Genomic DNA, 112208 nt, shown 5'->3' on the forward strand with positions numbered 1-112208 from the left:
CTCTCCCGGTGGCGGGATCCGTCGCCTGCTTGCCGCGTCGGCCCGTGATGATGAACGCCTCGCTGGGCCCGGCGACCTTGTAGCGGGTGATGACGGTGAGGCCGAGGAGCACGACGAGGACGACGATGCCCACGACGGCGGCCAGGACAGGACTCATGGTGAACTCCCCTTGGATGGAAGGAAACGTGAAGAGGGCGGCAGCGGGGCCGGGGCAGGCCTCGACGGGCCGAGGTTCGACGGGGCCGGGGTCAGCGTTCGACGGGCCGGACGGTCACCGACGTCGGCGACAGCACGGACTCCACCCACACCTCGGCGCCCCGCGCCACGGGTTCCGCGGCCTTCGCCGCGTACTTCACCGGCTGCCCGGCCAGATACAGCAGGACCTCGCCGTAGCCGTCGGCGGGAATGGCCGTGACCACGGCGCCCGACGTCCCCATGAGGTCCTCGCCCCGTGGCGCGGGCGCCGCGCCGTCCCGGAGCAGCGCCCGGCTGAACCGCCAGGTGAGCCAGGCCACGAGCACGCCCACGGCGATGCCCGTGAGGGTCGCGGCCACCACACCGGCCCCCGCGGCGCCCGTGGCGATGGCCCCCGTGAACCCGAGGGCCGAGACGAAGCCGGCGATCACCGGGAGCGAGAGGACCCCGTCGAGTACGTCGAGCCCGCCGCCGATCGAGTCGAAGAACCCTTCGAGGAGGCCGTCGAAGACCAGGGAGAGAGCCAGCAGGACGAGACCCGCGCTGCCGAGACCCAGAAACCACCCCATGCGCGCCACCCCGTTCCGTACGACCGTTCCGCCCCCGGAAGGAGGCTTTCACGGAACGGCACGGATGTTCATTGCCGGATTCCGGCAATCTTTACGTGTTCTTGATGCCGTCGGAAATGAGGAACGAGGAACGAGGAACGAGGAGCGGGGAACGAGGAGCGGGGAGCGGGGAGCGGGGAGCGAGGGGCGGGGCGGGAAGCTCAGGGAGCTACAGCGGCTGGTCGGGCCAGCCGAGGAGCCGGGCCCCGACGGTGGCCGTCTGCAGGGTGTAGCGCTGGACCGGATCGCCGGGGTCCGAGCCCGTCAGACGGTGGATGCGGTCGAGGCGGTACGTCATCGCCCGCACGCTCAGGCTGAGGCGCCGGGCCGCCTGCGCGGTGACGCAGCCGGTGTCGAAGTACGCGGTGAGGGTGTCGAGCAGGGGCTTCGGGCCCCCGCGCGCCTCCTTGAGTGGGCCCAGCACGGTCCGGACGAGATCGGCCATGGCCTGCCGGTCGCGGGCGAGGACCGGGTAGACGAGGAGGTCCGCCGCGTGGAGGACCGGGGCGTCCAGGTCCATGTGGACGGCGAGGTCCAGGGCGTTGAGGGCCTCCTCGTAGGAGTGGACGACGCCGCCGGCGCCGGGGTGCGCGCGGCCGACCGCGACCTGGCCGCCGTCGGTCGCCGCGTACGCCTGCTTGGCGAAGTGGGCGAGCACCTCGGGCTCGTCCGCCGGGGCCAGACAGACGAGTCGCCCGTCCTTGGTGGTGAGCAGGATGCGGCGGTCGCCGAAGCGGGCGAGGAGCGAGGACTCGACGGCCCGGGTGACCGCGCAGCCGTCGTCGTACGGCTCCGGGCCCCGCGCCACGGCCACGGCGTGGGCGTGGGACAGGAGCAGCCCGAAGCGCACGGCGCGTTCGGCGAGCCTCCCGAGGTCGCTGCGCCCGTAGAGCAGGTCGTCGACGAACTCGCGTCGCGCGGCCTCCTCCTGGCGGATCGCCAGTCGCTGTGCCCGCTCGTGCCCCTCGGCGAAGGCGTCGACGGCCTGCTCGACGGCGCTCAGGAGGTGTCCGACGGCGGAGTGGGGCACCTCGGGGAGGACCCCCTGTGCGGCCGAGAGGTGGGCGCGGACGAGGACCCGCAGGCCGATGCCGACCTCCGCGGCCCGCTCCCCCCGGGAGCGCAGGGCCTCGCGCTCGTCACGGGTGAGCCTGCGGCGCTCCGCGCACACCCCGGTCAGGATCTCGGCGTACCCCTCCAGGTACCCCTCGACCGGCTCCCTCTCCCTGTCCGTCTCCGTCACGGCCCCTCCCGCCCTGCCCTGCGCGTCCTGACGAGTTCTTGACGCGCGCGGGGATCAAGGGTGACACGCCACGCGCGAGGCCGAGGAACGGCGGAGGCACGGAGGTGGTCCCCGAAGACGTATGCAAGCGGCCCCCGGACACCCCGCGCAAGCGGCTCCGAACACTCCACGGAAGTGGTCCCCGATGATGCGGGGAAAGTGGACCTCCACCAGGACCGCGCCGCTTCCTAACGTCGGGACCATGAACGCGAACTCCCTGCGCGGCGTCCTGCTCGTGACCCTCGCCTACGCCCTCGTCGGCGCCTCCTTCACCGCCAACAGCCTCCTCGGCGCCTATCCGTACGCGGGCGGGCAGGCGCTGCGGTACGCGGCGGCCTGTCTGCTCCTGCTCCCGCTCCTCGGCCGTGGCGGACTGGCCCCGCTCCGGGTCCTGACGCCCCGCCACTGGCTGCGGCTCGCCGCGGTCGCGGCCGTCGGCATGGTCGGCTTCAACCTCGCGGTGCTCGCCGCCGAACGGACCGCCGAACCGGCCGTCCCCGGCGTCCTGGTCGGGTGCGCCCCGGTCGTCGTCGCCGTCCTCGTCCCGCTGACCGAGGGCCGCAGGCCCGCCCCCGCCGTCCTGTACGGGGCGCTGCTCGTCGCGGCCGGTGCCTTCACCGTGCAGGGCTGGGGGCGGACGGACCCGGCCGGGATCGGCTGGTCGGTGGCGGCGCTCGTGGGCGAGGTGGGGTTCACCGTGCTCGCCGTACCGGTGCTGCGGCTGCTCGGGCCGAAGCTGCTGACCGCCGCCGTGTGCGGGATCGGCGCGGTCGAGGCGACACTCCTCGGCCTCGTCGTCGACGGGGCCGGATTCGTCCGGATGCCGACGGCCGTGGAGACGGGCGCCCTGGTCTGGCAGGCCGCCCTGGCCACCGTCGTCGGATTCGTCCTCTTCTACATGGGCGTCCAGCGGATCGGCATGGAGCGGGCCACCCTCTACACCGGGGCGATCCCGGTGGCCGCCGCGCTCAGTGCCGCCGTCGTCGCGGGCGCCGCCTTCGGGCTCCCGCAGGCGGCGGGCAGTCTCCTCGTGGGGGCCGGGGCCGCGCTGGGCACCGGTCTGTTCGGACGTGCGGGATCAGCGGCTGCCGTCCAGGACGACGCGGGCGACGAGAGCCGGGTCGTCGTTCATGGGCACGTGGCCGCAGCCGGGCAGCCGCACGAGCCGGGCGTCGGGCAGGGCGTGCTTGGCGCGGACGCCCTGGCGGCGCAGGAGCAGCCGGTCCCTGGTGCCCCAGGCGACGGTCACCGGGACGGCGGGCACGTCGTCGCGGAAGCGGGCGGCCCGGCCCGCGGCCAGGGTCTGGTGGAAGCCGGTGGCCTCGCGCAGCGCGAGGGTCTCGGCGACGACCGCCTCGGGTGAACGGCGGCCGGGGCGCGCGTAGATGGTGCTGGTGAGCACGGTCCGTCCGGCGGGCGTACGGGAGAGCCGCTCGATCAGCGGCACGGGCAGCGACAGGGCCGCGCCCCGCATGGCCCGCAGTGTCCCGAAGGCGTACCGCCGCTCGGCCTCCGACCAGAAGCCGGCGGGGGAGAGGGCGGTCACCGAGCGGACCAGCTTCTCCCGGCCGAGTTCGAGCGCGAGCAGTCCGCCCAGGGAGTTCCCCGCGACGTGCGGCCGGTCGAAGCCGACGGCCTCGCAGAAGGCGCCGAGCACCGGGACGACGGAGGGCAGGTCGTAGGGGCAGTCCTCGGGGAGACCGTCCGAGGCGCCGAAGCCGGGCAGGTCGACGGCGATCACCTCGCGCTCGCCGGCGAGGATGTCGAGCACCGGCTCCCAGGCCTGCCAGTGGTGCCCGATGCCGTGGAGGAGCAGCAGCGGTTCCCCCGCGCCCCTCCGCTCGTACGTCAGGGACGTCGTACGGGGACCCGAAGGGGTCTCGATCGAGAACGCGATCCGTGCGGGCATGCCGGCTCCCTGCGGTTACTTAGACGACTCGTCAGCTAGAATTACCGTTCGGTAGCCGGTAGTTCAAGACCAGGGGCCGAAACTGGACAGGGCGGCGGTGGTCGGCTGGGATGGACCGGTGCCCACCGATACCCCGACCACGTCGACCGACACCCTCACCGACCTCTTCGAGGAACACCGCCGGATGCTCCTCGGTGTCGCCTACCGGATGCTCGGACGCGCCGCCGACGCCGAGGACGTCGTCCAGGAGGCCTGGCTCCGCTGGACCGCCGAGGACCGCGCCGCCGTCCGCGAGCCGCGCGCCTTCCTCGTACGCATCACCACCAGGCTCGCCATCGACCGGCTGCGGCAGGCCCAGGCGCGCCGCGAGTCCTACGTCGGCCCCTGGCTGCCGGAACCCGTCGTCACCGACTTCGGGTCGACCGCACCCGACACCGTCGAGCGCGCCCTGCTGGCCGACTCCGTCTCGCTGGCGGTCCTCGTCGTCCTGGAATCCCTCTCCCCCCTGGAGCGGGCCGTCTTCGTGCTGCGCGAGGCCTTCGGCTTCCCCTTCGCGGAGATCGCCACCGCGCTCGACCGGTCCGAGGCGGCCGTGCGCCAGCTCGCCGGCCGGGCCCGGCGGCACGTCGACGAGGGCAAGCCGCGCTACGACGTCGACCCGACCGAGCGCCGCGACCTCACCGAGCGCTTCCTCGCCGCCGCGGCCGGCGGCGACCTCGCCGAGCTCCTCTCCCTGCTCGCCCCGGACGCGCGCCTCGTCGGCGACAGCGGAGGCAAGTCGAAGGCCCCGCTGCGGATCATCGACACCGCCGACAAGGTCGGCCGCTTCCTCTGCGGCGTGGCGAAGGGGTCGGAGAGCGTGTACGAGTACCGCTTCGCCGAGCTCAACGGCGGCCCCGCCGTGGTCGCCTTCCTGGACGGCAGGCCGGACTCGGTCTTCCAGGTCGAGGTGCGCGACGGTCGCGTCCAGTGCGTCTACATCATCCGCAACCCCGACAAGCTCCAGAGCCTCGCCACCGACCTCTGAGGATCACCAGGTCCCGGACCCCCCCCCGGACCACCCCGGCTCTGCCTCCGGCCCCGTCTCCCGTCCCCCCGGAGACGGGGTCGTTTGCTGCGCCGGGCACACAAGGGCGCGAACGTCCTGTGAACGATCTAGGTCAGAGGGTCACATTCGGGGTCGTTTGACGGAGGATTGGTCTTGACCAAGGGGGTGGCTCGCCTTATGGTCGCAGAGTTAGTGCAGGAACCTTTAATAAACAAGGGCGCGGAAAAACGCCGCGGGACACGGCGAATTGCGGAGGATCAGGGTGGGGACCACGCAGCTGGAATCGGTACCGGAGCCGAAGTACCAGCACCTCAAGACAGTGATCGGCGAAGCGCTCGACTCGGACTTCGCCGTCGGAGAGATCCTGCCCAACGAGCGGGAGCTCGCGGCGCGCTTCGGCGTCGCCCGTGCCACGCTCCGCCAGGCCCTGGAGCAGCTGGAGCTGGAAGGCCGCCTCCAGCGCCGCCGCGGCGTCGGCACCACGGTCGCCCCGCCGCGCGTCGGCGTGGACGTCTCCACCGCCCAGCACGCCTGGCCCGGCGTCGGCGACGAGACCTGGCAGCCCCAGGACTCCGCCTCGGACGTCGTTCCGGCCGCCGTCGCGCGCGTCCTGGAGACCGAAGCCGGCGAGCGCGTGCACATCGTCCGCCGCATCCGCGTCACCCAGGGCCAGCCGGTCGCCGCCGAGCTGCTGTACGTGCCCGCCGCGTCCGTGCCGGGCCTCAGCGCCATCGACGCCCCCGCCGGACCCGCCCGGGCCCGCACGGTGCTGCGCGAGCTCCAGCACCTCGCGCTCGACGGCCAGGACCGCTCCGTGGAGCTCGGTTCGGCCCGCGCCGACGACGCCAAGGAGCTCGACCGGCTGCCCGGCGCGCCCGTCCTCGTCGTGACGACCCGCTACCTCTCCGAGGGGCGCACCGCCGCCGTCTCGGTGGCCACGTACCGCGCCGACACCTGCCGCCTCACCTTCGGCGACTCGGTCGACCTGGTGATGGCCTCCTGACACCCGCGCTCCGCGCGCACCGGCCCGTCGAGGGACCGCCACGACCGGCGGTTCAGCGGCGGGCCGTCACCGTTCCGTCGACCGCGAAGAGCTGCTCCTCGACGTGGTCCAGGGCGAGGCGCAGCGCACCCGTGCCCACGGCGGCCTCGCCCAGCAGCGAGAGCACCACGCGCGGCGGCCGCAGGCAGAAGCGCGCCAGCTCCTCACGGAGCGGCGGGAGGACCCCGTCGAGCCCGGCGGCCCAGCCGCCGACGACCACCAGCTCGGGGTCGATCGCGAGCACCAGCGCCGCGACGTCGTGCACGAGCCGCTGGATGAACCGGTCCACCGCGGCCTCCGCCCGCGCGTCGCCCTTCCGGGCCAGCGCGAACACCTCGGCGACCGCCTGCTCGTCCAGCGGGTGCAGCGGCTCGTCGGTGGTCGACAGCAGGTGCTCGGGGGTGACCCCGCGGCCCAGGAGGTGCAGGGCGCCGATCTCCCCGGCCGCGCCGCCGTAGCCGCGGTGCAGCCGGCCGCCGATCAGCGAACCGGCGCCCGGGCTCAGCCCGGCAAGGACGAAGACGATGTCGTCCGAATCGGTCGCGGCACCCTTCCAGTGCTCGGCGACCGCCGCCGCGTTCGCGTCGTTCTCGACGATCACCGGGCAGCGGAAGGAGCGGCGCAGCCGCTCGCCGAGCGCGAGGCCCGTCCAGCCGGGCAGCGCCGTGCCGAGGCGAACCGTGCCGTCGGCCTCCACGATGCCGGGCGTCCCGACGCCGACGGCCCGCAGATTGGACCGGGCGACCCCGGCCCTGCGCAGCACGTCAGCGACGACCGCGCGCACCTTGTCCAGGCGCTCGTCCTCGGGGGCGGTCTCCGAAACCTCGCGGGAGCCGGCGCCGATGATCCGGCCGTCCAGACCGGACAGCAGCGCGGCCACGCGGTGCGGGCCGATCTCGATGCCGAGGAGGTGGCCGGCCTCCGCACGGAAGCGGAACCTCCGCGCCGGACGCCCCTGGCGCCGGGCCTCGCCCTCCTCGGGCGCGGACTCGACGACGAGCCCGCCCTCCATGAGTCCCTCGACGACACCTTCGACCGTCGGCCGGGACAGACCCGTGATCCGGGTCAGGTCCGTGAGCGTGGGCGCGTCGGCGCCGCGCAGCGCATGGAGTACCACCGCGGAGTTGATCCGCCGCAGCAGAGACGGATCCCCGCCGGTCAGCCGCCCCACAGTGTGTCCTCCCAGCTCGTGCACCTCTTCGGCGGATGGTACTCAATGGGCCCCGGCGCGGCGAGTGCCGCCCCCATCACGCTGTGGATTCGCCCGCGGTCCGTCGGCCCCCTTGCTTTCTGACGCGACGCCAACTGTCAGTGGTGGGGGCTTTACTGGAGCCATGACCACGGCAGACCATCTGGCAGCGATCGACTTACTCAGGGCCCGGGGGTTCGGAGGCGGCCCGGACCACCACCTGGCGGAGCTCGCGACCAGCGAGGACTTCTGGGAGGACGACGGCACGCGCCGCCCGATCGTCGAGGACCAGTACGAGGCGGAACGGGACGGGCTCGGCGCCCTGCTCACCGCGCGCTGGGGCGAGCCCCGGGAGCTCGACCTGGGGCCCGTCCTGGAGCGGAGCATGGAGGACGAGTCGATACCCGAGCCCTGGTCCACCCTCAGCTGCCACACCCCGGACCTGCGCCTGTGGCGGGCCGACGGGCTGTGGATCGGCCTCGGCGTCTCCCAGTGGGACAAGGAACTGCCGTTCCAGCTGCTCGCCGTGCTCACTACAGTCGACCCGCCGGCGTGACGGTCGGCGCTCAGGCGTACAGGACGGCCGAGTCGACGAAGTTCCGGAAGCTGCCCCGCGCGTCACGACCCCCGAGCGAGCTGCCACCCGTGCCGACCGCGAAGGGGAACGGGTCGACGTTGTAGCGCTTGTTCCGGAGCCGGGTGAACCCCATGATCACCGGGTGCTGATGCGCGACGTCGCGCGCTCCCGCCCGCGACCTGTAGAAGGTCCAGGAGAGCCCGGGAGCCCGCGCGATGATCGTGTCGCCCAGGTGGAGTCCCAGGTCGTAGGCGACCGCGATCCACAGCGGTCGTGGCCGTGTGGCCCCCTCTGCCTCGGGCTCGACCTGGGCGAGGTACCAGCCCTCCAGCGAGTCGAGCGCCTCGTCGTCCGTGCCGAGCCGCAGCCCGTTCGCGCCGACCAGAGTGGCGAGCACCGCGAGCCGCTCGTCCTTGGTCGCCATCCGGTGCTCGTACTCCCGGCGCGCGGCCACCGGGGCCATGCCCTCCATCGGACCGTCCTCGACCGGCTGGAACGGCCGGTAGTCGCCCCACTCCACGGGCGCTCCCTTCACGGACCGGGCGCCCGCGCGGCCTCCCGGAGCCTGGCGTACTCCTCGGCCATCGTCGCCGCCGTCCAGTGGGCGTTGAGGCCGCTCGGGTTGGGCAGGGCCCAGACCCGGGTGGAACCGATCATGCGCTCCTGCGGCCCGATGACGGCCTTCGGCTCGCCGAAGGCCGTGCGATACGCCGTGACCCCGACGACCGCGAGCCACCGCGGCGCGAGGCGCTCGACCTTGGCGGTCAGGATCCGGCCGCCCTCGACGTACTCCTCCCGGCTCAGCTCGTCGGCCCGCGCGGTCGCCCGCGCCACGACGTTCGTGATCCCGAGCCCGTACGACAGGAGCTCCGCCTGCTCGTCCGGCCGCAGCTGCCTCGGAGTGAACCCGGACAGGTGGAGGACCGGCCAGAACCGGTTGCCTGGGCGGGCGAAGTGGTGGCCCGTCGCCGCCGTCATGAGACCCGGGTTGATCCCGCAGAAGAGCACGGAAAGGCCGCCCGCCACCACGTCGGGAACGACGCGGTCGCGGGCGGCCTCCAGCTCGGCCTTGGTGAACCGGGGGGTTCGGGTCAGAGGATCGCGCCCGGGGCGTAGGCGGCGGCCTCCGGGTGCTGCTTGAGGATCTCCTCGATACGGGAGACCACGACCGCGACCTGGTCGGCGGCCGCGCCCGTGAAGGACAGCTTGTCGGCCATCAGCTCGTCGAGCTGCGCCCGGTCCAGCGGGATCCGGTCGTCGGCGGCCAGCTTGTCGAGGAGCTCGTTGCGCTCGGCGCCCTGCTCGCGCATGGCGAGGGCGGAGGCGACGGCGTTCTCCTTGATGGCCTCGTGGGCGACCTCGCGGCCGACCCCGGCGCGCACGGCGCCCATGAGGACCTTGGTGGTCGCCAGGAAGGGGAGGTACCGGTCGAGCTCGCGGGCGACGACGGCCGGGAAGGCGCCGAACTCGTCGAGCACGGTCAGGAAGGTCTCCAGGAGGCCGTCCAGCGCGAAGAAGGCGTCCGGCAGGGCGACGCGGCGGACCACGGAGCAGGACACGTCGCCCTCGTTCCACTGGTCGCCGGCCAGCTCGCCGGTCATGGACGCGTAGCCGCGCAGGATGACCATCAGGCCGTTGACGCGCTCGCAGGAGCGGGTGTTCATCTTGTGCGGCATCGCCGAGGAGCCGACCTGGCCGGGCTTGAAGCCCTCCGTGACCAGCTCGTGGCCCGCCATCAGGCGGATCGTCTTGGCGATCGACGACGGCGCGGCGGCCAGCTGCACCAGCGAGGTGACCACGTCGTAGTCGAGCGAGCGCGGGTAGACCTGGCCGACCGAGGTGAAGGCGTTGGCGAAGCCGAGGTGACCGGCGATCCGCTGCTCCAGGTCCGCCAGCTTGCCGGCGTCGCCGCCGAGCAGGTCCAGCATGTCCTGGGCGGTGCCGACCGGGCCCTTGATGCCGCGCAGCGGGTAGCGGCCGAGGAGCTCCTCAAGACGCGCGTACGCCACGAGCAGCTCGTCCGAGGCGGTCGCGAAACGCTTGCCGAGGGTGGTCGCCTGGGCGGCGACGTTGTGCGAGCGGCCCGCCATGACCAGCTCCGCGTACTCGGCGGAGAGCTTGCCGAGGCGGCCGAGTACGGCGACCGTACGGTCGCGCATCAGCTCCAGGGAGAGGCGGATCTGGAGCTGCTCGACGTTCTCGGTGAGGTCGCGCGAGGTCATGCCCTTGTGGACGTGCTCGTGGCCGGCGAGGGCGTTGAACTCCTCGATCCGGGCCTTCACGTCGTGCCGGGTGACCTTCTCGCGCTCGGCGATGGAGCCGAGGTCGACCTGGTCGAGAACGCGCTCGTAGTCGGCGAGGGCGGCGTCCGGAACCTCGATCCCGAGGTCCTTCTGCGCTCGCAGCACGGCGAGCCACAGCTGACGCTCCAGCTTCACCTTCTGCTCGGGGGACCAGAGGACGGCGAGCTCCGCGGAGGCGTAGCGGCCGGCCAGAACGTTGGGGATGCGGGGCTTCGCAGTCACAGCAGTCACGTGGAGAGAGTCTACTGGCGGTTTCTGCAGGCCAGCGCCACGGTCCTATGTGGAGCTTGCTACGAGACGCAGGTCACGGAGGTGACCCGCCGTCGGCTCACGGACCGGCCGGCGACTCGTAGGGCAGCAGCTGGGGGCGCTTGGGCGCGCGGCCGTCGCCGGAGGAACGGCCGGTCAGTCGCCGTCCGATCCACGGGCCCAGGTGCTCCTTGGCGAAGCGGGCGTCCGCGATCCGCCGGCTCGCCCAGGCGGGCCGCCCGGCCGCGGGCAGCGGGACCCGCCAGTCCTCCTCCGCGGGGAGGCCCAGCGTCTGCCACACGGCCTCGGCCACCCGCCGGTGCCCGTCGCCGGTCAGATGGAGCCGGTCCACGTCCCACAGCCGGGGATCGCCGAGCGCCGGCGTCCCGTACAGGTCGACGACCAGGGCGCCGTGCCGCGCGGCGAGCTCGTCGAGGTGGATGAAGAGCTCCTCCATGCGGGGGCGGAAGCGCTCCATCACCGGCCCCTCGCGACCGGGGCTGCGCATCAGGACCAGCTGCTTGCAGGAGGGTGTGAGGCGTTCCACTGCCTCGGTGAGCAGGTCCCGCACGCGGACCATGTCGACCTTGGGCCGGAGGGTGTCGTTGAGGCCGCCGACCAGGGTCACCACATCGGCCTTCATGCCTGCGGCCAGGTCGACTTGTTCGTCGACGATCTGGCCGATGAGCTTTCCGCGCACGGCGAGGTTCGCGTAGCGGAAGTCGGGCGTACGGGCGGCGAGCCGGCCCGCGAGGACGTCGGCCCAGCCCCGGTACGAGCCGTCGGGCTTCAGGTCCGACATACCCTCGGTGAAGCTGTCGCCGAGGGCGACGAGACTGGTGTAGGTGGCATTGATCTCCATGGCGGAGAGATCATACCGCGCGGTATGCGCGGGATGCCGTGGAGGACCCGGAGGGGAAAGATCCGATGAGCGACGCGCTCCTGAGCACACTGGCGGAGGCCCTGGCCGAGCTGGTGACGGCCGTCGAGACGAGCGACGACGAGGTCCTGGACCCCGACACGGCCGTGAAGTGGCTGGAGGGCACCGCGGCCACGCTCTCCGCGCTCCCGGCGGCCGACCGCCGCGCCCTCGACGGGCACTTCCGCGCGGCGGCCCTGCGCCACCCGGAAGGCCCCTGGCGGGACGAACTGCTCAAGGTCTCCGAAGGCTTCGGCCTCACCGAGGACACCCACGCCGCCGCCTGCGAGGCCCTCGCCCGGCAGGCCCGCCGCTTCGTCGCCACCGTCCGGGACGCCGACCCCGCCACCCCCGTGCCCACCTGCCCCGGCTGGACCCTCGCCGAGCTGACCCGGCACCTCGGCACCGTCCACCACTGGGCCGAGCACCTCGTCCGCACCCGGGCCACCGCCCGCGTCTCCGCCCAGGACGTCCCGCTCGACCTGCCGGGGCACCCCGCCGCGTACCCCGGCTGGCTCGCCGCCGGCGCCGAGGCCCTCGTCACGACCCTGCGCGCCGCCGACCCGGACACCCCGCTCTGGTCCCCGGGACCCGAACCGCGCGCCGGCTACTACCCGCGCCATGTGCTCTTCGAGGCCGTCGTGCACCTCGCCGACGCCCAGATCGCCCTGGCCGGGACGGCGGAACCGGTCGACCCCGACACGGCCGCCGAGGGCATCGAGCACCACCTCGCCACCCTCCTGTACGTGCCGTGGACCGCCGAGCGGATCGCCCACCTCGACCGCGACGCCGACCTGCTCCGGCTCACGGCCCGCGACACCGGGACCGTCTGGACGCTCATGCTCGGCGGGGGCGGCTTCACCTGGCGGCGCGGAAGCGAGGCGTCCGCCGCCCGTACGGAACCGACCGCGAGCGTCACCGGCGACAGCGGCGACCTGCTCCTCCTCCTGCACCGCCGCTACGCCGCCGACGACCCGCGCTTCGCCCACACCGGCGACCGCGCCCTCCTCGACGCCTGGCTGACCGCCACCGCGCTCTGAGCCCTCGTACGCCCCCGAGAACCCCGAAGGGCCCCGGAAGAAATCCGGGGCCCTTCGTCATGGCGCGCAGTCGGCGTTCACACGGCTCACGGTGCCGCCGGGCGCCCCACCAGTTCGCGCAGCACGTCCTCCATCGTCACGAGACCGCTCGGCTTGCCGTCCTCGTCGAGGACCGCCGCCAGATGCGTCCGGCTCCGGCGCATCGCGGTCAGGACGTCGTCCAGCGGCGTCTCCGCCCGGACCCGGGCGATCGGCCGCAGCGCCGACACCGGGAACGGCAGATCGCGCGGGGTGACGTCCAGGGCGTCCTTGACGTGCAGATAGCCGAGGATCCTGCGCTCCGCGTCGACCACCGGGAAGCGCGAGTAGCCCGTCGAGGCCGACAGGACCTCCAGCTCCTCCGGAGTGGTGCCGACCTGCGCGTACACGACCTTCTCCGCCGGCATCACGACGTCCCGCACCGGACGGCGGCCCAGCTCCAGGGCGTCGTGCAGCCGCTCGGCGGCCCGGTCGTCCAGGAGCCCGGCATGACCCGCGTCGGTGACCATACGGGCCAGCTCGTCGTCCGAGAACGTCGCGGCGACCTCGTCCTTGACCTCCACCCGCAGCAGCTTGAGCAGCGCGTTGGCGAAGGCGTTGATCGTGAAGATCACCGGCCGCAGCGCCCGGGCGAGCGTCACCAGCGGCGGGCCGAGGGCCAGCGCGGTGCGCGTCGGCTCGGCGAGCGCGATGTTCTTCGGGACCATCTCGCCGAGCAGCATGTGCAGATAGGTGGCCACGCTCAGCGCGATCACGAACGAGATCGGGTGCACCAGGCCGTGCGGCACGCCCACCGCGTCGAAGACCGGCTCCAGGAGGTGCGCGATGGCCGGCTCGGCGACGATGCCGAGGACCAGGGTGCAGAGCGTGATGCCGAGCTGGGCCGCCGCGAGCAGCGCGGAGACGTGCTCCAGGCCCCAGACGACGCTGCGCGCCCGCCGGTTCCCGGCCTCGGCCAGCGGCTCGACCTGACTGCGGCGGACCGAGATCAGGGCGAACTCGGCGCCGACGAAGAACGCGTTGACGACCAGGGTCAGCAGACCGATCAACAGCTGGATCACGATCATCGGCCGGCCTCCCCGGTCTCGTCGGAGTCGTGCGAGGCGGTGTGTGCGGGGGCGTGCATCAGCACGCGCGCCGCGCGCCGCCCGGAGGCGTCCACGACGTCCAGCCGCCAGCCCGCCAGCTCCACGGTGTCGCCGACGGCCGGGATACGTCCCAGCTCGTTGGCGACGACACCCGCGAGCGTCTCGTACGGGCCGTCCGGCACCCGGAGGCCGATGGCCCCCACCTGGTCCGTACGGGCGGCGCCGTCGGCGGACCACAGCTCGCGGCCGTCCGCGTCCTCGCCCGCTCGGGCCAGGTCGGGCGTCTCGTGCGGGTCGTGCTCGTCGCGGACCTCGCCGACGACCTCCTCGACGATGTCCTCCAGGGTCACGACCCCGGCCGTGCCGCCGTACTCGTCGATGACGACGGCCATCGTCTGCTTGCCGGAGAGCCGGTCGAGGAGACGGTCCACGGTCAGGGTCTCCGGGACGAGCAGCGGCTCGCGCAGCATCTCGCCGATGCGGCGGCGCGCCCGCTCGCCGGCCGGTATGGCCAGCACGTCCTTGATGTGGGCGATGCCGACGACCGAGTCGAGGTTGCCCCGGTAGACGGGGAAGCGGGAGAGGCCGGTCGCGCGGGTCGCGTTCGCCACGTCCTCGGCGGTGGCCTGCACCTCCAGGGCGGTGACCTGGACGCGGGGCGTCATCACGTTCTCGGCGGTCAGCTCCGCCAGGTTGAGCGTACGGACGAACAGCTCGGCCGTGTCCGCCTCCAGGGCGCCCTCCTTCGCGGAGTGCCGGGCGAGCGCCACGAGCTCCTGCGGGGAGCGCGCGGAGGCCAGCTCCTCGGTCGGCTCCATGCCGAGCCGGCGCAGGATGCGGTTCGCGGTGTTGTTGAGGTGGCTGATCAGCGGCTTGAAGGCGGCCGTGAACACCCGCTGCGGGGTCGCCACCACCTTCGCGACCGCGAGGGGCGAGGAGATCGCCCAGTTCTTCGGGACCAGCTCGCCGACGACCATCAGGACGACGGTCGACAGGGCGGTGCCGAGGACGAGGGCGACCGAGGAGGCCACCGCGGGGGAGAGGCCGAGGGCCTCGACCGGGCCCTGGATCAGCTTGGCGACCGAGGGCTCGGCGAGCATGCCGACGACCAGGTTGGTGACGGTGATGCCGAGCTGGGCTCCGGAGAGCTGGAAGGTCAGCGAACGGACGGCCTTGAGGGCGCCCGCCGCGCCGCGCTCGCCGCGCTCGGCGGCGGCTTCGAGCTCGCCGCGCTCGACCGTCGTCAGCGAGAACTCGGCCGCGACGAAGGCGCCGCACGCGAGCGAGAGCAGGAGCGCCAGCACGAGCAGAAGCACTTCGGTCATCGGTTCACCTCCGTCCCATGATCAGCCAGAGGGGAGAGGATCGCTCGATGTCGGAACGTGGAACCAGTGCTACTGGGAGGCTCGCCCATGGGCGGACGCTCACACCTTTCGGTCGTCGGGATGAAGAACCATAGTAAAGGACGGGCAAAGTGCAGTCGTGATCAGCCGTTGAGCGGTTTCACCCACCGGCGCCAGCGCTCCTCGCGCTCGTACCCGGAGGCCGCCCACAGTCGTCGGCCCGTCTCGTTCGCCTCCAGGACCATCGCGTCCGCGCGCCGGCCGCCGAGCGAGGCGAACCGCTCCTCCGCCGCGCGCAGCAGTGCGGTGGAGATCCCGCGCCGACGCTGGGAGGGCAGCACGGCGAGCCGGTAGAGGGAGGCGCGCCAGCCGTCCCAGCCGGCGATCACGGAGCCCACGATCACCCCGTCGGCGACCGCGAGGATGAGCGCGTCCGGATCCCGCTCGACGAGCCGGGCGACCCCGTGCACGTCGTCCGAGATGGACGTCCCCTCGGCGGACTCCTGCCAGAAGGCCAGGACGGCTTCGGCCTCGTCGGGCCGGGCGGAACGTATCTGCGGATCGGTCATGGCCGGATCCCATCACGCGCGTCGGAGCCGGTGCCACGGAGTTCCGGCGGGTGGGACGGCGCCGCTCACCGTCGGGCCGTGCCCAGCACGCACGGGGAACTCGGCAGGCGCGGCCCGCTCTCCGGGAGGTCGAAGGAGCGGTACGGGCCGAGGGCGAACCCCGCCGCCCCGATCGCCGCGACCGCATCCCGCGAGGTGTGGCAGCCGCCGAAGAGCAGCGGCCAGACCGTACGGTCCAGACCCCGTTGTACGCGCGCGAGCCCCGGTGTCCCCGCCGCCACGTGTTCGAAGAAACGGAGCTCGCCGCCGGGACGCAGGACGCGCCGCGCCTCCGCGAGGGCCTGCGGCACGCTCCGTACCGTGCAGAGCACCAGCGAGGCCACGGCCGCGTCGAAGACACCGTCCTCCGCGGGCAGGGCCTCGGCCGTGCCGGGCCGGACGGTCACCGGGACGGTCGCCCGCCGAGCGGCCTCCTCGGCGAGCCGTCGCAGCCGGGGTTCCGGTTCGACGGCCACGACCTCCGAGACGCCGGCCGGGTAGTACGCGAAGTTCAGCCCGTTCCCGGCCCCGATCTCGACGACCCGGCCGGTGAGCCCGGAGAGCAGCTCCCGGCGCAGGGCGGCGAGCCCGCCACGCGCGTCGGCCGACACACTGACGCGGGCGTAGAAGCGCGCGAAGAGCGGGTGGTGGACCCGGGGCGCCGGGGGAGTCGGAGAGGTCGTCATCGGACGTCCCTCACCCGGTCACGAAGCAGAACTCGTTGCCCTCCGGGTCCCGCATGACCTGGAAGGAGCCCTGCTCGTCGGTCACGAGACCGCCGACGCGGACCGCACCGGCGGGACCCGCCTCCGTGGCGGCCCGGTCCGGGTCCGCCACCTCCAGGTCGAGATGGACCCGGTTCTTCACCGACTTGCCCTCCGGCACACGCTGGAAGGCGAGCCGGACGAACTCCGGCGGATCGACGTACGACCAGTCGCCGGAGCGGTCGACCGGGTCACCTCCGAGGAGGCCCGCCCAGAAACGCACGAGGGCAGCCGGATCGGCACAGTCGAAGACGATCTCCTGAACACGAGCGCGCATGCGCCCAGCCTAGAGGGTGCCTCGCCGATCAGGCCCGGCTCGCGGGGCCCTGTCCCGCGGATGACGGCCGGACAGGGCCTCGGGGTGCCTCGCCGATCAGGCCCGCCTCGCCGGGTCTCGACTGATCCACAGGACACCCCCCCTTGGAGTCCGCCGCCGGATCAGCCCCGGAGGCCGTCGTCCCCGGAGTCGGCGGCGGATTCCGCCCGGAACTCGGCGGCGAACTCCGTACGGAACGCCTCCGCGTCCCACGCCCCGCCGAGCGCCGGGGCCAGCCAGTCGGCCGCCGCCGCGCGGAACTCCGCAGGACCGAGCGACCCCGAACCCTCCGGTACGGCCCCGAGCAGGGGCGCGCCCGCCGACTCCGGCAGGTCCGCCAGGTTGCAGCGGGCCGCCAGGTCCGGCTCGGCCGGCCAGCTGCCGACCACCACGCCGAGCTGCTCGATGCCGCGCGCCGCCAGCGCCTCGGCCGTCAGAGCCGTCGTGTTGAGCGTCCCGAGACCCGCGGGGACCACGCACAGGACGGGGGCGCCCATCAGCGCCGCCGCGTCCGCGAGCGTGCCGCCCGCCTCGTCGAAGCGGACGAGCAGACCGCCCGCCCCCTCCACGAGCACCAGATCGTGCGAGGCGGCCAGCGCGTGGGCCGCCTCGGCCACCTGCCGGGGTCCGACCGGGGCGAGCCCGGCCCGCTTGGCGGCCGTGCCCGGAGCCAGCGGCTCGGGGAAACGCCCCAGCTCGACCGAGGCCGCGGCGCCGGACAGCCGGACCACCTCGTCCGCGTCCCCCGTCTCGTCCGGCCCGACCCCGGTCTGCGCCGGCTTCAGAACCGCGACCGACCGGCCCGCGGCCGTGGCGACGGCGGCCACCGCCGCGGTCACGACCGTCTTGCCGATCTCCGTCCCCGTACCGGAGACCACGACGATTCCCACTGCTGTCCCTGTCCTTCCGTCCGTCTGTCTGTCGTTCAGCCCGCCGCGGCGGCCGCGTGGACCCCCGCGCAGATCCGGGCCAGGTCCTCGTCACCGGTCACGAACGGCGGCATCGTGTAGATGAGGTCCCGGAAGGGGCGGAGCCACACGCCCGCCCGGACCGCCGCCCGCGTCGCAGCCGCCATGTCGACGTCGTGGTCGAGCTGGACGACCCCGATCGCGCCGCACACCCGCACGTCCTTCACGCCCGGGAGGTCGGCGACCGGAGCGAGGCCGTCGCGCAGCCCCGCCTCGATCCGCTTGACGTCCACGGCCCAGTCCCGCGAGAGGAGCAGGTCGATCGAGGCGAGAGCCACCGCCGAGGCCAGCGGGTTCCCCATGAAGGTCGGCCCGTGCGCCAGGACCGGGACCTCGCCCTGGGAGATCCCGTCGGCGACCCGGCTCGTGCAGAGCGTCGCCGCCATCGACAGATAGCCGCCGGTCAGCGCCTTGCCCACACACATCACATCGGGGGAGACCCCCGCCTGGTCCGCGGCGAACAGCGTGCCCGTGCGGCCGAAGCCGGTCGCGATCTCGTCGAAGACGAGCAGGACGTCGTGCGCGTCGCAGGCCTCGCGCAGCACCTTCAGATACGCCGGGTCGTGGAACCGCATCCCGCCCGCGCCCTGCACGACCGGTTCGACGATCACCGCGGCCAGCTCGTCCGCGTGCCGCGCGATCTCGGTCCGCAGCAGCTCGGCGTAAGACTCCTCGTACGCGACCGGAGGGGCGTCCACGAACACCTGCCGCTGGAGCACCCCCGACCACAGTTCGTGCATGCCGCCCTCGGGGTCGCACACCGACATCGGCTGCCAGGTGTCCCCGTGGTAGCCACCGCGCCAGGTGAGCAGCCGCTGCTTGCCGGGGCGGCCCACCGAGCGCCAGTGCTGGAGGCACATCTTGACCGCGACCTCGACGGCGACCGAACCCGAGTCGCTGAGGAAGACGTGCCGCAGCGGCTCGGGGGTGATCTCGACGAGACGGGCGGCGAGGCGGACGGCCGGCTCGTGGGTGAGCCCGCCGAACATGACGTGGCTCATCCGGTCGAGCTGGCCGCGCACCGCCTCGTTGAGCACGGGGTGGTTGTAGCCGTGGATCGCCGACCACCACGAGGACATGCCGTCGATCAACTCGTCGCGGCCCTCGGCGGCTTCGGCGAGCCGGAGCCGCACCCCGGACGCGGACGCGACGACCAGCGGGTCCGTGCGGCCCGGCATGGGGCCGTACGGGTGCCAGACGTGCGCCCGGTCCAGGGCGAGGAGTTCGTCGTTACGCATTCGGCGCCAGGTCCGTGCCGGCGCCCCGGCGGCGTACCGCGACCAGGTCGGTCCGCGCCGTGTTCGCCGCGGGGACCGTCTCGGTCGTCGCAGCAGCCTCGGCCGCCACCGGCTCGGCCGCCGGCGCCGCGTGGCCACCGCAGGGACCGCAGCCGCCGCCCGCGTGCGAACCGCAGCCGCCGCCCTCCGCCGGAGCCTGCGAGCCGCAGCCCGCGCCCTCCGCCGAGGCGTGCGAACCGCAGCCGCCGGCCGCGGCGGCGCCCGCCGCCGCGAGCGCGTCCGCCCGGTGCGCGGGCAGCGTCGTCGTGCCCGCGCCCTCCACCTCGAAGCCCGCGTCCGCGATCATGTCGAGGTCGGCCTGGCCGGCCTGGCCCTCGCTCGTCAGGTAGTCGCCGAGGAAGATCGAGTTCGCGATGTTCAGCGCCAGCGGCTGCATCGAGCGCAGGTGCACCTCACGGCCGCCGGCGATGCGGACCTCGACGTCGGGGCAGACGAACCGCACCATCGCGAGGATCCGCAGGCAGCGCTGCGGGGTGAGGTTCCACTCCTTGGCGAGCGGCGTGCCCTCGAAGGGGATGAGGAAGTTGACCGGCACCGAGTCCGAGTCGAGCTCGCGCAGCGCGTACACGACGTCGACCAGGTCCTCGTCGGTCTCGCCCATGCCCGCGATCAGACCGGAGCAGGCCGACAGACCGGCGGCGTGCGCCTTCTGCACGGTGTCCACCCGGTCGGCGTACGTGTGGGTCTTGGTGATCCCCTCGTACGTCGCCTCGGAGGTGTTCAGGTTGTGGTTGTACGCGTCGGCGCCGGCATCCCGCAGCCGCTCAGCCTGGCCGTCCGAGAGGAGACCGAGGCAGGCGCACACCTCGATGCCCTCGTTCTGCTCCTTGATCGCCTCGATGGTCTTGCCGACCCGCTCGACGTCGCGGTCCGTCGGACCGCGCCCGCTCGCCACCAGGCAGACCCGCTTGGCCCCGCCCGCGACACCCGCGGCGGCGGCCTGGGACGCCTCGTCCGGCTTGAGCCACGTGTACTTGAGGATCTCGGCCTTGGAGCCGAGCCGCTGCGAACAGTACGAGCAGTCCTCGGGGCACAGCCCCGACTTCAGGTTGACCAGGTAGTTGAGCTTCACCCGCCGTCCGAACCACTGACGGCGCACCTTCCCGGCAGCCGCCACCACATCGAGCAGCTCGTCGTCGGATGTCGCCAGTACGGCGAGCGCTTCTTCACGGGTCGGCAGCTCGCGCCGCAGCCCCTTCTCCACCAGCGTGTTCAGCAGGTCCATAAACGCTGATCCTTGCCTACCGCCCGCCCTCGGGCCAAGGAGGATCCGAACAAACGCCTCCGAACGAGGTGTGTGGATGACCACATCACGACCTCGGCGGACTCCGGTTAGGGTCTGTGGGCTGCCTACAAAAGGATCGCCGCATGCCACAGGCCGACGACGCCCGGGCCGAGGGCCCGCGCCGGACCGCGTTCGACTGGACCGACGCCGAGGCGCGCCGCCGGGCGGAAGCCGGTCTCGTCCGTACGCTGCGGCCCCGCGCCGCCGAGTCGGAGCTCCTCGACCTGGCGAGCAACGACTACCTGGGCCTCACCCGCCGTGCGGAGGTCACCGAGGCGGCGGCCGAGGCGGCGAGGCGCTGGGGCGCGGGCGCCACCGGCTCACGGCTCGTCACCGGAACGACCCGGCTGCACACCCGCCTGGAGCGCGAACTCGCCGATTTCTGCGGCTTCGAGGCGGCCCTCGTCTTCTCCTCCGGCTACGCCGCCAACCTGGCCGCGCTCACCGCGCTCGGCGGCCGGGACTCGCTGATCGTCTCGGACGCCTCCAACCACGCCTCCATCGTGGACGGCTGCCGGCTCGCGCGCGCCGAGACGGCCGTCGTGCCGCACGCCGACCCCGAGGCCGTGCGCAAGACCCTGGAGGCGCGGCCGGCGCACCGGGCGCTCGTGGTCAGCGACTCCGTCTTCTCCGTCGACGGCGACAAGGCGCCCCTGCCGGAGCTCGCCGACGCCTGCCGTGCCCACGGCGCCGGGTTCGTCGTCGACGACGCCCATGGCTTCGGTGTCCTCGGCGAAGGCGGCCAGGGCGCTCTGCACGAGGCCGGTCTCGCGGGCGACGAGGACGTCGTCGCCACGCTCACCCTCTCCAAGTCCCTGGGCAGCCAGGGCGGCGCGGTCCTCGGCCCGGCCCGTGTCATCGAGCACCTGGTGAACGCGGCGCGCACCTTCATCTTCGACACCGGGCTCGCCCCGGCGGCCGCGGGCGGCGCGCTCGCGAGCCTGCGGCTGATCGCCGCCGAACCGGCGCTCGCCGGGCGGGCGCGGACCGTCGCCACCACGCTGTACGAGCTCCTCACGGCGGCCGGGCTGACCGCGGCGCGGCCGGACGCGGCCGTCGTCTCGGTGCGCGCCCCCTCGCCCGAGGCGGCGCTGCGCTGGGCGGCGGACTGCCGCGAACAGGGCCTGGCGGTCGGGTGCTTCCGTCCCCCGTCCGTCCCGGACGGCATCTCGCGACTGCGGCTCACGGCCCGCGCGGACCTGACGGACTCCGAACTCGACCGGGCGGTGCGGACGATCCTGCGTACCGCACCCGCCGCCTGACCGCGTCGACTCGACTGCCCAAGAGCGTTTCCGGGCAGCAGAGTTCACTGCTTCGGGCGATAGATGCGCACATATCGTGGTGGAACGCCGTACGGGGCGGCACGATCGGTGGCACTCTGACGCGAAGCGCAATCCGGGGTGGTGTCCCCGGCGGGAAAGGGACAGCGCCGCCATGGCAGACCATCAGGAAGTATCCGTCACTCTGCCGAGCGATCCCGCCTCGGTCCGCACGGCACGCAGATACGTCGCGGACGTGCTGGGGGACTGGGGGCTCGACGGCGACGCGGAGATCGCGGACTCGATCCGGCTGATCATCTCGGAGCTGGCAACCAACGCCGTCCAGCACACCTTCGGGCAGTCGCCGACCTTCACGGTCGACCTCCGCCTGGAGCGGGAGGAGCGTCTGCACATCGGTGTGACGGACAGCCATCCCCGCTGGCCCCGCCGCCTTCCGGCGGCGGTCCAGCAGGACAACGGGCGGGGCATGGTCATCATCCGCGTGCTCGCGGCGGAGGCCGGTGGCCGCCTTTCGGTCACACCGACCGAAGAGGGCGGCAAGACGGTCTGGATCACCCTGCCGTGGACGATGGCCCCGCTGTCGGGCTCGTACCGCTGAGGCGAGGGGTGTGGCGGCGCCACCGCACCCCTCGTCGGAGGTCAGCGCCCGGGGGCCGTCACCGGACGCGGCCGTAGTAGACCTTCGACGACCAGATCTTGTCGAGCTTCACCCAGGAACCCGTCTTGGGCGAGTGCCAGATCTTGCCGCTGCCGGCGTAGATGCCGACGTGGTACACCTTCCCACCGGAGTGGAAGAAGACCAGGTCCCCCTTCTGTCTGCTGGCCTTGGAGATGTGCCGGGTCTTGTTGTACTGCTGCTGCGCGGTGCGTGGCAGCGACTTGCCCGCCTTCTTGTACGCGTAGAGCGTCAGGCCGGAGCAGTCGAACCGCGAGGGTCCGGCGGATCCGTACCGGTAGGGCGATCCCTTCTTGGACACGGCGACGCTCAGTGCCTTGTTCGCGTGCGTCGTCGCTGCCTGGGCCTCCGGTGCCGCACCTGGTGCGAACAGCGTGCCGCCGACGGCGGCGAGGGTGAGAGCCGAGACGGCTCCGGCCCGGGACAGCAGGGACGGGACATGCATCTGCGCGGTCATGCGCAACCCTTCGTCAGCCGCCTGCGAAGGATGACCTGTCGGGTTCGGGCTGGCGAAGATGCCCGGCCGCGGCTGCGGCTTCACCCCAAGGGACGGCCCTCGCTGTCGTGACAGCGCGAACGCCCCGTACTGATTGGGTCCTCCACTCCTGCCGATCCACTCCTGTCGACCAGACGTCCGGGACAGCGGCAGGACTCGGCGTCCGCCCGGACCGCCCCGCCGCGGTGGCGGGGGCTTGTCGTCGACAGGGATCTTGACCCACGACATGGGCGAAAACCGAGCTGAAACGGCGATATGTGAGGCTCCTCACGACTGATCCGTTCGGGTGGACAGACCGCCTTTGTGATCTTCGGAGGTTTGGCCTACGAGCCGCGTACCAGCGATGGAACGTTCGATTCCGCCAAATGCGTACACCTGTTGCGCAACTTCCCCGCTTCATGTGTCGACTCATCGACTACGCCGAACGAGGGAGGGATTCTGCGGTGCGTGTCGGCCGACCGGACCTCGACACGACACGCGTTTATGTCAACTCGCCGGGGTACGGGGGACGGTGACCCGGTCGGCCCGGCGCTCCCCGTCCAACACCCTTAGAGCACGCGCCAATGTGTCCGCGTGGACCTCGGCCTCGCCCCGCATATGCATGAGCGTCAGGGCCTCGCGCAGCGCCTCCGCGCGTCCCACCAGGGCCTGGGCCGCGCGCAACGCCCCATAAGTATGCGTGCTTCTGGATGGATTGATCTTCCCCAGGAGGTCGACGACTGCGAGGTACGCGTCGACGAGTTCACCCTCGGCCCGCGTCAGGGCCGGCAGCGGCGGCAGTTCCGGGACCACGGCCGGCTCACCGCTCCGTACCGCCGACGGTGGCCCGCCGGTTCACGACCACGTGGTCCGCCAGGCCGTACGCGACGGCCGCCGGTGCGTCCAGGACGGTCAGCCGGTCGGTGTCGGCGTCGATCCGCTCCCGGTCCTGTCCGGTGTGCTCGGCGAGCATCCCGGCGACCAGTGCGCGCAGGCGCAGCAGCTCGGCGGCCTGGAGGTCGAGGTCGCTGAGCTGACCCTGGAGGGGTTCTTCCAGGGTCGGCTGCCGGAGCGTGACCCGGGCGCCCGGCAGGATCAGGCGCTTGCCCGGGGTGCCGGCCGCGAGCAGGACGGCCGCGGTGGAGACGGCCTGGCCCAGGCAGGTGGTCTCCACGTCGCAGGAGAGCGTCCGCATCGTGTCGTAGATCGAGGTCATGGCGCTGATGGAGCCGCCGGGGGAGTTGATGTAGAGGGAGATGTCCTGGCCGGGTGCCGCGTGGTCGAGATACAGGAACTGGGCGATGGCGTCGTTGGCCGAGGTCTCGTCGACCGGCGTGCCGAGGAAGACGATCCGGGACTCGAGGAGCTTCGAGTACGGGTCGAGGGTCCGGGTCCCGAAGCTGGTCCGCTCCGTGAACTCGGGCAGAACGTAGCGCGCGTCCATGGCTGAGCACCTCCATCGAACTGTCTGTAAAAAATGTACAGGACGTACAGGCCGTAAGATGGGGAGCATGACCTACGAGATCCCGGTGACGCAAGCGCGGGCTGAGCTCGCCGACCTCATCAACCGCGTCGTGTACGGCGGTGAGCGGGTGGTCGTCACCCGTCACGGGAAGCCCCTGGTCGCCCTGGTCTCGGCCGCTGACCTGGAGGCTTTGGAGGCGGAGGGCGAGCCGGCGGCGGAGCAGGTGATCAGTTCGGTCTCCGCGCTGCGGCCCGTCGACTCCGCCACGGGCGAACAGCGCCGCTTCGGCATCGCCGCCCACCACCGCGACCCGGGCGCCTCCTAGAGCTCCGCCGCCGCGCCCTTCGCCGGCCTTCCTCCGCGCGCACGAAAGAGCCGCGTGCCCCCGTCCGCTACAGCGGGGGCACGCGGCCGTCTTTCGTCGCCCGCGGGCTCAGCCCACGGGCGCCGGCACCGGAAGGGGAGCCGCCGCCGGCTCCGTACGGCGTCCGCGGGCGCCCAGCAGGGTCGCGGTCAGACCCGCCGCCGCCCAGACGGCGAGCACGAGGAGCGGACCGCCGACCGCCGCGCCGTCGAAGAAGGAGACCGACCGCAGGGCCGAGCCCCCGGCGCCCGGCGGCAGCAACTGCCCGAGCGAGCCGACCGCGGTGGGCAGCAGCTCCGGTGCGCTCGCCACCCCGGAGAAGGGGTTGCCGATCAGGATCATGAGCAGCGCCCCGAGCCCGAAGCCCGGCTTTCCGATGAGCGCGGCGAGCCCCGCGAACGTCGAGCCGATCGCCAGGACGGTCAGGGACAGGACCCCGGCCTCCGCCCACCAGTCGCCGGTGAGCGCGCCGAGCCAGCTGTCGGCGAGGGCCGTGCCGACCAGCCCCGCGAGCACCGAGGCACCGACGAGGGTGGCCACCGCCCGGGTCCCGCGCAGCCCGAGCAGGGTCGTGACGACACCCGCCGCAGCCCCCGCCAGGGCGAGCGGCAGCAGGCTGGAGGCGAGCACGGCCCCGCGCGGGTCGCCGGCCGGGGCGGCGACCACGTCCGTGACCGGGACGGTCGTGCCCTCCGGGGCCTGCGCGGCCACGGCCTCCCGCAGCAGCCCGGCCGCCACCGGGCTCGCCGCCGAAGCGGTGAGGAGCTCCGTACCGCCCGGCGTCACGACCACCGCTCCGTATACATCCCGGTCCGCTATCGCGGCGCGGGCCGCGGCGGCGTCCTCGTACCGGTGGACCTCGAAGGCCCCCTCGTGGCGGCCGAGCTCCCGCTCCACGGCGGTGACCGCCGTGGCGGGGCCGGCGACGCCGATCGGCAGATCGCGGGGGGCCGTCCGGGCCGCCGGCCAGGCGAAGGCCCAGAGGGCCAGGGCCACGACGGTCGGGATCAGCACCATCACCGCGATGGTTCTGCGCCCCGCGCCGAGGGCGGGGGCGGTGGTGGTGGCGGACATGGCGTCCTCGATTCAAAGAGAAGGATCGTTCGTTTTTCTTGTTGCCACTGTCCTGCGGAGCCCGGGAGTTGTCAAGAATGAATATTCGTTTTAGGTTCGACGCATGGCTCGTGTCTCCCAGGAACACCTCGACGCCCGGCGGCGGCAGATCCTCGACGGCGCGGCGCGCTGCTTCGCCCGCAACGGCTTCCACGCGACCTCGATGCAGGACGTACTGGCCGAGGTCGGCCTCTCGGCCGGCGCGGTCTACCGGTACTTCCGCGGCAAGGACGAACTCATCGCGGCCATCGCCACCGAGGCCTTCGCCGGCATCCGCAGCGCGTTCGAGGAGGCGTCCAGGGCCACCCCGCCGCCCACCCCCGACGTCCTGCTCGGCGCGGTGCTCCGGCTCTTCCTGGAGGAGCGGATCGAGGGTGCCGACCGGCAGGCCTTCGCGCGCCTGATCATCCAGGTGTGGACGGAGACCCTGCGCGACGAGGAGCTGGCGAAGACCCTCGCCGAGGGCTACAACGGCATGCGCGCCGCCTGGACCGACCTCGTTACCGCCTACCGCGAGAGCGGCATCCTGAGCGCCGACGTCCCCGCCGACCACGTGGCCCGCACCCTCATCGCCGTCGCCCAGGGTTTCATCGCCCAGCAGGCGCTCTTCGGGGACGTGGCCGTGGAGATCCTGGAGGACGGGCTCAGGGGTCTGATGTCCATGACCGTCGATCCGGTCTGATGATCATGGAAACGCAAAGCCGGAGTTAACGAGCCGGAAAAACTTCCGCCCTAACGTGCAATGTCTGGCCGCTGACCGCTTCTGCGCAGCTCAACAAGGTGTTGACGCTGGGTAGGGTCCGCAGCTGTCCGGGTCCCGTCCCGGTCGACGACTGTGAGGTGGAAGAGTGCAACTGAGCCCGCACGAACAGGAACGTCTGCTCGTCCATGTCGCCGCCGACGTGGCGGAGAAGCGCCGAGCGCGGGGTGTGAGGCTCAATCACCCCGAGGCCGTCGCCCTGATCACCTCTCACATCCTGGAAGGTGCCCGGGACGGCCGCACCGTCGCGGAGCTCATGGCCTCCGGACGCAAGGTGCTCTCCCGCGCGGACGTCATGGACGGCATCCCCGAGATGATCCACGACGTCCAGGTCGAGGCCACCTTCCCGGACGGCACCAAGCTCGTCACCGTCCACGACCCCATCGTCTGAGCGGGGGCGCCGATGATCCCCGGAGAGATCCTCTACGCGGAGGACCCCGTCGCCCTCAACGAGGGGCGCCCCGTCACCCGCCTGACCGTGCTCAACGCCGCCGACCGGCCCGTCCAGGTCGGCTCCCACTACCACTTCGCCGAGGTCAACCCGGGTCTGGAGTTCGACCGCGCCGCCGCGCGCGGGCAGCGCCTCCACATCGCCGCCGGGACCGCCGTCCGCTTCGAGCCCGGCATCCCCGTCGAGGTCGAGCTCGTCCCGATCGCGGGCCGCCGGATCGTCCCGGGTCTGCGGGGCGAGACCGCGGGCCCTCTCGATGCCGATGTCACCGCTGCCGATGCCACCGCCCCCGAAGCCGTCGTCGCCACCGCCACCGCCACCGCCACCGGGGTCACCGGTCCGAACGGAGGCCCCCGTGCCTGACCTGCACCGTGCCGTCTACGCCGATCTGTTCGGCCCCACCGTCGGCGACCGCATCCGGCTCGCCGACACCGATCTCCTCGTCGAGATCGAGGAGGACCGCTGCGGCGGTCCCGGCCGCGCCGGCGAGGAGGCCGTCTTCGGCGGCGGCAAGGTCGTCCGCGAGTCCATGGGCCAGGCGCGCACCACCCGCGCCGAGGGCGCCCCCGACACCGTGATCACCGGAGCCGTGATCATCGACCACTGGGGCATCGTCAAGGCCGACATCGGCATCCGGGACGGCCGGATCACCGGCATCGGCAAGGCCGGCAACCCCGACACCATGGACGGCGTCCACCCCGCCCTCGTGATCGGCCCCGAGACCGAGATCATCGTCGGCAACGGCAAGATCGTCACCGCCGGTGCCGTCGACGCCCATGTCCACTTCATCTCCCCGACCGTCGTCGAGCAGGCGCTCGCCACCGGTGTCACCACGCTCGTCGGCGGCGGTACGGGACCCGCAGAGGGCACCAAGGCGACCACCATCACGCCGGGCCCGTGGCACCTGGCCCGGATGTTCGAGGCCCTGGACACCTTCCCGGTCAACATCGGCCTGCTCGGCAAGGGCAACACCATGTCCCGGGAGGCCATGCACTCCCAACTCCGCGGCGGAGCCCTCGGATTCAAGATCCACGAGGACTGGGGCGCCACCCCGGCCGTCATCGACGCCTGCCTCGGCGTCTGCGAGGAGACCGGCGCCCAACTCGCCATCCACACGGACACCTTGAACGAAGCGGGCTTCGTCGACGACACCCTCGCCGCCATCGCGGGCCGGACCGTCCACGCGTACCACGCGGAGGGCGCGGGCGGCGGGCACGCTCCCGACATCATCACGGTCGTCTCCGAGCCGTACATCCTGCCCAGCTCGACCAATCCGACCCGTCCGCACACCGTCAACACCATCGAGGAACACCTCGACATGCTGATGGTCTGCCACCACCTCAACCCGGCCGTCCCCGAGGACCTCGCCTTCGCCGAGTCCCGCATCCGGCCCTCCACGATCGCCGCCGAGGACGTCCTGCACGACCTGGGCGCCATCTCGATCATCTCCTCCGACTCCCAGGCCATGGGCCGTATCGGCGAGGTGATCATGCGGACCTGGCAGACGGCCCACGTCATGAAGAAGCGGCGCGGCGCGCTGCCGGGCGACGGCCGCGCCGACAATCACCGGGCCCGTCGCTATGTCGCCAAGTACACGATCAACCCCGCCGTCGCCCAGGGCATGGACCATCTCATCGGCTCCGTCGAGACCGGCAAACTCGCCGACCTCGTGCTCTGGGACCCCGCCTTCTTCGGCGTGAAGCCGCTCACCGTCGTCAAGGGCGGCCAGATCGCGTACGCGCAGATGGGCGACGCCAACGCCTCCATCCCGACCCCGCAACCCGTCATGCCCCGCCCCATGTTCGGCGCGCTCGGCAGAGCGGCCGCGGCCGGTTCCGTCAACTTCACGGCCCGGGCGGCGATCGAGGACGACCTGCCCCGGAAGCTCGGCCTGCACAAGGAGTTCGCCGCGATCGGCGACACCCGGCGGGTCACCAAGGCCGACATGCGGGAGAACGACGCCATGCCCCGGGTGGAGGTCGACGCCGACACCTTCTCGGTGACCATCGACGGAGAGGTGGTCGAACCGGCACCGGCCACCGAACTCCCCATGGCTCAGCGCTACTTCCTCTTCTGAGGGCGCGGAACGATGACACGCTCCGCGCTCCTCGTGCTCGCCGACGGGCGGTTCCCCGCCGGCGGGCACGCCCACTCCGGCGGCGCCGAGGCGGCGGTCAAGGCCGGCCGCATCAAGGACGCCGACGACCTGGAGGCCTTCTGCCGCGGCCGCCTCCACACCGCCGGCCTCACCGCCGCGGGCCTGGCCGCGGCCGCCGCGTACGGACTCGACCCGCACGAGCTCGACGCGGCCGCCGACGCCCGCACGCCCTCACCCGCGCTGCGCGCCGCCGCCCGCAGGCTCGGCCGCCAGCTGATGCGGGCCGCCCGCGCCACCTGGCCGAGCCCCGAACTCGACGCGCTGGCGGCGGCCTTCCCGCGCGGCGCCCATCAGCCCGTCGTCCTCGGCGCCACCGCCCGGGCCGCGGGGCTCGGCCCGGAGGACGCCGCCCACTGCGTCGCCTACGAGACGATCGGCGGCCCCGCCACCGCGGTCGTACGCCTCCTCGGCCTCGACCCGTACCGGGCGACCGCCGTCCTCGCCCGTCTCGCACCGGAGATGGACCACGTCGCCGCACGCGCGACCGCCGCGGCCCGCGAGGGCGTCGAAGCGCTGCCGGCCGCCTCCGCGCCGCTGCTCGACCTCACCGCCGAACAGCACGCGTCCTGGCCCGTCCGCCTCTTCGCGTCCTGACCCCCGTCCACGACTCGTACAGGAGCCGTCCCATGCACCTCGACCACGGTCACACCCACCACGGAGCCGTGTCCGCCGACGCCCGGCGCCCCGACGGAACCCGCCGCGCGCTGCGCGTCGGACTCGGCGGACCGGTCGGCTCCGGCAAGACCGCCACCGTCGCCGCCCTCTGCCGGGCCCTGCGGGACACCCTCTCGATCGCCGTCGTCACCAACGACATCTACACCCGCGAGGACGCGGAGTTCCTCCTCCGCAACGCCGTCCTGCCGCCCGAGCGCATCCAGGCCGTGGAGACCGGCGCCTGCCCGCACACCGCGATCCGCGACGACATCTCCGCCAACCTCGAAGCGGTCGAGGAGCTGGAGGAGACGGTCGGGCCGCTCGACCTCATCCTGGTCGAGTCCGGCGGCGACAATCTCACCGCCACCTTCTCCAAGGGGCTCGTCGACGCCCAGATCTTCGTCATCGACGTGGCGGGCGGCGACGACATCCCCCGCAAGGGCGGACCGGGGGTCACCACCGCCGACCTCCTCGTCGTCAACAAGACCGACCTCGCCCCGTACGTCGGATCCGACCTGGAGCGCATGGCCCGCGACGCGAAGGAGCAGCGCGGCGAGCTGCCCGTCGCCTTCACCTCCCTGCGCGCCGAGAACGGCGTCGGCCCCGTCGCCGACTGGGTCCGCGACCGGCTCGACGCGTGGACCGCGGCCGGGGCGCCGGCCGCGTGAGCCTGAGCGCCACCGCACGGATCGCGGCCGCTGCCGACGGCGGGTTGCCGCTCCTGGAGAGCGACGGCCCGCTCGCCCTGCGCCGCACCAGGGCCGCCACCGGCTGGACCCGGGTCACCGTCGTCGGGGCGATGAGCGCCCCGCTCGGAGGTGACCGGCTCGCGATCGAGGCCGAGGTGCGGGACGGGGCCCGGCTCCTGGTCGACTCGGCCGCCGCCACGCTCGCCCTGCCGGGCCGGAGCGCCGAGCCCGCCGCGTACGACGTCCGGATCGCCGTGGGGGAGTCGGGCGTCCTCCGCTGGCTGCCCGAGCAGCTCGTCTCCGCCCACGGCTCGGACCTGCGGATGCGCACCACCGTCGAGCTCGCCGCCACGGCCCGGCTCGTCCTGCGCGAGGAGCAGATCCTCGGCCGGCACGGTGAACCGCCCGGCACCCTCGTCACCCGCCTCACCGTCCGCCGCGCCGGACGCCCCCTGCTCGACCAGGAACTGGCGTACGGCCCCGGGGCCCCCGGCGGCTGGGACGGCGGCGCGGTCCTCGGCGGCCACCGGGCCACCGGGCAACTCCTCGTGGTGGATCCCGACTTCACCGACAAACCGGTGGAAACAAGACTCCTCGGCGAAGGGGCCGTGATCGCCCCGCTCGCCGGGCCCGCGGCCCTCGTCACCGCCGTCGCCCCCGACGCCCTCGCGCTCCGCCGCCTCCTCGACGCGGCCCTGGCCGAACTCGCCCCGCTCTGAGGCGAATCCGGGAGATCACCGCTCAGCGGGACACCGTTCACCGGTTATTGGTTCGGTAAAGAACACGTGTGCGGACTTAACACGCGTGTAGGGGAGCGATAAAGATCAACCGGACAACCTGACACACGGGGCTGCGACGGGGGCAGCGCCCATTCTGGGGGAGACACGTGAGACGTACGGCAATGCTCGGCTCGGCCGGCACCCTGATAGCGGGCACCCTTGTCGCGGGCGCCATCGCGGCCCCGGCGGCCAACGCCGACAGCAACCGGCACCTGCGGGACGCGGAGTCGATCGGCGTCGCCGTCGCCGCGGCCCGGGCCGCCCAGACGGGCATCGACTGGCAGGACTGTCCGGCCGACTGGGGCCTGGAGAAGCCGATCCAGTGCGGCTGGGTCACCGTCCCGGTCGACTACGCCAAGCCCCACGGCAAGAAGATCAAGATCGCGGTCGACCGCGCCAACGCCACCGGCACCCCCGCCGAGCGCCAGGGCGCGCTGCTCTACAACCCCGGCGGCCCCGGCGGCTCCGGCCTGCGCTTCCCGCGCCGCGTCACCACCAAGAACGCGATCTGGGCGAACACCGCCAAGGCCTACGACTTCGTGGGCTTCGACCCCCGCGGCGTCGGCAAGTCCGCCCCCATCTCCTGCGTCGACCCGACCGCGTTCGTCAAGGGCCCCAAGCCCGACCCGGTCCCCGACAGCGAGGCCGACAAGCGCGCGCAGCGCAAGCTCGCCGCCGAGTACGCCCAGGGCTGCCAGGAGAAGAGCGGCGACCTCCTGCCGTACATCAACACCCTCAACACCGCGCGCGACCTCGACGTCGTCCGGGCCGCCCTCGGCGAGAAGAAGCTCAACTTCGTCGGCGTCTCCTACGGCACCTACCTCGGCGCGGTCTACGGCACGCTCTTCCCGACGCACGTCCGCCGCATGGTCCTGGACAGCGTCGTCAACCCGTCGAAGCGTTCGATCTGGTACGAGGCCAACCTCGGCCAGGACATCGCCTTCGAGGGCCGGCTCACGGACTGGATGACCTGGGTCGCCCAGAACGACGCCACCTACCACCTGGGCGACACCCTGGCGGAGGTCCGGCAGCAGTGGGAGACCCTGCGCGCCGCCGCCAAGAAGGAGCCCCTGGGCGGCAAGGTCGGACCGGCCGAGCTCATCGGCTTCTTCCAGAACGCCCCCTACTACGACTCCATGTGGGCCCCGGTGGCCGAGGCCTGGAGCGCGTACGCCGCCGGTGACCCGCAGCCGCTGATCGAGTCGGCCGCCTCGGACCCCACCGACACGGCCGGCAACATCGCCTCGGAGAACGGCAACGCCGTCTACACCGCGGTCGAGTGCAACGACGCCCCCTGGCCGACCAGCTGGAAGAAGTGGGACCGGGACAACTCCCGCCTCCACGAGCAGTACCCGTTCATGACCTGGGCCAACGCGTGGATGAACCTGCCCTGCGCGACCTGGTCCGGCCCGCGCCAGCGCCCGACCGAGGTGAAGACCGGCAAGGGCCTGCCGCCCGTGCTCATCGCCCAGTCCGAGCGCGACGCCGCCACGCCGTACGAGGGCGCGGTCGAGCTGCACAAGCGCTTCAAGGGCTCGCGCCTGATCACGGAGAAGGACGCCGGCTCGCACGGCATCACCGGCCTGCTCAACCCGTGCGTCAACACCAAGGTCGAGGCCTACCTGCTGAGCGGCAAGCTGGACGCGACGGACCAGACGTGCGCACCGCACGCCACTCCGAAGCCGTAACCGCCTTCGCGGAGCGATGAGGAGAGGGGCGGCCGTCCGACGGCCGCCCCTCTTCCTCGTACGTCAGCCCCGGGCCTTCAGCCAGGCGTCCTCCGCCGCGTAGTCGAAGAAGTCGACGCCGTACTTCGCGAGCCCCGTGAAGGCCTCCCGCCAGTCCCGGTCGCCCAGGTGCTCCGTCAGCCACGCCACCGTCTCCGGCAGCGTCTCGGCGTACGACACCACCGGCCGGTACCCCAGCTCCCGCTCGGCCGCCGTCATGTCGTAGACGACGGGATGCGGCGCGGTCCACGGAGTGGACCCCACCGTGCCGTCCGGCGCCCCGTCCATCAGCACCGTCTCGCTCGTCACCCCCATGACCGCGTCGATCGCCGCCCCGATCTCCGCCACCGTCGGCGCCTCGGGGTCGGCGCCGTTGAGCACCCGGCTCCCCGGCTTCGACGCCGCGAGCCGGACGAGCTCGGCGAGGTTGTCCACGTGGGCCGGATGGAACCGCGAGGCACCGCCGTACGCGAGGACGCGCACCGGCCGCCCGTCGAGCGCCCGCTTGACGAACCACAGCTCGCGCGGGCCCGGGCTGAACCGCCCGTGGATCGCGCCCGCGCGCAGCAGCGTCGTCGGCAGCGCGTCGCCCGCCGCCAGCAGCTCCTGCTCCAGGGCGATCTTCCGCGTGCTGTACGTGGTGTCGCCCGGCGCCACGGTCCGCCAGTCCTCCGGGGTGGGCAACGGGAAGGCGGGGAAGCCGTCGGGCCGGTCCTGGGTGTCGAAGCTGCGGCCCTCCTCGTCCTCGTAGACGGCGCCGCTCGACACCACCACCGCCGAGCCGATCCGGTCGGCGAGACCGGTCAGCTGCCGGCCGTGCCCACCGTCGTACGCGACGATGTCGACGAGCACGTCACAGCCGTCGCCGAGCCCCGCCGCGAGCGCCCCCTCCTCGGTCCGGTCGAGCCGCACCGTCCGGACCTCGTCCGGCCACCTCTCGTCCCGCGCGCCGCCCCGCGAGGCGGCCGTCACCTCCCAGCCGTCGGCGACGAGGGCCCGCACGGCCGCCCGCCCCACCTGTCCCGACCCACCCAGTACGAACGCGTTTCCCTTGGTCATGATCACGACGCTACGGGCACCGGGACCGCAGCCACCGGCGATTGCGCCGTGCGCGGATCCGCCCTCAGCGTTCCCGGCGGCGGAACTTTCTCGCGGGCACGTCGTTCCCCGCCTCCGCCGCCTTCACCACCGCCGCGTACTCGTCCACGTACTCCTGACCGGACAGCCGCAGGATCTCGTACATGATCTCGTCGGTCACCGCGCGGACCACCGCCCGCTCGTCCGCGGACCCCGCGAAGCGGGAGAAGTCCAGCGGCGCCCCGAAGCGGATCGAGACCCGGCGGATCCGCGGCACGACCTTCCCCGGCGGCTGGATCTCGAACGTGCCGACCATGGCGCACGGCACCACCGGCACCCCGGCGGTCAGTGCCATCACCGCCACCCCGACCTTGCCCTTGTAGAGCCGCCCGTCGTGGGAGCGCGTCCCCTCGGGATAGATCCCGAGGAGCTCACCCTTGCCCAGGACACCGAGCCCCTCACGGATCGCCGCCTGCCCGGCCTCCTTCCCGGACCGGTCCACCGGGATCTGGCCGGCGGTCCGGAAGAACGCGGCCGTGAGCCGCCCCTTGATGCCGGGCCCCGTGAAGTACTCCTGTTTGGCGAGGAAGGTGATCCGCCGGTCGAGCACGACCGGCATCAGGAAGTGGTCGGAGAAGGAGAGGTGATTGCCCGCGACGATCGCCGCGCCCTCCTCCGGGATGTGCTCGAGCCCCTCGATCCGCGGCCGGAAGAGCAGCCTGAGCAGCGGCCCCAGCAGTACGTGCTTCAACAGGTGGTAGAACACCCGCGACCCCCGTTCGTCGTCCGTCATGCCCGTTGTATCGGCGCGAGGGCCCGTGGTCCACTGGTGGGGGAGCGTCACGATGACGGGCGAACGCGGAACGAGACGTCCCGGCCGTGTCCTCACCGCGCTGCTCTGCGCGGCGACGGCGGCCGGTCTGTACGGCTGCTCCGACCCAGGACCACGCGAGCCGAGCCCCACACCGACGCCCCCGCCCGCCACCACGGCCCCCCGCACCACGACTCCGGCGCCCGTCACCACGACCCCGGTGCCCGCCGGCCGGTCACCGCTCACCGGACTCCCCGCGCGGCCCGCCCCCGTCGTCGCCGTGAAGATCGACAACGTGGCGGCGGCCCGCCCCCACACCGGCCTGGGCGCCGCCGACCTCGTCTACGTCGAACAGGTCGAGGGCGGTGTGACCCGGCTCCTCGCGGTGTACTCCTCCCGCCTCCCCGAGCTCACCGGCCCCGTCCGCAGCGCCCGGGAGTCCGACATATCGCTCCTCGCGCCCTTCGGCCGGCCGGTGCTCGCCTACTCCGGTGCGCAGAGCGCCCTGAACCCCCTGCTGGACGCCGCACCGCTGCACCTCGTCACCGAGAGCACCGCCCCCGGGGCCTTCCGGCGCTCCCCGGACCGGGCCGCCCCGCACAACCTCTACCTCCGCCCGGAACGCGCCCTCGCCACCGATCCGGCAGCGCGGAACGCCCAGGACATCGGCTTCCGCTTCGGGGCCGCGCCGCCCGGCGGCACCCCGGTCGACACCTCGACCGTCCGCTTCCCGGCAGCCCGCTACACCTTCACCTGGTCCGCGGCCGACCGCGCCTGGCGGGTCGCGATGGACGGCCGCGAGGCCCGCGCCACGGACACCGGACCGCTCACCCCGGAGACGGTCGTCGTCCAGCGCGTCACCATCCGCCCGTCCGAGTTCCAGGACAAGTTCGGCTCGGTCTCCCCGTACACCGAGACCACCGGCAGCGGCACCGCGCTGGTCCTGCGCGACGGCCGCTCGTACGAGGCCCGCTGGTCCCGGCCCACTGCCGACGCGGGCACCACCTTCACCACCCCGGACGGGGCGCCCCTCACCTTCGCCCCGGGCCAGACCTGGGTCGTCCTCGCCCCGCGCGGGTAGCGATCAGGGGCGCCCGGTATCAGGGGCGCCCGGCACATCAGGTGGTCAGGGCTGTGTCGTGCCCGGCCGGCCGGGACCGCCCGGTGGGCGACGGCGCGGAGAGGCGGGGACCGAGCTGTCCGCCGCCGCCATGCCGATCGTGGCCACCACCAGCACCACGAGGCCGAACCACAGCCAGCCGCTGCTGCCGAGCGCCACCGTGTACGTCGTCGTCAGAACCAGTGCCGCGCCGGTGAGCGCCGCCATCGTCTTCGTGGGACCGGACATCGGTCCGCCTCCTCCCGACCGGGGCCGCGGAAGTCGCCGTCCCTATCGTGACCCCGGAAGGGGGGCGCGCGCTACTCCCTGGACGCTCCCGCGTGCGCCGGTGCCGGAAGCGGGCCGGTCGTCACTGGCTCCTGGCCCGGAGCGAGGCCAGGTAGGCGTTGTACTCCTCCAGCTCCTTGTCCCCGTTCCGGTCGGCGGCCCGGTCCATGCGGACGGCCTGCCGCTGCTCGGAGTGGTACCACTGGTAGACCAGCGCGATCAGGACGAGCACGGACGGGATCTCGCTGAACGCCCAGGCGATGCCGCCCGCCGCGTTCTGGTCGGTGAGGGCGTCGATCCCCAGCGAGGCGGGCGGGCTCTTGTACGTCCCGACCATCGGCTCGCTCGCCATCATCAGCGCGATGCCGAAGAACGCGTGGAACGGCATGCCCGCGAACAGCTCCAGCATCCGCATCACGTAGCCCGGCCGGTGCGGGCCCGGGTCCACGCCCATGATCGGCCAGAAGAAGACCACGCCGACCATCAGGAAGTGCACCATCATCCCGATGTGCCCCGGCTTGGAGCCCATGAGGAAGTCGAAGAGCGGCGTGAAGTACAGCGCGTACAGGCTCGCGATGAACATCGGGATCGTGAAGCCGGGGTGCGTGATCACCTTCATGTACCGGCTGTGCAGCAGCTTCAGGAGCAGCTCGCGCGGCCCGACCGAGCCCCGGTCCGCCACCGGCAGCGCCCGCAGCGCCAGCGTCACCGGCGCGCCGAGGAGCAGAAGGATCGGCGACAGCATGGAGATCACCATGTGCTGCACCATGTGCACGCTGAACATGACCATGCCGTAGTCGTTGAGCTTGGTGCACGTCACCAGGGCGATGGACAGGACACCGACGGTGAAGAACACCGTCCGGCTCACCGGCCACGCGTCACCGCGCCGCCGCAGCCGCGCCACACCCCAGCCGTAGAGGCCGAGCCCCGCGAGGCAGCCGATGAGGAAGAAGAGGTCGGGAGAGAACTCCAGGCCCCGCGCCAGCGTGAACGGCGGCAGATCCGTGGTCATGCCGTGCCCGCTGTGATCCATCTGCATACTCCTGGAGCCCGATTCGCGCTTGTTGTCCGCACCAGACTAGAACCGCCCCCGGTCGCGATCGCGACCGGGGGCGGTTCTGGACTCATGGCGTCGTCAGAGCACGCACTCGGCCTCGCTGTAGCGGTCCTCGGGGACCGTCTTGAGGGACTCGACGGCCTGCGCCAGCGGGACCATGACGATGTCCGTGCCGCGCAGCGCGGTCAGCATGCCGAACTCGCCGCGGTGCGCCGCCTCCACCGCGTGCCAGCCGAAGCGGGTGGCGAGGACGCGGTCGTACGCGGTCGGGGTGCCGCCGCGCTGGACGTGGCCGAGGATGACCGGGCGGGCCTCCTTGCCGAGGCGCCGCTCCAGCTCCACGGAGAGCTGGTTGGCGATGCCGGTGAACCGCTCGTGGCCGTAGATGTCCGTGCCCGCGGACTTGAAGTCCATCGAGCCCTCGCGCGGCTTGGCGCCCTCGGCGACCACCACGATCGCGAACCGCTTGCCGGCCTCGAACCGCGCGCCGACGCGGGAGGTCAGCTCGTCGATGTCGAAGGGGCGCTCCGGGACGACGACGGCGTGCGCGCCGGCGGCCATGCCGGAGTGCAGCGCGATCCACCCGGTGTGGCGGCCCATGACCTCGACGACGAGGACCCGCTGGTGCGACTCGGCCGTCGTCTTCAGCCGGTCGAGCGCCTCGGTGGCGACGGTGACGGCCGTGTCGAAGCCGAAGGTGACGTCGGTGGACGCTATGTCGTTGTCGATGGTCTTGGGGACCCCGACGATCGGCAGGCCCGCCTCGGAGAGGAGGTTCGCCGCCTTCAGGGTGCCCTCGCCGCCGATCGGGATGATGGCGTCGAGGCCCAGGTCCGCGACATGGCCGCGGGCGCGCTCGACGCCGCCGACCAGGTGCGCGGGCTGGACTCGGGAGGAGCCGAGGATGGTGCCGCCGCGGGCGAGTATGCCGCCCACCGCGTCGAGGTCGAGCTTGCGGTAATCGCACTCCAGCAGGCCCTTCCACCCGTCGTGGAAGCCGATGACCTCGTCACCGTGGTCGACGACGGCGCGGTGCACGACGGAACGGATGACGGCATTCAGACCGGGGCAGTCTCCGCCGGAGGTGAGCACACCAATGCGCATAGCCCAAAAACCTTTGCAACGTGGGCCGACTCCCGGACCACGTCGTCCGGCTGGATCCCCGCCACCCTATCGGTGCTGGGTGGCGGGGCCGAAACGGATGTCCGCACAGTGGACACCGTAGTTTCCTACGAGTTCGTGAGCGTGCGTCAGGCGGGCTGCGTGGCCGCCGCGATGCGCTCGGCGCGCAGCGCCTCGTACCACCGGTCGTCGGTCGGCGGCAGCGCGTTCACATCGAGGGCCAGCTTCAGGAGCAGGTCCGCGATCTGCGGGTTCCGGGCCATGACGGGGCCGTGCATGTACGTACCGAAGACGGTGTCGTTGTACGCGCCCTCGGTGCCGTCGCCGGTGCCGTTGCCGTTGCCGAAGACGGTCCGGGCGAACGGCCGGGCCGTCGGGCCGAGGTGGGTGATGCCCTGGTGGTTCTCGAACCCGGTCAGCTGGGGCAGGCCGAGGCGCGGGTCGATGTCCGCGAGGACGTCGCCGACGCACCGCGCGCCCTCGCCGCGGGTGGAGATCACGTCGATCAGACCCAGGCCGGTCTCGCGCTCGCCGAGGTCGTTGATGAACTCGTGGCCCAGGATCTGGTAGCCGGCACAGACCGAGAAGATGATCGCGCCGTTGGACGCGGCCCGGCTGAGCCCGCCGTCACGCCGCAGCCGCTCGGCCGCCAGCCGCTGCGGACGGTCCTCACCGCCACCGATCAGGTAGATGTCGCCCGAGGTCGGCACCGGCTGGTCGCTGCGGACGTCGACGCGCTCGACGTGGAGGCCGCGCTGCTCGGCGCGGCGCTGGACGACGAGGACGTTGCCCTGGTCGCCGTAGGTGCTGAGCAGGTCCGGGTAGACCCAGACCAGGCGCAGGCTGCTGTCACTCATGCTGCATGTCCTCTACGGGTCAGTTGCCGACGCGGCGGCGGACGTCCTGGAAGGCGGTGTAGTTGGCGATCAGCTCGATCTGCCCGGGCGGGGCCATGGAGACGGCCTCGTCGAGCGTCTCGCAGACGCGGAAGTCCACACCCGCGACCTCCAGGCGGACCGCCAGGTCCAGCTTCCGGTCGCCGATCACCATGATCGGGTGGCCCGCGAGCCGCCCGTAGTCCACGTCCCACAGCCAGGAGGTGTCCGTGCCGTCGGCGCCGCGCGCGTTGACGGAGAGGATCACCGGGGTCGGCGGCTGGTCGATGAGGGAGAAGGTCTCCAGCCAGCCGGCCGGGTTCTTCGCGAGCAGCAGTCGCAGGTCGCGGCCCTGGAACGAGACGACGTCGTAGCGTCCCGCGACGGCCTGCACCTGGTACATGCGCTCCAGGGCCACCTGCGGCGGCACACCGAAGACGGCGGCGACCGCGGCCGAGGTGGCGGCGTTCGCCTTGTTGGCGCGGCCGGGCAGCTGGAGCCGGATCGGCCAGGCCGAGCCGTGCGGGTCGAGCACGTGGTCGCCGTTGAGCGCCCAGCTCGGCGCGGGACGGCGGAAGCCGCACTCGCCGCAGAACCAGTCGTCGCCCGGACGCTGCATCACACCGCCGCAGGCGGGGCACGACCAGGCGTCGTCCTTCCACTCCTGGCCGGCGGCCACCCACACCACGTTGGGGGAGGAGGAGGCGGCCCACACGATGAGCGGGTCGTCGGCGTTGGCGACGACGACGGCCTTCGTGCCGCTGAGGCCCTCGCGCCACTTCTCGGCGAGCATGCGGGTCTCGGCGGCGCGGTCGAGCTGGTCGCGCGAGAGGTTGAGCAGCGCGATGACCTTGGGCGTGGTGTCGCGGGCGACGCCGGCGAGGTACTTCTCGTCGACCTCGATGACGCCGTACTTGGAGTCCGAGCCGCCGGCGAGGGCCGAGGTGATGCCCGCGGGCATGTTGGCGCCGAGGGCGTTCGAGACCACGGGGCCGGCAGCGCGCAGTGCCTCGGCGATCAGCCGGGTCGTCGTCGTCTTGCCGTTGGTCGCCGACACCAGGACGACGTCCAGATGCTGCGCGAGCCGACCCAGGAGGTCCGGGTCGAGCTTCAGCGCGACCTTGCCGCCGATCACCGATCCGCTGCCGCGCCCCGCCGCCCGCGACACCGCGGCCGCGGCCCTGCCCGCCGTCACGGCCAGCTTGGCACGCGGCGACAGCGGCTCTGGATTACCGGGGTGTCCTGACATCGTTCTTGTTCCTCCTTGCGTCGGTCCGGGCTCAGCCTATCGAGATCCGGCCAGCAGCCCGAACAGCGGCACCGTGAGAGGCCGTGCGAAACAGCCTGGTCACGGCGGACCGTACCCTTACGGCCATGCGAAACCGCCCCATCCCCGGCAGTTCCGGCCTCGCCCGAGCGATGACTCTGCTCGGCGACCCCGTACTGCACACCCCCTGCGCGCCCGTCACCGACTTCGGCCCCGAACTGGCCCGCCTCGTCGAGGACATGTTCGCCACGATGTACGCGGCGCACGGCGTGGGCCTGGCGGCGAACCAGGTCGGTGTGGGCCTGCGGGTCTTCGTATACGACTGCCCCGACGACGAGGACACGCGCCACCTGGGCCATGTGGTGAATCCGACGTTGGTGGAGGCCGACGGCGACGTGATCCGGGGCCCCGAGGGCTGTCTCTCCCTGCCGGGCCTGGAGGCGCCGACGCCCCGTTTCGACCGTGCCGTGGTGGAGGGCGTCCGGCTGGACGGCACTCCGGTACGGATCGAGGGCACGGGTTTCTTCGCCCGCTGCCTCCAGCACGAGACGGACCACCTGAGGGGCGGGGTCTACGCCGACCATGTGACGGGGTGGCGCAAGTCACGTCTGCTGCGGACGATCCGCAAGCAGCCGTGGGGCGGTGACGCGTCCGTGCTGGAGGGTTGAGCGTCCGGTCAGAAGCCCGGACCGCCGGGCAGGTCGTCGGCCATCGCGAGCCGGCCCCACAGGAGGTCGGCCAGGCTGCTGACCAGCTCGGCGCGGGAGCAGGGGCGCTCGCCGAGCCACCAGTCGCCGGCCGCGTGCATCATGCCGACGATGCCGTGGCCCCAGATGCGGGCCTGGACGTCGGCGGCGGGTCCCAGGTCGACGCGCTCGGCGATGACCTGGCCGAGCTCCTCGCCCATGCGGCGCAGCAGCGGGGCCGAGTGGCGGCCGACGTCGAAGCTCTGCTCGGACTGGTGCGACTCCTCCGCCGGGTGCATGAGGAAGCGGTAGACCTGGGGCATCGCCTCGATCGAGGCGAGATAGGTGTCGAGGGTGGACTCGACGCGGCGGCGCCGGTCGGAGGGGGCGTCGAGCGCGGCCCGGAGCGCCGACAGGAGCGCGTCCGTGTGGCGGGTGGCGAGGGCGCGGTAGAGGCCGCCCTTGTCGCCGAAGTGCCGGTAGAGGATCGGCTTGGTGATGCCGGCCTCCGCCGCGATGGCGTTCATGGACGCCTTGGGCCCGTCCCGGAGCACCACCCGGTCCGCCGCCTCCAGCAGTTCGCGCCGGCGCTGTTCCGCGGGCTTCTGCTGGTCGGTGGTCCGGTGTGTGATGTCCATAAGCGTGTCTCCCCGCCCGTGCGATTCCGTGAGGCTGTCGCAACGTAACACCCGCCCGGCACTCGGTGCCGGGCGGCCCGAAGTGCTCCGCCGCAGGTTGACAGCCCGTACCCACCGGTAACAGACTGCTGTTACCGCAAGTAACGTACTGCTGGGAGGGAACTATGGCCGAGTTCACGCTCGAACTCAACGACGACCAGAAGCAGGTCCGCGACTGGCTGCACGGTTTCGCCGCCGATGTGATGCGTCCGGCCGCGGCCGAGTGGGACGAGCGTGAGGAGACCCCCTGGCCGATCATCCAGGAAGCCGCCAAGCTCGGAATCTACTCCCTCGACTTCTACGCCCAGCAGTTCTTCGACCCGACCGGCCTCGGCGTCCCCATGACCATGGAGGAGCTCTTCTGGGGCGACGCGGGCATCGCCCTCTCCATCGTCGGCACCGGCCTCGCCGCCGTCGGCGTCCTCGCCAACGGCACCGAGGAGCAGATCGGCACCTGGGTCCCGCAGATGTACGGCGACGCGAACGACGTGAAGGTCGCCGCCTTCTGCTCCTCCGAGCCCGACGCCGGCTCCGACGTCGCCGCCATGCGCACCCGGGCCGTGTACGACGAGGGCAAGGACGAGTGGGTCCTCAACGGCACCAAGACCTGGGCGACCAACGGCGGCATCGCCAACGTCCACGTCGTCGTCGCCGTCGTGGACGCCGAGCTCGGCTCCCGGGGCCACGCCTCCTTCATCGTGCCGCCGAACACCCCGGGCCTCTCGCAGGGGCAGAAGTTCCAGAAGCACGGCATCCGCGCCTCCCACACCGCCGAGGTCGTCCTGGAGGACGTCCGCGTCCCCGGTCACTGCCTCCTCGGCGGCAAGGAGAAGCTCGACGAGCGCCTCGCCAGGGCCCGGGAGAAGGCCAAGGCGGGTGGCGGCGGCGCGAGCGTGAAGAACGCCGCCATGGCCACCTTCGAGGCCTCGCGCCCGGCGGTCGGCGCCATGGCCGTCGGCACGGCCCGCGCCGCGTACGAGGTCGCCCTCGACTACGCGAAGACCCGCGTGCAGTTCGGCCGCCCGATCATCGAGAACCAGGGCATCGCCTTCCAGCTCGCCGACATGCGCACCCAGATCGACGCGGCACGGCTCCTCGTCTGGCGCGCCTCCTGGATGGCGACCGCCGGCAAGCCCTTCACCTCGGCCGAGGGCTCCATGTCCAAGCTGTACGCGAGCGAGGTCGCCAAGCAGGTCACCGGCCAGGCCATCCAGATCCTCGGCGGCAACGGCTACACCCGGGAGTACCCGGTGGAGCGGATGCACCGCGACGCGGCCATCTACACGATCTTCGAGGGCACGAGCGAGATCCAGCGGATGGTCATCAGCCGCGCGCTCGCGAAGTAGCGGACCGATCGATGCGCACAGGGCCTGTACCCCTTCGGTACGGGCCCTGCCTCGTTCGTGTCGATGCACCCGAACGGCTTCTGGCACAGGAAGGCAGGGGCAGGGACTTCATCCTTCAGGCGTTTCTCGCCATTCCTCTACCGGCTGGCTGGATTCGGGTGCATGCTGTCGCCACGGCCTCCCCGCCACCCCCGTCGGGGGGATCCGCTACGGCTCCGCCTGCTGCTGCGATGCAGGCGGGGCCGAGCACTGCCCTCAGGCGGCGAGTTCCTGCTCGGCGTCCTTGGCCTCGGCCCAGGCGGCCACGAGTACCTGATAGATCCGCTGCTCGTCGGTGGTCAGCGAGCGGCGTTGTTCGCCGGCGCGGGCCCACAGGGTGCGGATGGCGTCGTTCAGGGCTTCGGGGCTGGGGGTCTCTCTGTGGTGATCGGACATGTATTCAAGGCTAGGGCCCGGGTCTGACATAGCGGGCATCCGGCGGGCGTGCGATCCGCCACGCTCTCGGCCTGGACGGTTGCGTTCTCGGCGGGGCGCATCTCCGGCAAGCGGTGCCGGGGCGGGGCGCGGGGCGCCCCGCCCCGGACGTCGTCATACGAGACAGAATTCGTTGCCCTCCGGGTCCTGGAGCACCACCGCGTAGTAGTCCATGCCGTTCGGCTCGTCCATCGCGTACAGGATCGTGGCGCCCAGGGCCGTCAGGCGGGCCACCTCGCCGTCCACCCGCTCCCGGCGCAGCGCGAGCGGGACCTCGCGGCCGCCGCCGACCTTGAGGTCGAGGTGGACGCGGTTCTTGACGGTCTTGGGCTCCGGGACCTGCTGGAACCAGACGCGGGGGCCCACGCCCTTCGGGTCCACGATGGACTCGGGCAGCTCCCCGGCGTCCTCGCCCAGCTCGTCCTCGGGCACCCCGATCGCCTGCCAGTACTCCCGCCAGGAGGCGTGTCCGGCGGGCGGCGGGTCGGGGACGTACCGCAGGGCCTCCAGCCAGAAGGGCACGAGCCGCTGGGGGTCCGCACAGTCGATCGTCAGTTGCAGCGTGAGCTCGGGTCGGTCCATGCAGCGAGCCTTGCAGACACCACTGACAGTCGCCCGAGCCGGACCAACCGGCCGTATTCGGACGGGTGTTCAGCCCGGTCTACTTGTGGGTTACTTCCTGGGGGAGAATCACCCCGCCGGTGACGATCAAGGGGGAACCGATCATGGCCACCACCACGGGGGCGGAAGCGCCCGAGCTCGCGGGACGACCGCTGCTCGGCTCCCTGCTCGACCTCAAGAACGACTCGCTGGGCACCTTCCTGCGCGCCCAGCGCGAGCACGGCGACGTCGTCCGGATCACCGCCGGGCCGCCGGGGATGCGCGCCACCGTCTACGGCGTCTTCTCCGCAGCGGGCGCGCAGCAGGTCCTCGCCGGCGAGTCGGCCAACTTCCGCAAGGACAACGCCTTCTACCAGGAGATCCGCGAGTCCTTCGGCAACGGCCTGCTCACCAGCCAGGACGAGGACTATCTGCGCCAGCGCCGACTCGTCCAGCCCCTCTTCACCAAGCGCCACGTCGACGGATACGCCGCCGCCATCGCCGCCGAGGTCACCGCCCTCACCGCGGAGTGGGACGAGGACGGCGCCTTCACCGTCGACGTCCTCCAGCAGATGGCCCGGCTCGCGCTCCGCGCCGTCGCCCGCATCCTCTTCGGCACCGACGTCGACGCGGCCGTCGAGGTCGTCGAGCGCTGCTTCCCCGAGGTCGGCGCCTACGTCCTCCGCCGCGGCTACTCGCCGCTCAAGACGCCCCGCGACTGGCCCACCCCCGGCAACCGCCGGGCCGCCGCCGTCCACCAGGCGCTGTACGAGGTCTGCGACCGGATCATCGCCGACCGCCGGGAGTCCGGCCGCGCCCCCGGCGACGGGCAGGACCTCCTCACGCTCCTCGCCGAGGCCGAGAGCGCCGAGGACGGCAGCTTCAGCGCCACCGAGCTGCGCGAGCAGGTCCTCGTCTTCCTCGTCGCCGGCCACGAGACGACCGCGACCTCCCTCGGCTTCGCCCTCCACCTCCTCGGCCTGCACCCGGAGGTCCGGAAGCGGGCGCACGAGGAGGTCGACCGGGTGCTCGCGGGACGTACCCCCGGCGCCGCCGACCTGGACTCCCTGCCGTATGTCACCCAGGTCCTCAAGGAGGCCATGCGGCTCTTCCCGGCCGCGCCCGCCATCGGCCGCCGAGCCGTCGCCGCCACCGAGATCGACGGCGTCACCGTCCCGGCCGGCGCGGACGTCATCGTCGTGCCCTGGGTCACCCACCGGCACCCCGCCTACTGGGAGGACCCGGAGCGCTTCGACCCCGACCGCTTCACGCCCGAGGCGGAGGCCGCCCGCCCCCGGTACGCCTGGTTCCCCTTCGGCGGCGGCCCGCGTGCCTGCATAGGCCAGCACTTCTCGATGCTGGAGTCGGTGGTCGCCCTGGCGATGCTCCTCCAGAAGTACGAGTTCGAGGCCGTCGACACCGAGGTCCCGGTCGCCCCCGCGATCACCCTCCAGGCGGCGGGCCCGGCCCGCTGCCGGCTCCGCCCCCGCACCGCCTGAGCGGCCCGGCACCGAAACGCCCCCGGACACCGTCACCCGACGGCGCCGGGGGCCACGGCCCGCCTCAGGCGAGCTGCGCCTCGATCGCGGAGAGGACCTCCGGGGCCTCCGGCTCGGTGCGCGGACGGAAGCGGGTGACCCCGCCGTCCTTGCCGACGAGGAACTTCTCGAAGTTCCACTGCACGTCGCCGGCCTCGCCGTCGGCGTCCGCGACCTTGGTCAGCTCCGTGTAGAGCGGGTGGCGGCCCTCGCCGTTGACGTCCGTCTTCTCCAGGAGCGGGAAGGACACCCCGTAGGTCACCGAGCAGAAGGTCTGGATCTCGTCCGCACCGCCCGGCTCCTGGCCCGCGAACTGGTTGCAGGGCACGCCGAGCACGGTGAGGCCACGCTCCCCGTACTCCTTCTGCAGCCGCTCCAGACCCGCGTACTGCGGGGTCAGACCGCACTTCGAGGCCACGTTCACGACGAGGACCGCGCGGTCCCGGTAGTCGGCGAGGGAGACGGCCTCCCCGGTCAGGGTCTTCAGGGGGATGTCGTACAGGCTCATGGACCGCTCCTGGTCGAAATGGGGTTTGATCTCAGCATGGGTGAAGAACGACTGGCGCTCGCGATCGATTCCGCGACGGAGGAAGAGCCCCACCGGGTGTGCTGCCGACTCTGCGGCCGCCCGCTCACCGGCGCGGACTCCCGCCGCACGGGCCTCGGCCCGACCTGCGACGCCAAACTCCACCCGCCGGGCCCCGACATCCGCTCCCGCCGCCACGAGGTCGTCCAGGACGCCCTCCCGGGGATCGACGACACACCGTAGCGAAGGGGGTGGCCACGGTACGGGAACCCGGCGACGCTACCAGGCGAGAAAACGATGGCCCAGGGAAATTCGCGTCGGCACAGTGATCACCGATGAGAACGAAACCCGAGCCACCGGAGTCCTGACATGTCGACCCTGCGCGTCACCGCCGAAGTCCTCACCGTCCACCCCCACCCCAACGCCGACGCCCTGGAACTCGCCCAGGTCGGCCTCTACCGCGCCGTCGTCGCCAAGGGCGCCTACCGGACCGGCGACGCGGCCCTCTACATACCGGAGCAGGCGGTGCTGCCCGCCCCCCTCGTCGACGAGCTCGGGCTGACGGGCCGCCTGGCAGGGAAGGACTCCGACCGGGTCAGGGCCGTACGACTGCGCGGCGAGCTGTCGCAGGGCATCGTGTGCCGCCCCGGCGCGCTCGCCGACACCGACCTCGCCCGGGCCGCGGCCGAGCGGACCGACTTCGCGGAGACGCTCGGCATCACCAAATGGGTCCCACCGATCCCGACCACCATGAACGGCGACGTCGAGTCGGCACCCGACCTGCTGCCCTGGGTCGACATCGAGAACCTCCAGCGCTACCCGGACATCTTCGAGCCCGGCGAGCCCGTCGTCCTGACGGAGAAGCTCCACGGCACGGCCTGCCTGCTGACCTGGCACGCCGAGGACGGGCGCGTCCAGGTCTCCTCCAAGGGGTACGGGGCGAAGGGCCTCGCGCTCCAGGAGGACCCCCGCAACCTGTACTGGCGCGCCGTCCACGCGCACGGACTGCCCGCCGTCGCGGAGCGGCTCGCCGAGCGCCTCGGCGCCCGGCGGATCGGCTTCTTCGGCGAGGTCTACGGAGCCGGGGTGCAGGACCTCACCTACGGCGCCGACGGCCGCTCCGGGACCGTCGGCTACGCGCTCTTCGACCTGTCGGCCGAGATCGACGGCCAGGTCCACTGGCTGACCCCCGCCGAGGTCCTCGAACCCGGCGAGGTGCCGCTCGTCCCGAGTCTGTACAGCGGCCCGTACGACCTGGACACCGTCCTCGCGCACGCCAGCGGCCGGGAGACCGTCTCCGGGCGCGAGGCGCACCTGCGGGAGGGTGTCGTCATCCGCCCCGCCACCGAGCGGTACAGCCCGGTCGTCGGCGGCCGGGCCATCGCCAAGGCGGTCAGCCCGGCCTACCTGACCCGGAAGGGCGGCACGGAGTACGAGTGACCGGACCGCTCAGAGCTTCCTGAACAGGCCCTCCTGGACCACCGACACCAGGAGCTGCCCCTCGCGGTCGTAGATCCGGCCCCGGGCCAGGCCGCGTCCGCCGGTCGCGATCGGCGACTCCTGGTCGTACAGGAACCACTCGTCGGCCCGGAAAGGCCGGTGGAACCACATCGCGTGGTCCAGCGACGCCATGTCGAAACCGCGGGGGCCCCACAGGGGCTCCACCGGGATGCGGACCGCGTCCAGCAGGGTCATGTCCGAGGCGTACGTCAGGGCGCAGGTGTGGATCAGCGGGTCGTCGCCCAGCGGCCCCACGGCCCGCATCCACACCGCCGAGCGCGGGTCCGCGCCCTTGACCTCGTCCTGGGTCCAGCGCAGCCGGTCCACGTACCGGATCTGGAACGGTTGGCGACGGGCCATCCGCTCCAGGGCCTCCGGCAGCGCGCCGAGGTGTTCGCGGATCTCGTCGGCGAGGTCCGGAAGGCTCTCCGGGTCGGTCAGGTGCCGGGGCGGCAGCTGATGCTCGAAGGCGCCCTCCTCCGGCTTGTGGAAGGAGGCCGTGAGATTGAAGATCGTCCGGCCCTCCTGCACGGCCGTGACCCGACGGGTCGTGAACGACCGCCCGTCCCGCACCCGCTCCACCTGATACACGATCGGCACGCCCGGCCGGCCCGGCCGCAGGAAGTAGGAGTGCAGCGAATGGACCGGCCGGTCGCCCTCCGTGGTGCGCCCGGCCGCGACGAGGGCCTGCCCGGCGACCTGCCCGCCGAAGACCCGTTGCAGCGACTCCTGCGGGCTCCGCCCACGGAAGATGTTGACCTCGATCTGCTCCAGGTCGAGCAGATCGACGAGCCTCTCGGCGGGATTGGTCACGTCAGGTCTCTCCTCTACAGCTGTCCGACGGACGTCACGCGTACGACCGCGCGGCCCTCCTCGTCGGAGGCGGCGAGATCCACCTCCGCGCTGATGCCCCAGTCATGGTCGCCGTTCGGGTCGGCGAAGGTCTGCCGGACGCGCCACAGGCCGTGCGCCGCGTCCTCCTCGATGGCCAGCAGCTTCGGGCCGCGCGCGTCCGGGCCCGTACCGAGATCGTCGTACTCGTCCCAGTAGGCGTCCATCGCCTCGCCCCACGCGTCCGCGTCCCAGCCGGACTCCGCGTCCAGCTCGCCGAGCGCGTCCACGTTGTCGAGGGCCGCCAGCTCCACCCGGCGGAACATCGCGTTGCGCACGAGGACCCGGAAGGCGCGGGCGTTCGCCGTGACCGGCTTGACCTGGTCGGCCTTCTCCTGGGCCTCCTCGGCCGTCTGGATCTCCGGGTTCGCCAGCTGCTCCCACTCGTCGAGCAGCGAGGAGTCCACCTGTCGCACCATCTCGCCCAGCCAGGCGATCAGGTCCTCCAGGTCCTCGGTCTTCAGGTCGTCCGGGATGGTGTGGTCGAGCGCCTTGTACGCGCTCGCGAGGTAGCGCAGGACGATGCCCTCGGTCCGCGCCAGCTCGTACCAGGACGTGAACTCCGTGAAGGTCATGGCGCGTTCGTACATGTCACGGATGACCGACTTCGGCGACACCGGGTGGTCGCCGACCCACGGGTGGGACTTCCGGTAGACGTCGTACGCGTGCCAGAGCAGCTCCTCCAGCGGCTTCGGGTACGAGATCTCCTGGAGCCGCTCCATCCGCTCCTCGTACTCGACGCCGTCGCGCTTCATCTGCCCGACGGCCTCCCCGCGCGCCTTGTTCTGCATCGCGGCGAGGATCTGGCGCGGGTCGTCGAGCGTCGACTCGACGACCGACACCATGTCGAGGGCGTACGACGGGGACTCCGGGTCCAGCAGGTCGAAGGCGGCGAGCGCGAAGGTCGACAGCGGCTGGTTCAGCGCGAAGTCCTGCTGGAGGTCGACCGTCAGCCGGATCGTGCGGCCCTCGGCGTCCGGTGTGTCCAGCTGCTCCACCACACCGCCGTCGAGCAGCGAGCGGTAGATCGCGATGGCCCGGCGGATGTGCCGCAGCTGCGCCTTGCGCGGCTCGTGGTTGTCCTCCAGGAGCTTGCGCATCGCGTCGAAGGCGTTGCCCGGCCGGGCGATCACCGAGAGCAGCATGATGTTGGTGACCTTGAAGCGCGAGGTCAGCGGCTCGGGCTCGGAGCCGATCAGCTTCTCGAAGGTGGTGTCGCTCCAGGCGACGAAGCCTTCCGGGGCCTTCTTGCGGACGACCTTGCGGCGCTTCTTCGGGTCGTCGCCGGCCTTTGCGAGCGCCTTCTCGTTCTCGATGACGTGCTCGGGCGCCTGCGCGACCACGTAACCCGCCGTGTCGAAGCCGGCCCGTCCGGCCCGGCCCGCGATCTGGTGGAACTCACGGGCCCGGAGGGTGCGCACCCGGCTGCCGTCGTACTTCGTCAGCGCCGTGAACAGCACCGTACGGATGGGCACGTTGACACCGACGCCCAGCGTGTCCGTCCCGCAGATGACCTTCAGCAGACCGGCCTGGGCCAGCTTCTCGACGAGCCGCCGGTACTTGGGCAGCATGCCCGCGTGGTGCACGCCGATGCCGTGGCGGACGTACCGCGAGAGGTTCTGCCCGAACTTGGTGGTGAAGCGGAAGTTGCCGATCAGCTCGGCGATCCTGTCCTTCTCCTCACGCGTGCACATGTTGATGCTCATGAGCGACTGGGCCCGCTCGACGGCCTGCGCCTGCGTGAAGTGGACGATGTAGACCGGAGCCTGCTTGGTCTCCAGGAGCTCCGTCAGGGTGTCCGTGATCGGCGTCAGCTCGTACTCGTAAGAGAGGGGCACCGGCCGCGTCGCCGAGCGGACCACCGAGGTCGGCCGTCCGGTCCGCCGCGTCAGGTCCTTCTCGAACATCGACACGTCGCCGAGCGTCGCCGACATGAGGACGAACTGCGCCTGCGGCAGTTCGAGGATCGGGATCTGCCAGGCCCAGCCGCGGTCGGCCTCGGCGTAGAAGTGGAACTCGTCCATGACGACCTGGCCGATGTCGGCGTACTTGCCGTCCCGCAGCGCGATCGAGGCGAGCACCTCGGCGGTGCAGCAGATGACCGGCGCGTCCGCGTTCACGGAGGCGTCGCCGGTGAGCATGCCGACGTTCTCGGTGCCGAAGATCTTGCACAGGTCGAAGAACTTCTCCGACACCAGCGCCTTGATCGGCGCCGTGTAGAAGGTGACCTGGTCGTTCGCGAGCGCCGTGAAGTGCGCCCCCGCGGCGACCAGCGACTTCCCCGAGCCGGTGGGGGTGGACAGGATCACGTTCGCCCCGGACACCACCTCGATGAGCGCCTCCTCCTGGGCCGGGTAGAGCGTGATGCCCTGGTCCTCGGCCCATGAGGAGAAGGCCTCGAAGAGGGCGTCGGGGTCGGCGGTCGGCGGAAGACGATCGATAAGGGTCACGCCCCCCATCTTGCCTGGATTCCGCTCGGATGAGGGAACCGGCCGGAGGCCTTCTTGATCACGGACGGTAGGCTCGTCCGTCGACCGGTCGTCAACTGAGCGCCGGCGCACGAGAAACGGGGCGGCAGCGACCATGATGGGACCGGCGCACTCACTGTCCGGAGCGGCGGCCTGGCTGGGTGTCGGAGCGGCGGCCGCCGCCTTCGACCGTCCCATGCCCTGGCCGGTCCTCCTCGTCGGCGCGCTCATCTGCGCCGGCGCCGCCCTCGCCCCTGACCTCGACCACAAGTCGGCGACCATCTCCCGCGCCTTCGGGCCGGTCTCCCGGCTCCTCTGCGAGGTCGTCGACAAGCTCTCGTACGCCGTCTACAAGGCCACCCGCTCCGCCGCCGACCCCCGCAGGTCCGGCGGGCACCGGACGCTCACCCACACCTGGCTCTGGGCCGTCCTGATCGGTGCCGCAGCCTCCGCCGCGGCGGTCACCGGCGGCCGGTGGGCGGTCCTGGCCATCCTCTTCGTCCACCTGGTCCTCGCCGTGGAAGGGCTGTTGTGGCGGGCCGCCCGGATGTCCAGCGACGTCCTGGTCTGGCTGCTCGGCGCCACCAGCGCCTGGATCCTCGCGGGCGTCCTCGACAAGCCCGGCAACGGCGCGGACTGGTTCTTCACCGGCCCCGGCCAGGAGTACCTCTGGCTCGGCCTGCCGATCGTCCTCGGCGCCCTCGTCCACGACATCGGCGACGCCCTGACGGTCTCCGGCTGCCCGATCCTGTGGCCCATCCCGGTGGGCCGCAAGCGCTGGTACCCGATCGGCCCGCCCAAGGGGATGCGCTTCCGGGCCGGCAGCTGGGTCGAGCTCAAGGTCCTCATGCCTGCCTTCATGGTGCTCGGCGGCGTCGGCGGGGCCTCGGCGCTCGGCTTCTTCTAGGGCCGGACACCCCCTAGCCGCCCGGCGGATTCGGGGACGGTTTCGGGAGCGCCTCGCGCAGACGGTCGAGGAGTTTCCGGGCCGCGGGGCTGGAGGGACCCGTGGCCTGCCATGCGAGCGCGACACGGGCCCGCATCTCGGGCCGGACGATCCGCAGGGTGCGGAGGTGTCCGTCGAGCGGGGACCCGTCCTCTCCGGCGGGCAGCACGGCGATGCCCAGGCCCCGCGCGGCGAGTTGTACGAGCAGGTGGGGGGCTGCCGCCTCGAAGGTGACCCGGGGGCGGAATCCTGCCTGCGAACAGCCGCGTTCGAGCGCCGCGCGCACCCCGGTGCCACGGGGCAGGCAGATCAGCGGCCGATCGCGGAGTGCGGCGAGCGGGATGCTCGTGCCGTCGAGGCTGTCGAGGCCGTCGAGCAGCGGACCGCCAGGTGCGACAACGGCGACGAGCGGGACGTCGATCACCGTTTGGAAGGCCGTTCCCGGTGGTGGCACCTCCTCTGCCGTCCCGAGTACGGCGATGTCGAGCTCGCCCGTCACGAGCGCGGCCTGCATCCGTTCCGTGCTGTCCTCGGTGAGCGCCACCTCCACCGAGGGGTGGTCGTCGTGGAAGTCCGCGAGCAGGGCGGCGATGTCGAATGCGTGACCGGCGGCACCGGAGACCATCCCCAGCGTGACCCGGCCACGCAGCAGGCCCGTGTACGCATCCACCGTCTGCTGCACCGCGTCCGCCGCGGCCAGTGCGGCGCGGGCGTAGGGAAGGACCGCCCTGCCCACCTCGGTCGGCGTCACCGATCGGCCGGAGCGGTCGAGCAAGGGCTGCCCCAGCTCCTTCTCCAGCTGGCGGATCTGGGCGCTGAGGCCGGGCTGCGACAGATGCAGCCGGGCGGCGGCGCGGGTGAATCCGCCTTCCTCCACCACGCAGACGAGGTAGCGCAGCTGACGAAGCTCCATAACTCGTGATTCTAGGTGGCAGTACAACTATCTATTGGAGATATCGCCCGGTCGGCCGCAGGCTTGATCACATGGAGAACGGGACAGCCCGCAAGGGCACGAGGGCCGCGATCAGGGCCGCGATCGCGGCGGAACGCCGAGAACTGGCCGACCTGTTCGACACGCTGCGAACCGAGCAGTGGGACGAACAGAGCCTCTGCACGGGATGGCGAGTGCGCGAGGTCGTGGCGCACATGTCGATGGGGTTCCGGCTCTCCCTGCCCGCCACGTTGGGCGAGTTGGTCAAGGCGCGCGGGAACCTCCACCGGATGACCGACCGGGTCGCGCGCAGGGATGCGGAAGCCCATTCCACCACCGCGCTCTCCGCCTTTGTCCGGGACAACGCCCACCACCCCTGGACCCCACCGGTCGGTGGCTTCGCGGCGGCGCTCGGCCACGACGTGGTGCACGGGCTGGACGTCACGCTCGCCCTCGGCCACGATCGGCGTGTCCCCGAGGACCGGCTGCACATCCTGCTCGACGAGATCCGGCCCAGCGGCCTGAGGTTCTTCGGCTGCGACCTCGACGGTGTGCGGCTGTGCGCCGAGGACCTCGACTGGTCGTACGGCTCCGGTGCGCCCGTGTACGGCGCGGCCCAGGACCTCCTGTCGGTGGCCTACGGCCGCAGACTTCCGGTCGGCCGACTCCGGGGCGAGCCGAGCGACCGTTTCACCCGACCCGCCGAGGAGGCATGAAAGCGTCAGCGAGCCGTGCTCCGGCCGCCCTGTCCTCGTCCTTGCGACGGGCCGTCGGTCGGCGCGTCGGTGCGCGGGACGCCGAGGGTGGTCACGAGCCGGGTCAGCTCCTCCTGGAAGAGCTTGTCCGGGCTTGTCGTCTGGCGGCCGAGATGCCCGTACACCTCCAGGGCGACGAGCCCGTGCAGGTGCCCCCACAGCCGTAGCGCGAGGGCGACTCCGGCCGGCGGGAGGTCGGGGAAGGCCGGGCGCACCTTGTCGAGGAGTCCGGCGTCGAAGTCGGTCCAGGTGAACGCGCTGTCCCGGTAGAGGGGTTCGGCGTACGGCCAGGCCGCCGCGGCGAGTCCGGCGAGGCCGGTGCACACCCGGCGGGCCGCGTCCGGGGCGGGACCTTCCTCGGGGGCGCGGTAGCCGGGGACGGGGTCGCCGTACACGAGCCGGAAGCCCTCGGGGTTCGTCAGGGCCCAGGCTCGGAAGGCGCGGGTCCAGGCCAGGATCCGGGCGGCCGGGTCCTCGGCAGGGGTGTTCGCCCAGGCGGCGTCCACGGCGTCGGCGAGCGCCGAGTACACGTCGTCGATGAGCGTGGTGACCAGGTCGTCGCGGGTGGCGAAGTAGCCGTAGATCGCGTTGGCCGTCATGCCCATCTCGCGGGCGATGGCCCGCAGTGTGATCGCGTCGGGCCCGCCGGAGGCCATCAGCCGCAGAGCCGTGTCCTTGATCTCCGCCGTGGTCTCGGCCCGTAGCCGCTCACGGCGTCCCCGGCCGGCCGGCGGCGTCCCTGTCCGTGCTTCCGAAGTCCCGGTCATCCGGGAACCCTACCGCTCCGCTGAGGGGTGTAGGAAAACTGCACGCCGTGAACTTCACGGCGTATAGTTTTCGCACGGCGTCACGTGAGTCGCGTCGTGGATGTGATCACAGGGGAGAGTCATGCGCATCGGAGTCATCGGAGCCACCGGCACCATCGGCAGCCGCGTCGTCGCGGAGGCCCTCGCACGCGGGCACGACATCAGGGCCTTCGGCCGCGACACCACCGGGGCCGCGGCCGCCGAGACCCGCGAGAACATCACCTGGACGAGCCTCGACGTCCTCGACCCCGAGGGCATCGCCGCCGTCCTGCCGGGACTCGACGTCCTGATCAGCGCCTTCCAGCCCGGAAACGCCGCCCGGGACCTCGCGGACACCATCGAGCGCTCCATCGCCGACGCCGGCGTCTACGCCACCGCGGCCCGGGCCCTGCTCAAGGCCCTGGAGACCCATCCCAGGACCCGGCTGATCGTCGTAGGCGGCGCCGGCAGCCTGGAGATCGAGCCCGGAGTGGTGCTCGCCGACGCGGAGGAGCGTCTCCACGAGACCCTCGACTCCGTCGGGCTGCCCCGTGCCTACGCGGCGGCGGTACGCGGCCACCGGGACGCCCTGAACGTGCTGCGCACCTCGAACCGTCGATGGACCTACTTCAGCCCCGCCGAGGACATCGCGCCCGGCGAGCGCACCGGCCGCTTCCGTATAGGCGAGGACCAGCCGGTCAGGGACGCCGAGGGACGCAGCCGCGTCTCGGCCGAGGACGCCGCCGTGGCGCTCGTCGACGAGGCGGAGCTGCCCCGCTTCGTCCAGCGCCGCTTCACCATCGGTTACTGAACCATCGGCTCCTGAGCGATCCGCTGCCGAGAGGAATGGGGGCGCGCCGGCCGGCGCGCCCCCACCGCGCGGGTCAGCCGTGCCAGGACCGCCACAGCGCCGCGTACGCGCCGTCCGCCGCCACCAGCTCGTCGTGGCTGCCCAGCTCGCTGATCCGGCCGGCCTCGACCACCGCGATCAGATCGGCGTCGTGCGCGGTGTGCAGCCGGTGCGCGATGGCCACGACCGTACGCCCGTCGAGGACCCGGGCGAGCGACCGCTCCAGATGCCGGGCCGCCCTCGGGTCGAGGAGCGAGGTCGCCTCGTCCAGGACCAGCGTGTGCGGGTCCGCCAGGACGAGCCGGGCCAGCGCCACCTGCTGGGCCTGCGCCGGGGTGAGCGAACGGCCGCCCGAGCCGACCTCCGTGTCCAGGCCCTCGTCGAGGCCCCGGGCCCACCCGTCCGCGTCCACCGCGGACAGGGCCTCCCACAGGTCGGCGTCGGCGGCGCCGGTCCGGGCGAGCAGCAGATTGTCCCGGAGCGAGCCGACGAAGACGTGGTGCTCCTGATTGACCAGGGCCACGTGCTCGCGGACCCGCTCGGCGGGCATCCGCGCCAGCTCGGCGGCGCCGAGGGTGACCGAGCCCGTCCTCGGGGCGTAGATGCCCGCGAGCAGCCGGCCGAGCGTGGACTTGCCCGCGCCCGACGGGCCCACGAGGGCGAGCCGGGTGCCCGGCGCCACCTTCAGGGACACCTCGTGCAGCACGTCGACGCCCTCGCGGTAGCCGAACCGGACCTCGTCCGCCCGGACGGCCCGCCCGTCCGGGCGTACCTCGTGGTCGCCCGCGGCCGGTTCGATGTCCCGGACGCCGACCAGCCGGCCCAGCGAGACCTGCGCGACCTGGAGCTCGTCGTACCAGCGGAGCACGATCCCGATCGGGTCCACCAGCATCTGGGCGAGCAACGCACCCGTCGTCAGCTGGCCCACGTCGATCCAGCCCTGGAAGACGAAGACCCCGCCGAGGAGGAGGACACCGCACAGCACCGTCGTGTGGGTGAGCGTGACGACCGGGAAGAGCACCGACCGCAGGAAGAGCGTGTACCTCTCCCACGCGACCCACTCGGTGATGCGCCGGTCGGAGAGGGCGACGCGCTCCGCGCCGAGGCGGTGCGACTCGACGGTGCGCCCCGCGTCGACCGTCTCGGCCAGCGCGGCGGCCACCGCCGCGTACCCCGCGGACTCCGAGCGGTACGCGGACGGCGCCCGCTTGAAGTACCAGCGGCAGCCCACGACGAGCACCGGCGCCGCGAGCAGCGCCGCGAGCGCGAGCGGGGGCGCGGTCACGGCGAGCCCGCCGAGCAGCAGTCCCACCCAGACGACGCCGATGGCCAGCTGGGGCACGGCCTCGCGCATGGCGTTGGCGAGCCGGTCGATGTCCGTGGTGATACGGGAGAGCAGGTCGCCCGTGCCGGCCCGTTCGAGGACGCCGGGCGGCAGGCCGACGGAGCGGACGAGGAAGTCCTCTCGCAGATCGGCGAGCATCTCCTCGCCGAGCATCGCCCCGCGCAGCCGGACGAGCCGGACGAAGACCGTCTGGACGATCAGGGCGACCGCGAACAGCGCGACCGTCCGCTCCAGATGGAGGTCGCGGGCCCCGGCGCTCAGCTCGTCGACCACCGAACCGAGGAGGTACGGGCCGGTCATCGAGGCGATCACGGCGACCGCGTTCACCCCGATGAGCAGGGCGAACGCCCTGCGGTGACGGCGCAGCAGCTCCCGTACGTAGATCCGTACGGTCGGGCCGGCCGCGACGGGCAGCGTCGTCGCCGTCGTGGGGGCCGCCGGGTCGTACTCCGGTGGCGCCAGGCCGATCATGCCGTTTCCCCTTCCAGTGCGTCGAGTTCGTCCGTGTCGATGCCGTGGAGGCGGCTGCCCGCCGCGGCGAGCTCCTCGTCCGTCTCGCGGGTGACGACCGCGCGGTAGCGGGGCTCCTTCGCGAGCAGTTCACGGTGGGTGCCGACGGCGACCGCCTGCCCGTCGTGGACCAGGACCACCCGGTCGGCGCGGTCGAGGAGCAGCGGCGAGGAGGCGAGGACCACGGTGGTCCCGCCCTCGCGCAGCCGGGCGATGCCGTCCGCCACCCGGGACTCGGTGTGCGAGTCGACCGCCGAGGTGGGCTCGTCCAGGACGAGCACCTCCGGATCGGTCACCAGGGAGCGGGCGAGCGCGAGCCGCTGGCGCTGGCCGCCGGAGAGCGACCGGCCCCGCTCGGTGATCCGCGTCCGCATCGGGTCCCCGTCGGTGTCGACGGAGGCCTGGGCGAGTGCGTCGAGGACGTCGCCGCACTGGGCGGCGGCGAGCGCGTCCTCGGCCCGGACCGCGCCCGAGGAAGGCACGTCGAGGAGCTCCCGCAGGGTGCCCGAGAGCAGGACCGGGTCCTTGTCCTGCACGAGGACGGCCGTACGGGCGGCCGCCAGCGGCAGCTCGTCCAGCGGGACCCCGCCGAGCAGGACGGAGGTGTGCCCCTCGGCCGGTTCGGTCGGGTGTCCGCCGAGCCGGTCCGCGAGCCGTCCGGCCACGTCCGGGTCGCCGCAGACGACGGCGGTGAAGCGGCCGGCCGGGGCGACGAGCCCGGTCAGCGGGTCGTACAGGTCGCCGGTCGCCTCGCGCTCCTCGCCCGCGGCGTCGGTGGTGGTCGTGGTGCGGGTCAGCGCGAGAACCCGGGCGGCCCGCTTCGCCGACGGCCGGGAGAAGGAGAAGGCCATCGCGATCTCCTCGAAGTTCCTCATCGGGTGATGGGTGAGGGCCACGGCGCCGTAGACGGTGACGAGTTCGCCGACCGTGATCCGCCCGTCGAGCGCGAGCCGAGCGCCGTACGCCACGACGACGATGAGCAGGACGCCGGGCAGGAGGACCTGGATCGCGGCGATCAGCGCCCACATCCGCGCGCTGTGCACGGCGGCCTTGCGGACCTCCTGGGAGGCGGCGCGGTAGCGGCCGAGGAACAGCTCCTCGCCGCCGATGCCGCGCAGGACGCGGAGTCCGGCGACGGTGTCGGAGGCCAGCTCCGTGGCCTTGCCCGCCTTCTCGCGCTGGACGTCCGCACGCCGCGTCGCGCGGGGGAGGAGCGGCAGCACGGCGAGGGCGAGGACGGGGACGCCGATCGCGACGACGATGCCCAGGGCGGGCTGGTAGACGACGAGGGCGACGCAGACGATCAGCAGGGAGAGGGCGGCGGCGGCGAACCGGGACAGCGCCTCGACGAACCAGCCGATCTTCTCGACGTCGCCCGTGGACACGGAGACGACTTCGCCCGCTGCGACCCGTCGGGTCAGGACCGAGCCCAGCTCGGCGGTCTTGCGGGAGAGGAGCTGCTGGACCCGGGCGGCGGCGGTGATCCAGTTGGTGACGGCGACGCGGTGGAGCATCGTGTCGCCGACCGCGATGGCGAGCCCGCAGCCCACGAGCAGCCCGGCGGCGAGTGCGAGCCGCCCGCCGTCACGGTCCACGACCGCCTGCACGGCGACGCCGACGCCGAGCGGCAGTCCGGCGATGCCCAGCTGGAGGAGCAGCCCCCAGAGCAGGGCCTTCACCTGTCCGCCGAGCTGGTTGCGGCCGAGCCAGAGGAGGAACCGGGTGCCCGAGCGGACATCGGGTGCCCCTGGGTCGGCGTAGGGAAGATCTCGAATCTGCATGGCGTCCCAGGATCTCCGGGTCTGTCTGGGTGGGGGATCGCGCGCCGGGGGTGCGACGGCGGAGTGGAAACCGTGCAAGGTTCGCTTTTTCCCCAGGGAGCGGCAATCGATTTTCCCCAAGAGGGAACAGATCGCGCCATGTCCGCTCATCGTCCTCTGGACCGCGCCGCGGTGACCGCGCTTCACTTCCGCCCCATGAGATCACTCAAGATCATGAGCATGCTCAGCGGTCTGGTCCTGGCCGCCGGGGCGCTGCTCACCGCCCACCCGGCCGCCGCCGAGGGTCCGAACGGCCCGACGCCCCCGGCCGAGTTCGCCAGCGACTGGCACGACCCGGTCACCGCCGCCCCGCCCGTCGAGACCCCCGGCACCCGCAGCTGCGAGGTCACCCTCGCCGCCGCGCAGTTCCGCGACTTCACCCCGTACCAGGGCCGGTACACCCCGCCGAAGGAGTGCGGCACCCGCTGGAACAAGGTCGTCCTCCGGCTCGAAGGCAGCGTCAAGGGCCGTCAGTACGACCGGCTCGGCTACCTCACCGTCGGCGGCGTGGAGATCCTCCGCACCTCCACGCCCCAGCCCTCGCCCGACGGCATCTCCTGGTCCGTCGAGAAGGACGTCACCCGCTACCGCGACACCCTCAGCCGTCCGCAGCCCGTCGAGATGCTCATCGGCAATGTCGTGAACGAGACGTACACGGGCGTCCTCGACGTCCGGGTCACCCTCACCTTCCACACCGCCGAGGGCCGCGTGAAGCCCGCCGCCGGCACCCCCGACCGGGTGATCCCCCTCACCGGCCCCACCCTCACCACCCCGCGCAACACCGAACGGCTCCTCGCCGAGGTGTACGCCACCGGCTCCGGCGGCGGCTGCGAGGAGTACTGGTACCTCTCCGTCCCCGACACCGCCCCCTACTCCTGCCGGGCGACCGACGGCCCGCACCGCGAGGTCCGGATCGCCGTCGACGGCCGGCTCGCGGGCATCGCGGCCCCCTTCCCCACGGTCTGGACCGGAGGCTGGTCCAACCCCTTCCTCTGGTACGTCACCCCCGGCCCGCGCGCCTTCGACGTCCAGCCGGTCGTCTACGACCTCACGCCCTTCGCCGCCCTCCTCAACGACGGCCGGGCCCACCGCGTGGAGGTCTCCGTCGCCGGCGTCCCGGCCGGCCTGAGCGGCTGGTCCGTCCCCACCAACGTGCTGCTCTGGCAGGACGAGGGCAGTCGGGTCGTCACCGGCGGGCTCGACCGGCACGAGGAGAGCGTCCCGCGCAACTCCTCCGTGTACACGGCGGCCTCCGGGACCGCCCCGCACACCGTCGACACCGGGGCGGGACACCGGCTCACCGTCGCGGGTCACCTGAACACCTCGCACGGCCGGATCACCACCACCGTCGACCGGACCGTCGGCCACACCTCGGTCCACCGCTGGGGCGAGGGCGAGAACCCGGACGCGTTCACCGGGCGCTGGACGGACGACGAGACCGTGACCAGCGGCCGTACCGTCACCCGCGTCCAGCGCGCGTACACCATGGACGGCGAGACGACGATCGGCACGGGCGACCGGCTGCGGACGGTCCTCACCCTCGGGGACCGCGCCGACACCCTCGTCCTGCGCGACGGGCGACGCCTCTCCTGGTCGCGCCTGGACGACACGTACACCGGGGACGCGACCTACACCACCGGTGTGCCGCGCGACCAGCGGCACGCGGTCGGCACCACCACCGAGCGCTACCGGCTGTACGGCTCCGAGGGCTGCTGGGACCGGAGCCTGACGACGGTTCAGGGGACGCTCACCGAGGACCGGCGGCGCTGCTGAACACGGCGGTGCCCGGCCCCCGCACTCGGAGGCCGGGCACCACACACCTCAGGCGGGCTTGACCGAGTCCACGCCCGAGCGGGCGTTGCTCCACTCGCCGCGCGTGAAGTCGGGGATCGCCTGCGGCGCGCCCTTCGCCTTGATCGAGGCATGGCTCAGCGGCACCGGAGCCGTCCACGTGGCCGCGTCGTACACGTCGAAGTCCGGGACCAGGCCCAGCTGCACGCACTGCATCAGCCGGTAGATCATGATGTAGTCCATGCCGCCGTGGCCGCCGGGCGGGTTGGCGTGCTCCTTCCACAGCCAGTGGTCGAACTCGGCGGCGTACGACGAGAAGTCGGCCCACTGGTCGTTCGTGTGGTCCGGCTCCAGGTAGATCCGGGCCGGGTAGTCCTCGAAGACGCCCTTCGTACCGCCCAGGCTGTTGATCCGGCTGTACGGGTGCGGGGTGGAGACGTCGTGCTCCAGCCGGATGAGCCGTCCCTTGGCCGTCTGGACCAGACTGATCGTCCGGTCGCTCTCGATGTACGTCTCCTTCCAGCTCGGGTCGCCGGGCGGCATGTGCTCCGCGCGGTACTCGGCGAGCCCGAGCGCCGGCGTGCCGAAACTGCTGATGCTCACCACCCGGTCGCCGCGGTTGACGTCCATGTAGTTGGCGACGGGCCCGAAGCCGTGGTTGGGGTAGAGGTCGCCGCGCAGCCGCGTGTGCCACAGCCGGCGCCAGGGCCCCTCGTAGTAGGTCGGCGAGAACATCAGGCCGCGCAGGTCGTGGTTGTACGCCCCCGCGCCGTGCAGCAGTTGGCCGAACTTGCCGGCGTGCGCCATGCGCAGGACCCGCATCTCGTTCCGCCCGTAGCAGCAGTTCTCCAGCTGCATGCAGTGGCGGCGGGTCTGCTCCGAGAGGTCGACCAGCTCCCAGAGCTCGGCGATCGTCATCGCGATCGGACACTCGACGCCGACGTGCTTGCCGTTCAGCATCGCCGCCTTGGCCATCGGGAAGTGCTGGTCCCAGGGGGTGGCCACGTAGACGAAGTCGAGGTCGGAACGGGCGCAGAGGTTCTCGTAGTCGTCCTCGCCGTTCGTGTACACGGCGGGCGCGGGCTGACCGGCGGCGACGACCTTGGCGGCGGCCCGCTCGGCCTTCTCCCGCACCGGGTCGCAGACGGCCACCACCCGCACCCAGGGGAGCGCGAGGAAGAGGCCGATCATGCCGTTGCCCCGGTTGCCGAGGCCGACGATCCCGACACGGACCGTGGAACGGCCGTCGAAGGGAACCCCGGCCATGGTCTGTCCGCGACGCCTGGGCGTGCCCCCGGCGGCGGTCTCCGTCGTCGCTTCCGCCGTGGTCGTGGTGGCGGCCGACGCGGTGGCGGCCTGGGCGGCCGGCGCTCCGACGGCGGCGATGCCGAGGCCTGCTCCGGCCGCGCCCGCGGTGGTCCTGAGGACCTTGCGACGGCTCGGGCTGGGCGGTACCTGCTCGTTCATGGAACCTCCAGGAGCTGTGTGCACGGCTGTTTCATGAATCCCGCACAGGACCCTGGCCCCGGTGACCGATGGTGCGCAAGGGCGCGGATAGGACTCTTGCGACGGGTAGTTGGACTTTACTGTTCCGGATATCGCACGGAGTCGTACACGACACCGTGTGATCACCCGAACATACGAAGGACCCCTCACCGGCCGGGGTGAGGGGTCCTGCGGGGAAGGGCTGACGGAAGGTCAGGGACGGGTCGCGCGCTCCAGGGCGAGCAGCACCGACTGATAGGTGCGGCCGGTGGCCCGGTCCATCCCGATCTCGCACATCCGGTTGGCCGACAGGTGCGCGTCGAAGGAGCGGGCCGTGACCTCGGCCGCCTCGCGCGCCGTCGCCGAGGCCGTCAGCTCCGGATGCAGCATGCCGCGGTCGCCCGCGAAGGCGCAGCAGCCCGCGTCGGCGGGGACGACGACCTCCTCGGCGCACGCCTCGGCCAGCCGGGTCAGCTGCTCCTCGTCGCCCAGGTGGCGCATGGAGCAGGTCGGGTGGACCACGGCGGAGGTGACCCGGCGGCGCACGTCGAGCCGGGGGAGCAGCTCGTCCGCCGCCCAGACGAGGGAGTCGAGGACGGTGAGCTCGCCGTGCAGCTCGCGGTTGTCCGCCGTGAGGTACGGGACGACCTCCTGCGCGATACCGAGCGTGCACGAGGAGGCGTCGACGACGAGGGGCAGTTTCCCGCCGGCGGTCCACCCCCAGGCGGCCTCGACGATCCGGTTGGCCATCACCTCGTTGCCCCGCTCGTACCCCTTGGAGTGCCAGATCGTGGCGCAGCACGTGCCGGCCACGTCGTCGGGGATCCACACCGGCTTCCCGGCCCGCGCCGACACGGCGACGACGGCCTCCGGCAGGGAGGGGCCGCGATGGCCGTCGGGCCCGCCGAAGATCCGGTTCACACAGGCCGGGTAGTAGACGGCGACGGCCGCAGGACGATGGGTGCGGGGCAGCCGGCGCGCGGCCGCACCCGGGATCTCGGGCAGCCACTCCGGTACGAGATCGGGGCGGACGGCCTTGCGGGCCAGGCCGGTCACCCTCTCCAGGACCCGGTCGCCGATCCGGTCGGCGGCGGCCACCGCGAGCCGCGCCGAGGCCTCCACCGCGCGGAAGTTCCTCGCGGCCAGGGCGGCGATCCGCTCCTCGCGCGGCGAGTGCCGCTCGTGCCGGAACTCCTTCATGAGCGCGCCCGTGTCGATCCCGACCGGGCAGGCCAGCTTGCAGGTGGAGTCGCCGGCGCAGGTGTCGACGGCGTCGTAGCCGTACGCCTCCAGGAGGCGGGCCTCGACGGGTGAGCCGTCCGGCTGGCGCATCATCTCCCGGCGCAGCACGATCCGCTGGCGCGGAGTGGTCGTCAGGTCCTGGCTGGGACAGGTCGGTTCGCAGAAGCCGCACTCGATGCAGGGGTCCACGATCCGCTCCACCGTCGGGATCGTCTTCAGGCCGCGCAGATGGGCCTGCGGATCGCGGTCGAGGACGATCCTGGGGGCGAGGACCCCGTCGGGGTCGATGATCTCCTTGACCCGCCACATCAGCTCGGTCGCCTTCGTCCCCCACTCCAGCTCCAGGAACGGCGCGATGTTGCGTCCGGTGGCGTGCTCGGCCTTCAGCGAGCCGTCGAACCGCTCCACGGTCAGCTTGCAGAACTCGTCCATGAAGGCCGCGTACCGCTCGACGTCGGCCGGGTCGCCGGCGTCGAACGCGAGAAGGAAGTGGAGGTTCCCGTGGGCCGCGTGGCCGGCGACGGCCGCGTCGAAGCCGTGCCGGGACTGGAGGTCGAGCAGCTCGGCACAGGCCTCCGCGAGCCGGTCCGGCGGCACCGCGAAGTCCTCGGTGATCAGGGTCGTCCCCGAGGGGCGCGAGCCGCCGACGGCCGACACGAAGGCCTTGCGGGCCTTCCAGTAGCCACTGATCCGCTTCGGGTCCCGGGTGAAGGCGTTCTCCACGGAGGGCACCGGGGCGACCAGGGCGAGCCCGGCCAGCACCGCCTCCGCCGCCCGCTCGTACGCCTCCCGAGCCGCCGCGTCCGGGGCCCGGAACTCCACCAGGAGCGCCGCCGTCTCCTTCGGCAGCTCGGCCCAGTCGGCGGGGACGCCCGCCACGCTCACCGAGGCCCGCAGCGTGTTGCCGTCCATCAGCTCGACGGCGAGCGCCCCGGCCTCGTTGAACAGCGGCACCGCCGCCGCCGCGGCCGGCAGGGAGGGGAAGAAGAGCAGGGCCGTGGAGACCTCGCGGTCCAGCGGGAGGGTGTCGAAGACGGTCTCGGCGATGAAGCCGAAGGTGCCCTCGGAGCCGACCATCAGACCCCGCAGGATCCGGACCGGCGTGGCACCGTCCAGGAAGGCGTCGAGCCGGTAGCCGTTGGTGTTCTTGATGGCGTACTTGGCCCGGATCCGGGCCGTCAGCTCGGCGTCCGCCTCGATCTCGGCCTTGAGCGCGAGGAGCCCCGCGCACAGCCGCGGCTCGGCGCGCGCGAGCTCCTCGTCGGCCGCGGGGTCCGCCGTGTCGACCACCGTCCCGGACGGCAGCACGAAGGTGAGCGAGGCCAGTGTCCGGTACGAGTTCCGGGTGGTCCCCGCGGTCATCCCCGAGGCGTTGTTGGCGACGACCCCGCCCAGCGTGCAGGCGATGGCGCTGGCCGGATCGGGACCCAGGACCCGCCCGTGCGGGGCGAGTGCCGCGTTGGCCCGGACGACGGTGGTGCCGGGGCGGATCCGGGCGCGGGCACCGCCGTCCAGGACCTCGACGCCCGCCCAGTGGCGACGGACGTCGACGAGGATGTCCTCACCCTGCGCCTGCCCGTTGAGGCTGGTCCCCGCGGCCCGGAAGACGACCTCGCGGCCCTTGCCGTGCGCGTACGACAGGACGGCGGAGATGTCGTCGATGTCCTCGGCGACCACGACGACCTGCGGGACGAAGCGGTACGGGCTGGCGTCGGAGGCGTAACGGACCAGGTCCGAGAGGCCGGACAGGACCTTCTCCGCGCCCAGGAGCTCGGAGAGTTCCTCGCGCAGCCGCCGCGGCGTGCCCTTCGTGAGCTCGGGGACCCGGTCGGGGGCCGGACTCCGCTTCGTACCGGGACGGAGTGCCTGCGGGTTCGGCTCAAGCAGCGGCATGTCACGGCTCCCCTTCGGCGCGCCCCCTGGGGATCAGCAGCCGCTCTCCGGGACACGGTCGACCAGAGCGGACAGCAGACCTCCGAGCACCTCGCGCTGATCGACGGTCAATGGAGCAAGGATGTCCTCTGCGGCCGCCCGGCGCGCGCTGCGCAGCTCCCGCAGCGTGGCGCGCCCCGCGTCGGTGAGCTCGATCCGGACCACGCGGCGGTTGCTCGGATCAGGGACCCGGCGCACCCGCCCGCCCGACTCCAGGCCGTCGACGAGACTGGTCACGGCCCTCGGGACGACCTCGAGCCGGGTCGCGAGATCGGCCATCCGGGGCGGCTCCCCGAAGTGCGCGACCGTGCGCAGGAGCCGGGACTGCGCGGGGGTGATGCCGACCGGCTCCAGGTGGTGCTTCTGGATGCGGTGCAGGCGCCGGGTGAGCCGCAGCAGCTGCTCGGCGAGGAGGCCGTCGGCGTCGGTCCCGCTCGGCCGATCGGTCCCACTCGGGTGGTCGGAGGTGCTCATGCCGGGAACAATATCAGGACCATGTTCATTGTGAGTATAGGTAACAATGAGCTAAGGTCTCTGTCGACCGACGTACGCCCGTCTCCCGAAGGAGCCCATGCGCCCCCACGACCAGTCCGACTGGACGCCCCCGCCCCGCGACTCCGGCCAGCCCAAGGAGCCCGCACAGCTGCGGCGCATCCTGCGGCTCTTCCGTCCCTACCGCGCCCGCCTCGCGCTCGTCGGCCTCCTGGTCGGTGCCGCCTCGCTGGTATCGGTCGCCTCGCCGTTCCTGCTCAAGGAGATCCTCGACACCGCGATCCCGGAAGGCCGGACGGGGCTGCTCAGCCTCCTCGCCCTCGGCATGATCGCCACCGCCGTCCTGACGAGCGTCTTCGGCGTGCTCCAGACCCTGATCTCCACCACGGTCGGCCAGCGCGTCATGCACGACCTGCGCACCGGGGTCTACGAGCAGCTCCAGCGGATGCCGCTCGCCTTCTTCACGCGCACGCGCACGGGCGAGGTCCAGTCCCGCATCGCCAACGACATCGGCGGCATGCAGGCGACCGTGACCTCCACGGCCACCTCGCTCGTCTCCAACCTCACCGCCGTCGTGGCGACCGTCGTCGCCATGCTCGCCCTCGACTGGCGGCTCACCGTCGTCTCCCTGCTCCTGCTGCCCGTCTTCGTCTGGATCAGCCGCCGGGTCGGCCGCGAGCGCAAGGCGATCACCACCCAGCGCCAGAAGCAGATGGCGGCCATGGCCGCGACCGTCACCGAGTCCCTCTCGGTGAGCGGCATCCTGCTCGGCCGCACCATGGGCCGCGCCGACTCCCTGACCACGTCCTTCGCCGAGGAGTCCGAGCGCCTCGTCGACCTCGAAGTGCGCTCCTCCATGGCCGGACGGTGGCGCATGTCCACCATCGGCATCGTCATGGCCGCCATGCCCGCCCTGATCTACTGGGCCGCCGGCATCGCGCTCCAGTCGGGCGGCCCGGCGATATCGCTCGGCACGCTCGTCGCCTTCGTCTCGCTCCAGCAGGGCCTCTTCCGGCCCGCCGTGAGCCTGCTCTCCACGGGCGTGCAGATGCAGACCTCGCTCGCCCTCTTCCAGCGCATCTTCGAGTACCTGGACCTGCCCGTCGACATCACCGAGCCCGCCGAGCCCGTCCGGCTCGCGAAGGTCCGCGGCGAGGTGCGCTTCGAGAAGGTCGAGTTCCGCTACGACCCCGAGGGCCAGGCCCGCCCGACCCTCGACGGGATCGACGTCACGGTCCCCGCCGGCGGCAGCCTGGCCGTCGTCGGCCCCACCGGCTCCGGGAAGTCCACCCTCAGCTACCTCGTGCCCCGGCTGTACGACGTCACCGGCGGCCGGGTCACCCTCGACGGCGTCGACGTGCGCGACCTCGACTTCGACACCCTGGCCCGCGCCGTCGGCGTCGTGTCCCAGGAGACCTACCTCTTCCACGCCTCCGTCGCCGACAACCTCCGCTTCGCCAAGCCGGACGCCACCGACGAGGAGATCGAGGCCGCCGCGCGTGCCGCGCAGATCCACGACCACATCGCCTCCCTGCCCGAGGGGTACGACACCCTCGTCGGGGAGCGCGGCTACCGCTTCTCGGGCGGCGAGAAGCAGCGGCTGGCCATCGCGCGCACGATCCTGCGCGACCCGCCGGTGCTCATCCTCGACGAGGCGACCAGCGCCCTCGACACGCGTACGGAGCACGCCGTGCAGCAGGCGATCGACGCCCTCTCGGCCGGCCGCACCACCATCACCATCGCCCACCGGCTCTCCACCGTCCGCGACGCCGACCAGATCGTCGTCCTGGAGGCGGGCCACATCGCGGAGCGCGGGACGCACGAGGAGCTGCTCGCCCGGGACGGGCGGTACGCGGCCCTGGTCCGCAGGGACGCCCGGGCCGCCGTGACGGGCACCGTCGAGGGCCCCGCTGAAGGCCGCCCCGAAGGCCGCCCCGGAGGCGAACAAACGAACGTGGGAGCGGTTGTTCCCCAGAACGTGTGATCGTCTCGGGAATCGTTGCCCAACTCCCGTACGGCATCGGATGATTACGGAGTGCGAGCGACGGGCTGCAGACCGCGACCGCACAGTCCCACTGATGTACCTGTACGAGGAGAAGCACCACCATGAACGTCATCACCGATCTGCTCGCCGGCGTCTTCCACTTCCTGGGTTGGCTCGTCTGACGATCGCAGTGCCCGGCGCCGTCGGTTCCCCGTCCCAGGGAACCGGCGGCGCCGCCGCGTGCGCGGGGCTCCCCGGAATCCCGTACGGCGCGGGTTAGCGTGCGCCCATGACGTACCGGCAGGCGTCACCGTACGCACCCCCACGCCGCCCCCGCCGCCCCTCACTTCCCCGGTCACCCCGGCCACCTCGCCGCGCCCGTCTCACGCGACGGGGCCGGCTGGCGCTCCTGCTCGGCGCCGTCGTCGCCGTGGCCGCCGCGATCTCCGTCCCGCTCCTGTTGCTTCCGGGCGACGAACCGGCCGTCGAACAGCCCCGTACGCTCCTCGTCCCGGAAGGGTGGCGGTCGGGGCAGGTCTACAAGGCCGTCGACCGGGCGCTCGGTCTGCCCGAGGGAACGACGCGGAAGGCCGCGACCGCGCCGGGCGCCGTCCTCCCGCTCCCCGCCGCGGCCGGGGGCAACCCCGAGGGCTACCTCTTCCCCGCCACGTACCCGGTCGTGGCCGCCACCACCCCGGAGGGCCTCCTCCGCTACATGGCGCAGACCGCGGGCGAGCGGTTCGGCACCGAGCGGATCGCCGAGGGCGCGCGGGCGTACGGGATGAGCGTCCACCAGGCCGTGATCGCGGCCAGCATCGTGCAGGCGGAGGCCGACAGCCCCGAGGACATGGCCAAGGTCGCCCGGGTCGTGCACAACCGGCTCGCCCGGGGCATGGCTCTGCAGATGGACTCGACCCTGAACTACGCGCTGGGCCGCAGCACCGTCGACACGAGCTTCGCGGACACGAAGATCAGGAACCCGTACAACACCTACGAGCGGAAGGGTCTCCCGCCGACACCCATCGGGAACCCGGGGGAGCAGGCGGTGGACGCGGTGATCCGCCCGGCGGACGGTGACTGGCTGTACTTCGTCACGGTGGCCCCGGGGGACACCCGCTTCACGGCCGACTACGCGCTCCACCAGGAGAACGTGGCGGAGTTCAACGAGAACCGGCGCGCGGCATCCGCCGGCTGACGGTCGCGGCGGGCGGCGCCAGGGTCTGTCCGGCGGGTCAGACCGTCGCGGCGGCGGTCTCGCGGGCCAGCAGGCGGCGGATGTCGGTGACGGCCGCGCGGCCGGCCCTGTTGGCGCCGATCGTCGAGGCCGAGGGGCCGTAGCCGACGAGATGGACGCGCTCGTCCCGGACGGCGCGCGTCCCCTCGACCCGGATGCCGCCGCCCGGCTCCCGCAGGCGCAGCGGCGTCAGATGGTCGATCGCGGCACGGAAGCCGGTCGCCCAGAGGATGACGTCCGCGTCGACGGTCCGCCCGTCGTCCCAGGCCACCCCGGTCGGGGTGATCCGGTCGAACATCGGCAGCCGGTCCAGGACGCCGCTCGCGCGCGCCTCGCGGATCGCGTCGTTGAGCGGGAGGCCGGTGACCGAGACGACGCTCTGCGGGGGCAGTCCGAGCCGTACGCGTTCCTCGACGAGCGCCACGGCGGCGCGGCCCTCGGCTTCCCCGAAGGGCCCCTCGCGGAAGACGGGCTCGCGCCGGGTCACCCAGGTCGTCGCGGCGGCGACCTCGGCGATCTCCATGAGGTGCTGGGTCCCGGAGGCCCCGCCGCCGACGACGATCACCCGCTTCCCGGCGAACGCCTCGGGGCCCGGGTAGCCGGACGTGTGCAGCTGGCGGCCCCGGAAGGTCTCCTGGCCCTGGTAGCGCGGCCAGAAGGGGCGGTCCCAGGTGCCGGTCGCGTTGATCAGGGCGCGCGTCGCGTACACGCCCTCCGAGGTCTCGACCAGCAGCCGCCCGCCGTCACCGTCGCGGGCGCCGTCTCCGTCCTCGTCGCGGAAGCCGTCGCGGACGGCGGTGACGTCGACGGGCCGGTGGACGCGCAGGTCGAAGGTCCGCTCGTACGTGTCGAAGTACGCGCCGATCACCTCCGAGGAGGGGCGCGTGGGGTCGGCGCCGGTCAGCTCCATGCCGGGCAGCGCGTACATCCCGTGCACCTTGCCGTACGTGAGGGACGGCCATCGGAACTGCCAGGCGCCGCCCGCGCGCGGGGAGTGGTCGAGCACGACGAAGTCCCGGTCGGGTTCCAGGCCGGCGCGCCGCAGGTGGAAGGCGGCTGAGAGGCCCGCCTGCCCGGCGCCGATGACGACGACGTCCATGGTTGTGCCCTGCGCCCCTGCTCCACCGAATTCGTTCACGGTTCTACTAACCCTTCGGGGGCCGCAGATCTTCCCGCCGGGTGACGAGCCCGCGCGCCACGAGCTCCGGCGTCACGCCCTCGCCGAACCAGTACGCCTCCTCCAGGTGCGGGTAGCCCGACAGTACGAAGTGCTCCACGCCCAGGGCGTGGTACTCCTCGATCCGGTCCGCGACATCGATGTGGCTGCCGACCAGCGCGGTTCCGGCCCCGCCCCGGACGAGACCGACCCCCGCCCAGAGGTTCGGCGAGATCTCCAGCTTGTCCCGGTCCAGGGAGCCCCGTCCGTGCAGGGCGAGCATCCGCTGCTGGCCGACGGACTCGGTGCGGCCGAGGAGCTCCTGCGCGGAGGCGATCGTCCCGTCGTCGAGGTCGGCGAGCAGCCGGTCGGCCGTCGCCCAGGCCTCCCGCGCCGAGTCGCGTGAGACCGTGTGCAACCGGATGCCGAAGCGGACCGTCCGGCCGCGCTCCTCCGCGAGGCGCCGGATCCAGTCGATCTTCTCCTTCACCTGCCACGGCGGCTCGCCCCAGGTGAGGTACACGTCCGCGTGCTCCGCCGCGACCGGACCCGCGGCGGCGGACGAACCGCCGAAGAAGACCTCCGGCAGCGGGTCCGGCGGCAAGGCGGTCAGGCCGCCCTCGATCCGGAAGTGGTCGCCGTCGAAGTCGTACGGCCGCCCGCTCCAGACGCCCCGCACGACCGACAGGAACTCGGCCGTGCGGGCGTAGCGCCGGTCGTGGTCGAGGCGGTCGCCGAAGCGGCGCTGCTCGGCGGAGTCGCCCCCGGTCACCACGTTGAGCAGCAGTCGGCCCCGGGTGATCCGCTGGTACGTGGCCGCCATCTGGGCCGCGAGGACGGGGGAGATCACCCCCGGCCGGAACGCCACCAGGAACTTGAGGCGTTCGGTGTGCTGCGCGAGCGCGACCGTGGTCAGCCAGGCGTCCTCGCACCACGTGCCGGTCGGGGTCAGTACCGCTTCAAAGCCCAACTGCTCGGCTGCTTTGGCTATTTGGATCAAGTAGTCGATGTCGGGGGCGCGCAGCCCCGGCACGGAGCCGTTCCGGGTGATCCCGCCGTCCGCGTAGGCGTGCCGGTCGACGAGGGTCCTGCCGTCGCCGCCGGTCGGCAGGAACCAGTGCAGGTGGACGGTCATGAGGAGGCCTTTCGTAGCCACGTCACAGGTGCGCCTCGGCGGTCGTGGGCGCGGGGCGGGCACGCGCGCGCACGACGATCAGGGCGTCGGAAGCGTGGGGGAGAGGGAGAGAGGGTGAAGGGGCGTCAGCAGCCGCGGCGACACGCCGCGGAGGCCACTCGCAGCAGGTCGATGTGACCGCGCGTCGTGAGCAGGGCTGTACGCAACATGGCGCGAACGTAGCCGCCACGGCGGAGGGGGTCAACGACCGCGTCGGAGCGTGGACCGGTCGGCTTGGCCGGAATTCGTCTTGCGGTCGGCCGCAGGCCCCCCTTTTGTGGCTAGCTAAGGTTAGGCTAACCTTCGGGTCGTGCAAGCAGGTGAACAGACCTCCGCGGCCCCGGGCCCCCACGGTCATGAACTCTCGGCCATGGGCGTCACCGTGGCGTACGAAGGCGTCGACGTCGTCCACGACGCGGCCATGACGCTGCGCCCCGGCGAAGTGACCGTCCTGGTCGGCCCGAACGGCAGCGGCAAGTCGACGCTGCTGCGCACCCTCGCGCGCCTCCAGCAGCCGAAGACTGCCACCCTGGTCCTCGACGGCGACACCGACGCCCTCGCCCTGAACCCCCGTGAGTTCTCGCGCCACGTCGCGCTGCTCACCCAGGGCCGCCCCACACCCAGCGGCCTGACCGTGCGGGACGTGGTCGAGTTCGGCCGCTACCCCTACCGGGGACGCTGGGGCAAGGCGGACCCGGGCGGCAGGGAGGCGGTGGACCGCGCGCTCGCCATGACGGGCGTCACCGAACTCGCGGAGCGCGGCGCCGAGCACCTCTCCGGCGGCCAGCTCCAGCGCGTCTGGCTCGCCGGCTGCCTCGCGCAGCAGACGGGCGTGCTGCTGCTCGACGAACCCACGACCTACCTCGACCTGCGCTACCAGGTCGAACTCCTCGACCTCATGCGCGATCTGGCGGACGACCACGGCATCGCCGTCGGCGCCGTCCTCCACGACCTCGACCAGGCCGCGGCCGTCGCCGACCGGATCGTCCTGCTCGACGCGGGACGGGTCGTCGCGGACGGAGACCCCGAGGACGTACTGACTCCCGAGCGGCTGACCGGCACGTACGGCATCCGCATCGACGTAGACACCGACCCCCTGACCGGACGGCTGCGCACGCGCGCGATCGGTCGGCACCACTCGCGAAGCGAAAGGCTCAGCACCACCTCATGAAGCGCCTCCTCCTCACCACGGCGATCGCGACCACCGCGGCCCTGGCCCTCACGGCCTGCGGCACCACCGAGCCCGCCGCCGACGACGCGAAGAAGTCCGCCGAGCCCATCAGCCTCACCGACTCCGCGGGCGAGAAGATCGAGCTCGACGGCCCCGCCAAGAAGGTCGTCGGGACCGAGTGGAACGTCGTCGAGCACCTGATCACCCTGGGCGTCGACCCGGTGGGCGTCGCCGACGTCAAGGGCTACAAGACCTGGGACACCGCCGTCCCGCTCAAGAACGAGCCGAAGGACATCGGCACCCGCGGCGAGCCGAGCGTCGAGACCGTCGCCTCCCTCAAGCCCGACCTCATCGTCGCCACCACGGACCTGCCGCCGGCCGCCGTGAAGCAGCTGCGCAAGGTCGCCCCGGTCCTGACGCTGAAGTCCGCCGACGCCGCCGACCAGATCGGCCGCATGACCGCCGACCTCGACGCCATCGCCAAGGCCACCGGCACCACCAAGAAGGCCGAGGAGCTGAAGACGCAGTTCCAGGCGAAGCTCGACGAGGGCAAGAAGGCCCTCGCGGACGCCGGTCTCGCCGGGACGAAGTACGCCTTCGCCGACGGCTACGTCATGTCCAACCAGGTCTCGATCCGCCCCTACACCAGCGGTTCGCTGATCGGCGCGGTCAACGAGAAGCTCGGTCTGAAGAACGCCTGGACCGTCAAGGGCGACCCGGCCTACGGTCTCGGCGCCACCGACGTCGAGGGTCTCACCAAGCTCGGTGACGTGCAGTTCGCCTACGTCGGCAACGACGGCGACGCCGGCAGCACGCCGTTCACCGGGGTCCTCGCCAAGGACAAGGTGTGGACGTCCCTGCCGTTCGTCAAGAAGGGCAACGTGCACCGACTGCCCGACGGCATCTGGATGTTCGGCGGCCCCCAGTCGATGAGCAAGTACGTCGACTCCGTCGTCGCCGCCCTGACGAAGTAACACCATGGCCGTCACCGCAACCACCCCCGCCACCCGTCCGCCGACGGCCACGTCCCGGACGGGCGCGGCCCCGGTGACGGCCGCCCTGGTCCTCCTCGTCGCGGCCCTCGCGCTCGTCGACATCACCCAGGGCACCGCCGCGGTCGGCGCGCCCGAGGTGTGGAAGGCGTTCACGGGCCAGGCCGATCCGGCCGACGCGTCCGTGGTCGTCGCCTCCCGCCTGCCGAGGATGACCGCCGGCCTCCTGGTCGGCGCCGTCCTCGGCATGGCGGGCGCCGCCCTCCAGGCCGTCAGCCGCAACGTCCTCGCCTCGCCCGACACCCTCGCCGTCAACGCGGGCTCCTACTTCGCGCTCGGCCTCACCGCCGCCTTCGGCCTCTCGCTGCCGCTGTTCGCCTCCTCGGCCTTCGCGTTCGCCGGAGGTCTCGCGGCGGCGGCCGTCGTCCTCGTCCTCTCGGGCCTGGGCGCCGGAACGGTCCGCCTGGTCCTCGCGGGCAGCGCCCTCACCCTCGGCCTCACCGCCGTCACCGAGGGCCTGCTCCTGCTGTTCCCCCGGCAGACCGAGGGCCTCTACCAGTGGAACCAGGGCAGCATTGCCCAGAGCGGCTTCGACGGCGTCCTGCAGATGGCCCCGATCGCCGTCGTCGGCCTCGTCGGCCTGCTGCTCCTCGCCCGCCGGGTCGACGCCCTCGCCCTCGGCGACGACGCCGCCCGCGGCCTCGGCGTGCCCGTCCGGGCCACCCGGATCACCGCCGTCGTCCTCGCCGCTCTGCTCTCCACGGCAGCCGTCACCCTCGCCGGACCCGTCGGCTACGTCGGCCTCTGCGCCCCCGCGCTCGTCCGGCCCCTCGCCCGCAGGTTCCGGGGGTTCACCAAGTCCCGCGGCTTCCTGCCCGCCGCCGGTCTCACCGGGGCCGCCCTCGTGCTCGGCTCCGACGTCCTGCTGCGTGCCCTCGTACCGTCGGACGTGGTGGTCTCCGTGCCGACCGGTGTGGTCACCAGCCTCGTCGGCGCCGTCTTCCTGATCATCATGGCCGTCCGCGTCCGGGACACGGCCGGAGCCACCGCCACCGAGCGGCTCCACATCAGGAGCCGGGCCCGCTTCCTCACCGTCACCGCCGTACTGGTGGCCGTGGTGATCGGCGTCGCCATCGCCGGCGTACTCCTCGGCGACAGCAAACTGCTCCTCGGTGACGTCCTGAACTGGGTGCAGGGCCAGGCCGGCCGGACGGTCGGTTTCGTCCTCGACACCCGGGTGCCCCGCGTCCTCGCCGCCCTCTTCGCGGGAGCCGCGCTCGCCCTGGCCGGCACGGTCGTCCAGGCCGTCACCCGCAACCCCCTCGCCGAACCCAGCATCCTCGGCATCTCCGGCGGCGCCGCGCTCGGCGCCGTGCTCCTCGTCACGACCGTGCCCGTGGCCGGCTCGTGGGGCATGGCGGGCGCCGCGTTCGCAGGCGCCGTCGTGAGCTCGGTCCTCGTCTTCGGGCTCGCCGCCCGGGGCGGGTTCCAGCAGAACCGGCTCGTCCTCGTCGGCTTCGGCGTCGCCACCGCCGCCGCCGCCCTGATCAGCCTCCTCATCATCCTCACTGACCCCTTCAACGCGACGAAGGCCCTCACCTGGCTCTCGGGCTCCACCTACGGGCGGTCCCTGCCCGACGTGGTCCCCCTCGCAGCCGTCCTCGCCGTGGGCGCGGCCGTCGCGTTCGCCCGGCGCACCGAACTCGACCTCGTCTCGCTCGACGAGGACACCCCGCGCCTCCTCGGTCTCGGCCTGGGCCGCACCCGCCTCGGCTTCCTCGCCCTGGCCGTGCTGCTCACCGCCACCGCCGTGGCCGCCGCGGGCACGATCGGCTTCGTGGGACTCGTGGCACCGCACGCGGCCCGCGCCCTCGTCGGCCGGCAGCACGCCCGCGTCGTCCCGGTCGCCGTCCTCCTCGGCGCCGTCCTCGTCTGCACCGCGGACCTGGTGGGCCGCACCGTCATCGCACCGGCCCAGCTCGGCGCCGGCCTCATGACGGCCGTGATCGGCACCCCGTACTTCCTCTACCTGCTGGTACGCAGCCGGGGATAGCCACGGGCGGCACCGCCGGTCGAGGGAGGCGAGAACCGCGACCGGCGGCCCGGCGACTCGGGGGGTGTCCACCGGACACCCCCTAAGCTGCCATCCGGCAACAGGTCCCGACCCAGGAGCGCACCTCATGTTCGACCGCGACCGGAAGCACCCCTACCCCGACGCCCTGCGCGCGGACGAGGCGCCCGCGCCGCACGCGCTCCTCGCGCCGGTCACCGGTCTCCTGGGCACCTGGACCGGCCGGGGCCACGGCTCGTACCCGACGCTCGCCGAGGAGTTCGCGTACGAGCAGGAGGTCACCTTCAGCCACGACGGGCGCCCCTTCCTCCACTACGAGGCCCGCGCCTGGATCATCGACGCCGACGGCACGCCGATGCGCCCCGCCGCCCGCGAGAGCGGCTGGTGGCGGATGCAGCCCGACGGGCGCGTCGAGGCGCTGATCACCCAGCCCACCGGCATCGCGGAGATCCTGGTCGGCGGCGCGGCGGACGGCGGGGTCGACCTCGCCACCCACCAGGTGGCGCTCACCCCCACGGCCAAGGAGGTCACGGCCACCCGCCGCCGCTACACGCTGACGGACGAGGACACGCTCGACTTCCGCCACGACCTCGCCGCCGTCGGCCAGCCCCTCCAGTACCACCTCTCGGCCCACCTCCGACGCCAGAACGGGAACTGAGTCCATGCAGCGTGTGAGCGACGACGACCCCTACCTGTGGCTGGAGGAGGTGACCGGGGAGCCCGCGCTCGCCTGGGTCGCCGAGCGGAACGCCGAGACGGCCGAGGCCCTGGCCGCCGACCCCGCGTTCGCCCCGCTCAAGGAGCGTGTGCGCGACGTCATGGACGCCGCCGACCGCATCCCGTACACCGTCCGGCGCGGCGCGCACCTCTACAACTTCTGGCGCGACGCCGACCACGTGCGCGGAGTCTGGCGGCGCACCACCCTGGAGCAGTACCGCAAGGACGTCCCCGAGTGGGAGGTCCTCCTCGACGTCGACGCGCTCGCCGAGGCCGAGGGCGAGAAGTGGGTCTGGGACGGGGCCGGCGTCCGCCGCCCCGACCACGACCGGGCGCTGGTGCGGCTCTCGCGCGACGGCGGGGACGCCGTGGTGGTCCGGGAGTTCGACCTCGACACCCGGCGGTTCGTCGAGGACGGCTTCCGGGTCGCGGAGGCGAAGACCCGGACCGGCTGGATCGACGACGACACCGTCTTCGTCGGTACGGACACGGGGCCCGGCTCCCTGACCGACTCCGGCTATCCGCGCCAGGTCCGCCGATGGCGGCGGGGCACCCCGGTGGAGGAGGCCGAACTCGTCTTCGAGGCCGGGCAGGCGGACGTGTCGGCCTGGGGATACCACGACGACACGCCCGGTTTTGAACGGGACTTCGTCGGGCGCGCCCTCGACTTCTTCCGCAGCGAGACCTACCTCCTGCGGCCCGACTCGACGCTCGTCAGGATCGACGTTCCCGAGGACGCCGTCGCGTACGCCCACCGCCGGCACCTGATCGTCACCCTGAAGTCCGACTGGCTCGGGCAGCCGACGGGCTCCCTCCTCGCCTTCGACTTCGACGCCTTCCTGGCGGGCGACCGCACCCACGAGGTGCTGTTCACCCCGGACGCGCGGACGGCCCTCGCCGGGCACGCGTGGACCCGTCACCACCTGATCCTGGAGACGATGCGCGACGTCAGCACCCGCATCGAGGTCCTCACGCCCGCCCCCGAAGGCGGCTGGACCCGCTCACCGCTCGTCGGCGTACCGGAGCTGTCCGCCGTCAGCGTCGTCGACACCGACCCCGACGTCTCCGACGAGTACTTCCTCGACGTGTCGGGCTTCCTCCAGCCCTCCGGCCTCCACCGCGGGGTGATCGGCGACGACACGGAACTCCTCAAGCAGGCCCCGGACCGCTTCGACGCGGCGGGGCTCACGGTGCGGCAGCACTTCGCGACCTCCCCGGACGGGACGCGCGTACCGTACTTCGTCATCGGCCCCGACCACGCCGCCACCGGCCCCGGCCCCACCCTGCTCTACGGCTACGGCGGCTTCGAGGTCTCCCTCACGCCCTCCTACGCCTCCGTGACCGGCCGGGCGTGGCTGGAGCGCGGCGGCACGTACGTGATCGCGAACATCCGCGGCGGCGGCGAGTACGGCCCCGACTGGCACCAGGCAGCGCTGGGCGCCGAACGGCCGCGCGCCTTCGAGGACTTCGCGGCCGTCGCCGAGGACCTCGTCACGCGGGGCGTCACCACGCCGGCCATGCTGGGCGCCTCCGGAGGCAGCAACGGCGGCCTGCTCATGGGCGCGATGCTCACCCGCCGCCCCGAGCTCTTCGGCGCGATCGTCGCGCAGGTGCCGCTGCTCGACATGACCCGCTTCCACAAGCTCCTCGCGGGCGCCTCCTGGATCGCCGAGTACGGGGACCCCGACGACGAGGCCGATCTGCCGCACCTGCGCGACATCTCCCCGTACCACCGCCTCACGGCGGACGCGGCCTACCCGCCGGTGCTCCTGATGACCTCGACCCGCGACGACCGCGTCCACCCGGGCCACGCCCGCAAGACGGCGGCGCGGCTGCGGGAACTCGGCCATCCGGTGCTGTTCCACGAGAACACCGGCGGCGGACACGCGGGTGCCGGCGACAACGAACAGGCCGCGCACAACAGCGCCCTCGTGCACACCTTCCTCTGGCAGCGGCTCGCGGGCCCGGCCGCCGGCTGACCGACGTCCCTTTCGGGCCCGGTGTCACAACCAACCGTGACGCTGGGCCTGGAGGGCCATCTGGAAGCGGCTGGAGGCGCCGAGCCGGGCCATGAGGATCTGGATCCGGCGGAACAGCGTGCGGCGGCTGACGCCGAGCTCCCGGGCGATCACGTCGTCGCTCGCGCCGCCCGCGAGCAGCCACAGCAGCCGCCGGTCGGAGGGCGGCAGGCCACCCGGGCGGGCGGTGTGGCCGTGGAAGGGCAGGGCGTTCTGCCAGGCCTGCTCGAAGAGCGCCACGAGCGCCGAGAGCAGTCCGCAGGGCTGGACGACCAGCATCGTGTTGTGGACGTCCGCCTCCTTGATCGACAGGGACACGAGCGCGTACGCCTCGTCGATGATCACCAGCTTGACCGGCACCGACGGAAGCACCCGCGCCTGCTCGCCCGCCTCGACGCAGGGCTCGATGGCCGACTCCAGATTCCCCGGCAGCTCCAGCGACTCCCGCGAGTACACGACGCGTTGCGTCACCCCGCGGGCGAGGGTGGCCAGCGCGTCCTCGGTGGCCTCGGGCAGCGGGAAGTACGGCGGGGAGTCGAGCTGCCGGATCTGCCGGCGGGCACTGGCCCAGGCCTGACGCATCCGCAGGCCGATGGCGTCGCCGGTGACGACCTCCACGAGATGGTCGGTGTCGACGGCGAGCCGCTGCCGCCGGAACGACTCGAACGCGCTCCCGACGGTGATCCGGGACTCGTCGAGCTCGGCCGCCCGGTGCCGGCCGAGGATCTCCAGGCCCGCGGCGGGCGGCACGGGCGCCACGACGTCCTCGCCCTCCGCGGCGGCGCTCGCGAGACCGGCGTCGACGAGCGCGCCGTACGCCGCCGACAGCGCCGCACCCCCCACACCGGCCGCCGAACCGACCGCGCTCAGCGGCGCGGGCGCCAGCTCCAGGAGCGTCAGGTAGACCCGGACCGCGTCGTCACCGATCCCCAGGACCCGCAGGGCCTCACCGAGCTTCGCATTCGCCATGGGCCGCATTATCGACGGCCCGGCCGCCGCTCCGCACCCGTGGGAGGGGTGCCGGATGGCCGATCTGTGCCACTGGCGGTCCTGGGCACCCAGCGGGCGCTGAGCGCAGTACTGTCCGTGAGCCGCCGATGACCGGTGGCTCACGGAGGACCCCTCCGGGAAGAACCGACAAGAACCGAGAAGAAGGTGCATCGCATGGCGAAGCGTCGAAAGAACGGGCTCTACGACGGCGTCTCCGCGGAGCTGTCCGCCCTGATGCGGACGGGCTGGGCCGACACCGAGCGCCACGGCCTGGAGGCCGACGAGCAGGCCCCGTACGCGGCCGCCCGCCGCGCGGCCCTCTCGGCCCTCTTCCCGGGCGAGCGCCTGGTGATCCCGTCCGGGAACCTCAAGACTCGCTCGAACGACGACACCTACCCGTTCCGCCCGTACACCGGCTACGTGCACATGACCGGCGACCAGGCCCGCGACGGCGCCCTCGTGCTCGAACCCCGCGCGGACGGCGGCCACGACGCGTACTGCTACCAGCTGCCCCGGGACAGCCGCGACAACGACGAGTTCTGGATCGGCTACACGGCCGAGCTGTGGATGGGCCGGCGCCGTTCCCTCGCCGAGTCCGAGATCGTCCTCGGGCTGCCCTGTCGCGACGTCCGCACGATCGCCGAGGACCTCGCCGCCGCCTCCTCAGAGGTCCCCACCCGGATCGTGCGCGGTCACGACCCGGCCCTGGAGGCCGCGGTCACCACCGACGAGGACCGCGACTACGAACTGGAGGAGGCGCTCAGCGACCTCCGGCTCGTCAAGGACGACTGGGAGATCGGCGAGATGCGCAAGGCGGTGGACTCCACCGTGCGCGGATTCACCGACTGCGTCTCCGAGCTGTCCCGCGCCGTCGCGACGTCCGAGCGGTGGATCGAGGGCACCTTCTTCCGCCGCGCGCGCCTGGAGGGCAACGCCCTCGGCTACGGCTCGATCTGCGCCGCCGGCGAGCACGCCACGATCATGCACTGGACGGACAACGACGGACCGGTCCGCCCCGGCGAGCTGCTCCTGCTCGACGCCGGCGTGGAGACCAACTCCCTCTACACCGCCGACGTCACCCGCACCCTCCCGATCAGCGGCACCTTCAACGACGTGCAGCGCACGGTGTACGACGCGGTGTACGAGGCCCAGGAGGCCGGCATCGCCGCCGTCAAGCCGGGCGCCCGGTACCGCGACTTCCACGAGGCGTCCCAGCGCAGCATGACGGCGAAGCTGGTCGAGTGGGGCTTCATCGAGGGCCCCGTCGACCGGGCGTACGAGCTCGGCCTCCAGCGCCGCTTCACGATGGCCGGCACCGGTCACATGCTGGGCCTGGACGTCCACGACTGCGCCCACGCGCGGAACGAGGAGTACGTCGACGGCCTCCTGGAGCCGGGCATGGTCCTCACCGTCGAGCCCGGCCTGTACTTCCAGCCGGACGACCTGACCGTGCCCGAGGAGTGGCGCGGCATCGGCGTCCGGATCGAGGACGACCTGGTCGTCACCGAGAACGGCAACGAGAACCTGTCCGCCGGCCTGCCGCGCTCCTCGGCCGAGGTCGAGGCGTGGATGGCCGAGTTCGCGGGCTGATCCGCGCCCGGCCGGCCCGCGTCGGCGGGCCGGAGCGACACGGCACCCCCCTACCCCGCGATGTCCTCGAAGAGGGCGAAGAGGCGGGGAAGGGGGGTGCCGTCGTCGGATACGGGGTGGTGCGCGAGGGCGGCCCAGGAGGTCGCCATGAGGTGGCGGGCGCGCGTGCCGGGCCAGGGCCGCGGGAGGAGTTCGGCGGGCAGCAGCGGGTCCGGCGTCATGGCGTACGAGAAGGCCGCGGCGAGTCGGACGGCGAGGCTCAGCCGCTCGGCGGACGTGACCGGCTCCGGGCCGGCGAGCCGGTCCAGACAGGAGCGGGCGAAGGCGGCGAGCTCGTCGTGCCGGGTCGCGATCTCGGCCAGGGGCCAGAGCGCGGCGGCGAGGGCCACCGGGTCGGCGACCTCGCCGACGCGTAGATCGGTGCTGGTCAGACAGGTGACCGAGGCATGGACACCGAGATGGCGGGCCTGGGCCTCGACGAGCGGTTCGATCGGGTTGGCGCTCACGTAGAGACCGCCCTGGACCGGGGCGGCCCCCAGGTGGAGCAGGGTGTCGCGGAGCGCGTCGCGCGCGGCCCGCTCGGACTCGGGGACGGCGAAGGCGAAGAGGTGCCACACGCCGTCCCACGGAGCGAGCCCGTGGTCCTGCCGGTAGGCGAGCCGGACATGGGCGGCGTCCGGGGCGAGCGCGCCGGTGGGGTCGGCGACCAAACGGAGGACCGCCTTGCGGCCGCGGCCCTCGTGCGTGAACCGTCCCTCGGCGACGAGCCGCTTCACACAGAGCCGCACCTGCTGGTCGGTCATGCCGAGCAGGCCCGCCACCGTGTAGAGCTCACCGGCGTCCACGGTGCCGTCCTCGCGGACGAGGGCGTGGACGAGGGTGCGCGTCGGGACGGTGACGGCGGCGGTGCCGGAGTCGGTGCCGGTGTGGGAGTCGGTGCGGGAGCCGGAATCGGACCGGGTCATCGTGCCTCCCGGCCGGTGGACGCGTCGGCCGCCGTGACGGGCCGGTGCATGGTGGTGACCGCGCCGAACCCCATCAACTCGCGCAGGTACGGGGTCGGTTCGGTGCGTACGGCGGAGAAGCCGTGCCGTTCGTACAGGGTGCGGGCCCGCGGGTTCACGTCGATGACGTCGAGCCGGATCCGGTGACAGCCGGCCTCGGCGGCCACGGCCGCGACCTCGCGCAACAGCATCGTGCCGAGGCCCGCGCCGCGGTGCCCGGAGGCGACGGCGATGCCGTCCATCACGAGTTCGCCCGGAGCGGCGCTCCGTTCGAGCAGGGCCAGGAGAGCCACGCGGTGCAGCCCGCGCAGGAACCCGTACGCCGACAGGACGTCCCCCGCGCCGCCGCCCGTCAGCCCGCGCCCCTTCAGTTGGTAGCCCGCCACCCCGGCCACCTCGCCGTCGACGAGAGCGGTGACGCCCCGGTCGTGGTGGAGGTGGGCGGCGATGAACGCACGGGCCTTGTCGGGCGGGTTGAGCGCGGCGCCGAGCTTCCGCCCGAACGCCTCCCAGTAGAGCGCGGCGACGCGCGCCTCACCGCCCTCCGGCACGCCCCGGCGTACCTCCGTCGTCGCGTCCATCGGCGCACCTCGTCCGTCGTGGGGCGGGTCTTCCGTACCCCTTGCCTGATCGAGTCTATAACGTTCATTCTGAATACGAGCGTTTTTGATTCGATAGTTTTCTGTTCCGCCGTCTCCGAGGAGTCCCGTGACCACCACATCCGACGCAGTGACCGATCCGCCGGCCGAGACCTCACCCACCCGGGCCGCGCCACGGCTCGCCCACGTCGACGCCCTGCGCGGATTCGCGCTCCTGGGCATCCTCGTCGTCAACATCGGCTACCTGGCCTCCGCCTACCACGGGACCGGAGTCGAGGACCCCGCCTTCGACTCGCCGCTCGACGAGGCCGTCCGGTGGTTCGTCACCGTCTTCTTCGAGGCCAAGTTCTTCCTGCTGTTCTCGTTCCTCTTCGGCTACGGCTTCACCCTCCAACTCGACTCCGCCGAGCGGAGCGCCGCCGCCTTCGCCCCCCGCTTCCTGCGGCGCCTGGCCGGACTGTTCGTGCTCGGCGCGGTGCACGCCGTCCTCCTCTTCCCCGGAGACATCCTCACCACGTACGCGGTCCTCGGCCTCGTCCTGCTCGCCGTCCGACGGCTCCGGCCCCGTACCGCCGTCCGTACCGCCCTCGTCCTCTTCGCCGTGACGGCGACGGCGTACGTCCTCCTCGCGTTCGCCTTGCACGCGGCGGGCGGCGGGGGAGTGGACCCCGGTGCGGCGGACGGTGCCGAGCGGGCCGCCGAGGCGCTGCGCGGCGGGCCCGCGTCCGTGATCGGGGCCCATCTTGACCAGCTTCCCGGCGTGGCGGTCCTGCTCGTCTTCTTCCAGGCCCCGGCCGCGCTCGCCGCCTTCCTCCTCGGTCTCGCCGCCGGGCGGGGCCGGGTGCTCGGCGACCTCGCCGCCCACCGCCGGACCCTGGTCCGGCTCCAGTGGGCGGGGTGCACGGTCGGGCTGCTCGGCGGCCTGGTGTACGCCCACGCGAGCCTGGTGCGCCCCGGCGGCGCCTACCAGGTCCTGGCCCTCGGGATCGACGTCGTCACGGCTCCGCTGCTGGCGGCCGCGTACGCCGCGACCGTCCTCCGGCTCGCCCTGGGACGGCACGGCGAGCGGACGACCGCCGTGCTCGGGCCCGTGGGCAGCGTGACCCTGACCGGCTACCTCACCCAGTCCCTCGTCTGCGCCCTGCTGTTCACCGGTTACGGCGCCGCCCTGGTGGGCCGGGTGCCGCCGCCGGGAGTCCTCGCGATCGCCCTGGCGCTCTTCGCCGCGCAGGCCGTCGGGGCGCGATGGTGGCTCCGCCGGTACCGGTACGGCCCCCTCGAATGGCTGCTGCGGGCATGGGCGACGCTGACCCGGCCGCCACTCCGGCGCTCCTGACGCCGGTGGTCCCCTCGCGCCTCCGTTCGACCGTGCGTTCGGAAAGGGGGAGTTCGGTGGCTCCGAGCGGCCTCCGAATTCACCGGTTCAGGTGACAGGGGTCGAGGCGAAACGTCCCTCCCGGTGCGGACGCGGCCACGCTCGACGGGACACATGGACCCACCCTGTGGAGCGTCCGATGCAGCTGATTCCCCGTCACGACCCGCACCTCGTCGTCCACTCGACCGGCGGACCGACCGTCGCCGCGCTCCACGGCGAGCTCGATCTCGTCCTGGTGCGGCACCTGAGGCCCGAGCTCGACGCCCTCGTCCGGGAGTCCGAGGCCCTGACCGTCGACATCCGGGGTCTCACCTTCTGCGACGCCACCGGTCTCGGCCTGCTCGCCCACTGTGCCGGCCGGGTCCAGGCGCGGGGCGCACGCTGGCGGCTGATCTGCGACCAGCCGTGGATCCTCCGGCTCATCCGACTGACGGCGCTCGGCGAGCTCCTCCGCCCCGAGGCGGCGGCGCCGGGGGATCAGCCGGCTGTCCGGCCCTCCGAGCCCGGGGTGACGAGCCCGGTCTCGTAGGCGGCGATGACCGCCTGGGCGCGGTCGCGGAGGCGGAGCTTCGACAGGATGCGCGCGACGTGCGTCTTCACCGTCGCCTCGCTCAACCGGAACCGCGCGGCCAGCTCGGCGTTGGTGTGCCCGCGCGCCAGCGCTTCGAGGACCTCCAACTCGCGCGGGGTGAGCGTGGCGAGGTCGCGGTGCAGGGGAGCCGTCCGCGCGCCGGCCCCGGCGAAGCGCTCCACGAGCCGGCGCGTGATCGTCGGTGCCAGCAGGGCGTCGCCGGAGCGGACGAGCCGCACGGCGGCGGTCAGATGCTCGGGAGTGACGTCCTTCAGCAGGAAGCCGCTCGCGCCGGCGGACAGCGCCGCGTACACGTACCGGTCGAGGTCGTACGTGGTGAGGACGACGATCCTCGGCGGCGCCGCCTCCTCCGCGAGGATGCGGCGGGTGGCCTCCAGGCCGTCGGTGCCGGGCATCCGGATGTCCATGAGCACGACGTCCGGCCGGGTCCTGCGGACCGCGGAGACCGCTTCGTCGCCGTCGGCCGCCTCCGCGACCACCTCGATGCCGTCGGCGGCGAGGATCATCCGGAAACCGGTCCGCACCAGGGCCTGGTCGTCGACGATCACGACGCGCGGTGCTGCGTCCGTCACGGGGCCTCCAGAGGAATCACCGCGCGGACCCGGTAGCCCCCGCCCGGGCGTTCGCCCGCGTGCAGGCTACCGCCGTAGAGCGCGAGCCGCTCACGAAGACCGAGCAGACCGTGCCCGCCTCCGGGAGCCGGCTCCGCCGGCCGCCCGCCCGTGTCGTCGACCTCCACCACCAGCCGCTCGTGGCCGTACTCCACACGGACGGAGACCCGGGCGCCCGCCGCGTGCCTGACCACGTTCGTCAGCGCCTCCTGCACCACGCGGTACGCGGCGAGGTCCACCCCGGCCGGCAGTGCGACCGCCACGCCCCGCACCTCCACCTCCACCGGCACCCCCGAGGAACGCACCCGGTCCGTCAGCTCCGTCAGCCGGTCCAGGCCCGGCTGCGGGGCGAGGTCCACGTCGATCGCCGGATCGGGGCCGTCCGCGGCCATCGTCAGCAGCCCCATCACGTGCCGCAGTTCGGCCATCGCCGCCCGCCCGGCCTCCTCCACCGCCCGCATCGCCTCCCGGGCCTGCTCGGGAGAGCTGTCGAGGACCATCCGCGCGGCACCGGCCTGGATCGTCATCATGCTCACGTTGTGCGTGACCACGTCGTGCAGCTCCCGGGCGATCCGGGCCCGCTCGGCCTCCACCGCCTGCCGCAACGCCACCTCCTGCTCCGCCCGCTGGGCGCTCGCTTTCTGCCGCCACACATGGACGCCGTTCGTGGCCAGGGCCAGCGGAAGCAGGACGACGACGAGGACCAGGCCGTTGTCCACGTCGGGAACCAGCGGGACGACCGCGTACAGCACGACCCCGACCGCAAGGGAGGCCAGGACGGCCTTCCGGTGCGGGCTGTACATCGCCGCGCTGTACGCCGCGACGAGACCGGACACGAAGGTGACGTTCGTCGCGTCCGCCGAGACATCGCCGAGGTGCAGCAGGACGGCGGCCCCGGTCACCATCCAGTGGACGGCGAGGGGATACCGGCGGCGGAGCACCAGAGGCAGGGCCGTGAGCAGGGCCGCGATCACCTCCCAGGCATCGATGGGAGGCAGGACGTGTTCGACGGCGGACACCGGATGAGACGGCGGCGTCTCCCCGATGATCGGGGGCGTCGGCGGGGCGGGCGGGGACGGCAGTACCGGTGGTTCGGGCGGCACCGGCGATGCGGGCGGTGCCGGCGATACAGGCGGTACGGGCGATACGGGCGGCACCGGTGACACGGGCGGCACCGGCGGTACGGGCGGTACCGGTTCGCCGATGATCCGATCCGGGCTCGGGAACGGGGCCGAAGGGTCGGCCGGGTTCGGCAGCACCTCCACGTACCTGCGGTTGAGGTCGCCGATGACCGTCGCGATCGCGAGCGACAGGGCGAGCAGCGCGTCGCCCGCCCACGCCCAGCGGGACAGCGGGGGCGGCGCTCCCGGGGCCCACGGCCCGCGTATCCGGGCGATGAACGTCTCGTACCTGGTCACCGGACCAGTGTGGCAACAGCGGCGGGATCGTGGATCAACCCGTGGGCCCAGGGCCGCGCCCCGAAGACGTACATCGCTGGGATGACGCCGTCCGGCCTCCGCCGCACACGGTACGGAGCTTCCGCACCGCGGCCGACGCGCGGGCGGCACGGCCGCTTCTAGCGTCGGAGCCGCGCCGGAAGTGCCGTACGGGCCCCGGCGGTCGAACCCGTCCGGCAAACCCCGTCAGGCAGACCCGGTCAGGCAAACCCCGTCCCGTGAACCCGTCCCGTAATCCGTCCCCCCGTCCCGTCCGTGACCGAACCCTGGAGCACCCATGCCCGAGCCCGACCCCGCCCACCTGATCGACCTGAGCGACGTCGGCAGGACGTACGACGACGGCCCGGCCGCCCTGAGCGGACTGACCCTGCGGGTGCGGCGCGGCGAGGCGCTCGCCGTCCTCGGGCGCTCCGGCAGCGGCAAGTCGACCCTGCTCAACCTCCTCGCCGGACTCGACCGCCCCAGCACCGGCCGGGTGACCGTGGACGGGCTGCGCGTCGACCGGCTGAGCGAGGCCGCGTGCGCCAAGTACCGGCGCAGTCACGTCGGCATGGTCTTCCAGTTCTTCAACCTCCTCGACGACCTCACCGTCCTCGACAACGTGCTTCTCCCGGCCCAACTGGCCGGCGCGGACCGGACCGCGGCGGCGGCCCGGGCCGCCGAACTCCTCGACCGGCTGGGCATCGCCCGCCACGCCCGCGCCCATCCCGGCCGCCTCTCCGGAGGCGAACGGCAACGGGTCGCCGTCGCCCGGGCCCTGATGAACCGTCCGCCGCTGCTCCTCGCCGACGAGCCGACCGGCGCCCTGGACAGCGCGTCCGGCGCGGACGTCCGCGAGCTGCTGCGCGAACTCAACGCCGAAGGGCAGACCATCGTCCTCGTCACCCACGACCTGGCCCTGGCCGAGGCGTGCGCCACCCGCACGATCGAGCTGCTCGACGGCCGGATCGCCCGGGACGTCGCGGCGGTGACCCGATGAGCGGAGCCCTCGGTCGGGTCGTCCGGGCCGGGGTCGGGCGGCGCCGGACGCAGACCGCCGTGATGGTCCTGACGACGCTGCTCTCGGTCGCCGCGGCCGTGCTGGCCCTCGGCCTCCTCGTCGTGTCGTCCGCCCCCTTCGACCGGGCCTTCGCCCGGCAGCACGGGGCCCACCTGACCGTGGAGTTCGACGGTTCCGCCGTCACCCGGGACCGGCTGGCCGCCACGGCCCGGGCGCCCGGCGTGGCCGAGACGGCCGGTCCCTTCGCCCTCGTCTCCGTACGCCTGCGGGGCGAAGGACCCGTGCCGCCCGGCTTTGAACCGCCACCCCTGACCGTGGTCGGCCGGTCCTCCGCCGACGGACCGGTGGACGCGGTGAGCCTGAACGAGGGCCGGTGGGTCCGCTCGGCCGGGGAGATCGTCCTGGAGGCGAGGGCCCTGCCGCCGGGCCTCGTGCTCGGCGACCGGGTGACGTCCGGCACGGCCGAACTCACCGTGGTCGGCATCGCCTCGACCGCCGGCGCGAGCGCCGACGCCTGGGTCGTACCCGACGGGCTCCCGGCCCTCGCCGGAGCGCGGCAGCCCGCGTTCCAGATGCTCTACCGGCTCACCGCGGCCGCCACCCGTGCCGAGGTCGCGGCGGGGCGGGAGGCGGTCGCCGCCGCCGTCCCGGCGGACGCGGTCGCCGGCACCCAGTCCTACCTCGACGTCCGCGAGGCCGCCCAGGAGGACAGGGGGGCCTTCGTCCCCTTCGTCGCCGCCTTCGCCCTCCTCGGGCTCGCGATGTCGGTGCTCGTGATCTCCGTCGTGGTGAGCGGCGCCGTGAGCGCCGCGACCCGCCGGATCGGCATCCTGAAGTCCGTCGGCTTCACCCCGTCGCAGATCGGGCGGGCGTACGTCGCCCAGGCGCTGCTCCCGGGCTCGGTGGGAGCCGTCCTCGGCGTCGCCCTCGGCAACGCCCTCTCCGTCCCCCTCATGGCGGAGGTGGCGGCGGCGTACGGGACGGGCATCGAGCCGATTCCCCTCTGGGTGGACCTCGTGGTGCCCGCCGCCGCCCTGGCCGTGGTGGCCGTCACCGCCTTCGGGCCCGCGCTGAGGGCGGCCCGCCTGCCGACCGCGACGGCCCTCCGCGTCGGTCCGGCCGCCGGCGGCGCCCGGGGCCGCCGGATCCGCGGCCTCCTCGGCCGGCTGCCGCTGCCCCGCCCGGTCACCCTGGGGCTCGCCGCGCCGTTCGCCCGGCCCGCCCGCTCGGTGACCACGGCCGCGGCCGTGACGTTCGGCGCCCTCGCGGTGACCTTCGCGGTGGGGCTCGGCAACACCCTCGTCGCGGTGAAGGCCGACGGGGATCCCAACCGCGGGGGCGACGTGACCGTCCGCACCGTGGCGCCGCCGGAGCCGGGCGAGCAGCTGCCCGGGAAGCCCGCCGACCCGGTGGCCGTGGCGGCGGCGACCGCCGCGCTCCCGGGGACCGGGTCCGTGTACCGGACCACCCGCACACAGATCGGCGTGGCAGGGCTCAAGGGCGGCGCACCGCTCGTCGCGTACGAGGGCGACACCGCGGGCAGCCGGCACACGATGGTCGCCGGCCGCTGGTTCGAAGCCCCCGGGGAGGCGGTCGCCCCGACACGGTTCCTGCGCGCCACGGGCCTGCGGGTGGGGGAGTCGGTGGCCCTGTCCGAGCAGGGGCGCACGGTTCGCGTCCGGCTCGTCGGCGAGGTCTTCGACCTGGGGGGAAACGGCATGGTCCTGCGGACCGCGGCCGCCTCCGTCGCCTCGCTCGACCCCCGCTACATGCCGGCCGTCTTCTTCGTCACCGTCGCCCCCGGCACGGACTCCGCCGCGTACGCGGAGCGCCTGAACACCGCCGTGTCACCCCTCGGCGCGCGGGCCGCCGTGACCGAGGTGGGCAAGTCGAGCGTCATCCTGGCGATGCAGGCGCTGATCGTCATGCTCACGGTGATGCTGGTCGTGGTGGCCTGCCTGGGGGTGTTCAACACGGTGGTCCTCGACACCCGCGACCGGGTCCGCGATCTGGGCGTCTGCAAGGCCCTGGGCATGACCCCGCGTCAGGCGGTCGCCCAGGTCCTCACCTCGGTCGCCGGCATCGGCCTCGTGGCGGGCGTGGTCGGCGTCCCGCTGGGCGTGGGCCTGCACAGCTGGGTGATGCCCGCGATGGGCCGCGCGGTCGGCACCACGATCCCGCCGGCGGACATCGACGTGTACGGGGCGCCGCTGCTCGCGCTCCTCGCCGTCGCCGGCATGGTGATCGCGACCGCGGGCGCGCTGCTCCCGGCGGGCCGGGCGGCCCGTACGAGCACGGCGCACGCCCTGCGGGCGGAGTGACCGCACGACGGCTCGCGGGGGCCGGGCGTGCTCCCCGCGATACCGTCGCGGCATGTCTGAAGTCCGGTTGACCACGCCTTCCTTCCTCGTGCTCGGCATCATCGACCACCTGGGCGAGGCGAGTCCGTACGACGTGAAGGTCGAGGCCGCGCGAACCGTGGCCCCCTTCTGGTCGATGCCCCACGCTCAGGTCTACGCCCAGTGCGACCGGCTCCTGGAGGCGGGGCTGCTCTCGGAGGTGCGGCAGTCCGGTGGCCGCAACCGGCGGCTGATGAAGCTGACGGAGGAGGGGACGGCGGCCCTGCGGAGCTGGCTCGCCGACTCCTCCTTCGTCCCGGTCGAGGCCCGTGAGCGCGGCATCCTCAAGCTGTGGTTCGGCGCCAGCCCGCGCGTCCACGCCCCCGTCCAGGTCGAGGAACACCGTCGGACCCTCGGCGAGTACGAGGAACTGGCCGAGGGTGTGGGGGAGTTGCTGACGCGCGGGCAGCGCGAGGCGCTGGAGTTCGGCATCCGGTACGAGCGGATGATGGTCGACTTCTGGCAGTGGGTGGAGACCCGCGAGCCCTGACCGGTCGCCGGCTCGCCTTCCTCTCCGACTTTGTTACCGACCGGTTGACCCCGGCCGTCTCCCGTCCTACCTTCCTCCATAGTCCAGAAAGGACTATCGCGCGTTCGGAGGGGGATCCGCCGTGGGGCGTCCGACAAGCACGAGACGGGGAAGGGCGGCCGCACTCGCGGTCACGGTGGTCTGCCTGGCGTACGCGCCGATCGCGGTCACCGAAATCTGGCCGTACGCGAGCCCCGGGGCACCCGCCCTGGGCGAGTGGCTCCTCGGCCGGTCCGTCTCCCCGGAGTTCGTGGCCGAGGCCGTGCGCGACCGGATCGGCCCGTACAGCCGCAGCCTGGCCCCGCTGATCGTGCACTCCGTCCTCGGCGGCCTGTTGATGCTGCTCGGCCCCGTCCAGCTGCTCTCGGCCGTGCGGCGGCGCGTCCGGCTGCACCGGATCGCGGGGACCGCCTTCGCCGTCACCGTGTACGTGTCGATGGCCGGCGCCGCCCTCTACCTCGTCCGCACCCCGCCGGAGCAGGCGTTCAGCGGGGCCGCGTTCTGGATCGTCCTCGCCACGATCCTGGTCGGCACCGTCGGCAGCGTGACCCTCGGCGTCCTCGCCGCCGTCCGCGGCCTCCCGGACCTGCACCAGCGCTGGATGTTGCTCTGCTACGGCTTCCTGATGACCGCTCCGCTGCTCCGCCTCGAATGGGGATTCCTGCCCTCGCTCTATCCCGGGCTCTCGATCCAGGACATCAACCGCGTCGCGATCATGCACCTCGGTTCCCTCGTCTCCTTCGGCGCCCTGCTCGCCTCCCGCGCGCTCGACCGGCGCGCCACCGTCCCCGGCCTGACCGGCACCTGGTGCCCGGGGCCGGTCCTGGTCGCCGCCCACCTCGCGGGCGCCGCAGGACTGGCCTGGATCACGGTGGCCTTCCTCGGTCAGGGGACGGGCGGACGCCGACTGCTCCTCGCCTACGTCGTCCCGTACGCCGTCACCTACGCCGTCATCGCGGTGCGGGCGGCACGCGCGCGCGTGCGGGGTGCCGAGTGGGCGCGCGAGGAGTGGCGCCTGCATCTGGCGGCGCTGCTTCTGGCGCCCGCGTTCTCGGCGGTGGCCGTGCCCGTACTGGAGAGGACCATGGGCCTCGACCGGCTCACGGCCCTGACCGCCGGCGTCGGCATCGGCTGCGGGATACTCGCCTACGCGGCCGTCACCGTGGTGAGCCTGCGCGTGCTGTACGGTCGCGAACTCCTCAAGCGGCAGCAGGCGTCGGCCGAGCGGCCGACCGGTCAGGAGGCGGCGATGGCCACCCCCGGCGCGGTGTCCGCCGCGGCCGTCTCAGGGGAAGGCGACCGCTGATGGGTGCCCCGGAGACACCTTCGCCTCAAGGCGCCGGTGCCGAGGTCGAGGCCGGTGCCGGTGCCGGTGCCGGTGCCGGTGCCGGTGTGGATGACGGCGGTGGCACGGTCGGCGGCCGGGAGCTCTCGCCCGCCGTGGTGATCCTGAGCAGCGTCGTGGGCGGCATCAGCCTCACCGTGGGCGCCCTGCTCGCCGTCACGAGCCTGGCTGGATACGCGGCCGGCGCGTGGGTGTCCCTGGAGCCGCTCAGCCCCGGGCTCCTGGGGGCCGCCATGGCAGGGGTCGCACCCGCGCTGTTCGGCCTCGCCAGGGCCCGTTACTGGGAGGAGGCACGCAGCCTCGTCCTGCCGCTCGCGATCGTCCTCGTCGGCCTCTTCGCGGTGAGCCTGCTCAACGGCGGCACCCTTCAGGCCGTGCACGGCGGCCCGTTGTTCCTCGCCCTCTTCAGCCTCGGCTGGGTCGCCACCCTCGGGCTGCTCGCGCTCGCCGCCGTCGTGTGCCTCGCCGCGCAGTACCGCAGGCCGGCCCCGCCCGGGGCGGCCGGGCGTTTGCGCGTCGCCCCGCTGCCCGGCTGGTCGAAGCCGCTCCTCGCGGTCCTCGGCTCCGGATGGCTCGGCATCGGCGCGGGTCTCCTCGCCTTCCCCGCCTTCTGGGGCCCGCTCCTGCCGTGGACGGTGAACCGCGCCGACGCGCAAGGCCTCGGGGTGTGGGCGCTCGCGCTCGGCGTCGGCGTCCTCGGCTCCCTCGCCGAGGACGACCTGGCCCGTATCCGCCCGGCCCTCACGGCCGTGCCGTCGGTGGCACTGGCCGTCGCCGTCCTCCTCGCCGTCCACGCCCGGTCCGTCGACTGGACGTCCGGCCCGGGTGTCTCGCTTCTCGCCCTCGTCGCCGGCCTGTTCACCACCGGTGTCGCGGGCCGCCGGCTCCTGTCGAAGGCGGGTGGCGGCAGCGAAGGGGGCCCAGGGTCCAGCCGTGGAGCGTGGTCTTCACGCGTCGGGGCGGGCCGGTGACGCACCCCCGTTCATCCTGTGTGGATCAGGTGCGTCGTGCTGCGGACGGTTCACCACGATGGGCGGGACGGGCCTGCCGCCAGGAATGTTGATGCGGATGCGGACGGTACCCGCCCTGCCGGACGGCGTGGGGACCGTGCTCGGCCGGGGCGGCGTGTGAGCGGTTCGCGGCGGCGCGAACCAGTCGGTGGCCGGGGCGCCGGGCTCGGCGGGCGCCGGTCGGTCGGTGAGGGTCGGGCGGTCGGTGAGGGTCGGGAGGTCATCGGCCCTCAGCGACAGCGTGGGCGGCCCTTCCGTAGGACGCGGCCAGGACGTGCGGGGCGCCCGTCGCGGGAGCGGGGTCCGGTCGGGGGCCGTGGGCAGCCTCAGCATCAGCGTCGGGGTGTCCGGCGCCAGGCCCGGGGGTGTAACGGCACGGTCGACGGAGCAGTCCCTGCACGGGGCCGCGATCCATCCCCTCGTACCGTCGTAGCCGAACGACGGCCGGCGGCACTGCGGGCAGGCGAGCTCTCCCCGTCGCTGCGCCTGGTCGACGAGCAGCTCCCGGGTCATGCGCGCGGACTGGTCGGGGCGGGCCTCGTTCGGGTCGGGCACCGTCACGAGGAGCTTGAGCCCGGGCTCCTTGCGGGCGGAGGCCTCCAGGTCGCTCATCAGGAGCTGCAGGTCTCGCGGTGTGACCCGGTCGTGGGTGTGGAGGTCGGCGGTCGGCCGACTGCGGCGCGCGCGGGTGGTGCGGCGGTCGGCATCGGCACGGTCCCATGCCTTGCCCCACTCCGCGAGGTCGGCCTTGCGTACGCCGCAGGCCTCGGCGAAGGCGAGGACGAGGGCGCGGCCGGGCGTCGACCGGCCGGCCAGAACACGTCCGACCGTGCTGTGGGGAAGGCGGCCCACTCCGCCGATGCGCTGGTCCAGGCTGCGCAGTGGAGGGCCGCCGTCGTGCTGGTAGAGGTCGACGATGGCGGAGCGCAGGTCGGCGAAGTCCTTCACGACGCTGATGTGACCTCCGCTGCGGTGTCCTCGAAGGACGCCCTGGGCGTGGGCTTCGTCGCGGCGGGCCAGCTTCCACAGCCGCTCCGCCTCTTTGGTGCTGCGGCCGCAGGCCTGAGCGTAGGCGACGACGACGCTCGGGCTCTGCGGCACATGGCGTCCCGAGGCGGCGCGCGCGAGAGTGTCCGCGCTGAAGTCGGTGCGGGCGGCGAGCTGACCGTAGGTCAGCCCCACCTCCGCCCGGCCGTCACGCAGCCATGTGGCGAGGATCCGCAGGGATTTGCTGCACTGCGCGATCGGATTCTCACGGCGCCCCATCGCTGGCTAGACCTCCGTGAGCCCCGGCGCGGGCCGGCCACCGCCGCCTCGCAGGCGGCGCAGGAAGCGCACACCGAGCGTCGCCACCTCGGCGGTCAGGACGAGCATGCTGACGATCTGCCAGCCGGCGTACGCCAGTAAGGCGGCGGTCACGATGATGACGATCACGACCGCGGTGTCCCGGGCGGAAAGGCGGCGCGGTGCGGTGCGGGATGTGCCGCACGTGGAGTCGTTCATGGGAAGAACCTCTGTTTCCGGTGGACTGCGGGCGACGTGCTACGGGTGAACTGATCGGTCGTTCAGGGCGGTTGCCGCCGCCCTCGTGGTGAGTGATGTTGCAGCATGCGGAGCCTCCGCACGAACTCCCGACCGGTCGAATCCGCGTCCGTGTCCCTGAGGGGAGCGCCCTCCGGGGACTGCCTCAACCGGACGTTCTCCCTGCTCAGGTGAGAGACGGGGGACGAGTATCCGCAGGTGCGTCCCACCTTTTCGCGGGCCCGTCGCCGATATCCGCAGGAGCGTCCCTTGCTTCCGAAGGCCTTCCGGGTGCGGCCGTACCTGTAGGAGCCCAGGTCAGAGGGCATGAGCGCCGAAAGTATCCGCATCAATGTCCCGCTGTTGACGTCCGTTGCGGCATGCCCGATCTTTGTCCCTGCGCCCGGCTGCGGATTGTGCTCGTGCCGGGCGTTCTTCGAGGTACTGCGGGCAACTCAGACACCGGAGAGAGCCGACTCGTTGCCGCGGGTCCGCTCAAGGTCCTGGCGCCGGTTCCCGGCGCCGGGACCTGCCCACCGCGCCGCACACGGCGGGCGACCGTGTCCATTCGGGACGCGCCCCAGGCTTCGTGTCCCCGATGCGAGCAGACGTCATCAGGCCCGCGATCGGCCGAAATCCTGTGGAGCGGCGGGGCACATGGGCGCGATCATGGCGGGATGACCCAGCACACGCAGCCCGTGGACGCCCTGATCGTCGTGGACGTGCAGTCGGCCTTCGTCGTCGGTGACGGGGCCGTGCCCGCGGCCGACCTGATCGTCGAGCGGACGACGGACCTGATCGCCCGGGCGCGGAGGGACGGGGCACTCGTCGTCCACCTCCAGAACGACGGGCCGCCCGGAGCGGAGGACGAGCCCCACACGCCGGGCTGGGAACTCCACCATCCCGTCCTGCCCGGCCCCCGGGAGCTGGTGATCCGCAAGCCCCGGGACGACGGCTTCCACGCGACCCCGCTGGGCGAGGTACTCGCCGGCGCCGGGGTCAGGGCGGTCGCCGTCTGCGGTGTGATGTCCGAGATGTGTGTGCAGGCGACGGCCCGTACGGCCCTGGAGCGCGGCTATCGCGTCGTCGTGCCGTACGACGCCCACGCCACCCAGGACTGCCCTGCGGTGCCGGGCATCTGCGAGGCCGTACCGGCGGCGACGGTCTCCCGCGTCGCGGCCTACGCCCTCGGAAGCGACGCGGAGGTCACCGTCCCCACCGCCGACGTCACCTTCACGGCTCCCGAGATCGAGGCCCCCGAGGCGGGCCGAGCCGACGCAGCCGCGAGGTCCTGACCCACGACCGGAGCGGCCCGTCCGCGACCCCCATCCGCTCCGTGAGATGGGATATTGCACAATCCTGCAAATCGTTCCATCCTGGTCCGGCCCCCACGCCCTCCCGCCGCCGCACCCGGCGCCACCGCCGAACGACAGGGAAGACGACGCGCATGACGATCGAATGGCGTTACACGGTCCAGCAGGAGCTGGGCGTGCTGTCCCTGGCCGGGTTCCTCGGTGCCGACGCGCTCGGCCGGTTCACCGGCGCCGTGGGCTGGGCGGTCGCGCGCGGCACGGGACCTGTCGTCCTCGACCTGAGCCGGCTGCGCGGCTGGTCCACGGGCGGGCAGCGCGCCGTCTCGGAGGCGGCCCACCGGCTCCGCGCCGCGGGCCGGAGTCTCGAACTCGCCGCGATCCCCGCCGAAGGCTCCCTCGCCGCCACGGGCGACGACCCGGTGATCCCGGTCCACTGCGACCTCGACGCGGCGTTCGCCGCCCACCTCGACGCGGGTGCGGAACAGCGCGCCTGGCGCAGCGACGCGTGGCCGAGCGAGTGAGACGGGCCCGGCGCTCCGCGCGGACCAGCTCCGGAGATCGCCAGGGCCTGTCTTTCGGATCATGCCGGGCTCGTCCAGAAGACAGGCCCTAGTCCGCGCACCCCGGAAGGCGCGAGTATGGGGGGCATGGTGCACGGTGCTGGTCCGACGCGAGGCGCGGGGTGGGTGCGATGAGCGCGCCGCTCTACCAGTCGAAGGCGGAGTTCTTCAAAACGCTGGGACACCCCGTCCGGATCCGCGTCCTGGAGCTGCTGAGCGAGCGTGAGCACGCGGTCGCCGAGATGCTGCGGGACACCGGCGTCGAAGCGGCGTACCTCTCCCAGCAGTTGGCCGTGCTGCGCCGGGCGAACCTCGTCGTCGCCCGGCGCGAGGGCGTGGCCGTCTACTACACGCTGACCGGGCCACGGGTCACCGAACTCCTCCTCGTGGCCCGCTCGATCCTGTCCGACGACGCCCTCGCGGGGCGGGCGGTCACGCCTCCGGACCGGACTCCGGCTGGATGCCCGCGAGGAGATTGAAGGCCCCGGTCAGCAGGTTGAGCGTGACCACCCCGACCACCTCCGCGATCACCCGGTCGCTCCAGCCGTGCGCCCGTACCTCGGCGACGTCCTCGTCGGAGAGCGAGCCCGGCTCGGCGAGGACCCGGAGCGCGAGGCCGATGAGCGCCGCCTCGCGCGGATCGGTCGACGTGCCCTGGCGGGCCAGTTCGATGTCCGTCTCGCTCAGCCCCGCCGCGCGCCCGGCCGAGCGGTGGGCCTCGCGGCAGGTGCCGCAGCCGATCCACTCCTGCACGGCGAGCGACAGCTTCTCGCTGAGGGCGCGGGGGATCTTCACCCGTTTCATCGCCCGGGACAGGCTCAGATAGCCGTCGAGCAGCGCGGGCGAGTGCGCCATCGTCGACACCATCTCGCCGACCGAACCGTGCCGTTCGACGATGTCGGTGAGCACCTCGCGTGCCCGGCCCGGCGCCTGCTCGGGGGTGAGCGCGGTCAGTCTTCTCGTGGTCACGGAACCTCCTCGTTATACCCGTGGGGGGTATAACGAGGACTGGGGTGCGGGAGTTCCCGGAGGCCTCCCGGGGCGTCAGGGAGGCGAAGCCGGCGTCAGCGTCAATCGGGACGGGCCGTGGAACACCCAGTCAGGGGCGTACTCCACCTCGACGCCCGGCCGGGCGCCCGGGGCGAGCGCGGGCAGCCGGTCGAGCAGGACGCCGAGTCCGATCTCCGCCTCCGCCCGCGCGAGCGCCGCCCCCGCGCAGTAGTGGATGCCCAGACCGAACGCGCAGTGGCGGCCGCTGTCCCGGTGGATGTCGAGGACGTCGGGGTCCGGGAAGCGGTCCGGGTCCCGGTGGGCCGAGCCCAGGACCAACTGCAGGCGGTCGCCGCGGCGGACGGTCCGGCCCGCCAGCTCCGTGTCCCGCTGAGCCCATCGCGTCACCATCTGCACGGGCGGATCGTGCCGCAGGAACTCGTCCACGGCGTTCGGCAACAACCCCGGATCGGCCCGGAGTTCGTCCGCCACCTCCGGGCGCGCGAGCAGCGCGAGCACCGCCTTGCCGATCAGCCCCGTCGTCGTCTCGTGCCCGGCGGTCAGCAGATGCGTGCAGGTCGCCGCCAGCTCCGAGCCGCTCAACGACGGATCCTCCGCCCCGGCCCGGGCCAGCGCCGAGAGGAGGTCCCCCCGGTCCTCGGTACGCCGCGCCGCCAGCTCCCGGTGGAAGTACCCGTCCAGCTCCGCCGCCGCCCGCTCGGCCCCGTCCAGCGCGGCCGGCGTCCGGTCGCCCCGGGTACCACCCGCCTGCTGGAGGGCCAGCGCCTGCGCACGGAACCACGGCCACAGCTCGGCCTCCACCCCGAGCAGCCCGCCGATGACCAGCAGGGGGTACGGAGCCGCGAAACCCTCGACGAGCTCCACCGCCGACCGGCGCGCGAGCGGCGCGACGAGCTCCTCCGCGATCTCCCGTACGCGCGGACGCAGCGCCGCCACCGCGGCGGCCCCGAGCGGCGGCGTCACCCGGGCGCGCAACCGCGTGTGCCGGGGCGGGTCGAGGAAGACGAGCCAGTTCTCGACGACCCGCCGCAGTGTGACGTACCCGTCCGGGACCGGCGCCGCTCGCGCCGTCAGTGGGGAGGACCGGGCGAAGCTCCGGCCCGCCAGGACGTGCGCCACCTCCGCGTGGCCGAAGAGATACCAGGTCGTGGGCGCCGCATCGCCGTGCGCGTCCGGCCCGCCCCGCACGGCGTGCACCGGGTCCGTCTCGCGGTAGCGCCGGTAGACGGGATAGGGGTCGGCCAGGTCGAGCCGCGCCGGGTCGAAGGGTTCCGGCGCCCCGCCTGCTGCCCTAGCCGGCCTGCCCGCTCCCGTGCCCGCCCCGCCCGTCCGCCCGCTCATCCGCCGGCCCCGCGCACCAGGTCCGCGATCCGCAGCGGATCGGGAGGCGGGGCGGCCCCGCGCCACGCCACGTGCCCGTCCGGGCGCACCAGCACATACGGCCGCTCGTACCTCCGCGCCACCCGAGGGTCGCGGCAGTGTCGTACGCGGAGGGGCACCCGGCGGTCGGCGAAGGCGCGGACGAGACCGTCGGGAGAGCCCCCTCCGATGCCGATGCCGCCACCTCTGCCGATACGGCCTCCGGTGCCGCCTCCGGCGTCGAAGCAGAGCAGGACGAACTCCCCTCCGTACAGGTCGAGTGTCGACCGGCCGGGGCCGAGCCACGCGTGGGGAGCCCGGACCCCGGGCAGCGTCGTACGGTTCCAGACCGGCCCGTCCGCCTCGTCCGCCCCCTCCGGCACAGCGTCGACCGAGCCCTCCTCCCGTGCGATCGCCGTGGACACGTACCGGTGCGCGAAGTGCAGGTCGGGTGCGTCGAACTCCCTGAGCGGATCGGAGTCCGCGATCTCCCGGCCCAGTTCGGCGCGGGCCCGCTCCCCGTCCTCCGTCGCGTGGAGCAGCGTGGGGGAGAGGCGTCGGTCGACGGTCCGCCGCAGATTGAGGTGGCTCTCCTCCATGCTGCTGACGGCGACCGGCCGCCGTTCGCTCTCGTACGTGTCGAGCAGCCCGGCCCCGGCCCAGCCCGCCAGCTCCGCCGCCAGCTTCCACCCGAGATCGGCCGCGTCGCCCACGCCCGTCGCGAGCCCGAAGCCGCCCGACGGCGACAGCGTGTGCGCCGCGTCCCCGGCGAGGAAGACCCGTCCGTCGCGGTAGACCGACGCCACCCGATGGGTCAGGTGCCAGGTGGTGTCCGAGAGGATCTCCACCGGCACGTCCGGTGTGATCGCACGCCGCACGACGCGCTCTGCCTCGGCGGGTCCGGCGGGACACGTCAGCCGGTACAGATCCCGGCCGTCCATCGCCCGGAGCGGATAGCGCAGCCCGCCCGGTTCCGTGACGAAATGGACGAGCGCCGCGCGCGCCCCGAGCACGGCTCCGAGCCCGGGGGCGCGGAAGAGGATGTTCCGCAGGGTGCGGGTGCGGTGCCGCTCGGGCACGGCGATCCCGCAGGCCTTGCGGACGAGGGAGGAGGCCCCGTCGCAGCCCACCAGATACCGGGCGTGCACCGTCGTCCGCACCCTCGCCCCGTCCACGAGGACCGCTCCGACCCGGTCGGGCTTCCGGACGAGATCGACCAGACGAGTGCCGAGCCGGACGGGCCCAGCCGGCCGGACCCCCAGGCGTGCGGTGAGCAGGGGGGCCAACCAGTGCTGCGGGCAGATCGACTCGGGTTCCGGTGTGTACGAGGGCAGGGGCCGTTCACCGGCCGTGCCGAGCCGCAGCCGGTGCAGCTCGTACCCGCCGACGGCCGTCACCCACGCGATGTCGAGGGTGTGTTCCGCCGGCCAGCCCGCGCCCCGGATCGCGTCCGCGACGCCCCAGCGCCGGAACGCCTCCATGGCGCGCGGGCCGACGGTGGAGACCCTCGGGTGCGTGACCCGCCCGTCCCCGGCCTCCGCCAGGACGAAGTCCACGCCCCGGTGGGTGAGGTCGAGGGCGAGCGCGAGTCCCACGGGCCCGCCGCCCACGATCAGCACCTCGGTCTCCTCGACCGCGGACCGGGCCGCCGCTCCGGGCGCGCCCGTACCCCTGCCCCCGACGCCGCTCGCGCTCCTGCTGCTCCTGCTGCTGTCCGACACGGTCTCAGCTCCTCCCTTCGTGCGCGAAGCGCTCCGCGTACCAGGCCATCAGCTCCGGCACCCTGTCCGGCACGCCCTCGCACTCCCGGGCCATCGCCGCGAGATGTCGGAAGCGCATCGCGAACCCGCGCCGGGCCACATCGGGGCGCGCGATGTACGCGGGCGGCTCCTCCAGCTCGAAGGAGGGCCCGGCCGTCCGTCCCCGCCACCCCGACTCCAGCGGCATCAGCTGCTCGGCCAGCGGGCGCATCATCCCCGTCATCACGTCGATGGCCGCGTTCATCAGCTTCGAGCGGCGCAGGCTCCCGTCCGGGCTCTCGCCGAAGTGCTGCACGATCAGCTGGAGCATCATGAAGTAGCAGCGGTTGAAGAGCCGCATCACCTGCCGTGCGTGCGGATCGCTCACCGCCGCACGCCCGGGGTGCCCGTGGTCGAGCGTCGGATTGCGCAGCGACGGGTACGCCGGGTGCCACGGCGACCCTTCGCCGTGCGGCCCGTCGGCGCGCTCCGTCATCAGCAGCTCGGCGAGGCGCACGAACGTCTCGTGATGGGACTCGGAGCCGGCCCTCTCCGTGTCGAGGACCCCGCCCTCGCCCTGCTCCGTCACGAAGTCGACGGCGAAGAGCGCGCTCGACAGGTCGTCCACCTCCAACTGGTAGTCCGGATGTACGGCGTTGACCGTGCCGCCGATGAAGAGGTGGTGCTCGCCCCCGCCGCGTCCCCGGTCCACCGGGAACAGGTCGGGGACCCGGGTCAGGCCCTCCCGGATGCCCGCGTACAGCTCGCTCGGCGAGCCGAACGGGCCGGGCCCGTCCATCGCGCCGGTGCCGCCCGCGAGCCGCTCGGGCCGCTCGATGGCGATGAACCGTTGGAGGCTGCCCAGGTGCAGCGGTTCGAGCGCGAAGTCCAGCGGCAGCGGCAGCCTGCCGGGAGTGCCGAAGTCGATCGCGGGGACGTGGAACGGCTCGCCCATCGCCATCAGGATGTTGTTGACGACCAGGAAGTGCATCATCTCCTCCCTGGCGACGTCGAAGAGGCTGTCCCGGACGCCCTTGGCCAGGCTCTCCCCGCCGTCGCCGCAGGCCAGCCGCAGCTGCCGCGGGGTCCACACCCCGCTGCGGACGTACTCGAACCCGGTCCCGTGCGTGGGCACCGAGTACCCCGCGTAGAGGTACTGGAGCGAGGTCGCGAGCTCCACCGTGACGGCCTGCCAGAGCGCCGACCGCAGCTGGGCCCGGGTGGTGATCTGCGGAGGGGAGCTGACCGGTGACGGGACGGCGGCCGGGGGCACGGCCGCCGCCGCGCTCTGCGCCCGCAGGTACTTCAGGAGCAGCCGCGCCTTGGGCAGGGACAGGTCACGGGTCGGCGGCATGTAGTACGTCCGGTCCTTGTTCGCCGGATCGCACATCTGCCAGATGAGCTTCGCGTACGTCTCCACCTTGCAGCGGTCGGCCAGGCTGAACACCTCGTCGCGCATGAACGGGAACAGCTGCTCGTAGTACGCGAACACCTCGCGGTGCAGCAGCTCGAAGGTCACGTCCTGCTGGAGGACGGCGTCCAGCTGCCAGTCGTCGGGCAGGACGCGGACGGCGGCGGAGCCCGCCCAGGGCCAGAAGCCGAGGGCGTCCCCGTGGTCGTAGCAGGCCTCGGCGGAGCCCGGGGCCCCCGGGTCGTGCGGTGGCAGTTCCTCGGGACCGGCCGCGAGCAGGAGCCGTGCCGTGCCGGCGCGCGCACCGGAGACGGTGAACCAGCCGCGCCCGTGCGCGTCCGTGGCGAAACCGCACCAGGAGGACGGCACGGCATCACCGGGCTTCTCCCCGGCGGTCCGGCCGGCCCGGAGCCGGACGATCTCGAGGTCCCCGCAGCGGGCCGTCGGGGCCGAGGCCACCGGATCCAGCGGGAGGGCGCGGGGGTTGGGGAACTGCCGGACGACGATCTGATCGAGTGCGGCCGGAACACCCCGCAGGAAGGTCCGGACCGGGACCTCGACCGCGTGCTCGTCGCCGCGCTCCGGGTCGGGGTGTTCCAGGATCAGGCAGGCCTCGTCGGTCAGGACGACGGCCTCGCGCTCCCGCAGCAGCACCGTGCTCGCGTCCTCGCCGTCCGTCGTCGGGCGCACCAGGGCGAGCCCTTCCTCCGCGGCCCGCCGCACCCCCTCCGCCGATGCGGCCGGCACGGTCACGATCCGGCCCCCCTCGGGTGCTCCTGCCGGCAGGACGGCGACCGGCAGGCCCGAGCGGGCGGTCCGCAGCTCCAGGGCGGGTCCCCCGTCCCGTACCACCGCGCCGGTGGCGTCGAGGCCTGGCGCGAAGGGCCAGTTGAACGCCACCGTGTCAGGGGAGACCCGCACGGTGCACGGTCCCGGGCCCCCGCCGGCGCGGACTTCCCTCCCGTACGGGACGAGCAGTCGTCCCGCCGGGTGTGTGCGCGGCTCGTCGGGCCGCCAGGGCGCGATGGTGCCCCGCAGCCGCCACACCCCCGGAGCGTCCTCGGCCTCTGGCCCGTCGGCCCCTACGCCCTCGAGGGACGCGGCCGGCGCGGCCGGTCGCTCCAGGGTGAACTGCACCACGATCCCGCCGCCTTCGCCCTCCTCCACGGCGGCCCGCAGGGCGCGGACGGCGGGGGAGTCCACCGCCCCCGCCGGCCAGTCGAGCCCCTCTCCGGCGCCGATCGCGAACTGGTGGAGCGTCCGGCACACCGGCGCGAAGCCGTGCCACCGGGGCGGCATGAACCCGGCCACGTCCCCGACGCACAGGTAGCCCGCGTCGTGCGAGCGCCCCTCCCGTCCGAACGCGAACCGGCCGCCCATCAGGGTCGTCGTCCACGCGGAGGCGGGATCGACGTCGAAGACCCGGGCGCGGTTCACCGTCGTGCCCAGATACGGGTTGTAGTGGCCCCACAGGTCGACGGCCCGCCCGACGACCGGATCGGCCGTCTCGACGGACCCGTCCGCCCGCTCCACCCCGGTCACGCGGGCGTCCAGGACGAGATGGCCGTTCCCGGAGAAGTGCCCGCCGCGCGCGCCGTGCTCCGCCAGGTGCTCGTGATAGGCCTCGGCGGGCCCGTCCTCCCCGAACGGGCCCACCGCCGACGGGTGTTCGGACCCGCTCGTGGCGCCCGTACCCCGCAGGGCGGTGTTGCGCGCCAGGTCCACGAGTCCGCCGCGCGGCCCCGTGGGCAGCCGGGTCACGGCGGTGCCGCCGAAGTACAGCCGGGGCAGGTCGAATACGCTCATGCCGCCTCCAGCCCGACCCGCGGCGCCACGCCCCGGCCCGGCGCGTGCCGGGCGATGAGGTCCACGGCCTCAAGGGCCGATTCGACGGCCCCCTCGATCCACGCGGGCTCGGTCGCGCAGTGCTCCCCGGCGAAGAACATCCGGCGCTGCGGCCGCACGGCCCGCCGGCGCTGCTCCTCGCAGGCGGCGGGGTCCTGCCCCCAGCGGATGGTGCAGCCGCCCTCCGTCCACGGATGCTCGCCCCACGCGAGGCTCGCGACACCCCGCACCATCCCGCGGCGCAGCAGCTGCGGATGCATCCGGCCCAGCTCCTCGACGACCGTCCGGTGCCGCAGGGGCGGCGGCATCCGGCCGAGGTGGTCGGCGTCCTCGCCGATCGTGTAGCTGGCGAGGAGGGCCGCGCCCTGGGCCGGATCCGTGGCCCCCTCGGCGGCCGAGGGGGGATAGTACGTCTGCCGGATGCGGCCCCCGCTGAAGGAGGCGCCGCCCCGGATCCCCTCGCGCTCCCAGAACGGCTCGCGGCAGTGCACCGCGACCTTCGTCGCCGGGCAGTAGTCCACGTCCCGCACGACCGCGAGCTTGTCCTCGTCGAAGCCGGTCAGCGTGAGGCCCCGCAGCACGGAGAACGGCACGGTGCACAGCACGTAGTCGCAGCGCCGTACGGTCGCTCCCGGCCCGCCCCCGATCCGTACGAGGACGTGGTCGGCGGCCACCTCGAAGCCGGACACCCGCTGCCCGAACCAGATGGGACCGCGCACGCGGGCGGCGAGCCGCTGCACCAGCTGGTCCATGCCGCAGGCGAGCCGCACCAGTTCGGGACTGGTCTCGGTGAGGATGTCGTCGAGGAAGCTGTTCAGCCGGGTGCCGCAGCCGGCCCGGATCCCCGGATGGGCGGCGAACAGGCCGTGCACGTCTATCCGGTCCTTGGCGCTGCCGAGGAGGTGCGGGGACACGTCGACCTCCTCGACGAGGTCGAGGAGGTTGCGGGCGAGATCGGCGCGCAGCCCGTCCCGCAGCCCCGGCGGGGCCACCGCGTCGACCACGGCCGCGAGCCACGCGCCGAACACCACGGTCTCCTCGCGGTGGTCGGCGCCCGGCAGCGAGGCGCGGACGTCGGCGATCAGCGCGTGGGGCGCGTCCCGCAGCCGGACATGGCCGGTGCTGGTCGCCAGGAAGGCGTTCTCCTCGGACAGGAGGGTCGTGAACGGGCGGACCTGGTCGGCGAGGCCGAGGTGCTCGACGTACCGCATCGTGCGGTGGTGCGCGGTCGGGATGCGCATCGCGCCGAGCTCCACGAACGGGGCGCCCTCGGACGCGCCGAACCGGTGCGTGTGGACGCGGCCGCCCAGCCGGCGACTGCCCTCGATGACCTCGACGCGGAACCCGAGCCGCTCCAGCTCGTACGCGGCGACCAGACCGGCCATTCCCGCGCCCACGACGCTGACCGTGCTGTTGGCGCGGGTACGGCGGCGGGCGCGGGGCAGGAGCGTCGGCACATGGCCGGGCCGGGTGACGGCGGTGGGCCCCGCCACGGCCGCGGCGGTGGTCTGTGGTGCGGTGGCTCCCGGCACGGTGGCGGGCTGCGTCACGGCGGTGGCCTGCGTGACGGTTGCGGTCTGCATGTCGGTCCGACTCCCCCTCGAATCACTGCGGATCAATGCGGACGGTGCGGCGGGTGCTCCTGGGCACGCCGGACGGGTGTCCGGCCCTCGGCGGCGAGCGCCACGAGGTAGGAGCGGAGCAGAGCGGGACGGGCCAGCGGGGCGACCAGGCCGACGTATCCGTCGGGCCGGACGAGCCGCAGGTCGTCGGGGTGGCCGAGGCGCCGGGCCTCGGCGGTGTCCCAGGGCGTCACCGGGAGGACGCGGACCGGGGCCGGCAAGCCCTCGCAGGCCTGCCGCAGGGCGTCGAGCACCCCCGCGCCGGCCCGAGCGGCGTGCAGGACCAGCGTCCACCGCTCGTACCCGAGCAGGGTGTGCAGCCGGACGGCCGCGGCGCCTTGGATGCCGGCATCGGCGGTGAGCGCGACGTCCGGCATCCGGTCGCCCGCGCGCGGACCGGCGCGGTATCGGCGGCCGGGCCGGTGCCGGGACAGCGCGCTGTCCCGGTGGCTCCGGCTCAGGTCGCTCAGTCGCAGGTCCAATCGGCGCTGGAAGCCGCGCCGGGCGAGGGCCGCGGGCACGGTGGCCGTGAACGCCCGGAAACCGAGCGGCGGGAGCGGCAGCTCCATGAAGTTGAACCGCATCTCGCGGATGTACCGCACGGCCAGGAGCCGCTGTTCGTCGCTGTACGTGTCGAGGAGCGACTCGCCCGCCTGCCCGTGGTGCACGGCGGCCAGCTTCCAGGCGAGGTTGTGGGCGCCGAGGATGCCGACGTTCATGCCGTGGCCGCCGACCGGCGCCCAGGCGTGCGCCGCGTCCCCGGCGAGCAGCCCGCGCCCCGAGCGGAGCCGAGCGGCGACCCGGTCGCTGAAGCGGGCCCGGTTGAGCCAGAGATGATCGGTGGCCTCCAGGCGCAGACCGGGCATCAGGGCGGTCTCCGCGACCAGGTCACGGAGTTCGCCGATGGTGGGGGCGGCGGTCAGCGTGGGGTCGGGGTCGTCGCGGAAGCAGAAGAAGCGGAAACCCCCGCCGGGCAGCGGGAAGACGAGCAGGGAGCGGTGCGGAGCCAGGAAGATGTGACCCCGGCCCGGCTCTTCGCCCAGCCGCCAGGTCGGGTGGGCGTTGCCCTGGACGACCTGGAGGCCCGTGCGACGGCGCCCCTCGAAGGCGATGCCCAGCCGGTCCCTGACCACACTGGCGGTGCCCTCGCAGCCGACGATCCACGGGGCGACCGCGGACTCCACCGTGCCGTTCTCGTGCCGCAGGGTGAACTCGGCCCGGTCGTCGTGGACCTTGACGTCCGTCAGCTCCGTGTTCCACTCGACCCGGGTGCCGAGCCGGGCCAGCTCCTCCGAGAGGAGGCGCTCGATGTCGTGCTGCTCGATGTTGAGGGGCCGGGCGTGGGCCGACCGTGCCCAGCCGGTGGTGAGTTCGCCGAGGGCCCGGTCGCGGGCGTGGACGGTCACCGCCTCCAGTTCCACCCCGCGGTGCCGGAGCGTCTCGCCGACGCCCAGGGCGTCGAGCGCCTCCCTGGCCCGCGCCCACAGCACCAGCGCCCGTGCCTCGCGCTTGGTCGCGGGCGCCTTGTCGACGATCCGGACACGGACCCCGAGGCGGCGCAGGCCGATGGCCAGGGTCAGGCCGACCGGGCCCGCCCCGACCACGCACACGTCCACGTCCACGTCGCCGGCTCCTTCGCCTGTGCCCAACCGGGCCACCCCCCGCTCTCCGTTCGCCGTTCCCGGTGTTCAGAGTGCTTGCGGAAGATCACCTTCAACAGGGCGTGCAGAGGGGCGCTGGGATCAGTGCCACCAGGGAAGATGACTACCTGTGCATCATTCGGTCCGTTTGAGTGACGATGGGTGGAATCAAGCCGCCCGCGATGATCCATCGCCGTGGGCGGTCCGCGCGGAGCCACGGCTCCCTGGCCGGATCAAGCCCTTCGAACTCCACTCAACGGCAGCCGAGTTGACAGAGAAACGCCATGCCGAGCGGGAACGAATCGCGTGGCCCGCTCTCCCTCGGTGGACGCGCGTGGCAAGTTCTGGACAGCCGAAACGGGAACTCTCCCCACCGGCATCGGCCGGCCGGTGTCCGTCAGCCCGCCGCCGCGCGCCGCGCGCACTCCAGGAGAGTGGGCAGGGCCGCCTCCAAGGCCGCCGTCCCGTGGGCGTACGGCAGTCTGAGCCGGTCCCGGAAGCCGTCCACCGGGGAGAAGGCCGACCCCGGGACGACCGAGACCCCACGGCGCCGCGCCAGCTGCGCGAGGGTCTCGGTGTCGGTGCCCGGCACGCGTACCCAGAGGGCGGCGCCGCCCGCCGGCCGGGTCCACTCCCAGTGCGGAGCCCCGGAGCGCAGCAGCGCCTCGGCCGTGTCCCGGTGGGCCCGCAGCTCTGCCCTGCGCCGGGCCCGCGCCTCGGGCAGCCGGTCGAGCAGCCGGACGGCCACGAGCTGGTCCACGACCGAGCACGACAGGTCGACCGACGTCTTGATCTTCGCGAGCCGGGCCACCACCTGGGGGGAGGAGCGCACCCAACCCACCCGCAGACCGCCCCAGAAGAGCTTCGACAGCGTGCCCACGGTCACCGCCGACGCCATGGGAAGCCCCGCGACCAGCGGCCCCGGAGCACCGGACGCCCCCTCCCCGAGGGCGAGTTCGGCGCAGGCCGTGTCCTCGACCGTGAACAGCTCCAGGTCCTCCAGGACCCGCCGCCACTCCCGGCGCGCCGCGCCGTCCAGCGTCCGGCCCGTCGGGTTGTGCACGGTCGGCTGGAGGTACACCAGCCGGGGCCTGCCGTGGGCGCTCAGCCGCCGCACCGCCGCCGCGCCGGAGCCCTCGCCCCCGCCGGCGCCGTCCGAACCGACCGGCACCAGCCGGGCGCCCCGTGCCCGCAGCGCCTCCAGGGCGCCCCGGTAGGTCGGGTCCTCCACGACCACCGTGTCGCCCGGCTCCACCAGCGCCTGCGCCACCAGCCACACCGCCTGCTGCGAGCCCGCCGTCACCAGGATCTGCCCGGCCTCCGTGGGCACGCCCGCGGCCCGGTAGTACGCGGCGATGCCCTCCCGCAACGCCGGGATGCCGTACGGGTGGTAGCCGTCGGCCACCAGCAGCCCGCCGAGGTCGCCGGAGGTCAGCGCCCCCACCGCCTCGCCGACCGCGTCGAGTCCCGGGAGCGCCCCGCTCGACAGGTCCGCGACACCCGCCGTCCCCGTACCCGCGCGGGCGTCGAAGCTCACGAGCCGGCCCTCGGTGACGTACCGGTCGAGCGCCCCCGAGGCCCGCAGCCGCGAGCCGCTGCCGCGCACGCTCTCCAGCCACCCCTCCGTCTCCAGGAGGCCGTAGGCGGAGGTGACCGTGGACCGGCTGACGCCCAGGACCAGCGCCAGTTCGCGCTGCGAGGGCAGCACGCTCCCCGCCGGTACGTCGCCGCGCTCGGCCAGCTCCCGCAGCGCGTCCGCCAGTCGGCGCGGGAGAGGCCCGGGCCCCTCCGAGGACCAGCCGGTGAGGAGACGGGACAAACGGGTCGAAGCAATCCTGGCCATGGCTCCCATAGTGCGCCACGACGCAGGCCAATTCGCCCGGAGTGGTCGTTGTCGCCGCAGGTCGCGCGACGGAGGATCGACGAGAACGGGACCGGACCGCGGTACCTGACGCGGGGCCGGGAGAAGGGTGTGGGCATGGCGACCGTCGTGCTGGTCGGGACGCTGGACACGAAGGGGGAGGAGTACGCCTGGCTCCGGGAGCGGCTCAGGGAGTACGGCAGCGACGTCCTCCTCGTCGACACCGGCGTCCTTCCGCCACCCGCGCACGCGCCCGTGCCCGACGTCCCCGCCGACGTCGTCGCGCGCGCCGCCGGCCACGACCTGGCCAGGCTGCGGACCGAGGGGGACCGGGGCGCCGCCGTCGCCGCGATGGCGCAGGGCCTCTCCCGCGTCGTCCTCGACCTCTACCGCAAGGGGAAGCTGCACGCCGTGCTCGCCGCGGCCGGCAGCGGCGGTTCCACGATCGCCGCCCAGGCGATGCGGGCCCTGCCCATCGGCGTACCGAAGGTGCTGGTCAGCACCATGGCGGGCGGGGACGTCTCCCCGTACGTCGACAGCAGCGACCTCACCATGATGTACAGCGTCGTCGACATCTCCGGCCTCAACACCGTCTCCCGCCAGGTCCTCGGCAACGCCGCGGCGGCCGCCGCCGGGATGGCCCGCCGCCACGAGCGGAACCACGACGAGCAGGCCGGCCGGGGGCGCCCGGTCGTCGCGGCGACCATGTTCGGAGTGACCACCCCCGCCGTCGACGCGGCCCGCGCCCGGCTCGCCGAACTGGGCTACGAGGTCCTCGTCTTCCACGCCACCGGCGCGGGCGGCCGGGCCGTCGAGAAGCTCGCGAGGGACGGCGTCCTCGACGGCGTACTGGACCTGACGACGACCGAACTCGCCGACGAGCTGGTCGGCGGCGTGCTCAGCGCGGGCCCCGCCCGGCTCACCGCCGCCGGAGCCATGGGCATCCCACAGGTCGTCGCCCCCGGCGCCCTCGACATGGTCAACTTCGGCCCGTCCGCGACCGTGCCGGAACAGTTCACCGGGCGCCGGCTGCTCATCCACAACGCGACCGTGACCCTCATGCGCACCACCGCCGGCGAGATGGCCGAGCTCGGCACCACGATGGGCCGCAAGCTCCGCGCCGCACGAGGCCCCGCCGAGGTCTTCTGGCCCCTGCGCGGCATCTCCGCCGTGGACACGACCGGCGGCCCCTTCGACGACCCCGAGGCCGACCGTGCCGGTCTCGACGCCCTGCGCGCGGCCGTCCGGGGCGGCGAGGTCCGCGTCCACGAGCTCGACGCGCACGTCAACGACGCCTCCTTCGCGGTCGCGATGGCCGACCGCCTCCACCGGCTCATCGCCGACGGCACCCGCGGACCGGGCCACTGACCGGCCCGCTGACGGAGCCGCCGACCGGGCCACTGAACGGCCCGGTGACCGAGCCGCCGACCGGACACCCACCCTTCGAGGAGTCACGACCGTGAACACCCGATCCACCGTCAGCCGCCAGGACGTCCTCGCCCGGCTGCGCGCCCAGGTCTCCGCCGGCCGGCCGATCGTCGGCGCCGGGGCGGGCACCGGTCTCTCCGCCAAGTGCGCCGAGGCCGGCGGGGTCGACCTGCTGATCATCTACAACTCGGGCCGCTACCGGATGGCGGGCCGAGGTTCGCTCGCCGGACTCCTGCCGTACGGGGACGCCAACGCGATCGTCCAGGACATGGCCCGCGAGGTGCTGCCCGTGGTCCGCGAGACGCCCGTCCTCGCCGGGGTCTGCGGCACCGACCCGTTCCGCCGCATGGACCTCTTCCTGGACGAGCTGAAGGCCATGGGCTTCGCGGGCGTGCAGAACTTCCCCACGGTCGGCCTCTACGACGGCACCTTCCGCGTCAACCTGGAGGAGACCGGCATGGGGTACGGCCTGGAGGTCGACATGGTCCGGGCCGCCCACGAGCGGGACCTGCTCACCGCCCCGTACGTCTTCGACCCGGAGCAGGCCGCCGACATGGCGGCGGCGGGCGCCGACGTCCTCGTACCCCACGTCGGGCTCACCACCAAGGGCGCCATCGGCGCGGGCACGGCCATGACCCTCGACCAGGCCGCGGCGGCGGTCCAGGAGATGCACGACGCGGCCAGACGAGTGAACCCCGACATCCTCGTCCTCTGCCACGGCGGCCCCATCGCGGAGCCGGAGGACGCGCGGTACGTCCTGGAGCACACCACCGGCGTCGTCGGCTTCTTCGGGGCCTCGTCGATCGAGCGGCTGCCCACGGAGCGGGCCGTCACGGAGCAGACCCGCGCCTTCAAATCCCTCGCCCTCGGCTGACGACCACCACTCGGGGCCTCCGGCCGACGGGCCTGTCGGTGACGTGCCGTACAACTGAGAGCGGGGAAGAAGCACGACCGCACGGCGGCACGACCGTACGACGGCGTGACCGCACGAGGGGACTGTACGTGGACACTTTCGCGGACCGGGGGTGCGCCGACCGCGCGCCCCTCGTCGGGCGAGCCCGGGAACTGGACCGGCTGGACGGGCTGCTGGGCTGCCGCGCAGAGGCCGTCGGCCCGGTGGCCGTGGACGTCACGGGCGAGCCCGGCATCGGCAAGACCCGGCTCCTGACCGAGTTCGCGGTACGGGCCAGGCGCCGCGGAGCGACCGTCCTGCGCGGCCGGGCCGGAACCGCCGAAGGGGACGGCGGCACACCCTTCCAGGCCGTCCTGGACGCGTGCGCCGACCTCGACCACGGGAAACGGGCCGCCGTCCCGGCCCTGGCCGAACTGGCCAGGCTCGTCGAAGAGGCGAACGGCTGGGAGGCGCAGCAGGGACACGGCGCACTCGTACGGCGGATCGGCGCCGCGCTGGGGCGTGTTCCGGCGCCCGGGCTCGTCCTCCTCCTCGACGACCTCCACCGGGCGGACCCGGCGACCGCCGCCCTCCTCGACCACCTCCTCCGGCACCCGCCGCACGCACCCGTCCTGGTCGTCACGGCCCGCCGCGAGCGACAGACCCCGCCCGCCCTCGCCTCCTCCCTCGCCAGGGCGGTCGACTCCGGCGCCCTCGCGGGGCTGGACCTCGGCCCGCTGGAGCCGGAGGACTGCGCCGGGGGCCTCGCCCCCGGGGTGCCGCCCGAAGCGGTCCAGGAGCTCTACGCGGCCAGCGGCGGCAACCCGCTCTACTTCCGGGCCCTCGCCCACACCCGTCACCGGCGCGACGAGGCGCCCGGCACCGGACCGGTGGCGGTCCTCCTCGACGAACTGACACCGCTCGGCCCGACGGAGCGGGCGGTCGTCGAGGCGGCGGCCGTGCTCGGCGGCCGTGTCACCTCCGAACTGGTCACGGCCGTCGCCATCGATCGGCGAGGCGGTGCACCCGGCGACGGCCAGGAAGCGATCGACGCCGCCCTGCGCGCGCTGGCCGGCCGCGACCTCGTCCGGCCCGACCAGGACGGCCGTACGCTCGGCCCGCGCCACCCGGCCCTCCCGGA

At 73.1% G+C, this 112208-nt stretch carries 102 protein-coding genes, 3 pseudogenes and 1 riboswitch (1 of these 106 running past the window's edge); of the genes and pseudogenes, 47 read left to right on the forward strand and 58 right to left on the reverse strand.

Translation table 11 applies throughout. The annotated features are described in order from the left end of the window. The 3 genes and pseudogenes from SGA01_RS41680 to SGA01_RS02500 all read right to left on the reverse strand — a co-directional run. Positions 1-157, reverse strand: a pseudogene (locus tag SGA01_RS41680) (flotillin family protein); the annotation flags it as partial. 91 nt (positions 158-248) lie between these two features. Beyond that, positions 249-764 (reverse strand): NfeD C-terminal domain-containing protein, encoded by a 516-nt coding sequence (locus SGA01_RS02495; protein WP_141292856.1) that lies wholly within the window; start codon positions 762-764, stop codon positions 249-251. Positions 765-972: 208 nt separating this feature from the next. Further along, on the reverse strand, positions 973-2046 hold the full coding sequence (locus tag SGA01_RS02500) for a PucR family transcriptional regulator (RefSeq protein WP_141292858.1): 1074 nt from the start codon (positions 2044-2046) through the stop codon (positions 973-975). A 241-nt stretch (positions 2047-2287) separates the two neighbouring features. Between SGA01_RS02500 and SGA01_RS43035 the strand changes: the two are divergent. After that, a pseudogene (locus SGA01_RS43035) lies at positions 2288-2692 on the forward strand (EamA family transporter); the annotation flags it as partial. Positions 2693-3163: 471 nt separating this feature from the next. On the opposite strand, the gene SGA01_RS02510 reads toward SGA01_RS43035, so the two are convergent. Beyond that, the gene (locus tag SGA01_RS02510) at positions 3164-3994 is read right to left on the reverse strand and encodes an alpha/beta fold hydrolase (protein WP_079037710.1); all 831 of its coding nucleotides are present in this window, start codon (positions 3992-3994) and stop codon (positions 3164-3166) included. 184 nt (positions 3995-4178) lie between these two features. Between SGA01_RS02510 and SGA01_RS02515 the strand changes: the two genes are divergently transcribed. After that, a complete protein-coding gene (locus SGA01_RS02515) occupies positions 4179-5021 on the forward strand; it encodes an RNA polymerase sigma-70 factor (protein WP_229917963.1) in 843 nt (280 codons plus the stop codon). Between the two features lie 283 nt (positions 5022-5304). Then, complete coding sequence (locus SGA01_RS02520; protein ID WP_141292862.1) at positions 5305-6045, forward strand: GntR family transcriptional regulator; 741 nt, start codon at positions 5305-5307, stop codon at positions 6043-6045. Between the two features lie 52 nt (positions 6046-6097). On the opposite strand, the gene SGA01_RS02525 is transcribed toward SGA01_RS02520, so the two are convergent. Continuing rightward, entirely contained in the window at positions 6098-7255 is a 1158-nt protein-coding gene (locus tag SGA01_RS02525) for an ROK family transcriptional regulator (protein WP_141292864.1), read from the reverse strand. A gap of 163 nt (positions 7256-7418) precedes the next feature. Between SGA01_RS02525 and SGA01_RS02530 the strand changes: the two genes are divergently transcribed. After that, positions 7419-7829: a hypothetical protein gene (locus SGA01_RS02530; protein WP_055644760.1), complete on the forward strand. Its 411-nt coding sequence runs from the start codon at positions 7419-7421 to the stop codon at positions 7827-7829. 10 nt (positions 7830-7839) lie between these two features. Here SGA01_RS02530 and SGA01_RS02535 read toward each other — a convergent pair whose 3' ends face one another. The 4 genes from SGA01_RS02535 to SGA01_RS02550 form a co-directional block, all read right to left on the reverse strand. Then, positions 7840-8370, reverse strand: coding sequence for a hypothetical protein (locus SGA01_RS02535; protein ID WP_141292866.1), 531 nt, complete (start codon positions 8368-8370; stop codon positions 7840-7842). 11 nt (positions 8371-8381) lie between these two features. Beyond that, entirely contained in the window at positions 8382-8879 is a 498-nt protein-coding gene (gene mug / locus SGA01_RS02540) for a G/U mismatch-specific DNA glycosylase (RefSeq protein WP_141292868.1), read from the reverse strand. Between the two features lie 62 nt (positions 8880-8941). Then, positions 8942-10384 carry an adenylosuccinate lyase gene (gene purB, locus SGA01_RS02545; protein WP_141292870.1) on the reverse strand — a complete coding sequence of 481 codons (1443 nt, stop codon included), beginning with the start codon at positions 10382-10384 and terminating at the stop codon, positions 8942-8944. Between the two features lie 97 nt (positions 10385-10481). Continuing rightward, the gene (locus SGA01_RS02550) at positions 10482-11264 is read right to left on the reverse strand and encodes an SGNH/GDSL hydrolase family protein (protein ID WP_141292872.1); all 783 of its coding nucleotides are present in this window, start codon (positions 11262-11264) and stop codon (positions 10482-10484) included. Between the two features lie 65 nt (positions 11265-11329). Here SGA01_RS02550 and SGA01_RS02555 point away from each other — a divergent pair, with 65 nt between their 5' ends. Beyond that, positions 11330-12361 (forward strand): maleylpyruvate isomerase N-terminal domain-containing protein, encoded by a 1032-nt coding sequence (locus tag SGA01_RS02555; protein ID WP_141292874.1) that lies wholly within the window; start codon positions 11330-11332, stop codon positions 12359-12361. An 86-nt stretch (positions 12362-12447) separates the two neighbouring features. On the opposite strand, the gene SGA01_RS02560 is transcribed toward SGA01_RS02555, so the two are convergent. The 8 genes from SGA01_RS02560 to bioB all read right to left on the reverse strand — a co-directional run bounded on the left by SGA01_RS02560 (position 12448) and on the right by bioB (position 20010). After that, a complete protein-coding gene (locus tag SGA01_RS02560) occupies positions 12448-13467 on the reverse strand; it encodes a hemolysin family protein (protein ID WP_141292876.1) in 1020 nt (339 codons plus the stop codon). Then, entirely contained in the window at positions 13464-14813 is a 1350-nt protein-coding gene (locus SGA01_RS02565) for a hemolysin family protein (protein WP_141292878.1), read from the reverse strand. Before SGA01_RS02565 ends, SGA01_RS02560 begins: the two co-directional genes overlap by 4 nt. A 161-nt stretch (positions 14814-14974) precedes the next feature. Further along, a complete protein-coding gene (locus tag SGA01_RS02570; RefSeq protein ID WP_141292880.1) occupies positions 14975-15400 on the reverse strand; it encodes a GNAT family N-acetyltransferase in 426 nt (141 codons plus the stop codon). A gap of 65 nt (positions 15401-15465) precedes the next feature. Beyond that, a complete protein-coding gene (locus SGA01_RS02575; RefSeq protein ID WP_141292882.1) occupies positions 15466-16125 on the reverse strand; it encodes a class I SAM-dependent methyltransferase in 660 nt (219 codons plus the stop codon). A gap of 10 nt (positions 16126-16135) precedes the next feature. Next, on the reverse strand, positions 16136-16480 hold the full coding sequence (locus SGA01_RS02580; RefSeq protein ID WP_141292884.1) for a VOC family protein: 345 nt from the start codon (positions 16478-16480) through the stop codon (positions 16136-16138). 161 nt (positions 16481-16641) lie between these two features. Continuing rightward, positions 16642-17409 (reverse strand): dethiobiotin synthase, encoded by a 768-nt coding sequence (gene bioD, locus SGA01_RS02585; RefSeq protein ID WP_141292886.1) that lies wholly within the window; start codon positions 17407-17409, stop codon positions 16642-16644. 35 nt (positions 17410-17444) lie between these two features. Then, on the reverse strand, positions 17445-18725 hold the full coding sequence (locus SGA01_RS02590; protein ID WP_141292888.1) for an adenosylmethionine--8-amino-7-oxononanoate transaminase: 1281 nt from the start codon (positions 18723-18725) through the stop codon (positions 17445-17447). Further along, positions 18718-20010, reverse strand: coding sequence for a biotin synthase BioB (bioB, locus tag SGA01_RS02595; protein WP_141292890.1), 1293 nt, complete (start codon positions 20008-20010; stop codon positions 18718-18720). The genes SGA01_RS02590 and bioB overlap by 8 nt, the downstream gene beginning before the upstream one ends. Positions 20011-20153: 143 nt before the next feature. Here bioB and SGA01_RS02600 point away from each other — a divergent pair, with 143 nt between their 5' ends. Both SGA01_RS02600 and SGA01_RS02605 read left to right on the forward strand, forming a co-directional pair. Then, positions 20154-21332 (forward strand): 8-amino-7-oxononanoate synthase, encoded by a 1179-nt coding sequence (locus tag SGA01_RS02600; protein ID WP_141292892.1) that lies wholly within the window; start codon positions 20154-20156, stop codon positions 21330-21332. 172 nt (positions 21333-21504) lie between these two features. Then, positions 21505-21948 carry an ATP-binding protein gene (locus tag SGA01_RS02605; protein WP_055644775.1) on the forward strand — a complete coding sequence of 148 codons (444 nt, stop codon included), beginning with the start codon at positions 21505-21507 and terminating at the stop codon, positions 21946-21948. Between the two features lie 58 nt (positions 21949-22006). On the opposite strand, the gene SGA01_RS02610 is transcribed toward SGA01_RS02605, so the two are convergent. From SGA01_RS02610 to SGA01_RS02620, 3 genes are all read right to left on the reverse strand, one after another. After that, complete coding sequence (locus SGA01_RS02610; RefSeq protein WP_141292894.1) at positions 22007-22483, reverse strand: C40 family peptidase; 477 nt, start codon at positions 22481-22483, stop codon at positions 22007-22009. Between the two features lie 3 nt (positions 22484-22486). After that, positions 22487-22609: riboswitch (cyclic di-AMP (ydaO/yuaA leader) on the reverse strand. A gap of 399 nt (positions 22610-23008) precedes the next feature. Further along, positions 23009-23314 carry a hypothetical protein gene (locus SGA01_RS02615; RefSeq protein ID WP_055644777.1) on the reverse strand — a complete coding sequence of 102 codons (306 nt, stop codon included), beginning with the start codon at positions 23312-23314 and terminating at the stop codon, positions 23009-23011. A gap of 7 nt (positions 23315-23321) precedes the next feature. After that, on the reverse strand, positions 23322-23945 hold the full coding sequence (locus SGA01_RS02620) for an ATP-dependent Clp protease proteolytic subunit (protein ID WP_141292896.1): 624 nt from the start codon (positions 23943-23945) through the stop codon (positions 23322-23324). Positions 23946-24012: 67 nt separating this feature from the next. On the opposite strand from SGA01_RS02620, the gene SGA01_RS02625 reads away from it, so the two are divergent. After that, positions 24013-24291, forward strand: coding sequence for a type II toxin-antitoxin system Phd/YefM family antitoxin (locus SGA01_RS02625; protein WP_055644779.1), 279 nt, complete (start codon positions 24013-24015; stop codon positions 24289-24291). Positions 24292-24399: 108 nt separating this feature from the next. Here the strand turns inward: SGA01_RS02625 and SGA01_RS02630 are convergent, their stop codons facing one another. After that, positions 24400-25404 carry an ABC transporter permease gene (locus SGA01_RS02630; protein ID WP_141292898.1) on the reverse strand — a complete coding sequence of 335 codons (1005 nt, stop codon included), beginning with the start codon at positions 25402-25404 and terminating at the stop codon, positions 24400-24402. Between the two features lie 103 nt (positions 25405-25507). Here SGA01_RS02630 and SGA01_RS02635 point away from each other — a divergent pair, with 103 nt between their 5' ends. From SGA01_RS02635 to SGA01_RS02670, 8 genes and pseudogenes are all read left to right on the forward strand, one after another. Then, on the forward strand, positions 25508-26125 hold the full coding sequence (locus tag SGA01_RS02635) for a TetR/AcrR family transcriptional regulator (protein WP_141292900.1): 618 nt from the start codon (positions 25508-25510) through the stop codon (positions 26123-26125). Between the two features lie 166 nt (positions 26126-26291). Continuing rightward, entirely contained in the window at positions 26292-26594 is a 303-nt protein-coding gene (locus tag SGA01_RS02640; RefSeq protein ID WP_024755733.1) for an urease subunit gamma, read from the forward strand. Positions 26595-26606: 12 nt separating this feature from the next. Next, positions 26607-26915, forward strand: a pseudogene (locus SGA01_RS02645) (urease subunit beta); the annotation flags it as partial. Between the two features lie 94 nt (positions 26916-27009). Continuing rightward, positions 27010-28731, forward strand: a complete 1722-nt coding sequence (locus tag SGA01_RS02650; RefSeq protein ID WP_141292902.1) for an urease subunit alpha — start codon at positions 27010-27012, stop codon at positions 28729-28731. A gap of 12 nt (positions 28732-28743) precedes the next feature. Further along, entirely contained in the window at positions 28744-29406 is a 663-nt protein-coding gene (locus SGA01_RS02655; RefSeq protein ID WP_141292904.1) for an urease accessory protein UreF, read from the forward strand. A 32-nt stretch (positions 29407-29438) separates the two neighbouring features. Further along, positions 29439-30134, forward strand: a complete 696-nt coding sequence (gene ureG / locus SGA01_RS02660) for an urease accessory protein UreG (protein WP_141292906.1) — start codon at positions 29439-29441, stop codon at positions 30132-30134. Further along, positions 30131-30874 carry an urease accessory protein UreD gene (locus SGA01_RS02665; RefSeq protein WP_141292908.1) on the forward strand — a complete coding sequence of 248 codons (744 nt, stop codon included), beginning with the start codon at positions 30131-30133 and terminating at the stop codon, positions 30872-30874. The genes ureG and SGA01_RS02665 overlap by 4 nt, the downstream gene beginning before the upstream one ends. 167 nt (positions 30875-31041) lie before the next feature. Next, positions 31042-32622, forward strand: a complete 1581-nt coding sequence (locus SGA01_RS02670) for an alpha/beta hydrolase (protein ID WP_174867195.1) — start codon at positions 31042-31044, stop codon at positions 32620-32622. 63 nt (positions 32623-32685) lie between these two features. Here SGA01_RS02670 and SGA01_RS02675 read toward each other — a convergent pair whose 3' ends face one another. Both SGA01_RS02675 and SGA01_RS02680 read right to left on the reverse strand, forming a co-directional pair. Then, complete coding sequence (locus SGA01_RS02675; protein ID WP_141292910.1) at positions 32686-33720, reverse strand: NAD-dependent epimerase/dehydratase family protein; 1035 nt, start codon at positions 33718-33720, stop codon at positions 32686-32688. A gap of 64 nt (positions 33721-33784) precedes the next feature. Continuing rightward, entirely contained in the window at positions 33785-34504 is a 720-nt protein-coding gene (locus SGA01_RS02680) for a lysophospholipid acyltransferase family protein (protein ID WP_141293471.1), read from the reverse strand. Between the two features lie 79 nt (positions 34505-34583). On the opposite strand from SGA01_RS02680, the gene SGA01_RS02685 reads away from it, so the two are divergent. Then, complete coding sequence (locus SGA01_RS02685) at positions 34584-35630, forward strand: DUF3048 domain-containing protein (RefSeq protein ID WP_141292912.1); 1047 nt, start codon at positions 34584-34586, stop codon at positions 35628-35630. Between the two features lie 45 nt (positions 35631-35675). Here the strand turns inward: SGA01_RS02685 and SGA01_RS02690 are convergent, their stop codons facing one another. The 5 genes from SGA01_RS02690 to SGA01_RS02710 form a co-directional block, all read right to left on the reverse strand. Continuing rightward, entirely contained in the window at positions 35676-35897 is a 222-nt protein-coding gene (locus SGA01_RS02690; RefSeq protein WP_055644787.1) for a hypothetical protein, read from the reverse strand. 121 nt (positions 35898-36018) lie between these two features. Continuing rightward, entirely contained in the window at positions 36019-36969 is a 951-nt protein-coding gene (locus SGA01_RS02695; RefSeq protein ID WP_141292914.1) for a cytochrome c oxidase assembly protein, read from the reverse strand. Positions 36970-37071: 102 nt separating this feature from the next. Next, on the reverse strand, positions 37072-38097 hold the full coding sequence (locus SGA01_RS02700; RefSeq protein WP_055644789.1) for a 6-phosphofructokinase: 1026 nt from the start codon (positions 38095-38097) through the stop codon (positions 37072-37074). 146 nt (positions 38098-38243) lie between these two features. Continuing rightward, positions 38244-38972 (reverse strand): type 1 glutamine amidotransferase, encoded by a 729-nt coding sequence (locus SGA01_RS02705; protein WP_141292916.1) that lies wholly within the window; start codon positions 38970-38972, stop codon positions 38244-38246. A 19-nt stretch (positions 38973-38991) separates the two neighbouring features. Then, complete coding sequence (locus SGA01_RS02710; protein WP_141292918.1) at positions 38992-40239, reverse strand: Mur ligase family protein; 1248 nt, start codon at positions 40237-40239, stop codon at positions 38992-38994. 125 nt (positions 40240-40364) lie between these two features. Between SGA01_RS02710 and def the strand changes: the two genes are divergently transcribed. After that, the gene (gene def / locus SGA01_RS02715) at positions 40365-40925 is read left to right on the forward strand and encodes a peptide deformylase (protein WP_141292920.1); all 561 of its coding nucleotides are present in this window, start codon (positions 40365-40367) and stop codon (positions 40923-40925) included. Between the two features lie 8 nt (positions 40926-40933). Here def and SGA01_RS02720 read toward each other — a convergent pair whose 3' ends face one another. Next, positions 40934-41581 carry a TetR/AcrR family transcriptional regulator gene (locus SGA01_RS02720; RefSeq protein ID WP_141292922.1) on the reverse strand — a complete coding sequence of 216 codons (648 nt, stop codon included), beginning with the start codon at positions 41579-41581 and terminating at the stop codon, positions 40934-40936. 164 nt (positions 41582-41745) lie between these two features. On the opposite strand from SGA01_RS02720, the gene SGA01_RS02725 reads away from it, so the two are divergent. Next, positions 41746-42966, forward strand: coding sequence for an acyl-CoA dehydrogenase family protein (locus SGA01_RS02725; RefSeq protein WP_141292924.1), 1221 nt, complete (start codon positions 41746-41748; stop codon positions 42964-42966). Between the two features lie 255 nt (positions 42967-43221). Here SGA01_RS02725 and SGA01_RS02730 read toward each other — a convergent pair whose 3' ends face one another. Next, positions 43222-43401 carry a hypothetical protein gene (locus SGA01_RS02730; protein WP_141292926.1) on the reverse strand — a complete coding sequence of 60 codons (180 nt, stop codon included), beginning with the start codon at positions 43399-43401 and terminating at the stop codon, positions 43222-43224. Positions 43402-43554: 153 nt separating this feature from the next. Next, the gene (locus tag SGA01_RS02735; protein ID WP_141292928.1) at positions 43555-44022 is read right to left on the reverse strand and encodes a VOC family protein; all 468 of its coding nucleotides are present in this window, start codon (positions 44020-44022) and stop codon (positions 43555-43557) included. Between the two features lie 143 nt (positions 44023-44165). Between SGA01_RS02735 and SGA01_RS02740 the strand changes: the two genes are divergently transcribed. After that, positions 44166-45539, forward strand: a complete 1374-nt coding sequence (locus SGA01_RS02740; RefSeq protein ID WP_141292930.1) for a cytochrome P450 — start codon at positions 44166-44168, stop codon at positions 45537-45539. A 64-nt stretch (positions 45540-45603) separates the two neighbouring features. Here SGA01_RS02740 and SGA01_RS02745 read toward each other — a convergent pair whose 3' ends face one another. Next, positions 45604-46086, reverse strand: a complete 483-nt coding sequence (locus SGA01_RS02745; RefSeq protein WP_141292932.1) for a glutathione peroxidase — start codon at positions 46084-46086, stop codon at positions 45604-45606. Positions 46087-46122: 36 nt separating this feature from the next. Here SGA01_RS02745 and SGA01_RS02750 point away from each other — a divergent pair, with 36 nt between their 5' ends. Next, the gene (locus SGA01_RS02750) at positions 46123-46347 is read left to right on the forward strand and encodes a DUF6011 domain-containing protein (RefSeq protein ID WP_141292934.1); all 225 of its coding nucleotides are present in this window, start codon (positions 46123-46125) and stop codon (positions 46345-46347) included. Positions 46348-46473: 126 nt separating this feature from the next. Further along, positions 46474-47544, forward strand: a complete 1071-nt coding sequence (locus SGA01_RS02755) for an RNA ligase (ATP) (protein ID WP_141292936.1) — start codon at positions 46474-46476, stop codon at positions 47542-47544. A 9-nt stretch (positions 47545-47553) separates the two neighbouring features. Here the strand turns inward: SGA01_RS02755 and SGA01_RS02760 are convergent, their stop codons facing one another. Further along, the gene (locus tag SGA01_RS02760; RefSeq protein WP_141292938.1) at positions 47554-48417 is read right to left on the reverse strand and encodes an acyl-CoA thioesterase; all 864 of its coding nucleotides are present in this window, start codon (positions 48415-48417) and stop codon (positions 47554-47556) included. A gap of 14 nt (positions 48418-48431) precedes the next feature. After that, positions 48432-50945, reverse strand: coding sequence for a DEAD/DEAH box helicase (locus SGA01_RS02765; RefSeq protein WP_141292940.1), 2514 nt, complete (start codon positions 50943-50945; stop codon positions 48432-48434). A 133-nt stretch (positions 50946-51078) separates the two neighbouring features. Between SGA01_RS02765 and SGA01_RS02770 the strand changes: the two genes are divergently transcribed. After that, complete coding sequence (locus tag SGA01_RS02770; protein WP_141292942.1) at positions 51079-51870, forward strand: metal-dependent hydrolase; 792 nt, start codon at positions 51079-51081, stop codon at positions 51868-51870. A gap of 13 nt (positions 51871-51883) precedes the next feature. Here SGA01_RS02770 and SGA01_RS02775 read toward each other — a convergent pair whose 3' ends face one another. Next, positions 51884-52822: a LysR family transcriptional regulator gene (locus SGA01_RS02775; protein ID WP_141292944.1), complete on the reverse strand. Its 939-nt coding sequence runs from the start codon at positions 52820-52822 to the stop codon at positions 51884-51886. Positions 52823-52893: 71 nt separating this feature from the next. On the opposite strand from SGA01_RS02775, the gene SGA01_RS02780 reads away from it, so the two are divergent. After that, complete coding sequence (locus SGA01_RS02780; protein WP_141292946.1) at positions 52894-53556, forward strand: maleylpyruvate isomerase family mycothiol-dependent enzyme; 663 nt, start codon at positions 52894-52896, stop codon at positions 53554-53556. Between the two features lie 5 nt (positions 53557-53561). Here the strand turns inward: SGA01_RS02780 and SGA01_RS02785 are convergent, their stop codons facing one another. Then, positions 53562-54362, reverse strand: a complete 801-nt coding sequence (locus tag SGA01_RS02785) for a TetR/AcrR family transcriptional regulator (protein WP_141292948.1) — start codon at positions 54360-54362, stop codon at positions 53562-53564. 121 nt (positions 54363-54483) lie between these two features. On the opposite strand from SGA01_RS02785, the gene SGA01_RS02790 reads away from it, so the two are divergent. Beyond that, complete coding sequence (locus tag SGA01_RS02790; RefSeq protein ID WP_141292950.1) at positions 54484-55191, forward strand: NAD(P)-dependent oxidoreductase; 708 nt, start codon at positions 54484-54486, stop codon at positions 55189-55191. A 73-nt stretch (positions 55192-55264) separates the two neighbouring features. Here SGA01_RS02790 and SGA01_RS02795 read toward each other — a convergent pair whose 3' ends face one another. Next, positions 55265-57046, reverse strand: a complete 1782-nt coding sequence (locus SGA01_RS02795; RefSeq protein ID WP_141292952.1) for an ABC transporter ATP-binding protein — start codon at positions 57044-57046, stop codon at positions 55265-55267. Further along, entirely contained in the window at positions 57043-58866 is a 1824-nt protein-coding gene (locus SGA01_RS02800) for an ABC transporter transmembrane domain-containing protein (RefSeq protein ID WP_141292954.1), read from the reverse strand. The genes SGA01_RS02795 and SGA01_RS02800 overlap by 4 nt, the downstream gene beginning before the upstream one ends. A gap of 195 nt (positions 58867-59061) precedes the next feature. Between SGA01_RS02800 and SGA01_RS02805 the strand changes: the two genes are divergently transcribed. Next, positions 59062-60678, forward strand: coding sequence for a peptide-N4-asparagine amidase (locus SGA01_RS02805; protein WP_167533987.1), 1617 nt, complete (start codon positions 59062-59064; stop codon positions 60676-60678). Positions 60679-60726: 48 nt separating this feature from the next. On the opposite strand, the gene SGA01_RS02810 is transcribed toward SGA01_RS02805, so the two are convergent. The 3 genes from SGA01_RS02810 to SGA01_RS02820 form a co-directional block, all read right to left on the reverse strand. After that, positions 60727-62163, reverse strand: a complete 1437-nt coding sequence (locus tag SGA01_RS02810) for a Gfo/Idh/MocA family protein (RefSeq protein ID WP_141292956.1) — start codon at positions 62161-62163, stop codon at positions 60727-60729. 231 nt (positions 62164-62394) lie between these two features. Beyond that, positions 62395-65316, reverse strand: coding sequence for an FAD-binding and (Fe-S)-binding domain-containing protein (locus tag SGA01_RS02815; RefSeq protein WP_141292958.1), 2922 nt, complete (start codon positions 65314-65316; stop codon positions 62395-62397). A gap of 33 nt (positions 65317-65349) precedes the next feature. Further along, on the reverse strand, positions 65350-65829 hold the full coding sequence (locus SGA01_RS02820; protein WP_141292959.1) for a MarR family winged helix-turn-helix transcriptional regulator: 480 nt from the start codon (positions 65827-65829) through the stop codon (positions 65350-65352). Between the two features lie 97 nt (positions 65830-65926). Here SGA01_RS02820 and SGA01_RS02825 point away from each other — a divergent pair, with 97 nt between their 5' ends. Then, the gene (locus SGA01_RS02825) at positions 65927-67831 is read left to right on the forward strand and encodes an ABC transporter ATP-binding protein (protein WP_229917946.1); all 1905 of its coding nucleotides are present in this window, start codon (positions 65927-65929) and stop codon (positions 67829-67831) included. A gap of 289 nt (positions 67832-68120) precedes the next feature. After that, the gene (gene mltG, locus SGA01_RS02830; RefSeq protein WP_141292960.1) at positions 68121-69026 is read left to right on the forward strand and encodes an endolytic transglycosylase MltG; all 906 of its coding nucleotides are present in this window, start codon (positions 68121-68123) and stop codon (positions 69024-69026) included. A 37-nt stretch (positions 69027-69063) separates the two neighbouring features. Here the strand turns inward: mltG and SGA01_RS02835 are convergent, their stop codons facing one another. The 3 genes from SGA01_RS02835 to SGA01_RS42760 all read right to left on the reverse strand — a co-directional run bounded on the left by SGA01_RS02835 (position 69064) and on the right by SGA01_RS42760 (position 71565). After that, positions 69064-70164 carry an NAD(P)-binding domain-containing protein gene (locus SGA01_RS02835; RefSeq protein ID WP_141293473.1) on the reverse strand — a complete coding sequence of 367 codons (1101 nt, stop codon included), beginning with the start codon at positions 70162-70164 and terminating at the stop codon, positions 69064-69066. A gap of 46 nt (positions 70165-70210) precedes the next feature. Continuing rightward, complete coding sequence (locus SGA01_RS02840; RefSeq protein ID WP_141293474.1) at positions 70211-71356, reverse strand: LLM class flavin-dependent oxidoreductase; 1146 nt, start codon at positions 71354-71356, stop codon at positions 70211-70213. A 125-nt stretch (positions 71357-71481) separates the two neighbouring features. Continuing rightward, entirely contained in the window at positions 71482-71565 is an 84-nt protein-coding gene (locus tag SGA01_RS42760; protein ID WP_351816447.1) for a putative leader peptide, read from the reverse strand. A 140-nt stretch (positions 71566-71705) separates the two neighbouring features. On the opposite strand from SGA01_RS42760, the gene SGA01_RS02845 reads away from it, so the two are divergent. The 5 genes from SGA01_RS02845 (at position 71706) to SGA01_RS02865 (ending at position 78325) form a co-directional block, all read left to right on the forward strand. After that, positions 71706-72566 (forward strand): ABC transporter ATP-binding protein, encoded by an 861-nt coding sequence (locus SGA01_RS02845; protein ID WP_141292961.1) that lies wholly within the window; start codon positions 71706-71708, stop codon positions 72564-72566. Next, entirely contained in the window at positions 72563-73540 is a 978-nt protein-coding gene (locus SGA01_RS02850; protein WP_141292962.1) for an iron-siderophore ABC transporter substrate-binding protein, read from the forward strand. Before SGA01_RS02845 ends, SGA01_RS02850 begins: the two co-directional genes overlap by 4 nt. 4 nt (positions 73541-73544) lie before the next feature. After that, on the forward strand, positions 73545-75611 hold the full coding sequence (locus tag SGA01_RS02855; protein ID WP_141292964.1) for an iron ABC transporter permease: 2067 nt from the start codon (positions 73545-73547) through the stop codon (positions 75609-75611). 127 nt (positions 75612-75738) lie between these two features. Next, a complete protein-coding gene (locus tag SGA01_RS02860; protein WP_141292966.1) occupies positions 75739-76287 on the forward strand; it encodes a nitrobindin family protein in 549 nt (182 codons plus the stop codon). 4 nt (positions 76288-76291) lie between these two features. Further along, entirely contained in the window at positions 76292-78325 is a 2034-nt protein-coding gene (locus SGA01_RS02865; RefSeq protein ID WP_141292967.1) for a prolyl oligopeptidase family serine peptidase, read from the forward strand. A gap of 24 nt (positions 78326-78349) precedes the next feature. Here SGA01_RS02865 and SGA01_RS02870 read toward each other — a convergent pair whose 3' ends face one another. Further along, positions 78350-79333, reverse strand: a complete 984-nt coding sequence (locus SGA01_RS02870) for a helix-turn-helix domain-containing protein (RefSeq protein WP_174867196.1) — start codon at positions 79331-79333, stop codon at positions 78350-78352. Positions 79334-79528: 195 nt separating this feature from the next. Between SGA01_RS02870 and SGA01_RS02875 the strand changes: the two genes are divergently transcribed. After that, on the forward strand, positions 79529-80944 hold the full coding sequence (locus tag SGA01_RS02875; RefSeq protein WP_141292971.1) for an aminopeptidase P family protein: 1416 nt from the start codon (positions 79529-79531) through the stop codon (positions 80942-80944). Positions 80945-80994: 50 nt separating this feature from the next. Here the strand turns inward: SGA01_RS02875 and SGA01_RS02880 are convergent, their stop codons facing one another. Both SGA01_RS02880 and SGA01_RS02885 read right to left on the reverse strand, forming a co-directional pair. Then, positions 80995-81909, reverse strand: coding sequence for a PaaX family transcriptional regulator C-terminal domain-containing protein (locus tag SGA01_RS02880; RefSeq protein WP_141292973.1), 915 nt, complete (start codon positions 81907-81909; stop codon positions 80995-80997). Next, the gene (locus SGA01_RS02885) at positions 81906-82529 is read right to left on the reverse strand and encodes a GNAT family N-acetyltransferase (RefSeq protein WP_141292975.1); all 624 of its coding nucleotides are present in this window, start codon (positions 82527-82529) and stop codon (positions 81906-81908) included. Before SGA01_RS02885 ends, SGA01_RS02880 begins: the two co-directional genes overlap by 4 nt. Before the next feature lie 127 nt (positions 82530-82656). Here SGA01_RS02885 and SGA01_RS02890 point away from each other — a divergent pair, with 127 nt between their 5' ends. Further along, positions 82657-83883, forward strand: coding sequence for a DUF418 domain-containing protein (locus SGA01_RS02890; RefSeq protein ID WP_218037802.1), 1227 nt, complete (start codon positions 82657-82659; stop codon positions 83881-83883). Between the two features lie 178 nt (positions 83884-84061). Further along, positions 84062-84451, forward strand: coding sequence for an STAS domain-containing protein (locus SGA01_RS02895; RefSeq protein WP_141292977.1), 390 nt, complete (start codon positions 84062-84064; stop codon positions 84449-84451). Here the strand turns inward: SGA01_RS02895 and SGA01_RS02900 are convergent. Both SGA01_RS02900 and SGA01_RS02905 read right to left on the reverse strand, forming a co-directional pair. Next, positions 84400-85086: a response regulator gene (locus SGA01_RS02900; protein ID WP_141292979.1), complete on the reverse strand. Its 687-nt coding sequence runs from the start codon at positions 85084-85086 to the stop codon at positions 84400-84402. The genes SGA01_RS02895 and SGA01_RS02900 overlap by 52 nt on opposite strands. Then, positions 85083-86543 carry a sensor histidine kinase gene (locus SGA01_RS02905; protein ID WP_229917944.1) on the reverse strand — a complete coding sequence of 487 codons (1461 nt, stop codon included), beginning with the start codon at positions 86541-86543 and terminating at the stop codon, positions 85083-85085. Before SGA01_RS02905 ends, SGA01_RS02900 begins: the two co-directional genes overlap by 4 nt. A gap of 316 nt (positions 86544-86859) precedes the next feature. Between SGA01_RS02905 and SGA01_RS02910 the strand changes: the two genes are divergently transcribed. The 5 genes from SGA01_RS02910 to SGA01_RS02930 all read left to right on the forward strand — a co-directional run bounded on the left by SGA01_RS02910 (position 86860) and on the right by SGA01_RS02930 (position 92826). Beyond that, positions 86860-87561: an ABC transporter ATP-binding protein gene (locus tag SGA01_RS02910; RefSeq protein ID WP_141292981.1), complete on the forward strand. Its 702-nt coding sequence runs from the start codon at positions 86860-86862 to the stop codon at positions 87559-87561. Then, the gene (locus tag SGA01_RS02915; protein ID WP_141292983.1) at positions 87558-89903 is read left to right on the forward strand and encodes an ABC transporter permease; all 2346 of its coding nucleotides are present in this window, start codon (positions 87558-87560) and stop codon (positions 89901-89903) included. Before SGA01_RS02910 ends, SGA01_RS02915 begins: the two co-directional genes overlap by 4 nt. A 52-nt stretch (positions 89904-89955) precedes the next feature. Next, entirely contained in the window at positions 89956-90471 is a 516-nt protein-coding gene (locus SGA01_RS02920; RefSeq protein ID WP_141292985.1) for a PadR family transcriptional regulator, read from the forward strand. Positions 90472-90592: 121 nt separating this feature from the next. Then, positions 90593-91816, forward strand: a complete 1224-nt coding sequence (locus SGA01_RS02925) for a DUF2306 domain-containing protein (protein ID WP_141292987.1) — start codon at positions 90593-90595, stop codon at positions 91814-91816. Then, positions 91816-92826: a hypothetical protein gene (locus SGA01_RS02930; protein WP_141292989.1), complete on the forward strand. Its 1011-nt coding sequence runs from the start codon at positions 91816-91818 to the stop codon at positions 92824-92826. Before SGA01_RS02925 ends, SGA01_RS02930 begins: the two co-directional genes overlap by 1 nt. Here the strand turns inward: SGA01_RS02930 and SGA01_RS02935 are convergent. Together SGA01_RS02935 and SGA01_RS02940 are read right to left on the reverse strand one after the other, a co-directional pair. Beyond that, entirely contained in the window at positions 92803-94131 is a 1329-nt protein-coding gene (locus SGA01_RS02935; RefSeq protein WP_141292991.1) for a helix-turn-helix domain-containing protein, read from the reverse strand. The genes SGA01_RS02930 and SGA01_RS02935 overlap by 24 nt on opposite strands. Positions 94132-94137: 6 nt before the next feature. After that, positions 94138-94368, reverse strand: coding sequence for a hypothetical protein (locus SGA01_RS02940; RefSeq protein ID WP_141292993.1), 231 nt, complete (start codon positions 94366-94368; stop codon positions 94138-94140). A gap of 695 nt (positions 94369-95063) precedes the next feature. Between SGA01_RS02940 and SGA01_RS02945 the strand changes: the two genes are divergently transcribed. From SGA01_RS02945 to SGA01_RS02955, 3 genes are all read left to right on the forward strand, one after another. Further along, positions 95064-95681 carry an isochorismatase family protein gene (locus tag SGA01_RS02945; RefSeq protein ID WP_141292995.1) on the forward strand — a complete coding sequence of 206 codons (618 nt, stop codon included), beginning with the start codon at positions 95064-95066 and terminating at the stop codon, positions 95679-95681. 152 nt (positions 95682-95833) lie between these two features. Continuing rightward, entirely contained in the window at positions 95834-96220 is a 387-nt protein-coding gene (locus SGA01_RS02950; protein WP_141292997.1) for an STAS domain-containing protein, read from the forward strand. Positions 96221-96390: 170 nt separating this feature from the next. Beyond that, on the forward strand, positions 96391-96738 hold the full coding sequence (locus tag SGA01_RS02955; protein WP_055644831.1) for an ArsR/SmtB family transcription factor: 348 nt from the start codon (positions 96391-96393) through the stop codon (positions 96736-96738). Here the strand turns inward: SGA01_RS02955 and SGA01_RS02960 are convergent. The 7 genes from SGA01_RS02960 to SGA01_RS02990 all read right to left on the reverse strand — a co-directional run bounded on the left by SGA01_RS02960 (position 96692) and on the right by SGA01_RS02990 (position 108729). After that, positions 96692-97228 (reverse strand): carboxymuconolactone decarboxylase family protein, encoded by a 537-nt coding sequence (locus tag SGA01_RS02960; protein ID WP_141292999.1) that lies wholly within the window; start codon positions 97226-97228, stop codon positions 96692-96694. The two genes, SGA01_RS02955 and SGA01_RS02960, sit on opposite strands and share 47 nt — an antisense overlap. 75 nt (positions 97229-97303) lie before the next feature. Next, entirely contained in the window at positions 97304-98611 is a 1308-nt protein-coding gene (locus SGA01_RS02965) for a cytochrome P450 (protein WP_141293001.1), read from the reverse strand. Continuing rightward, entirely contained in the window at positions 98608-100350 is a 1743-nt protein-coding gene (locus tag SGA01_RS02970; protein ID WP_141293003.1) for an FAD-dependent monooxygenase, read from the reverse strand. Before SGA01_RS02970 ends, SGA01_RS02965 begins: the two co-directional genes overlap by 4 nt. Positions 100351-100354: 4 nt before the next feature. Continuing rightward, positions 100355-103585 carry a ferritin-like domain-containing protein gene (locus tag SGA01_RS02975; protein ID WP_141293005.1) on the reverse strand — a complete coding sequence of 1077 codons (3231 nt, stop codon included), beginning with the start codon at positions 103583-103585 and terminating at the stop codon, positions 100355-100357. Further along, positions 103582-105207 (reverse strand): flavin monoamine oxidase family protein, encoded by a 1626-nt coding sequence (locus tag SGA01_RS02980; RefSeq protein WP_229917941.1) that lies wholly within the window; start codon positions 105205-105207, stop codon positions 103582-103584. Before SGA01_RS02980 ends, SGA01_RS02975 begins: the two co-directional genes overlap by 4 nt. Before the next feature lie 32 nt (positions 105208-105239). Further along, positions 105240-106868: an FAD-dependent monooxygenase gene (locus SGA01_RS02985; protein ID WP_167533988.1), complete on the reverse strand. Its 1629-nt coding sequence runs from the start codon at positions 106866-106868 to the stop codon at positions 105240-105242. A 415-nt stretch (positions 106869-107283) separates the two neighbouring features. Continuing rightward, a complete protein-coding gene (locus SGA01_RS02990; RefSeq protein WP_167533989.1) occupies positions 107284-108729 on the reverse strand; it encodes an aminotransferase-like domain-containing protein in 1446 nt (481 codons plus the stop codon). 135 nt (positions 108730-108864) lie between these two features. Here SGA01_RS02990 and SGA01_RS02995 point away from each other — a divergent pair, with 135 nt between their 5' ends. The 3 genes from SGA01_RS02995 to SGA01_RS03005 form a co-directional block, all read left to right on the forward strand. Then, entirely contained in the window at positions 108865-110115 is a 1251-nt protein-coding gene (locus tag SGA01_RS02995) for a Tm-1-like ATP-binding domain-containing protein (RefSeq protein ID WP_141293011.1), read from the forward strand. Between the two features lie 91 nt (positions 110116-110206). Beyond that, entirely contained in the window at positions 110207-111049 is an 843-nt protein-coding gene (locus SGA01_RS03000; RefSeq protein WP_141293013.1) for a phosphoenolpyruvate hydrolase family protein, read from the forward strand. Positions 111050-111177: 128 nt separating this feature from the next. After that, positions 111178-112208 carry the start of an AAA family ATPase gene (locus SGA01_RS03005; protein WP_141293015.1) on the forward strand. It continues 1942 nt past the right edge of the window, so the window shows 1031 of its 2973 coding nt (coding positions 1-1031); it begins with the start codon at positions 111178-111180; the stop codon falls past the right edge of the window.

The sequence above is a fragment of the Streptomyces gardneri genome (assembly GCF_006539185.1).
GTDB lineage: Bacteria > Actinomycetota > Actinomycetes > Streptomycetales > Streptomycetaceae > Streptomyces > Streptomyces gardneri.

Excerpts from the sequence above, each read along its gene's own strand:
- SGA01_RS02495 (WP_141292856.1), bottom strand. The coding sequence starts at position 764 with ATGGGGTGGTTTCTGGGTCTCGGCAGCGCGGGTCTCGTCCTGCTGGCT.
- SGA01_RS02510 (WP_079037710.1), bottom strand. The coding sequence starts at position 3,994 with ATGCCCGCACGGATCGCGTTCTCGATCGAGACCCCTTCGGGTCCCCGT.
- SGA01_RS02515 (WP_229917963.1), top strand. The coding sequence starts at position 4,179 with ATGCTCCTCGGTGTCGCCTACCGGATGCTCGGACGCGCCGCCGACGCC.
- SGA01_RS02530 (WP_055644760.1), top strand. The coding sequence starts at position 7,419 with ATGACCACGGCAGACCATCTGGCAGCGATCGACTTACTCAGGGCCCGG.
- SGA01_RS02550 (WP_141292872.1), bottom strand. The coding sequence starts at position 11,264 with ATGGAGATCAATGCCACCTACACCAGTCTCGTCGCCCTCGGCGACAGC.
- SGA01_RS02555 (WP_141292874.1), top strand. The coding sequence starts at position 11,330 with ATGAGCGACGCGCTCCTGAGCACACTGGCGGAGGCCCTGGCCGAGCTG.
- SGA01_RS02560 (WP_141292876.1), bottom strand. The coding sequence starts at position 13,467 with ATGATCGTGATCCAGCTGTTGATCGGTCTGCTGACCCTGGTCGTCAAC.
- SGA01_RS02565 (WP_141292878.1), bottom strand. The coding sequence starts at position 14,813 with ATGACCGAAGTGCTTCTGCTCGTGCTGGCGCTCCTGCTCTCGCTCGCG.
- SGA01_RS02570 (WP_141292880.1), bottom strand. The coding sequence starts at position 15,400 with ATGACCGATCCGCAGATACGTTCCGCCCGGCCCGACGAGGCCGAAGCC.
- SGA01_RS02575 (WP_141292882.1), bottom strand. The coding sequence starts at position 16,125 with ATGACGACCTCTCCGACTCCCCCGGCGCCCCGGGTCCACCACCCGCTC.
- SGA01_RS02580 (WP_141292884.1), bottom strand. The coding sequence starts at position 16,480 with ATGCGCGCTCGTGTTCAGGAGATCGTCTTCGACTGTGCCGATCCGGCT.
- SGA01_RS02590 (WP_141292888.1), bottom strand. The coding sequence starts at position 18,725 with ATGCGTAACGACGAACTCCTCGCCCTGGACCGGGCGCACGTCTGGCAC.
- bioB (WP_141292890.1), bottom strand. The coding sequence starts at position 20,010 with ATGGACCTGCTGAACACGCTGGTGGAGAAGGGGCTGCGGCGCGAGCTG.
- SGA01_RS02600 (WP_141292892.1), top strand. The coding sequence starts at position 20,154 with ATGCCACAGGCCGACGACGCCCGGGCCGAGGGCCCGCGCCGGACCGCG.
- SGA01_RS02605 (WP_055644775.1), top strand. The coding sequence starts at position 21,505 with ATGGCAGACCATCAGGAAGTATCCGTCACTCTGCCGAGCGATCCCGCC.
- SGA01_RS02610 (WP_141292894.1), bottom strand. The coding sequence starts at position 22,483 with ATGACCGCGCAGATGCATGTCCCGTCCCTGCTGTCCCGGGCCGGAGCC.
- SGA01_RS02620 (WP_141292896.1), bottom strand. The coding sequence starts at position 23,945 with ATGGACGCGCGCTACGTTCTGCCCGAGTTCACGGAGCGGACCAGCTTC.
- SGA01_RS02625 (WP_055644779.1), top strand. The coding sequence starts at position 24,013 with ATGACCTACGAGATCCCGGTGACGCAAGCGCGGGCTGAGCTCGCCGAC.
- SGA01_RS02630 (WP_141292898.1), bottom strand. The coding sequence starts at position 25,404 with ATGTCCGCCACCACCACCGCCCCCGCCCTCGGCGCGGGGCGCAGAACC.
- SGA01_RS02635 (WP_141292900.1), top strand. The coding sequence starts at position 25,508 with ATGGCTCGTGTCTCCCAGGAACACCTCGACGCCCGGCGGCGGCAGATC.
- SGA01_RS02655 (WP_141292904.1), top strand. The coding sequence starts at position 28,744 with ATGACACGCTCCGCGCTCCTCGTGCTCGCCGACGGGCGGTTCCCCGCC.
- ureG (WP_141292906.1), top strand. The coding sequence starts at position 29,439 with ATGCACCTCGACCACGGTCACACCCACCACGGAGCCGTGTCCGCCGAC.
- SGA01_RS02675 (WP_141292910.1), bottom strand. The coding sequence starts at position 33,720 with ATGACCAAGGGAAACGCGTTCGTACTGGGTGGGTCGGGACAGGTGGGG.
- SGA01_RS02685 (WP_141292912.1), top strand. The coding sequence starts at position 34,584 with ATGACGGGCGAACGCGGAACGAGACGTCCCGGCCGTGTCCTCACCGCG.
- SGA01_RS02690 (WP_055644787.1), bottom strand. The coding sequence starts at position 35,897 with ATGTCCGGTCCCACGAAGACGATGGCGGCGCTCACCGGCGCGGCACTG.
- SGA01_RS02695 (WP_141292914.1), bottom strand. The coding sequence starts at position 36,969 with ATGGATCACAGCGGGCACGGCATGACCACGGATCTGCCGCCGTTCACG.
- SGA01_RS02700 (WP_055644789.1), bottom strand. The coding sequence starts at position 38,097 with ATGCGCATTGGTGTGCTCACCTCCGGCGGAGACTGCCCCGGTCTGAAT.
- SGA01_RS02705 (WP_141292916.1), bottom strand. The coding sequence starts at position 38,972 with ATGAGTGACAGCAGCCTGCGCCTGGTCTGGGTCTACCCGGACCTGCTC.
- SGA01_RS02710 (WP_141292918.1), bottom strand. The coding sequence starts at position 40,239 with ATGTCAGGACACCCCGGTAATCCAGAGCCGCTGTCGCCGCGTGCCAAG.
- def (WP_141292920.1), top strand. The coding sequence starts at position 40,365 with ATGCGAAACCGCCCCATCCCCGGCAGTTCCGGCCTCGCCCGAGCGATG.
- SGA01_RS02720 (WP_141292922.1), bottom strand. The coding sequence starts at position 41,581 with ATGGACATCACACACCGGACCACCGACCAGCAGAAGCCCGCGGAACAG.
- SGA01_RS02725 (WP_141292924.1), top strand. The coding sequence starts at position 41,746 with ATGGCCGAGTTCACGCTCGAACTCAACGACGACCAGAAGCAGGTCCGC.
- SGA01_RS02730 (WP_141292926.1), bottom strand. The coding sequence starts at position 43,401 with ATGTCCGATCACCACAGAGAGACCCCCAGCCCCGAAGCCCTGAACGAC.
- SGA01_RS02735 (WP_141292928.1), bottom strand. The coding sequence starts at position 44,022 with ATGGACCGACCCGAGCTCACGCTGCAACTGACGATCGACTGTGCGGAC.
- SGA01_RS02740 (WP_141292930.1), top strand. The coding sequence starts at position 44,166 with ATGGCCACCACCACGGGGGCGGAAGCGCCCGAGCTCGCGGGACGACCG.
- SGA01_RS02745 (WP_141292932.1), bottom strand. The coding sequence starts at position 46,086 with ATGAGCCTGTACGACATCCCCCTGAAGACCCTGACCGGGGAGGCCGTC.
- SGA01_RS02750 (WP_141292934.1), top strand. The coding sequence starts at position 46,123 with ATGGGTGAAGAACGACTGGCGCTCGCGATCGATTCCGCGACGGAGGAA.
- SGA01_RS02755 (WP_141292936.1), top strand. The coding sequence starts at position 46,474 with ATGTCGACCCTGCGCGTCACCGCCGAAGTCCTCACCGTCCACCCCCAC.
- SGA01_RS02770 (WP_141292942.1), top strand. The coding sequence starts at position 51,079 with ATGATGGGACCGGCGCACTCACTGTCCGGAGCGGCGGCCTGGCTGGGT.
- SGA01_RS02775 (WP_141292944.1), bottom strand. The coding sequence starts at position 52,822 with ATGGAGCTTCGTCAGCTGCGCTACCTCGTCTGCGTGGTGGAGGAAGGC.
- SGA01_RS02780 (WP_141292946.1), top strand. The coding sequence starts at position 52,894 with ATGGAGAACGGGACAGCCCGCAAGGGCACGAGGGCCGCGATCAGGGCC.
- SGA01_RS02785 (WP_141292948.1), bottom strand. The coding sequence starts at position 54,362 with ATGACCGGGACTTCGGAAGCACGGACAGGGACGCCGCCGGCCGGCCGG.
- SGA01_RS02790 (WP_141292950.1), top strand. The coding sequence starts at position 54,484 with ATGCGCATCGGAGTCATCGGAGCCACCGGCACCATCGGCAGCCGCGTC.
- SGA01_RS02795 (WP_141292952.1), bottom strand. The coding sequence starts at position 57,046 with ATGATCGGCCTGGCGCCACCGGAGTACGACCCGGCGGCCCCCACGACG.
- SGA01_RS02800 (WP_141292954.1), bottom strand. The coding sequence starts at position 58,866 with ATGCAGATTCGAGATCTTCCCTACGCCGACCCAGGGGCACCCGATGTC.
- SGA01_RS02805 (WP_167533987.1), top strand. The coding sequence starts at position 59,062 with ATGAGATCACTCAAGATCATGAGCATGCTCAGCGGTCTGGTCCTGGCC.
- SGA01_RS02810 (WP_141292956.1), bottom strand. The coding sequence starts at position 62,163 with ATGAACGAGCAGGTACCGCCCAGCCCGAGCCGTCGCAAGGTCCTCAGG.
- SGA01_RS02815 (WP_141292958.1), bottom strand. The coding sequence starts at position 65,316 with ATGCCGCTGCTTGAGCCGAACCCGCAGGCACTCCGTCCCGGTACGAAG.
- SGA01_RS02820 (WP_141292959.1), bottom strand. The coding sequence starts at position 65,829 with ATGAGCACCTCCGACCACCCGAGTGGGACCGATCGGCCGAGCGGGACC.
- SGA01_RS02825 (WP_229917946.1), top strand. The coding sequence starts at position 65,927 with ATGCGCCCCCACGACCAGTCCGACTGGACGCCCCCGCCCCGCGACTCC.
- mltG (WP_141292960.1), top strand. The coding sequence starts at position 68,121 with ATGACGTACCGGCAGGCGTCACCGTACGCACCCCCACGCCGCCCCCGC.
- SGA01_RS02835 (WP_141293473.1), bottom strand. The coding sequence starts at position 70,164 with ATGGACGTCGTCGTCATCGGCGCCGGGCAGGCGGGCCTCTCAGCCGCC.
- SGA01_RS02840 (WP_141293474.1), bottom strand. The coding sequence starts at position 71,356 with ATGACCGTCCACCTGCACTGGTTCCTGCCGACCGGCGGCGACGGCAGG.
- SGA01_RS42760 (WP_351816447.1), bottom strand. The coding sequence starts at position 71,565 with ATGTTGCGTACAGCCCTGCTCACGACGCGCGGTCACATCGACCTGCTG.
- SGA01_RS02850 (WP_141292962.1), top strand. The coding sequence starts at position 72,563 with ATGAAGCGCCTCCTCCTCACCACGGCGATCGCGACCACCGCGGCCCTG.
- SGA01_RS02855 (WP_141292964.1), top strand. The coding sequence starts at position 73,545 with ATGGCCGTCACCGCAACCACCCCCGCCACCCGTCCGCCGACGGCCACG.
- SGA01_RS02860 (WP_141292966.1), top strand. The coding sequence starts at position 75,739 with ATGTTCGACCGCGACCGGAAGCACCCCTACCCCGACGCCCTGCGCGCG.
- SGA01_RS02865 (WP_141292967.1), top strand. The coding sequence starts at position 76,292 with ATGCAGCGTGTGAGCGACGACGACCCCTACCTGTGGCTGGAGGAGGTG.
- SGA01_RS02870 (WP_174867196.1), bottom strand. The coding sequence starts at position 79,333 with ATGGCGAATGCGAAGCTCGGTGAGGCCCTGCGGGTCCTGGGGATCGGT.
- SGA01_RS02875 (WP_141292971.1), top strand. The coding sequence starts at position 79,529 with ATGGCGAAGCGTCGAAAGAACGGGCTCTACGACGGCGTCTCCGCGGAG.
- SGA01_RS02880 (WP_141292973.1), bottom strand. The coding sequence starts at position 81,909 with ATGACCCGGTCCGATTCCGGCTCCCGCACCGACTCCCACACCGGCACC.
- SGA01_RS02885 (WP_141292975.1), bottom strand. The coding sequence starts at position 82,529 with ATGGACGCGACGACGGAGGTACGCCGGGGCGTGCCGGAGGGCGGTGAG.
- SGA01_RS02895 (WP_141292977.1), top strand. The coding sequence starts at position 84,062 with ATGCAGCTGATTCCCCGTCACGACCCGCACCTCGTCGTCCACTCGACC.
- SGA01_RS02910 (WP_141292981.1), top strand. The coding sequence starts at position 86,860 with ATGCCCGAGCCCGACCCCGCCCACCTGATCGACCTGAGCGACGTCGGC.
- SGA01_RS02915 (WP_141292983.1), top strand. The coding sequence starts at position 87,558 with ATGAGCGGAGCCCTCGGTCGGGTCGTCCGGGCCGGGGTCGGGCGGCGC.
- SGA01_RS02920 (WP_141292985.1), top strand. The coding sequence starts at position 89,956 with ATGTCTGAAGTCCGGTTGACCACGCCTTCCTTCCTCGTGCTCGGCATC.
- SGA01_RS02930 (WP_141292989.1), top strand. The coding sequence starts at position 91,816 with ATGGGTGCCCCGGAGACACCTTCGCCTCAAGGCGCCGGTGCCGAGGTC.
- SGA01_RS02935 (WP_141292991.1), bottom strand. The coding sequence starts at position 94,131 with ATGGGGCGCCGTGAGAATCCGATCGCGCAGTGCAGCAAATCCCTGCGG.
- SGA01_RS02940 (WP_141292993.1), bottom strand. The coding sequence starts at position 94,368 with ATGAACGACTCCACGTGCGGCACATCCCGCACCGCACCGCGCCGCCTT.
- SGA01_RS02945 (WP_141292995.1), top strand. The coding sequence starts at position 95,064 with ATGACCCAGCACACGCAGCCCGTGGACGCCCTGATCGTCGTGGACGTG.
- SGA01_RS02950 (WP_141292997.1), top strand. The coding sequence starts at position 95,834 with ATGACGATCGAATGGCGTTACACGGTCCAGCAGGAGCTGGGCGTGCTG.
- SGA01_RS02955 (WP_055644831.1), top strand. The coding sequence starts at position 96,391 with ATGAGCGCGCCGCTCTACCAGTCGAAGGCGGAGTTCTTCAAAACGCTG.
- SGA01_RS02965 (WP_141293001.1), bottom strand. The coding sequence starts at position 98,611 with ATGAGCGGGCGGACGGGCGGGGCGGGCACGGGAGCGGGCAGGCCGGCT.
- SGA01_RS02975 (WP_141293005.1), bottom strand. The coding sequence starts at position 103,585 with ATGAGCGTATTCGACCTGCCCCGGCTGTACTTCGGCGGCACCGCCGTG.
- SGA01_RS02980 (WP_229917941.1), bottom strand. The coding sequence starts at position 105,207 with ATGCAGACCGCAACCGTCACGCAGGCCACCGCCGTGACGCAGCCCGCC.
- SGA01_RS02990 (WP_167533989.1), bottom strand. The coding sequence starts at position 108,729 with ATGGCCAGGATTGCTTCGACCCGTTTGTCCCGTCTCCTCACCGGCTGG.
- SGA01_RS02995 (WP_141293011.1), top strand. The coding sequence starts at position 108,865 with ATGGCGACCGTCGTGCTGGTCGGGACGCTGGACACGAAGGGGGAGGAG.